The 114,616-nt window shown below is 67.9% G+C and carries 101 protein-coding genes, 1 tRNA gene, 1 other RNA gene and 1 pseudogene (1 of these 104 running past the window's edge); 50 read left to right on the top strand and 54 right to left on the bottom strand.

Translation table 11 applies throughout. The features are described 5' to 3' along the window. From ACQHI0_RS21845 to ACQHI0_RS21830, 4 genes are all read left to right on the top strand, one after another. On the top strand, positions 1–529 hold the 3' portion of the coding sequence (locus ACQHI0_RS21845) for a DUF6875 domain-containing protein (protein ID WP_427903702.1). 149 nt of this gene lie to the left of the window's left edge; the window shows 529 of its 678 coding nt (coding positions 150–678); the start codon falls outside the window, past its left edge; it ends in the stop codon at positions 527–529. Between the two features lie 56 nt (positions 530–585). Further along, positions 586–1,551, top strand: coding sequence for an alpha/beta hydrolase (locus tag ACQHI0_RS21840; RefSeq protein ID WP_427903701.1), 966 nt, complete (start codon positions 586–588; stop codon positions 1,549–1,551). Positions 1,552–1,584: 33 nt separating this feature from the next. After that, entirely contained in the window at positions 1,585–1,917 is a 333-nt protein-coding gene (locus ACQHI0_RS21835; RefSeq protein WP_427903700.1) for a TfoX/Sxy family protein, read from the top strand. Positions 1,918–1,997: 80 nt separating this feature from the next. Then, positions 1,998–2,447 (top strand): VOC family protein, encoded by a 450-nt coding sequence (locus tag ACQHI0_RS21830; RefSeq protein WP_427903699.1) that lies wholly within the window; start codon positions 1,998–2,000, stop codon positions 2,445–2,447. A gap of 55 nt (positions 2,448–2,502) precedes the next feature. Here the strand turns inward: ACQHI0_RS21830 and ACQHI0_RS21825 are convergent, their stop codons facing one another. Continuing rightward, positions 2,503–2,931, bottom strand: coding sequence for an Ig-like domain-containing protein (locus ACQHI0_RS21825; protein ID WP_427903698.1), 429 nt, complete (start codon positions 2,929–2,931; stop codon positions 2,503–2,505). A 176-nt stretch (positions 2,932–3,107) separates the two neighbouring features. Between ACQHI0_RS21825 and ACQHI0_RS21820 the strand changes: the two genes are divergently transcribed. After that, positions 3,108–3,329 (top strand): hypothetical protein, encoded by a 222-nt coding sequence (locus ACQHI0_RS21820; RefSeq protein WP_427903697.1) that lies wholly within the window; start codon positions 3,108–3,110, stop codon positions 3,327–3,329. A 145-nt stretch (positions 3,330–3,474) separates the two neighbouring features. Continuing rightward, positions 3,475–6,072 carry a LuxR C-terminal-related transcriptional regulator gene (locus ACQHI0_RS21815; RefSeq protein WP_427903696.1) on the top strand — a complete coding sequence of 866 codons (2,598 nt, stop codon included), beginning with the start codon at positions 3,475–3,477 and terminating at the stop codon, positions 6,070–6,072. A gap of 2 nt (positions 6,073–6,074) precedes the next feature. Here the strand turns inward: ACQHI0_RS21815 and ACQHI0_RS21810 are convergent, their stop codons facing one another. Next, positions 6,075–6,692: a TetR/AcrR family transcriptional regulator gene (locus tag ACQHI0_RS21810; protein ID WP_427903695.1), complete on the bottom strand. Its 618-nt coding sequence runs from the start codon at positions 6,690–6,692 to the stop codon at positions 6,075–6,077. A 115-nt stretch (positions 6,693–6,807) separates the two neighbouring features. Here ACQHI0_RS21810 and ACQHI0_RS21805 point away from each other — a divergent pair, with 115 nt between their 5' ends. The 6 genes from ACQHI0_RS21805 to ACQHI0_RS21780 all read left to right on the top strand — a co-directional run bounded on the left by ACQHI0_RS21805 (position 6,808) and on the right by ACQHI0_RS21780 (position 14,318). Further along, the gene (locus tag ACQHI0_RS21805) at positions 6,808–8,181 is read left to right on the top strand and encodes a flavin-containing monooxygenase (protein ID WP_427903694.1); all 1,374 of its coding nucleotides are present in this window, start codon (positions 6,808–6,810) and stop codon (positions 8,179–8,181) included. Further along, positions 8,178–9,326 carry a serine hydrolase domain-containing protein gene (locus ACQHI0_RS21800; RefSeq protein WP_427903693.1) on the top strand — a complete coding sequence of 383 codons (1,149 nt, stop codon included), beginning with the start codon at positions 8,178–8,180 and terminating at the stop codon, positions 9,324–9,326. The genes ACQHI0_RS21805 and ACQHI0_RS21800 overlap by 4 nt, the downstream gene beginning before the upstream one ends. Positions 9,327–9,328: 2 nt before the next feature. Next, the gene (locus tag ACQHI0_RS21795; RefSeq protein ID WP_427909248.1) at positions 9,329–10,372 is read left to right on the top strand and encodes an NAD(P)-dependent alcohol dehydrogenase; all 1,044 of its coding nucleotides are present in this window, start codon (positions 9,329–9,331) and stop codon (positions 10,370–10,372) included. Positions 10,373–10,383: 11 nt separating this feature from the next. Next, complete coding sequence (locus ACQHI0_RS21790; RefSeq protein WP_427903692.1) at positions 10,384–12,030, top strand: class I adenylate-forming enzyme family protein; 1,647 nt, start codon at positions 10,384–10,386, stop codon at positions 12,028–12,030. Positions 12,031–12,043: 13 nt separating this feature from the next. Beyond that, complete coding sequence (locus tag ACQHI0_RS21785) at positions 12,044–13,783, top strand: N-acyl-D-amino-acid deacylase family protein (RefSeq protein WP_427903691.1); 1,740 nt, start codon at positions 12,044–12,046, stop codon at positions 13,781–13,783. 187 nt (positions 13,784–13,970) lie between these two features. Continuing rightward, the gene (locus ACQHI0_RS21780; protein WP_427903690.1) at positions 13,971–14,318 is read left to right on the top strand and encodes a hypothetical protein; all 348 of its coding nucleotides are present in this window, start codon (positions 13,971–13,973) and stop codon (positions 14,316–14,318) included. A 116-nt stretch (positions 14,319–14,434) separates the two neighbouring features. Here the strand turns inward: ACQHI0_RS21780 and ACQHI0_RS21775 are convergent, their stop codons facing one another. From ACQHI0_RS21775 to ACQHI0_RS21755, 5 genes are all read right to left on the bottom strand, one after another. Further along, entirely contained in the window at positions 14,435–15,154 is a 720-nt protein-coding gene (locus ACQHI0_RS21775; RefSeq protein WP_427903689.1) for a maleylpyruvate isomerase family mycothiol-dependent enzyme, read from the bottom strand. A gap of 104 nt (positions 15,155–15,258) precedes the next feature. Further along, complete coding sequence (gene narI, locus ACQHI0_RS21770; RefSeq protein ID WP_427903688.1) at positions 15,259–16,014, bottom strand: respiratory nitrate reductase subunit gamma; 756 nt, start codon at positions 16,012–16,014, stop codon at positions 15,259–15,261. Further along, positions 16,011–16,691, bottom strand: a complete 681-nt coding sequence (gene narJ, locus ACQHI0_RS21765) for a nitrate reductase molybdenum cofactor assembly chaperone (protein ID WP_427903687.1) — start codon at positions 16,689–16,691, stop codon at positions 16,011–16,013. Before narJ ends, narI begins: the two co-directional genes overlap by 4 nt. Further along, positions 16,688–18,367, bottom strand: coding sequence for a nitrate reductase subunit beta (gene narH / locus ACQHI0_RS21760; RefSeq protein WP_427903686.1), 1,680 nt, complete (start codon positions 18,365–18,367; stop codon positions 16,688–16,690). Before narH ends, narJ begins: the two co-directional genes overlap by 4 nt. Positions 18,368–18,378: 11 nt before the next feature. Continuing rightward, positions 18,379–22,089 carry a nitrate reductase subunit alpha gene (locus ACQHI0_RS21755; RefSeq protein WP_427903685.1) on the bottom strand — a complete coding sequence of 1,237 codons (3,711 nt, stop codon included), beginning with the start codon at positions 22,087–22,089 and terminating at the stop codon, positions 18,379–18,381. Between the two features lie 686 nt (positions 22,090–22,775). Between ACQHI0_RS21755 and ACQHI0_RS21750 the strand changes: the two genes are divergently transcribed. Continuing rightward, complete coding sequence (locus ACQHI0_RS21750) at positions 22,776–23,567, top strand: helix-turn-helix transcriptional regulator (RefSeq protein WP_427903684.1); 792 nt, start codon at positions 22,776–22,778, stop codon at positions 23,565–23,567. Here ACQHI0_RS21750 and ACQHI0_RS21745 read toward each other — a convergent pair. After that, the gene (locus ACQHI0_RS21745) at positions 23,564–24,397 is read right to left on the bottom strand and encodes an alpha/beta fold hydrolase (RefSeq protein WP_427903683.1); all 834 of its coding nucleotides are present in this window, start codon (positions 24,395–24,397) and stop codon (positions 23,564–23,566) included. The two genes, ACQHI0_RS21750 and ACQHI0_RS21745, sit on opposite strands and share 4 nt — an antisense overlap. A 218-nt stretch (positions 24,398–24,615) precedes the next feature. On the opposite strand from ACQHI0_RS21745, the gene ACQHI0_RS21740 reads away from it, so the two are divergent. Further along, entirely contained in the window at positions 24,616–25,521 is a 906-nt protein-coding gene (locus ACQHI0_RS21740; RefSeq protein ID WP_427903682.1) for a hypothetical protein, read from the top strand. A gap of 114 nt (positions 25,522–25,635) precedes the next feature. Then, positions 25,636–27,180: an alanine/glycine:cation symporter family protein gene (locus ACQHI0_RS21735; protein WP_427903681.1), complete on the top strand. Its 1,545-nt coding sequence runs from the start codon at positions 25,636–25,638 to the stop codon at positions 27,178–27,180. Positions 27,181–27,265: 85 nt separating this feature from the next. Here ACQHI0_RS21735 and mtnC read toward each other — a convergent pair whose 3' ends face one another. From mtnC to ACQHI0_RS21715, 4 genes are all read right to left on the bottom strand, one after another. Beyond that, complete coding sequence (mtnC, locus tag ACQHI0_RS21730) at positions 27,266–27,961, bottom strand: acireductone synthase (protein ID WP_427903680.1); 696 nt, start codon at positions 27,959–27,961, stop codon at positions 27,266–27,268. Then, positions 27,958–28,527: a 1,2-dihydroxy-3-keto-5-methylthiopentene dioxygenase gene (locus ACQHI0_RS21725; protein WP_427903679.1), complete on the bottom strand. Its 570-nt coding sequence runs from the start codon at positions 28,525–28,527 to the stop codon at positions 27,958–27,960. Before ACQHI0_RS21725 ends, mtnC begins: the two co-directional genes overlap by 4 nt. Further along, positions 28,524–30,269 (bottom strand): S-methyl-5-thioribose-1-phosphate isomerase, encoded by a 1,746-nt coding sequence (gene mtnA / locus ACQHI0_RS21720; RefSeq protein ID WP_427903678.1) that lies wholly within the window; start codon positions 30,267–30,269, stop codon positions 28,524–28,526. Before mtnA ends, ACQHI0_RS21725 begins: the two co-directional genes overlap by 4 nt. Positions 30,270–30,362: 93 nt before the next feature. After that, on the bottom strand, positions 30,363–32,816 hold the full coding sequence (locus ACQHI0_RS21715; RefSeq protein ID WP_427903677.1) for an arylsulfatase: 2,454 nt from the start codon (positions 32,814–32,816) through the stop codon (positions 30,363–30,365). Positions 32,817–32,990: 174 nt separating this feature from the next. On the opposite strand from ACQHI0_RS21715, the gene ACQHI0_RS21710 reads away from it, so the two are divergent. From ACQHI0_RS21710 to ACQHI0_RS21695, 4 genes are read left to right on the top strand one after another with little or no spacing between them, the layout of a single operon-like run. Continuing rightward, on the top strand, positions 32,991–34,568 hold the full coding sequence (locus ACQHI0_RS21710; RefSeq protein WP_427903676.1) for an ABC transporter substrate-binding protein: 1,578 nt from the start codon (positions 32,991–32,993) through the stop codon (positions 34,566–34,568). After that, positions 34,565–35,524, top strand: coding sequence for an ABC transporter permease (locus ACQHI0_RS21705; RefSeq protein ID WP_427903675.1), 960 nt, complete (start codon positions 34,565–34,567; stop codon positions 35,522–35,524). The genes ACQHI0_RS21710 and ACQHI0_RS21705 overlap by 4 nt, the downstream gene beginning before the upstream one ends. Then, entirely contained in the window at positions 35,521–36,372 is an 852-nt protein-coding gene (locus ACQHI0_RS21700) for an ABC transporter permease (RefSeq protein ID WP_427903674.1), read from the top strand. The genes ACQHI0_RS21705 and ACQHI0_RS21700 overlap by 4 nt, the downstream gene beginning before the upstream one ends. Further along, positions 36,369–38,195 carry a dipeptide ABC transporter ATP-binding protein gene (locus ACQHI0_RS21695; protein ID WP_427903673.1) on the top strand — a complete coding sequence of 609 codons (1,827 nt, stop codon included), beginning with the start codon at positions 36,369–36,371 and terminating at the stop codon, positions 38,193–38,195. Before ACQHI0_RS21700 ends, ACQHI0_RS21695 begins: the two co-directional genes overlap by 4 nt. Before the next feature lie 50 nt (positions 38,196–38,245). Here the strand turns inward: ACQHI0_RS21695 and ACQHI0_RS21690 are convergent, their stop codons facing one another. The 4 genes from ACQHI0_RS21690 to ACQHI0_RS21675 all read right to left on the bottom strand — a co-directional run bounded on the left by ACQHI0_RS21690 (position 38,246) and on the right by ACQHI0_RS21675 (position 41,651). Next, a complete protein-coding gene (locus ACQHI0_RS21690; RefSeq protein ID WP_266292381.1) occupies positions 38,246–38,404 on the bottom strand; it encodes a hypothetical protein in 159 nt (52 codons plus the stop codon). A gap of 276 nt (positions 38,405–38,680) precedes the next feature. Further along, a complete protein-coding gene (locus ACQHI0_RS21685) occupies positions 38,681–40,423 on the bottom strand; it encodes an NTP transferase domain-containing protein (RefSeq protein ID WP_427903672.1) in 1,743 nt (580 codons plus the stop codon). A 144-nt stretch (positions 40,424–40,567) separates the two neighbouring features. Beyond that, complete coding sequence (locus ACQHI0_RS21680; protein WP_427903671.1) at positions 40,568–40,858, bottom strand: MGMT family protein; 291 nt, start codon at positions 40,856–40,858, stop codon at positions 40,568–40,570. Between the two features lie 4 nt (positions 40,859–40,862). Further along, positions 40,863–41,651, bottom strand: a complete 789-nt coding sequence (locus ACQHI0_RS21675; protein ID WP_427903670.1) for an alpha/beta fold hydrolase — start codon at positions 41,649–41,651, stop codon at positions 40,863–40,865. 88 nt (positions 41,652–41,739) lie between these two features. On the opposite strand from ACQHI0_RS21675, the gene ACQHI0_RS21670 reads away from it, so the two are divergent. The 4 genes from ACQHI0_RS21670 to nudC all read left to right on the top strand — a co-directional run bounded on the left by ACQHI0_RS21670 (position 41,740) and on the right by nudC (position 51,471). Further along, the gene (locus tag ACQHI0_RS21670; RefSeq protein ID WP_427909247.1) at positions 41,740–45,633 is read left to right on the top strand and encodes an ATP-dependent helicase; all 3,894 of its coding nucleotides are present in this window, start codon (positions 41,740–41,742) and stop codon (positions 45,631–45,633) included. After that, positions 45,630–49,391, top strand: coding sequence for an ATP-dependent helicase (locus ACQHI0_RS21665; protein ID WP_427903669.1), 3,762 nt, complete (start codon positions 45,630–45,632; stop codon positions 49,389–49,391). The genes ACQHI0_RS21670 and ACQHI0_RS21665 overlap by 4 nt, the downstream gene beginning before the upstream one ends. A gap of 106 nt (positions 49,392–49,497) precedes the next feature. Next, positions 49,498–50,553, top strand: a complete 1,056-nt coding sequence (locus tag ACQHI0_RS21660; protein WP_427903668.1) for a potassium channel family protein — start codon at positions 49,498–49,500, stop codon at positions 50,551–50,553. A 24-nt stretch (positions 50,554–50,577) separates the two neighbouring features. Continuing rightward, complete coding sequence (nudC, locus tag ACQHI0_RS21655; RefSeq protein ID WP_427909246.1) at positions 50,578–51,471, top strand: NAD(+) diphosphatase; 894 nt, start codon at positions 50,578–50,580, stop codon at positions 51,469–51,471. Between the two features lie 9 nt (positions 51,472–51,480). Here nudC and ACQHI0_RS21650 read toward each other — a convergent pair whose 3' ends face one another. Then, positions 51,481–51,714: a mycoredoxin gene (locus tag ACQHI0_RS21650; protein WP_056812750.1), complete on the bottom strand. Its 234-nt coding sequence runs from the start codon at positions 51,712–51,714 to the stop codon at positions 51,481–51,483. Between the two features lie 142 nt (positions 51,715–51,856). Between ACQHI0_RS21650 and ACQHI0_RS21645 the strand changes: the two genes are divergently transcribed. From ACQHI0_RS21645 to ACQHI0_RS21635, 3 genes are all read left to right on the top strand, one after another. Next, the gene (locus ACQHI0_RS21645) at positions 51,857–54,013 is read left to right on the top strand and encodes an ATP-dependent DNA helicase UvrD2 (RefSeq protein WP_427903667.1); all 2,157 of its coding nucleotides are present in this window, start codon (positions 51,857–51,859) and stop codon (positions 54,011–54,013) included. 110 nt (positions 54,014–54,123) lie between these two features. Further along, entirely contained in the window at positions 54,124–54,429 is a 306-nt protein-coding gene (locus tag ACQHI0_RS21640; RefSeq protein ID WP_427903666.1) for a hypothetical protein, read from the top strand. A 137-nt stretch (positions 54,430–54,566) separates the two neighbouring features. Then, positions 54,567–54,890 (top strand): WhiB family transcriptional regulator, encoded by a 324-nt coding sequence (locus tag ACQHI0_RS21635; RefSeq protein WP_427903665.1) that lies wholly within the window; start codon positions 54,567–54,569, stop codon positions 54,888–54,890. 64 nt (positions 54,891–54,954) lie between these two features. Here the strand turns inward: ACQHI0_RS21635 and ACQHI0_RS21630 are convergent, their stop codons facing one another. Further along, a complete protein-coding gene (locus tag ACQHI0_RS21630) occupies positions 54,955–55,134 on the bottom strand; it encodes a cupin domain-containing protein (RefSeq protein WP_427903664.1) in 180 nt (59 codons plus the stop codon). Between the two features lie 21 nt (positions 55,135–55,155). On the opposite strand from ACQHI0_RS21630, the gene ACQHI0_RS21625 reads away from it, so the two are divergent. After that, the gene (locus ACQHI0_RS21625) at positions 55,156–55,281 is read left to right on the top strand and encodes a hypothetical protein (protein WP_427903663.1); all 126 of its coding nucleotides are present in this window, start codon (positions 55,156–55,158) and stop codon (positions 55,279–55,281) included. Between the two features lie 83 nt (positions 55,282–55,364). On the opposite strand, the gene ACQHI0_RS21620 is transcribed toward ACQHI0_RS21625, so the two are convergent. From ACQHI0_RS21620 to ACQHI0_RS21610, 3 genes are all read right to left on the bottom strand, one after another. Next, a complete protein-coding gene (locus tag ACQHI0_RS21620; protein WP_427909245.1) occupies positions 55,365–56,714 on the bottom strand; it encodes an ABC1 kinase family protein in 1,350 nt (449 codons plus the stop codon). 61 nt (positions 56,715–56,775) lie between these two features. After that, positions 56,776–57,651, bottom strand: coding sequence for a TOMM precursor leader peptide-binding protein (locus tag ACQHI0_RS21615; protein WP_427903662.1), 876 nt, complete (start codon positions 57,649–57,651; stop codon positions 56,776–56,778). Between the two features lie 209 nt (positions 57,652–57,860). Further along, positions 57,861–59,309: a zinc-dependent metalloprotease gene (locus ACQHI0_RS21610; RefSeq protein ID WP_427903661.1), complete on the bottom strand. Its 1,449-nt coding sequence runs from the start codon at positions 59,307–59,309 to the stop codon at positions 57,861–57,863. A gap of 127 nt (positions 59,310–59,436) precedes the next feature. On the opposite strand from ACQHI0_RS21610, the gene ACQHI0_RS21605 reads away from it, so the two are divergent. Continuing rightward, positions 59,437–60,459, top strand: coding sequence for a YlbL family protein (locus ACQHI0_RS21605; protein ID WP_427903660.1), 1,023 nt, complete (start codon positions 59,437–59,439; stop codon positions 60,457–60,459). Between the two features lie 125 nt (positions 60,460–60,584). Here ACQHI0_RS21605 and ACQHI0_RS21600 read toward each other — a convergent pair whose 3' ends face one another. Continuing rightward, the gene (locus ACQHI0_RS21600; protein ID WP_427903659.1) at positions 60,585–61,163 is read right to left on the bottom strand and encodes a PPA1309 family protein; all 579 of its coding nucleotides are present in this window, start codon (positions 61,161–61,163) and stop codon (positions 60,585–60,587) included. A 157-nt stretch (positions 61,164–61,320) separates the two neighbouring features. Here ACQHI0_RS21600 and ACQHI0_RS21595 point away from each other — a divergent pair, with 157 nt between their 5' ends. Beyond that, positions 61,321–64,305, top strand: a complete 2,985-nt coding sequence (locus ACQHI0_RS21595) for a UPF0182 family protein (RefSeq protein ID WP_427903658.1) — start codon at positions 61,321–61,323, stop codon at positions 64,303–64,305. A gap of 67 nt (positions 64,306–64,372) precedes the next feature. On the opposite strand, the gene ACQHI0_RS21590 is transcribed toward ACQHI0_RS21595, so the two are convergent. Continuing rightward, positions 64,373–64,915 (bottom strand): transglycosylase family protein, encoded by a 543-nt coding sequence (locus ACQHI0_RS21590; RefSeq protein ID WP_427903657.1) that lies wholly within the window; start codon positions 64,913–64,915, stop codon positions 64,373–64,375. 356 nt (positions 64,916–65,271) lie between these two features. On the opposite strand from ACQHI0_RS21590, the gene ACQHI0_RS21585 reads away from it, so the two are divergent. Then, positions 65,272–65,345, top strand: a tRNA-Met gene (locus ACQHI0_RS21585). Between the two features lie 118 nt (positions 65,346–65,463). Here ACQHI0_RS21585 and ACQHI0_RS21580 read toward each other — a convergent pair. Further along, positions 65,464–66,081: a TetR/AcrR family transcriptional regulator gene (locus ACQHI0_RS21580; protein ID WP_427903656.1), complete on the bottom strand. Its 618-nt coding sequence runs from the start codon at positions 66,079–66,081 to the stop codon at positions 65,464–65,466. A 91-nt stretch (positions 66,082–66,172) separates the two neighbouring features. Between ACQHI0_RS21580 and ACQHI0_RS21575 the strand changes: the two genes are divergently transcribed. Beyond that, positions 66,173–66,607: a nuclear transport factor 2 family protein gene (locus ACQHI0_RS21575; protein WP_427903655.1), complete on the top strand. Its 435-nt coding sequence runs from the start codon at positions 66,173–66,175 to the stop codon at positions 66,605–66,607. After that, on the top strand, positions 66,600–67,424 hold the full coding sequence (locus ACQHI0_RS21570; protein WP_427903654.1) for an NAD(P)H-binding protein: 825 nt from the start codon (positions 66,600–66,602) through the stop codon (positions 67,422–67,424). Before ACQHI0_RS21575 ends, ACQHI0_RS21570 begins: the two co-directional genes overlap by 8 nt. A 75-nt stretch (positions 67,425–67,499) precedes the next feature. Here the strand turns inward: ACQHI0_RS21570 and ACQHI0_RS21565 are convergent, their stop codons facing one another. From ACQHI0_RS21565 to ACQHI0_RS21550, 4 genes are all read right to left on the bottom strand, one after another. Then, positions 67,500–67,757, bottom strand: coding sequence for an HPr family phosphocarrier protein (locus ACQHI0_RS21565; protein ID WP_427903653.1), 258 nt, complete (start codon positions 67,755–67,757; stop codon positions 67,500–67,502). Positions 67,758–67,783: 26 nt separating this feature from the next. Further along, positions 67,784–70,039 (bottom strand): PTS fructose transporter subunit IIABC, encoded by a 2,256-nt coding sequence (locus ACQHI0_RS21560; RefSeq protein ID WP_427903652.1) that lies wholly within the window; start codon positions 70,037–70,039, stop codon positions 67,784–67,786. A gap of 73 nt (positions 70,040–70,112) precedes the next feature. Then, on the bottom strand, positions 70,113–71,105 hold the full coding sequence (locus ACQHI0_RS21555) for a 1-phosphofructokinase family hexose kinase (RefSeq protein WP_427903651.1): 993 nt from the start codon (positions 71,103–71,105) through the stop codon (positions 70,113–70,115). Further along, positions 71,102–71,869: a DeoR/GlpR family DNA-binding transcription regulator gene (locus ACQHI0_RS21550; protein WP_427903650.1), complete on the bottom strand. Its 768-nt coding sequence runs from the start codon at positions 71,867–71,869 to the stop codon at positions 71,102–71,104. The genes ACQHI0_RS21555 and ACQHI0_RS21550 overlap by 4 nt, the downstream gene beginning before the upstream one ends. A 261-nt stretch (positions 71,870–72,130) precedes the next feature. Here ACQHI0_RS21550 and ACQHI0_RS21545 point away from each other — a divergent pair, with 261 nt between their 5' ends. Next, complete coding sequence (locus ACQHI0_RS21545) at positions 72,131–72,949, top strand: amino acid-binding protein (RefSeq protein ID WP_427903649.1); 819 nt, start codon at positions 72,131–72,133, stop codon at positions 72,947–72,949. A gap of 3 nt (positions 72,950–72,952) precedes the next feature. Here ACQHI0_RS21545 and ACQHI0_RS21540 read toward each other — a convergent pair whose 3' ends face one another. Further along, entirely contained in the window at positions 72,953–73,177 is a 225-nt protein-coding gene (locus tag ACQHI0_RS21540; protein ID WP_427903648.1) for a hypothetical protein, read from the bottom strand. 80 nt (positions 73,178–73,257) lie between these two features. Here ACQHI0_RS21540 and ACQHI0_RS21535 point away from each other — a divergent pair, with 80 nt between their 5' ends. Together ACQHI0_RS21535 and ACQHI0_RS21530 are read left to right on the top strand one after the other, a co-directional pair. Continuing rightward, positions 73,258–74,433 (top strand): alpha-hydroxy-acid oxidizing protein, encoded by a 1,176-nt coding sequence (locus tag ACQHI0_RS21535; protein ID WP_427903647.1) that lies wholly within the window; start codon positions 73,258–73,260, stop codon positions 74,431–74,433. 134 nt (positions 74,434–74,567) lie between these two features. After that, positions 74,568–75,323, top strand: a complete 756-nt coding sequence (locus ACQHI0_RS21530) for a DUF6319 family protein (RefSeq protein ID WP_427903646.1) — start codon at positions 74,568–74,570, stop codon at positions 75,321–75,323. A 104-nt stretch (positions 75,324–75,427) separates the two neighbouring features. Here ACQHI0_RS21530 and ACQHI0_RS21525 read toward each other — a convergent pair whose 3' ends face one another. Then, positions 75,428–76,903, bottom strand: a complete 1,476-nt coding sequence (locus ACQHI0_RS21525) for a diguanylate cyclase (protein WP_427903645.1) — start codon at positions 76,901–76,903, stop codon at positions 75,428–75,430. Between the two features lie 292 nt (positions 76,904–77,195). Here ACQHI0_RS21525 and galK point away from each other — a divergent pair, with 292 nt between their 5' ends. From galK to ACQHI0_RS21510, 3 genes and pseudogenes are all read left to right on the top strand, one after another. Continuing rightward, positions 77,196–78,302: a galactokinase gene (gene galK / locus ACQHI0_RS21520; RefSeq protein ID WP_427903644.1), complete on the top strand. Its 1,107-nt coding sequence runs from the start codon at positions 77,196–77,198 to the stop codon at positions 78,300–78,302. Between the two features lie 152 nt (positions 78,303–78,454). Continuing rightward, positions 78,455–80,150 (top strand): annotated as a pseudogene (locus tag ACQHI0_RS21515) (sodium:solute symporter family protein). Between the two features lie 12 nt (positions 80,151–80,162). Further along, entirely contained in the window at positions 80,163–80,411 is a 249-nt protein-coding gene (locus ACQHI0_RS21510) for a hypothetical protein (protein ID WP_427903643.1), read from the top strand. 37 nt (positions 80,412–80,448) lie between these two features. Here the strand turns inward: ACQHI0_RS21510 and ACQHI0_RS21505 are convergent, their stop codons facing one another. The 11 genes from ACQHI0_RS21505 to ACQHI0_RS21455 all read right to left on the bottom strand — a co-directional run bounded on the left by ACQHI0_RS21505 (position 80,449) and on the right by ACQHI0_RS21455 (position 91,430). After that, on the bottom strand, positions 80,449–82,029 hold the full coding sequence (locus ACQHI0_RS21505; protein ID WP_427903642.1) for an alkaline phosphatase D family protein: 1,581 nt from the start codon (positions 82,027–82,029) through the stop codon (positions 80,449–80,451). A gap of 62 nt (positions 82,030–82,091) precedes the next feature. Then, positions 82,092–82,424 (bottom strand): hypothetical protein, encoded by a 333-nt coding sequence (locus ACQHI0_RS21500; protein ID WP_427903641.1) that lies wholly within the window; start codon positions 82,422–82,424, stop codon positions 82,092–82,094. A 64-nt stretch (positions 82,425–82,488) separates the two neighbouring features. Further along, positions 82,489–83,943, bottom strand: a complete 1,455-nt coding sequence (locus ACQHI0_RS21495) for a PepSY-associated TM helix domain-containing protein (RefSeq protein ID WP_427903640.1) — start codon at positions 83,941–83,943, stop codon at positions 82,489–82,491. Positions 83,944–84,162: 219 nt separating this feature from the next. Further along, positions 84,163–84,723 carry a hypothetical protein gene (locus ACQHI0_RS21490; protein ID WP_427903639.1) on the bottom strand — a complete coding sequence of 187 codons (561 nt, stop codon included), beginning with the start codon at positions 84,721–84,723 and terminating at the stop codon, positions 84,163–84,165. Positions 84,724–84,778: 55 nt separating this feature from the next. Then, a complete protein-coding gene (locus ACQHI0_RS21485) occupies positions 84,779–86,437 on the bottom strand; it encodes an acyl-CoA synthetase (RefSeq protein ID WP_427903638.1) in 1,659 nt (552 codons plus the stop codon). 132 nt (positions 86,438–86,569) lie between these two features. Continuing rightward, complete coding sequence (locus ACQHI0_RS21480; protein ID WP_427903637.1) at positions 86,570–88,192, bottom strand: acyl-CoA synthetase; 1,623 nt, start codon at positions 88,190–88,192, stop codon at positions 86,570–86,572. A 111-nt stretch (positions 88,193–88,303) separates the two neighbouring features. Further along, positions 88,304–88,798, bottom strand: coding sequence for a helix-turn-helix domain-containing protein (locus tag ACQHI0_RS21475; protein ID WP_427903636.1), 495 nt, complete (start codon positions 88,796–88,798; stop codon positions 88,304–88,306). Positions 88,799–88,897: 99 nt separating this feature from the next. Then, positions 88,898–89,530: a hypothetical protein gene (locus tag ACQHI0_RS21470; protein ID WP_427903635.1), complete on the bottom strand. Its 633-nt coding sequence runs from the start codon at positions 89,528–89,530 to the stop codon at positions 88,898–88,900. 165 nt (positions 89,531–89,695) lie between these two features. Further along, the gene (locus tag ACQHI0_RS21465; RefSeq protein ID WP_378953027.1) at positions 89,696–90,073 is read right to left on the bottom strand and encodes a hypothetical protein; all 378 of its coding nucleotides are present in this window, start codon (positions 90,071–90,073) and stop codon (positions 89,696–89,698) included. Continuing rightward, positions 90,070–90,372 carry a type II toxin-antitoxin system Phd/YefM family antitoxin gene (locus ACQHI0_RS21460; RefSeq protein ID WP_427903634.1) on the bottom strand — a complete coding sequence of 101 codons (303 nt, stop codon included), beginning with the start codon at positions 90,370–90,372 and terminating at the stop codon, positions 90,070–90,072. The genes ACQHI0_RS21465 and ACQHI0_RS21460 overlap by 4 nt, the downstream gene beginning before the upstream one ends. 74 nt (positions 90,373–90,446) lie before the next feature. Next, entirely contained in the window at positions 90,447–91,430 is a 984-nt protein-coding gene (locus ACQHI0_RS21455) for an AurF N-oxygenase family protein (RefSeq protein WP_427903633.1), read from the bottom strand. A gap of 223 nt (positions 91,431–91,653) precedes the next feature. On the opposite strand from ACQHI0_RS21455, the gene ACQHI0_RS21450 reads away from it, so the two are divergent. Continuing rightward, positions 91,654–92,616, top strand: a complete 963-nt coding sequence (locus tag ACQHI0_RS21450) for a DUF5996 family protein (protein WP_427903632.1) — start codon at positions 91,654–91,656, stop codon at positions 92,614–92,616. A gap of 21 nt (positions 92,617–92,637) precedes the next feature. Here ACQHI0_RS21450 and ACQHI0_RS21445 read toward each other — a convergent pair whose 3' ends face one another. The 3 genes from ACQHI0_RS21445 to ACQHI0_RS21435 all read right to left on the bottom strand — a co-directional run bounded on the left by ACQHI0_RS21445 (position 92,638) and on the right by ACQHI0_RS21435 (position 96,481). Then, complete coding sequence (locus tag ACQHI0_RS21445) at positions 92,638–93,666, bottom strand: TIGR03617 family F420-dependent LLM class oxidoreductase (RefSeq protein ID WP_427903631.1); 1,029 nt, start codon at positions 93,664–93,666, stop codon at positions 92,638–92,640. Positions 93,667–93,839: 173 nt separating this feature from the next. Then, positions 93,840–95,054 (bottom strand): acyl-CoA dehydrogenase family protein, encoded by a 1,215-nt coding sequence (locus ACQHI0_RS21440; protein ID WP_427903630.1) that lies wholly within the window; start codon positions 95,052–95,054, stop codon positions 93,840–93,842. Between the two features lie 29 nt (positions 95,055–95,083). Further along, a complete protein-coding gene (locus tag ACQHI0_RS21435) occupies positions 95,084–96,481 on the bottom strand; it encodes an acyl-CoA dehydrogenase family protein (RefSeq protein WP_393341410.1) in 1,398 nt (465 codons plus the stop codon). A gap of 127 nt (positions 96,482–96,608) precedes the next feature. Here ACQHI0_RS21435 and ACQHI0_RS21430 point away from each other — a divergent pair, with 127 nt between their 5' ends. After that, positions 96,609–98,021 (top strand): glycosyltransferase family 39 protein, encoded by a 1,413-nt coding sequence (locus ACQHI0_RS21430; protein ID WP_427903629.1) that lies wholly within the window; start codon positions 96,609–96,611, stop codon positions 98,019–98,021. A gap of 92 nt (positions 98,022–98,113) precedes the next feature. Here ACQHI0_RS21430 and ACQHI0_RS21425 read toward each other — a convergent pair whose 3' ends face one another. Continuing rightward, a complete protein-coding gene (locus ACQHI0_RS21425; RefSeq protein ID WP_427903628.1) occupies positions 98,114–98,875 on the bottom strand; it encodes an alpha/beta fold hydrolase in 762 nt (253 codons plus the stop codon). A gap of 60 nt (positions 98,876–98,935) precedes the next feature. On the opposite strand from ACQHI0_RS21425, the gene ACQHI0_RS21420 reads away from it, so the two are divergent. Next, positions 98,936–99,319 carry a MerR family transcriptional regulator gene (locus ACQHI0_RS21420; RefSeq protein ID WP_427903627.1) on the top strand — a complete coding sequence of 128 codons (384 nt, stop codon included), beginning with the start codon at positions 98,936–98,938 and terminating at the stop codon, positions 99,317–99,319. A 60-nt stretch (positions 99,320–99,379) separates the two neighbouring features. On the opposite strand, the gene ftsX is transcribed toward ACQHI0_RS21420, so the two are convergent. From ftsX to ACQHI0_RS21390, 6 genes are all read right to left on the bottom strand, one after another. After that, positions 99,380–100,282 carry a permease-like cell division protein FtsX gene (gene ftsX / locus ACQHI0_RS21415; protein WP_427903626.1) on the bottom strand — a complete coding sequence of 301 codons (903 nt, stop codon included), beginning with the start codon at positions 100,280–100,282 and terminating at the stop codon, positions 99,380–99,382. Continuing rightward, entirely contained in the window at positions 100,282–100,971 is a 690-nt protein-coding gene (ftsE, locus tag ACQHI0_RS21410; protein WP_427903625.1) for a cell division ATP-binding protein FtsE, read from the bottom strand. Before ftsE ends, ftsX begins: the two co-directional genes overlap by 1 nt. Positions 100,972–101,025: 54 nt before the next feature. Beyond that, complete coding sequence (locus ACQHI0_RS21405) at positions 101,026–101,181, bottom strand: hypothetical protein (protein WP_427903624.1); 156 nt, start codon at positions 101,179–101,181, stop codon at positions 101,026–101,028. Continuing rightward, positions 101,168–102,025, bottom strand: coding sequence for a mechanosensitive ion channel family protein (locus ACQHI0_RS21400; RefSeq protein ID WP_427903623.1), 858 nt, complete (start codon positions 102,023–102,025; stop codon positions 101,168–101,170). The genes ACQHI0_RS21405 and ACQHI0_RS21400 overlap by 14 nt, the downstream gene beginning before the upstream one ends. Before the next feature lie 128 nt (positions 102,026–102,153). Continuing rightward, positions 102,154–103,272, bottom strand: a complete 1,119-nt coding sequence (gene prfB, locus ACQHI0_RS21395) for a peptide chain release factor 2 (RefSeq protein ID WP_427903622.1) — start codon at positions 103,270–103,272, stop codon at positions 102,154–102,156. 90 nt (positions 103,273–103,362) lie between these two features. Next, on the bottom strand, positions 103,363–104,220 hold the full coding sequence (locus ACQHI0_RS21390) for a helix-turn-helix transcriptional regulator (protein ID WP_427903621.1): 858 nt from the start codon (positions 104,218–104,220) through the stop codon (positions 103,363–103,365). 141 nt (positions 104,221–104,361) lie between these two features. Between ACQHI0_RS21390 and ACQHI0_RS21385 the strand changes: the two genes are divergently transcribed. The 8 genes from ACQHI0_RS21385 to ACQHI0_RS21350 all read left to right on the top strand — a co-directional run bounded on the left by ACQHI0_RS21385 (position 104,362) and on the right by ACQHI0_RS21350 (position 111,619). Further along, the gene (locus tag ACQHI0_RS21385) at positions 104,362–104,946 is read left to right on the top strand and encodes an NADPH-dependent FMN reductase (protein ID WP_427903620.1); all 585 of its coding nucleotides are present in this window, start codon (positions 104,362–104,364) and stop codon (positions 104,944–104,946) included. 121 nt (positions 104,947–105,067) lie between these two features. Next, positions 105,068–105,853 carry a histidinol-phosphatase gene (gene hisN, locus ACQHI0_RS21380; RefSeq protein ID WP_427903619.1) on the top strand — a complete coding sequence of 262 codons (786 nt, stop codon included), beginning with the start codon at positions 105,068–105,070 and terminating at the stop codon, positions 105,851–105,853. 94 nt (positions 105,854–105,947) lie between these two features. Further along, on the top strand, positions 105,948–107,948 hold the full coding sequence (recQ, locus tag ACQHI0_RS21375) for a DNA helicase RecQ (protein WP_427903618.1): 2,001 nt from the start codon (positions 105,948–105,950) through the stop codon (positions 107,946–107,948). A gap of 134 nt (positions 107,949–108,082) precedes the next feature. Further along, a complete protein-coding gene (locus ACQHI0_RS21370; RefSeq protein ID WP_427903617.1) occupies positions 108,083–108,316 on the top strand; it encodes a hypothetical protein in 234 nt (77 codons plus the stop codon). A 200-nt stretch (positions 108,317–108,516) separates the two neighbouring features. Beyond that, positions 108,517–109,131, top strand: coding sequence for a YdcF family protein (locus ACQHI0_RS21365; protein ID WP_427903616.1), 615 nt, complete (start codon positions 108,517–108,519; stop codon positions 109,129–109,131). Positions 109,132–109,295: 164 nt separating this feature from the next. Next, positions 109,296–110,234, top strand: a complete 939-nt coding sequence (locus ACQHI0_RS21360; protein WP_427903615.1) for an acyl-ACP desaturase — start codon at positions 109,296–109,298, stop codon at positions 110,232–110,234. Between the two features lie 48 nt (positions 110,235–110,282). Beyond that, positions 110,283–110,756: an SsrA-binding protein SmpB gene (gene smpB / locus ACQHI0_RS21355; RefSeq protein ID WP_427903614.1), complete on the top strand. Its 474-nt coding sequence runs from the start codon at positions 110,283–110,285 to the stop codon at positions 110,754–110,756. After that, on the top strand, positions 110,756–111,619 hold the full coding sequence (locus ACQHI0_RS21350) for an EamA family transporter (protein WP_427903613.1): 864 nt from the start codon (positions 110,756–110,758) through the stop codon (positions 111,617–111,619). Before smpB ends, ACQHI0_RS21350 begins: the two co-directional genes overlap by 1 nt. A 3-nt stretch (positions 111,620–111,622) precedes the next feature. Here ACQHI0_RS21350 and ACQHI0_RS21345 read toward each other — a convergent pair whose 3' ends face one another. Then, positions 111,623–112,921 (bottom strand): ABC transporter substrate-binding protein, encoded by a 1,299-nt coding sequence (locus tag ACQHI0_RS21345; RefSeq protein WP_427903612.1) that lies wholly within the window; start codon positions 112,919–112,921, stop codon positions 111,623–111,625. Between the two features lie 227 nt (positions 112,922–113,148). On the opposite strand from ACQHI0_RS21345, the gene ssrA reads away from it, so the two are divergent. After that, positions 113,149–113,521: a transfer-messenger RNA gene (gene ssrA / locus ACQHI0_RS21340) on the top strand. Between the two features lie 38 nt (positions 113,522–113,559). On the opposite strand, the gene ACQHI0_RS21335 is transcribed toward ssrA, so the two are convergent. Both ACQHI0_RS21335 and ACQHI0_RS21330 read right to left on the bottom strand, forming a co-directional pair. Further along, on the bottom strand, positions 113,560–114,258 hold the full coding sequence (locus ACQHI0_RS21335) for a site-specific integrase (protein ID WP_427903611.1): 699 nt from the start codon (positions 114,256–114,258) through the stop codon (positions 113,560–113,562). 48 nt (positions 114,259–114,306) lie between these two features. Beyond that, entirely contained in the window at positions 114,307–114,537 is a 231-nt protein-coding gene (locus tag ACQHI0_RS21330; RefSeq protein WP_427903610.1) for a hypothetical protein, read from the bottom strand. Positions 114,538–114,616 lie beyond the last annotated feature (79 nt).

Here is a 114,616-nt window from a genome sequence, read left to right as displayed (position 1 = left end):
GCAAGGACGGCCGGGCCCGGTCTGTCCCTTCGTCAATCCCGCTGCCGCACAACACACGTTGTGGATCGCCGAACCGGCCGCCACCGTGGCGATCACCCAGGCCGTCGACGACGCCTTCGATCTCTACCGCACCCTCGACCGCGTCTCGGCGGTGCTCACCGTCTTCCCCGACCTCGAGGACACCACCCGCATCGATGCCGCCCACGCCGCGCGCAAGAGCGACATCGTCCGCGCGGGCGCCATGCTCGGCCAGTTCTACCCCGGCTGCCCGGTCGCGGGCCTGTGGAACCGCGACTACCGCCCGCTGCACGCCCCACTGCCGATGCTGGTGATCCGCCCGATGATGAACACCGATTTCCCGTTCCTCGTCGGCACCCCGGAATGGCTCGCGGCCTACCTCGCCCGGCACGCCCCCGGACTCCCGCGCAAACTGCGCGCCACGATTGCGGAGCGGATGCACGTCCCCGACGCGGGACCCGCCTCGGTCACCGACCTGCGCGCGCATTTTCCGGATGAACACGCACAATAGGGACACGGACCGGCCAATGCCGGACAATAGCGGGATCATGCGGCACACTACGTCGCATGCGTCGGCTTGTGTGCTGTCTGCTCGTCTTGCTCGGCTGTGGATTCGTCGTCTCGCCCGCGGCGTCGGCGCAATCGGGGATCATCGACGTCCGCCCGCTGGGTGGCAGGCAGTTCGAGGTGGTCGTGTATTCCGCGGCCATGAACCGCCCGATCACCCTGTGGATGTCGCATCCCGGCGCGGGCGCGCCCGCGCTGTATCTGCTGAACGCGGTCGACGGTGGCGAGGGCGGTGGGCCGTGGATGCGCCGCACCGACGTCGTCGACTTCTTCGCCGACAAGCCGGTCAATGTGATCGTCCCGATCGGCGGCCGCGCCAGCATGTACACCGACTGGCAGCGCGATGACGGCGCACTCGGCCGCAACAAGTGGACCACCTTCCTGACGAACGAACTGCCCCCGCTGCTCGACGATCGCTTCGGGATGACGGGCGCCAATGGCATTGCGGGCCTGTCGATGTCGGCCACGTCGGCCTTGAATCTGGCCATCGCCGCACCGGGCCTGTACCGTGCGGTCGGCGCCTTCAGCGGATGCACCCAGACCGGTAACCCGCTCGCCGAAACCCTGGTCCGCGCCCAGCTCGCCACCTTCGGCGCCGACGCCACCAATATGTGGGGTGCCCCCGGCGACCCGGCGTGGGCGGCCAACGACCCGACCCTGCACGCCGATCGGCTGCGCGGTACCGCCATCTACCTGTCCTCGGGCAACGGCGCTCCCGGCCCGCACGAGGCCTTCAACGATCCGAGCATCGCGGGCAACGTCGGCGTCCTGCTCGACCGAATGCTGGTCGGCGGCACCATGGAAGCCGTGGTCGGCAGTTGCTCGAGCCCGCTCGCAGGCCGCCTCGGCCAGCTCGGCATTCCCGCCGACGTCCGCTTCCGCGCCGCGGGCACCCACGCCTGGCCCTACTGGCAGGACGACGTGCACGATTCCTGGCCCATGTTCGCCGCCGCCCTCGGCGTCTGAGACCTTGTCTTTGCCTCGGCGCACACTGAGCCGATGGCATATGACGAGGAACTCGCCGAGCGGATCCGGGAGATCGTCTACCCCCGACCCGACCTCGCCGAGAAGAAGATGTTCGGCGGGCTCGCCTTCCTGATCGGCGGCAATATGGCCGTGGCCGTCAGCGGCAAGGGTGGGTTGCTGGTGCGGGTCGCCCCGGCCGAAGGCGATGCCCTGCTCGACGGATCGTCGATCACCCCGATGGTGATGGGTGGGCGCGAGCTGAACGGCTGGCTGCGCGTGGCCCCCGAAACGGTCGACGACGACCCCACACTGCGGGAATGGGTCGAACGCGGCGTGCGATTCGCCGAGACGCTGCCGCGAAAATAAAAGTTCGGCGACTGTGTCGAAGGGCGGCGATCGGCTCCGACCAGTGGGTGAAGCAAGCCACTCACACCGAGGAGCACATCATGTCCGTCAACACCTTCCTGTGGTTCGATGCCGACGCCGAAGCAGCGGCCGAACTGTATGCCGCGACCGTCCCGAATTCGCGCATCGCCGAGGTCACCCGCCAGGGCGACGGCTCGGCTTTCATCATCACCCTCGGCCTCGACGGCCAGGCCGTCACCCTGATGAACGGCGGCCCCGGCCACCCGCACAGTGACGCCGCGTCGCTGCAGGTGATCGTGGATACCCAAGACGAGATCGATTCCCTCTGGGACGCGCTGTCGGAGGGCGGAACCCCCGGCCCGTGCGGCTGGCTCACCGACCGCTTCGGGGTGTCCTGGCAGGTCGCCCCGGCCGTGCTGCCCAAGCTCATGAGCGGTGAGCCCGACCGGGTCATCGCCGTCGCCACTGCGCTGCGGTCGATGTCCAAGCTCGATATCGCCGCGCTGCAACAGGCCTACGACCAGGCCTGAACGCGCGAACGGCCGCCGCGGGGAGAGGATCGCGGCGGCCGTAACGCGGGTGGGGCTAGCCGGCCGAGCCCGACAGCAGCCCACCCAGATCTGCGGAACCGGCGCCCGCGCCGGGGCCGGGGTTGGTCGGCTTCGGGACGACAGTGATCGTGACGGTCTTCGAGCTGATGAGCTCCTGCACCGCCTTGATCTCGTGCGCGCCGGTGGTCTTCGGCGTCCAGGTGATGGTGGCCTTGCCATCGGCTACCGAGACCGGCTCGCCGATCTGGGTGCCGTTGTCGGTGAAGGTCACCTTGAACAGGAACGAGGTGGCCGTGACATCGGCGGTGACGGTGTAGGCGGTATCCACATAGTGCGTGCTGCCGTTCACCGCGATTCCCTGCACGAGCGCGGATGCCTGGGGTGCCGTCAGCACGGCGGCCGCGGCCACCGCGGTGAATGCGGTGAGTCCGAAACCGGCACGTCGCGCCTGGTAGTTCTTCATGATGTTCTCCTGTTCGCGCTGTTGACGATCGCGACATTAGCCACCGGATCCGCACCGCGTCCCGAAAACTGAAATAACAATGTTTAAAATTTGACGGCTGGTGACGCCGCAGGTGGCGAGCGAATTCACCCGGAGCGGATGAGGCAGTGGCAGCGACCGGCCGAGACACTGGAACCATGTCGACGTCCGGACCGCTGCGCTACCAATTCGTCATCGAGGGCGAGCTGTCCGAGCGTGTTCTTGCGGCTTTTCCCGAACTGCGCCCCAGCTCGCATTCGCCCACCGGAACCACCACCCTGTTCGGCCTCGTCGACGACAGCACGGCCATGCGTGGCGTGATGGCCCGCATCGACACCCTCGGGCTCACCCTGCTGAGCATGTCCCAGTTGCCCGACTGAGCGTTCGCCGACGAGTCGACGTCGATCTGATAACGAGCGCCCTCAGTTCTCCTCGCCAGCAACCGAACAGCGGCCGTTTCGCCTACCGTCGATCTCGGCGGAGGTCGGCCGCCCAGCGGTGAAAAGCGTGTTCAGGAGGGTTGAGATGGCTTCGTCGTCGGGTTCTCTGGACTTCCACGGTGGCGGCTCGGTGATAGCTGCGACCGGCCTGTGCGCCGGTCTGCCGGAGCTGTCGTTCGCGCCGGTGCGCTGCAACGCGGCGTTCACCCGATTGGATCGGGCCAGCGCCGCCGCCGGACACACCGTGCTGCTGTGCGGGCCGGTGGGCAGCGGGAAGACCGTGGTGCTGGTCGACTGGGTGCGGCGCCGGTGCTCGGCCCGCGTCGTGTGGTCGACCGTCACCGAACAGTCCGGCACCGACCTGGTGGCCGAGATCGCGCGGACCCTCGATCCCACCGCGGATTCCGTACCGCTCGGGCGGCTGCACACACCGATGGACCGCGCCGCGAACCTCGTCGCCGCGATCGTCGACATCGAGCCGACCGTGCTGGTGATCGACAACGCCCACCTGCTCACCGACCCGTTGCAACTCGCCGGCCTCGAATACCTGCTCACCCACCTGCCCGCCCAGGTCACCGCGCTGATCGCGAGTCGCTTCGACCCGCCGCTGCGCTGGCACGCCCTCGACCTCGCGGGCAGGCTCACCCGGATCGGCGCGCCCGAACTCGCGCTCTCCGCCGACCGGGTCGCCCAGCTGTTCGCCCAGCACGGCTGCCGGCTCGACGACGCCGACCTCGCCGTGGTGCACGACCTCACCTGTGGCTGGGCCGCGCTGGTCCGCATCGCCGCGATCTGCTTGTCGGCCAGCGCGACCGATCGCGATACCGCCCTCGCCGCGCTGGCGCGCCCCTCGCACGCGGTCGCCGACTTCCTGGTCGCCGAACTGCTCGCCTCGCTGCCGGCACCCACGCTCGAATTCCTGCTCGCCACCGCGGTTCCCACGCAATTCTGTCTCCCGATGGCGCAAGATCTGGTCGGTGCGGACGCCGCCCGCATCCTCGACGAACTGCTGCGCGCCAACTTCCCCTTGCACACCGTCGCCCACGGGGGCGAGCTCTGGCACACCTACCACCCGCTCCTGCGTGCCTACCTGCTCGCCGAGGCCGCCTACACCAGGCCGGATCGCCTGCCCGCCTGTCATCGCCGGGTGGCGGCCTGGTTCACCTCGGCCGCGATGCCCGCGGCCGCGCTCGAGCACGTCCTGGCCGAACCCGGCGCACCCGGGCTGGTGCCCTTCCTGCGGGACTGGGCTTTGCGCATGGTGCTGGAAGGAAACGGCCATGCCCTGCTCGACGCCGCCGAAAACCTTGCCGAACACGACACTTTCGTTCGGCTGTTGCGCGCGGCCGTCGCGGTGGAGTCCGGCGATATCGCCGCCGCCGAGGTCTATCTCGAAGCCGCCCACGTCGGCCCTGACTCGGCGCCGCCGGTGGTTCCCGTCGAGTGGGTGGCCGCGCTCGACCACGCGGTGAGTGCGGGAGTCGCTGTGCTGGTGGGTGATTCGTCTTCGATGCGCTGGCCGCTGCCGCCGGCGACCGGGCAACCCGACCTCGACTGCTACGCCGCGCTGCACTGCGGCCTCGCCGAGATCTACAGCGGCGAAATCGACAGCGGCGCGACATCTGTGCGCCACGCGATCGTGCACGCCGAGCAGGCCGGGCTCGGTAGCTTCGCGGTCCGCGCCAGAACCGCGGCGGCGGTGGCGGCCGGGATGGCAGGCCGGATCAACGAGCTACGCGCGCTGGCGGCCGAGGCGATCGACTGCGCGCGACGCTACGAACTCGCCGGATCGGCCGATGCCGCCCCCGCCAGGGTGATCGCCGCCTTCGGCGCCTACCAGCAGGGCGTGGATTTCGAGCAGCCGCTGCCGAGCCTGCCCTTGGCCGCGGCCGACGAGACCATGGTGCCCGCGCCGGTGCGTCAGGGGGTGATCATGACCGGCGTGCTGATGTTCGCCGGCGCCGCGGATCGCTCGGCCGCCGCGGTCGCGCTCGCCAAACAGCTCCAGCGCCTGCTCGACGAAGCCCCGACGCTGCACGGCACCGGCGAACTGGTCACCGACGTGCTGTGGCTGTTGCTGCGCGTGCAAGCAAAGGGCGAGGCGCAGCAGCTGGTCGACCACGCGACGCGGGTGCTCGGCCGGACCCCGGAGATGGCCGTCGTCGAAGCGGGACTCGCCCTCTACGCGCATCGCCCCGCCGTCGTGCTGACCGTGCTGGAGCCGGTGCTGGCGACCGCGGACCTGGCGGCGCGTTCGCGGGTCGCGGCCTGGCTGCTGGTCGCGGTCGCCGCCGACCGACTCGATCGCCCGCGCAAGGTCGACGAGGCCTGCGAACAGGCACTCGCGCACGCGGCGACCGAACAGCTGACCCGCCCGTTCCTCGACGTGCCAGCGGCTGCCGAACTGCTGGCGCGGGTGGGTGCGCGCTTCGGTCAGTACGCCGCTCTCGTCGACCGGATCCGCGCCCACCGCGGCACCGGCGCGGGCGCGCCGCAGCTGACCGACACCGAACTCGTTGTGCTGCGCCAACTTCCGTCCGGGATGACGGCGGGCAGTATCGCCGCCGATCTCGGCGTCTCGGTGAACACCGTCAAGACGCACCTGCGCGGCATCTACCAGAAACTCGCCGTGAACGCCCGCGCCGACGCCATCGCCCAGGCCCGCTCGCTCGGACTCTTCTGACCTCAGTTCGGCGCCTGTAGGGCAGGGAACCAGACATCGGTGAGCACCGCCGCGGCCTGCGTGGCTGTGACGTCGATGGTGCCCTGCATGGCCCAGCGGGTGAAGAAGCGCTCGAGCTGGGCGACGAGGAGTTCGATCCGCAGCCTGCCCTCGTCGCGGCGGTGTTCGGGCCAGCGGGCGAGGTAGGCGGGCATGGTGTCGGCCAGGGTCATGATGCCCTCGCGTGCCACCGCGCGGAATTCCGGTTCCAGCGCGGTGGCCTCGTCCCAGGCCGGAAGCATGTCCTTGTTCGCGAAGAACCAATCGATCGCGCGAGTCATCCAGTCCGCGAACGCTTCCCGGGAACCGATGGTGAGCACGCGGTCGAGGTCGGCGTAGAAGTCCCGCACGCTGGCGAGGGTGCCTTGCTGGGCGATGGCCCTCAACACCTCGCCCTTGCTCGTGAAGTGGAGGTAGAAGGTAGCCCGGCTGCAGCCGACGGCGGCGGCGATGTCGTCGACGCGGACCGCGGAATAGCCCTGCGTCTCGAACAGGGTGCGTGCGGTCTCGACGATCCTGGCCTTCGTCAGGCGCTTCTGTTCCTCACGTAGCGAGCCCCGGCGGGCAGGTTCGGTCGTCATGGGCTCATCGTAGACGATCCGATCATTCACTAGACATGATGTCCAGCGAGAGGCTATTCTGTGGTCCACGTCACCGGCATGGTCATCGATGATCGAAGCCGTTCAGGAGTTGTGCATGGATACACCGGAATTGCCCAAGGTGTGCGTCATCGGCGCCGGACCTTCGGGTATCACCGCCGCGAAGCGGCTCGCCGAGAACGGAATCCCGTTCGACTGTTACGAAGCCTCCGACGAGGTGGGCGGCAACTGGTACTTCAAGAACCCCAATGGCATGTCGGCGTGCTATCAGAGCCTGCACATCGACACGTCCAAGTACCGCTTGCAGTTCGAGGACTTCCCGGCTCCGGATGATTGGCCACATTTCCCGCACCATTCGCAGCTGTTGCAGTACTTCAAGGACTATGTCGACCACTTCGGCCTGCGGGATCGGATTCGGTTCAACAGCCTGGTCGTTTCGGCCGAACGCGACGACGCGGGCTTGTGGCGGGTGACGACGGCGGCAGGCGACACCGAGGTCTACGACGCGCTCATCGTCTGCAACGGCCACCACTGGAACCCTCGATTCCCGGACTACCCCGGCGAATTCGACGGTGTGCTCATGCACAGCCACGCCTACAACGACCCGTTCGACCCGATCGACATGCGCGGCAAGCGGATCGTGGTGGTCGGCATGGGCAACTCCGGGCTCGACATCGCCTCGGAACTGTCCCAGCGCTTCATCGCCTCGAAACTGTTCGTCTCCGCCCGTCGCGGCGTCTGGGTGCTACCCAAGTATGTCAATGGTCAAGTGGGCGACCGTGCTTCGATGCCGGCGTGGATTCCCGGCAAGATCGCGCTCAAGCTCAAGCAGCGCTTCGTCCGCAAGAACCGTGGCGAGATGTCGACCTACGGCCTGCCGACCCCCGATCACGAGCCGTTCGAGGCGCATCCCTCGGCCAGCGAGGAATTCCTGCACCGCGCGGGTTGCGGCGATATCGAGGCCAAACCCGCGATTGCCCGCCTCGACGGTGACACCGTGCACTTCGCCGACGGCACCAGTGCGCAGGCGGACGTGATCGTCTGCGCCACCGGCTATCACATCAGCTTCCCGTTCTTCACCGATCCGGCGCTGGTGCCCGACGCGGCCAATCGGTTCCCGCTGTTCCAGATGATGATGAAGCCGGGTGTGGACAATCTGTTCTATCTCGGTCTCGCCCAGCCGATGCCGACGCTGGTGAACTTCGCCGAGCAGCAGAGCAAGCTGGTCGCCGCCTACCTGGCCGGGCGCTACCACCTGCCCTCGCGCGAGCAGATCGACGAGGTGCTCGGCGCGCAGGAAGCCAAACGCGCTGGGCGCTATTACGATTCGCCTCGCCACACCATCCAGACCGAGTTCGAGCCGTATGTGCGTTCGATGACCAAGGAGATGGCGCGCGGCGCGAAACGTGCCGCCGCCGCGGGCTACCGCCTGCCGGTGCCCGCTCGGGTGCGGGCCGAGGTGGCGCGATGAGTGCTTCCTCCGGTTTCTGCCGTGACGAATTCGCCGGCGTACGTGCGGCATTCGATGAACATCTCCGGTCGGGTGCCGAACTCGGCGCGGCCCTGTGCGTCACCGTCGACGGTGATCCGGTCCTCGACCTCTGGGGCGGTTACGCCGACGCGGCGAAGACCACGCCGTGGGGTGTCGACACCCTGGTCAACGTCTTCTCGGTCACCAAGACGATGACGGCACTGTGCGCCCTGCTGCTGGTCGACCGCGGTGAACTCGACGTCGACCAGCGGGTGGCCCACTATTGGCCCGAATTCGCGGCGAATGGCAAGGCCGACATCGAAGTTCGCCACCTGCTCTCGCACACCTCGGGTGTGTCTGGCTGGGAGAAGCCGATCGAGCTGACCGACATCTACGACACCGATGCCGCCGCCGCCCGCCTCGCGACGCAGGCACCGTGGTGGGAGCCGGGTACCGCCTCGGGCTACCACGCCATCAACTACGGCCATCTCATCGGTGAATTGGTGCGCCGCATCACCGGGCGTTCGCTGGGCCGGTTCTTCGCCGACGAGCTGGCGGGCCCGCTCGGTGCCGACTTCCATATCGGCACCGGTCCCGAGCACGCCGACCGGATCGCCACCCTGATCCCGCCGGAGATGCCGGACTTCGACCTGTCGACCCTGGACCAGGACAGCGTGCTGATCAAGACGCTCACCAGCCCCTGGCTGGAGGTCTCCGAAACCGCGACCCCGGGGTGGCGTGCGGCCGAGATCGGCGGCACCAACGGGCACGGCAACGCGCGCTCGGTGGCCCGCATCCAGTCGCTGATCGCCAATGGCGGCGAGCTGAGCGGCAGGCGGTTCCTCAGGCCCGCGACGATCGATGTGATCTTCCGCGAGCAGGCCGACGGCATCGACCTGGCGCTGCTGGCACCGCTGCGCTTCGGCATCGGCTACGGCTTGCCCCGACCGGAGACCTTCCCGCACATTCCCGACGGACGGGTCTGCTGGTGGGCAGGATACGGCGGCTCGATGGTCGTCAACGATCTGGATCGCCGAATCACCTTCGCCTACACCATGAATCGGATGGCTACCGGGTTGATCGGATCCGATCGGTGCGACAGCTACCTGAAGGCCACCTTCGACGCGGTAGGCGGCGCCCGATGAGCATGCGCGCGATGCAGCTGACGGCCCCGGGCACCCTCGAGTTGCGCACGGTGCCCGTCCCCGAGCTCGGACCGGACGATCTGCTCCTGCGGGTCGGCGCGGCCGGGATCTGCCATTCGGATTCGTTCGTGCTGAGCCTGCCGTTCCCGATGAGCGAGCAGCCTCTGACCTTGGGCCACGAGATCGCGGGCACGATCGAGGCGGTCGGCTCCGCGGTCGAGGGGCGCCGCGTCGGCGAACGCGGGATCGTGTACCTGTGCTGGTCGTGTGGCGAATGCCGGGAGTGCTCGCGCGGCAACGAGAACGTCTGTCTGGCGGCCGGTCGCACCGCGATGCCGCAGTGCCCGGGGCTCGGGCCCGACGGTGGGATGGCCGAGTTCGTCCGCATCCCGCGGCGTTCGTTCGTGCCCATCGCCGATGACCTGGACTTCGCACTGGCCGCGCCGCTGGCCGACGCCGCGCTGACCCCGATGCACGCCATCCACGGCGCCATGGACCAGCTGTGGCCGGGCGCGACCGCGGTCGCCATCGGCATCGGCGGACTCGGTCACGTCGCGGTGCAGTTGTTGAAGGCGCTCACCGAGACCACCGTGATCGCGGTCGACGTGGACGCAGGCAAGCTCGCCCTGGCTACCGAATGCGGCGCCGACATCGTGCTGAAGGCCGACGAGTACACAGCGGCCACGATCTTGGAGCTCACCGGCGGACGTGGCGCGGAAGCGGTGTTCGACTTCGTCGGTACCGATCCCACCGTCAAGGTCGCCGTCGAATCCGTCGCCCCCAACGGTGCGGTCCGGCTGGTCGGTCTCGGCGGCGGTGCCACCGGCATCGACTCGGGTCCCGCGGGTGGGCCCGGCCTGCCGTGGGGCGCCACGGTGCGAAAGTCCTACGGCGGCACCAGATCCGACCTCATCGATGCGGTGGCACTGGCCGCCGCGGGCAAGGTGCGCGCCGAGGTCGAGCGCTTCGACCTGGCCGACGCCCGCACCGCCTTCGACCGACTCGACTCCGGCGCGATCCGCGGACGCGCCGTCCTCATTCCTTGATGGAGAAGAACATGACCAACGCTGTAGACCCACAGGAATTCGTAGCCAAGGTCGCCGCGGGCCTGACCGCACCCGGAGCGCCGTTCGAGATGACCGTCGAACCCGTGCTCGGCGTGCCGATTCCGGTATTCGCGCGGCGCCGCGCGAACCTGCGCGAACTGCTCGAACACTCGCTGAACTGGGGGGAGCGCGACTATCTCGTCACCGAGGACCGCCGGATCTCCTTCACCGAGCACGCCGCTGCCGCAGGCGCTCTGGCCACCGCGCTGGCAGGCAAGTACGGAGTCGGCAAGGGCGATCGGGTCGGCATCCTGGCCGCCAACGGCCCGGACTGGGTGATCGCGTTCTGGGCCGCGCAATGTCTCGGCGCGATCCCGGTCGGCTACAACGCCTGGTGGGCGCCACGGGAGATCGCCTACGGATTGGGCCACACCACCCCGGCAGTGGTCATCGCAGACGCGAAAAGGGCTGCGCTGCTCACCGAAACAGATGTTCCGGTCCTCACCATGGAGGAAGATCTGCCCGCCCTCATCGCCGAATTCGGTGGTGGCGAGATCCCGAGCACGCCAGTGGCCGAGGACGATCCGGCCGTCATCCTCTACACCAGCGGCACCAGCGGCAGGCCGAAGGGGGTGGTCCATTCGCAGCGAAACATGGTGGCGATCAGCGACTATCACCGTTTCACCGACGCCATGATGGGCGCGTTCATGGGCCAGGAGCCCAGCGACGCACCGAGCGATCGCCGTTACCTGGTCACCGCGCCGCTGTTTCACATCGCCAGTCTGCACAACCTCGTCATCCCACGGTTGCTGACCGGCGCGGCCGCGGTGTTCCCACACGGTGGCTTCGAAGTCGGCCGGATTCTGAGCCTGATCGAGCGCGAGCGGGTCACCAACTGGGCCGCGGTGCCGACCATGGCCTCGCGCCTGCTGGAACATGATGTGGCCCAACACGATCTGTCCTCGCTGAGCGCGCTCTCGCTGAACTCGGCGCCGTCCTCGCCCGCGTTGATCGCCAGTCTGCGCGAGAAGACCTCGGCCCTGCAGTTCTCGCTGACCACCAGTTACGGCCTCACCGAGAGCGGTACCGCGGCGACGGTGGCCACCCCGCTCGACCTGGCCGCCGACGACGCCTCGGTCGGCAGGCCGATCATCGGGGTGGCGGTGCAGATCCGCGACGCCGAGGGCAACGCGGTCGGCGACGGCGAAGAGGGCGAGATCTGCATCCGCAGTCCCTATGTGATGCTCGGCTACTGGAACGACGACGCGGCCACCGGATCGGCGATCGACGACCAAAGATGGTTGCGCTCCGGCGATTTCGGCACGATGCGCGATGGCAGGCTCACCGTGTCGGGCAGGCGGACCGACCTGATCCTGCGCGGCGGGGAGAACGTCTACCCCACCGAGATCGAGAACGTGCTGTGTGAACATCCCGCGGTCAGCGAATGCGCGGTGTTCGGGGTCGCCGATGCCGACCTCGGCCAGGTGGTGGCGGCGGTGATCGTCACCGAGCCCGGCGCGGTGGAGGTCGAGGAACTGCAGGCGTTCGTCGGCGACCGCCTCGCCTATTTCAAGGTGCCAGCCCACTGGCGTCTCACAACGGATGCGCTGCCGCGCAACGCGACCGGTAAAGTCACCAGGCGCGAGCTCGCGATCTAAAAGGGGTCTGAACATGTTCGACAGCATCATCAAGGGTGGCCGTTGGTTCGACGGCACCGGCGCCCCATCCGCGGTCCGTCACCTCGGCATCATCGACGGCAAGGTGGCCGAGATCTCGGAGACCCCGCTCGACGAAACCGGCTGCTCCCGCGTCGTCGACGCGACGGGCAAATGGGTTGTCCCCGGCATGATCGACATCCACACCCACTACGACGTGGAGGTCCTGCTCGACCCGTCGCTGTCGGAGTCGGTGCGCCACGGCATCACCACCGTGCTGCTGGGTTCGTGCTCGCTCTCGACCGTGCACGTCGACGGTGAGACCGCGGGCGACCTGTTCGGCAGGGTCGAGGCCATCCCGCGCCCGTACGTCGTCGGCGCGATGAACGACGTCCAGACCTGGAGTACCGCAAGCGAATACGTCGCCGCGCTCGAGCAGTCGCCGCTCGGACCGAATCTGGCGGGCTTCATCGGCCACTCCGATATTCGGGCGGCGGTGATGGGGCTCGACCGCTCCACCCGCAAGGAAGTGAAACCGTCCAAGGATGAGCTGGCCGAGATCGAGCGCATGCTCACCGACGCACTCGACGCCGGTTTCGTCGGAATGTCCTCGCAGCAGCTGCTTTTCGACAAGCTCGACGGGGAGACCTGCCGTTCGCGGACGCTGCCGTCCACGTATGCCAAGAGCAAGGAACGGCACCGGCTCAACACGATCCTGCGCAAGCGCGGTCGCGCGTTGCAGGGTGGCCCCGACATCACCAACCCCAAGAGCTTGGTGTCGATGGCGGTCTCGAGCATCGGCCTATGGCGCAAATCGCTCAAGGTGAGCCTGCTCTCGGCGGCCGATGTGAAGGCGGTGCCGGGCGCGTCCAAGATGTTCCCCGCCGTCGGCAAGATCATCAACGGGCTCGACGGCAACTTCCGCTGGCAGCATCTGCCCGTTCCGTTCGAGGTGTACTCCGACGGCATCTCGCTGCCGGTGTTCGAGGAGTTCGGTTCCGGCGCGGCCGCTTTGCACCTGGCCGATCACATCGACGAGCAGCGTCACCTCATGCAGGACGAGGAGTACCGCCGCTCGTTCCGCAAGGACTACGACAACAAGTACGGCCCCCGCGCCTGGCACCGTGACTTCTTCGACGCCGATATCGTCGAGTGCCCCGACGAGACCGTCATCGGCAAGACCTTCGGTGAGGTCGGCGTCGATCGCGGCGGCCTGCACCCGGTCGACGCGTTCCTCGACCTCGTCGTCGAACACGGCGACAAACTGCGCTGGCGCACCACCATTTCCAACCACCGCCCCGAGGTGGCCGACATCCTGGCCGCCGACCCGTCGGTGCAGCTCGGCTTCTCCGACGCGGGCGCCCACCTGCGCAACATGGCCTTCTACAACTTCGGCCTGCGCCTGCTCCGCCGGGTCAACGATGCCGCGACCAGCGAGAAGCCGTTCATGACGGTCGAGCACGCGGTCCACCGCCTCACCGGCGAACTGGCGGACTGGTACGGCCTCGACACCGGCCACCTGCGCGTGGGCGACCGTGCCGACGCCGTCGTCATCGACCCCGCCCATCTCGACGAAACCCTCGACGCCTACGCGGAGAGCCCCGTCGCTGTGTTCGGCAACCTCCCGCGCATGGTCAACCGCAACGACGAGACGGTCACCGCGGTCTTCGTCAACGGGCGCTATGTCTTCGGCGAGGGCGAAGCCGATCCCGTGCTCGGCACCGAACGAGTGGGGGAATTCCTGCGCGCCGGGTAGGACCCGCCGACCAGGTCGCGAGGCAGTCGAACCCGCCCGCGGCCGGGTCCTCGGCACCGACACGTCGCGCACCCGGTGCGCGACGCACCCGCCCCGATCTGCGACCCTCACGTGACGACCGTGTGGCGTCCGACCTGAATCCGGTCGGCCCCGCGCGAAACACCGCACATCAGCGAGAGGACGCGACATGTCGGACGCGAAACGGATCACCTGGGGAAAACCACGCCACCCCACCGACGCCGGCCGCGACGCCTTGCGCGAGGACCTTCTCACCAGGGCCCGCGCGGTCCGTTCCGGCGGCTGGGCGAACCACCGCACCGAGTGGTCGGCAGGTCAGGTCGCCGTTGTCGCCTATGTACTCGGTGATGCCGAGGTGCTGGCCGAATTCGACGAGAACGAGGGCACGGTGCTGAGCCGCTATGCCGCCGATCTGTTCGGATTCATCAAGGGACGCAAGGACATCGAGGCCGGACTTGTCGGCACCCAGGCGTGGTTCGACACTGTTCGCAAGGCACTGGGCGACACGTCGACGTGAGACCGACGGGTAGTTCTGGGATCTCAGCCTGTTGTCGGTGGGCGCTGCGGGAGTCCGTGGCGCTCGACCATCGCGGGCGTTAACGGTCCGCTGCGCCGGATTCCGCGAAGGTTCCGTCAGCCGTCGACCGTCCCCGCGGTCACGCGGTCGGTGAGGGCGGGTGCGCCGGGCCCGGTGAGGTCGTCGCAGTAGGCGGCCCGCCCGGCCATCGCCATGGTCAGCGCGATCGTAGTTCCGCTGATCAGTGGTCCGGTTCCGGTCGTGAACGGGCCGTCGGTCGCTTCCAGCCGCAGACCTTCGGTGAGTGTGCGGCCGGGGACGGTGAAATCGCGGCTCGCGTAGAACTCGGCGACGGCGGTGGTCGCTTCGATCGACGGTGTGTAACCCAGGCCGAGCGGGCGGCGGATGTCCTGGGCGTGGACGATGACCTCGCCGAGCCAGGCCGCCGTGGGGCCTGGGGCCGAGGTCGTACTGGGGATGATCGCCCGGAACAGTGCGAGGGTCTCGGCCGGCGTCTTCCCGAGATGCTCGGCCTTGCGTCGTTCGTTGTGTTTGTCGAAGTCGAAGCGGGCGCCGAGGACGCTGGTCACCCAGCGCACCCGGCCGACGCTGGCCGCGGCCGTGAGATGAGCGAGCACATCCTCGACGGTCCAGGATCCGCACAGCGAAGGTCGGCCCCACTGGTCGTCGTCGAGGTCAGCGAGATCGTCGGCGAGGGCGGCGCGCTCGGCGTGCGCCATCGCCCACAGCGCCGCACGGTCTGGACCCACGGGCCCACCGGACATGAGAAACCTCGATTCGGGCACCCGCAGGCCACCGGAGCGCGACGGTGCCACCTCGACGCTCCGTAATGAAGACGGTTCGGCCCGCGTGAACTCATCGGTGCGTCATGACCACGCCCCGCCTGCGTGGCGCGCGGGCGGGCGCCGAAACGAACGAACTACCAGCGGTCGGGAGTGACCGGTGCGTCCCATGCCTTGGCGAAGCGGGTCTTGTCCTTGGTGTCTACTTCCTTGCGGCGGTAGACGATGTAGGGGCGGGTGAGGTAGCCGATGGGGGCGCTGAACATGTGGACCAGGCGAGTGTAGGGCCACGCGAAGACCAGGGCGAGGACGACGAGGCCGTGGAGTTGGAAAGTCCAGGGAACGCCGACCATCAGGCCCGGTTCGGGGTTGATCGAGAACAGGCTGCGGAACCAGGGGGAGACCGTGGTGCGGTAGTTGTAGGTGCCCCACAGCAGGTTGGAGCCCCACGTGTTGAGCAGGCCGGTGACCAGGGCCAAGGTCAGCAGCGTGTACATCATGACGTCGTTGCGGCTGGTGTTCTTGCGTACGGCGGGGATGGCGATGCGGCGGTAGCACAGGATCGCCACCCCCGCGACGACCATCAGTCCGGCGATCGAGCCCGCGCCGACCGCGACGAGGTGGTAGGCGTGCTCGGAGATGCCGATCGCCGCGGTCCAGGATTCGGGGATCAACAGACCCATGACATGTCCGCCGAACACCCCGAGCATGCCGAAGTGGAACAGCGGGCTGCCCAGTTGCAGCAGCTTGGACTCGTAGATCTGTGAGGACCGGGTGGTCCAGCCGAACTGGTCGAAGCGGTAGCGCCAGACATGGCCGAGCACAAAGGAAGTCGCCGCGATGTAGGGCAGGATCAGCCACAGGCCTTCGGGCAGGGGGATGGTTGCGTTCATCTGCGGCCTTCTGTTGCTTCGAAGAGGGCGGGGTCCATGGCGTAGGGCTCGAGGCCGACCTCTTCCTCGGGCGGACCCTGGGCGGCGAGTTCGGCGATGCGCCTGCGGTCGGCGGTGGTCACCGGGGGCAGGGTGGTGAGGACCGCGCCGAGGACACCGCTGTAGGGAGAGTTGTTGTCGCCCAGCGACAGTCGCAACAGCTCCAGCACCGGCACGTGCTCGCCGAGCAGGCGTTCGCCGCCGATCGGGTCGATGGTGGCGGCGAATTCCAGCAGCACCGGCAGGTGGTCCGGGAGTTCCTCGTCGCCGAGTTCTACTCCCGCCTGGCGGTAGGCGTGCTTGAAACGCAGCAGTGCCATGCCGCGTTTGCGGGTGTCGCCGAAGGCGTAGAAGGTCAGGTGCAGGCTGGCGCGGCGGCGCATGTCGAAAGTCTCGACGTAGCTCTGCGCCACTTCGATCGCCGGGGTGTCACGCAGATAGGCGAATATCTCGGCGAACTGCGCCTGCACCTCGTCGGGCAAGTGCGCTGCGGCCTCGGACAACTGGTCGAGCATGGCCAGGGTCTGCTCGCCGGGGTAGTCGAGCAGGAACGCGGCCAGCCGCCACACGACCAAGCGGTCGTGCTCGGGCATCGCGGTAACCGGTTGGGGCCGTTTACGAATCGACAACAGACTCATGGCGCGACACCGCTCACGGGTGAGTCGGTAATGGCAGCGCCGTTGCTGCCGTTGCCGTTACCGGCGCCGTTGCCGGTACCCCCGTTGCCGTTCGTGGTCGGCACGAGTCCACTGGTGCTGCGCCCGTCCCAGTTGAGCAGGTTGATCCGGCCCGACTTCTCCTCCGGCGCAGCCTGATTGACGTCCGAGAGCGAGAACTTCTCGACGACCTGGTCGAACGCGGTCATGCCAGGTCCGCCGTCGGTATCGAGACTGCACCCGGTGGCCAGCGAATCCAGTTCGTGCGCTTTGGAAGTCGCGCCCATCGGGATCACGTACCGGTGCTCGTACTTGGCGATGGCGAGCAACCGGTACATCGCCTCGATCTCCTCGGGCTCGAGACCGATCGACGGCGCGATATGGGGTTCGGGTTCTTCGCCGAGGTTCACCGAACGCATGAACGCCCGCATTCCGGCCAACCGCTGCAACGAGGAGCGCACCGGTCCGATCTCGCCTGCGGTGAACAGCTCGGCGAGGTAGTCGAGCGGGATGCGCAGCGCGTCGATGGCGCCGAACAGGTTGCGCACGTCCTCGCCGTCGTGCCCGGTCTCGGTGAGCACATCCACCACCGGCGACAGCGGCGGCACGTACCAAACCATCGGCATCGTGCGGTATTCCGGGTGCAGCGGCAGCGCCAGCTGGTAGTCGACGATCAGCTTGTAGACCGGCGAATCCTGGGCGGCCTGAATCCATTCCGGTGAGATCCCGGCCTTCTCGGCCTCGGCGATCACGCGCTCGTCATGCGGGTTGAGGAACACGCCGAGCTGCGAGGTATAGAGGTCCTGCGGGTCGGTGACCTGGGCCGCTTCGAGCACCGCGTCGGCGTCGTAGAGCATCACGCCGATGTAGCGCAGCCGCCCGACGCAGGTCTCCGAGCACACCGTCGGGATGCCGACTTCCACGCGCGGGTAGCAGAAGGTGCACTTCTCCGCCTTGCCCGTCTTGTGGTTGAAGTAGATCTTCTTGTACGGGCAGCCGGTGATGCACTGGCGCCAACCACGGCACTTGTCCTGGTCGACGAGCACGATGCCGTCTTCCTCGCGCTTGTAGATCGCGCCGGAGGGGCACGACGCGGCGCACGAGGGGTTCAGGCAGTGCTCGCAGATGCGCGGCAGGTAGAACATGAAGGTCTCTTCGAACTCCAGTTTCACCTTGGTCTCGAGCTTGCCGAGGATGGGGTCCTTGCCGACCTGCTCGGGACCCGAACCCAGGTCGTCGTCCCAGTTCGCACCCCAGGTGACCTTGGTGTCCTCACCGGTGATCAGCGACTTGGGCCGCGCCACCGGGGTGGTGTCCATGGGCGGCGACGACAGCAGGTTGTCGTAGTCGTAGCTCCACGGCTCGTAGTAGTCGTCGACCGTGGGCAGGTCGGGGTTGGCGAAGATGTTCATCAGGCGCTTGAACCGCGAGCCGGACTTGAGGGTCAGCTTGCCGCGCTTGTTGAGCGTCCAGCCACCCTTCCACTTCTCCTGGTCCTCGTACTGACGCGGATAACCCTGTCCCGGACGGGTTTCCACATTGTTGAACCAGACGTACTCGGTGCCGCCGCGATTGGTCCACGCCTGCTTGCAGGTGACCGAGCAGGTGTGGCAGCCGATGCACTTGTCCAGGTTCATGACCATCGCAAGTTGAGCCATTACGCGCATGGTTAGTACTCCACTTCTTGCGATCGGCGGCGGATAGTCGTGACCTCGTCACGCTGATTTCCGGTGGGGCCGTGGTAGTTCAGGGCGAAGGACTGCTGGGCGTAGCCGCCGATCAGGTGCGAGGGCTTGATCAGCACGCGAGTGAGCGCGTTGTGGATACCGCCGCGCTTGCCCTTGGCTTCCTTGGTCGTATCCTCGGCGCCTTCGATGCGTGGCACGTCGACCGCGCGGTCCTGGGCGTGGTACATGAAGACCGTGCCTTCGGGCATGCGGTGCGACACGATCGCCCGGGCGACGACGACACCGTTGCGGTTGATCGCCTCGATCCAGTCGTTGTCCGCCACGCCGATCTTCTTGGCGTCGACGTCCGACATCCAGATCGTCTGACCGCCGCGCGAGAGCGTCAACATATGCAGGTTGTCCTGGTAGGCCGAGTGGATCGACCACTTGGAGTGCGGGGTCAGGTAGCGCACGGTGAGACCGTTGCCGCTCACATTGCCGATGCTCGGCTCCGCGAACAGCGCCGACATATCAAGGGGCGGACGGAAGATCGGCAGTTGCTCGCCGAGTTCGATCATCCAGTCGTGGTCGAGGTAGAAGTGCTGGCGACCGGTGAGCGTGTGCCACGGCTTGAGCCGCTCGACATTGATGGTGAACGGCGAGTACCGGCGGCCACCGGATTCCGAGCCCGACCATTCAGCCGAGGTGATCACCGGAACCGGACGAGCCTGGGTATCGGCGAACGTGATCCGTTTGCCCTCGGCCTCTTTCGCGAGGTCGACCAGTTCGGTGCCGGTCCGCCGCTCCAGCGCCTCGAACCCTTCGACCGCCAGGCGGCCGTTGGTGGTGCCCGACAGCGACAGAATGGCTTCGGCGGCGTGGGTGTCCTTGGCCAGCGACGGTCGTCCCGCGGCGATGCCGGAGACGATGGTGCCGTTCTGTCCGGCGAGGTAGGCCACTTCTTCCTCGGGGAAGGTGGTGACGCCCTTGGTCGTCAGGCCGAGCTTCTCCACCAGCGGCCCGAGCGCGGCCAGCTTCTCCGCGATCTTGGTGTAGTCGCGTTCGATCTCCACGATCTTGGGCATGGTCTTGCCCGGAATCGGTTCGCACTCACCGGCTTTCCAGTCCAGAACCTTGCCGCCGGCCTGCGCCAGCGCGTCGGGGGAGTCGTGCTGCAGCGGCACCGCGACGATGTCTTTGCGTGTGCCCAGGTGCTTTTCGGCGAGCCAGGAGAAGCCACGCGCGATCCGGTGGAACGCCTCGAAGTCGGTCTTGGCCTCCCACGGCGGGGAGATGGCCGGGGAGAAGGCGTGCACGAACGGGTGCATGTCGGTCGAGGACAGGTCGTGCTTCTCATACCAGGTGGCGGCGGGGAGCACGATATCGGCGAACAGGGTGGTGCTGGTCATCCGGAAGTCCAGTGCGAGCAGCAGATCCAGCTTGCCCTCGGCGCCTTCCTCCCGCCATTCCAGTTCCTGTGGGCGCACCCCGGTCGCGTCGGTGGTCTGCAGGTTGGAGCCGCAGCCGAGCAGGTGCTTCTGGAAGTACTCGTTGCCCTTGCCCGAGGAGCCGAGCAGGTTCGCGCGCCACACGGTGAGTACGCGCGGGAAGTTCTCGGGGGCGTCGGGGTCTTCGCAGGCGAAGCGCAGGTCGCCGGACTTCAACCCGGCTACCACATGCTCGGCCGGGGTCTTGCCTGCTTCGGCGGCCTCATCGGCCAGGTCGAGGGGATTGCGGTTGAAGGTCGGATAGCTGGGCATCCAGCCCAGACGACTCGCCAGGGCGATGTTGTCGGCGGCCGTACGCCCGGCGAACTTGCCCTTGCCAAGGGGCGACGCGAACGAGTCCGAGGTGAACGGGTCGTAGCGCCACTGATCATTGGTCAGGTACCAGAACACGGTGCCCTGCATCTGGCGCGGCGGCCGCTGCCAGTCGCTCGCCGAAGCCAAAGTGGCCCAGCCGGTTACGGGACGGCACTTCTCCTGGCCGACGTAGTGGGCCCAGCCGCCACCGTTCTTGCCCTGGCAGCCGGTGAGTAGCGTCAAGGTGAAGAAGGCGCGGTAGATCTGGTCGGAGTGGAACCAGTGGTTGGTGCCCGCGCCCATCAGGATCATCGAGCGACCGCCGGAACGTTCGGCGTTGTCGGCGAATTCGCGTCCGATGCGCGCCGCCTGAACGGCGGGCACTCCGGTGATTGCCTCCTGCCACGCTGGGGTGTACGGCGACTCGGCATCGTCATAGCCCTTGGCCCACTCGCCCGGCAGACCGTCGCGGCCGACGCCGTACTGGGCCAGCAGCAGGTCGAATACGGTGGTAACCCGCTTGCCCGCAACGATTTTCGTCGGCACGCCGCGGATGATCGAACCGGCGACATCGGTGTCGAAGCGCGGCAGCGCGATGGTGGCGGGTGCGTCGTCGGAGTGGCCGAGCAGGGTGAGCAGCGGGTCGACGCCGTCGAGGTCGAGGTTCCACTTGCCCGCGTCGCCCTCGCCGAAGCGGTGACCCAGTGAACCGTTGGGCACCACCGGGTTTCCGGCCTGGTCCAGCAGCACCGGCTTGTGCTCGACGCCCTCGCCGGTGTGGCCGAGATCCGCGGCGGTGAGGAACTTGCCGGGTAGGGCGCCGTCCTGATCTGCCGCCTCGTCGAGGCAGATCAGGTACGGCAGATCGGTGTAGGACTTGATGTAGTCGGTGAACATCGGAGTCTGCTTCTCGATGAAGAACTCCTTGAGCACCACGTGCCCCATCGACATCGCCAGCGCCGCATCGGTTCCCGGCCGCGCGGCCACCCACTCGTCGGCGAACTTGGTGTTGTCGGCGTAGTCGGGGGAGACCACCACGACCTTCTGGCCGCGGTAGCGCGCCTCGGTCATGTAGTGCGCGTCAGGTGTACGGGTCACCGGGACGTTGGAGCCCCACATGATGAGGTAGCCCGCGTCGAACCAGTCGGCCGACTCCGGCACGTCGGTCTGATCGCCGAACACCTGCGGCGAGGCCACCGGCAGGTCGGCGTACCAGTCGTAGAACGAGAGCATGTAGCCGCCGATCAGCGACACGAAGCGCGCGCCGGTGGCATGGCTGACCATCGACATCGCGGGGATCGGCGAGAAGCCGGCCACCCGGTCGGGCCCGTACTGCTTGATCGTGTAAACATGTGCGGCGGCGGCGATTTCGGCGGCTTCCCACCATTCGGCGCGGACGAATCCGCCCTTGCCGCGCGCCATCTTGTAGGCCTTGGCCTTGGCCGGGTCCTCGACGATCGACTCCCACGCCAGCACCGGGTCCTTGAGCTCGGCCTTGGCCTTGCGGTACAGGTCGAGCAGTGTGCCACGCACATACGGGTAGCGCACGCGGGCCGGGGAGTAGGTGTACCAGGAGAAGGAGGCGCCACGTGGGCAGCCGCGCGGTTCGTACTCGGGCTTGTCCGAGCCCACCGACGGGTAGTCGGTCTGCTGGGACTCCCAGGTGATCACGCCGTCCTTGACGTAGATCTTCCAGGAGCACGAGCCGGTGCAGTTCACGCCGTGGGTGGAGCGCACCACCTTGTCGTGCGACCAGCGGTCGCGGTAGAACTCGTCGGCATCGCGGCCACCGACCTTGTAGATGGACCGGTTGTCGGGCGAGGCCTCGCCCCGCTGGAAATACTTACCGAGGTTCAGCAATGTGTCGCCGAAATCGGCGGGCGACGGACCTTGCGTACGCGAATTAACCACGACGCCCCCTTCGAACTGTGAAATCGGGCTGTTGAGGGGAACTGTAAAGAGGCCGACTCCTTCGGCAAAACGAACTTTTCACATCCGGATTCGGGCCACGGTGAGCTGTGAGGTCGGCGCAATGTCGTGGTCACGGGGGAGACGCGTGGCGTCGTTCGCGATCGGGGGCTCACCAGGGTGAACGAGCCGCGAGCTGGCCGAACGGGGTGATCGGAGGGTGCGGCGGGAGGTCGGCGGTGATGCTTCGGAAACGACTGGTTCTCCCGCGGTTTACATTTGTTTACACACCTGGCGTGCCTGCTGAACAGCGCTGATGTGACGCCACGCACAACTATGGCCGACCCTGTCGGCGTCGGGCACCGTGATCGGGTCGCCGGCGGTGGCGTCACCGAGCCGGGCGGACTCCCTCGGTGCGACGGGTGGGCAGGCGAAGGTCTCGGACGGGCGGCCCGCAGCGGCCGCGGGTGAGCCGCGCGGAATCCTATAGCACTCTTGAACGGCGCGAATTCGAATCCTTTTAATTCGGTTCAGGACACCGCATTTCGTGACCGAACGCACAGTTGCCCGAGGGTAACTACCCAAATGGCACAGCGCCAATATAAAGAAACGGCATCTTTTCCGGTCGGCGGTTGGTTCGAGGTTGAGCGGTCATCCAGTATGGGGCGGTGCAGACAGGGAGGGTTGGGGTGATACCGAAGTCATCGTTCGACGGACCTGATGGGCCGCCGAAACCGCCGACGCTCGGCGGGTTGCTGCGGCGGCTTCGCGACGATCGGCGGATTTCCCGGGAAAAGCTCGCGTTCGCGGCGGGAGTCAGCTCGAGTTACATCACGCATTTGGAGAGCGGGGACCGCGACCGGCCGACGCGTGCGGTGATCGAGGCGCTCGTGCGCTACCTCGATCGGATCGCGCCGGTGACCGATATCGAACGCAGACATCTGTTCGATCTGGCCGGGCTCGCGCCGGTGGACAATCCGACGGTCGAGGATCTGCGCGCCGAGATCAGCGCCGAGATGCGCCGGACCCTGGCACTACAGGAACCGGACCTGGCGGCCTATGTCGACACGCGCTGGAACGTGCTCGCGGGCAACGAATCCTATGATCGCGCGTTCCCCGGTCTGGTCGAAGACGTCAATATTCTGCGCTGGTTCTTCGGCAACCCGATCTCGCGCAAAGTAATGGTGGAGTGGGAGAAGGAATCCACGCTCACCGTGCACTGGCTGCGCGGGCTGATCGGTCAGCAGGGCGGCGGTGAGTGGGCCACCGAACTGCTCGACGAATTGGCGCAATACCGCGACTTCCGCCGCATCTGGGACGACGGCGACACCGTTTACGGTCGCGATCACGCCGCCATGCGCCTGTGCGATCTGCACACCGGCGAGTACTACACCGTCGACGTGCAGCTGTTCCGGCTCGACTCCGTCGCCTACCCCGGCCGCATCCAGTACTACCTGGGCGTTCGTGGTCCCGACGACTAGATGCCCGCGGCTGCCACCGGCTCGACGGCGTACTTGGTGCAGGCCGTGACCAGACTCGACAGCGCCGCGGCAACCGGCTCGGGATGGGTCAGCGCACAGCCGTGGCCCGCACCCGCCACCGTGCGCACACCGCTCGCGCCGGGCAGCCCGGCCGCCAACCGCGCGCACTTGTCCGCGGTGCTGCTGAGGTCGTTTTCGCCGCGCAGGACGAGGGCGGGCACGGTGATCTCGCCGAGCCGCCCGTGCACCGACTCGCGCCCGATCAGGCAGTCGGCCGCGGGACGGATCGCGGTGCGATCGGCGGCGAGCCAGCGGGTGATCCAGGTCTGCCAGATTCGCGGATCGTTGCCGCCGATCAAGCGCGGGGCGAGATCTTGCGCCAGTGGCCGCAATGCGCCGGTGCCACACCATTCGTCGAAGAAGTTCTCGTAATAGGTCTCGTCGGCCCTGGTGCACGCATCGGCTTCGGTATCGAGCAATGCCAGCCCGGTGACGCGGTCGGGAGCGAGCAACGCCATGCGCAATGCCGCGTAACCGCCCTGGCTCACGCCGCCGACAACGGCGTGCTCGATGCCGAGTGCGTCGAGCACCCGCAGGCCGTCGGTGGCCAGATCCCAGTAGTCGAAGCGTGGGTTGTCGCCGTAGCCGGTGCGGCCGTGACCGCGCGCGTCCCAGGCGACGACATTGATATCGGTGTGTGCCAGGACTTTCCGGAGCGGGTCGAACATGGATTCGTCCATGAGGAATCCGTGGGCGAGCAACAGCGTCGGACCGTGGACGGCGTCGGTGCGGAAATGAATGTTCACAGAATCGGAGTGCACGAAGGGCATGTTCGGAACATACAAGCGAATCAGTCGATTTCGCCCGGTTGCGGACCGAATGCGGTGTCGCCTGTTCGGTGTAGCGCCCGTCCTGTGAATTCACTGACGAGTGTATGTCCCTCACCGGGGCGACATTTTTGTGCGCGCCCTGTGGACATGTCTGTTCATGGCCGATTGGATAGAGGGCGCAGGCGATATTCGGCTCGAATCGGAAAATGGGGATTTTGATGAGGGTGACGGAGCAAGGGCTCGACGCACACATAAGTCTGGCGGCCGCGGGCGACGGCGTCTCGGCGACATTCGCGGTCTGCGACGCGGAGGGCAGGGCGATCTGGTACGGCCCGTTCATCGACGCCGACGCCGACCATCCGCGCGGTGACCAGCGCACCGCCGCGATGGGAGCGGCGGGCCGCGCGATCTGGCTCGCGGGCCGAGCGCGCGAGGACACCGGAGTCGAGAAAGTGACCTTGCACCTGTCGGTCAGCGAACCGGGACTCGACGCCATCACCCTGGCCTGCACCGCCTCGATGGCCGGACTGGCGCTGGAACTGGTTGTCACCGACGACAATCCGGCCCTGGACTGGTGCCAGGCCTTCGGCAGGCTCGACTGGACATCGGGCCCGTTGACCGAACTCGTCGATCCGGAAGCGCCACCGCCGATACCGGCGCTGCGCGCGATCACCGGCGGCCTCGACCAGCAGTCCGAACCACAGGAAAGGCTCGTCATGCACGAACTGGCACTCGATCCCTCGATGGAACTGCGCTCGGCACTGGAAAGTCTGCTGCTGCACGACGCCGTCGGCATGGACGCCACGATGCGCCACGCCGTCGCCGCGGTCGTCCACCTGACCGTCGACACACCGCACGGACCGCCGGCGGACGCGGAAGAATTCCTCGGCCGATTCGACGCCTCGTGGTTGGTGGCGTCGTGGCTGGGGCACGACACCGAGCTCTCGCTGATCGCCACGTTGTGCGCGGGCGAGATACCGGCGCTGTCGTGGTGCGAGCTGATGTTCACGACCACCTTGGCGCCGTGGTCGACCGGTCCGGTCGCGGTGCACGCGCGGCGGGTGTTTCGCGAGAGTGCGGGGCAGGCGGGAGGCTCAACGGAGCTGCGGGCCGTGGGAAGGTGAATCGGCCGATATTGTTACTTTTGCTCACAAGAATGTAACGGGTTCAGTTACTCGGCGGTTACCGGACATGCGATCATGGCTCCCGACCTCGACATCGTTAGGGAGCAAAATCAAGTGTCCGAGTTCTTGACCACGATCAACGGGTATATCTGGAGTGACTCGCTGATCTACCTGTGCTTGGCCGCGGGCGTGTATTTCTCGATCAGGACCAGATTCGTCCAGATCCGGCAGATCCCGGAGATGATCCGGTTGCTGGTGAACGGCGAGAAATCCGCGTCGGGCGTCTCCTCGTTCCAGGCACTGGCGATGTCGCTGTCCGGACGTATCGGTACCGGCAATATCGCCGGTGTCGCGACGGCGATCGCGTTCGGTGGGCCGGGCGCGCTGTTCTGGATGTGGATGGTCGCGTTCCTCGGCGCGTCGACCTCCTTCGTCGAATGCACCCTCGGCCAGATCTACAAGACCCGCGACCGGATCACCGGTGAATATCGCGGCGGGCCCGCGTACTACTTCAGCACCGCGATGGCGCACACCAAGGCCGCGCCGTTGTTCAAGGTGTACGGCGTGATCTTCGCGGCGGTCACTGTGCTCGCCTGCGGTCTGCTGATGCCAAGCGTGCAGTCCAACTCGATGGCCGCGGCGATGCACCAGGCATGGGGCATCTCGGAATGGGCCATCGCGGTCGGCACGGTGATCGTGCTCGCCTTCGTGATCATCGGCGGCGTCAAACGGATCGCCGCGTTCGCCTCGGTGGTCGTGCCGTTCATGGCCGTGGCCTACATCTTGATCGCCATGATCATCGTCTTCGCGAACGCAGGCCAGATTCCCGAGATCTTCTCGCTGATCTTCCGCAGTGCGCTCGGCATCGACTCGGCGTTCGGCGCGATCGTCGGGTCCGCGGTCATGTGGGGCGTCAAGCGTGGCGTGTACTCCAACGAGGCGGGGCAGGGCACCGGCCCGCACTCGGCTGCCGCCGCTGAGGTGTCCCACCCCGCGAAGCAGGGCCTCGTCCAGGCGTTCGCCGTGTACATCGACACCCTGTTCGTCTGCACCGCGACCGGTCTGCTGATCCTGTCGACCGGTGCCTACCGGGTCTTCGAAGGCGAGTCGGCCGCCGGCGCTGTCCTGGCCGACGGTGGCGCACTGCCCTCCGACATCGCGGTGGGACCGGCCTACGCGCAGACCGCGGTCGACACCCTCTGGGGCGGCTTCGGCTCGACCTTCGTCGCGATCTCGCTGGCCTTCTTCTGCCTGACCACGATCATCGCCTACTACTACATGGCGGACACCAACGTCCGGTTCCTGCTCGGCAAGAAGGCCGCTACACCGGTTCCGTTGCTTCGCGGCACCATCGGCAGCAACACCACGCTGGTCCTGCAGGCGCTGATCCTGGTGTCGGTCGCGGCGGGCGCGGTGTCGACCGCCAGCGACGCGTGGGCACTCGGCGATATCGGCGTCGGCCTCATGGCCTGGCTCAACATCATCGGAATCATCGTCATCCAGCGGCCCGCGTTCATCGCGCTGCGCGATTTCGAGCGCCAGCAGAAGGCGGGCAAGGACCCGGTCTTCGACCCGAAGGAACTCGACATCCGCAACGCCACCTTCTGGGAGACCTACGAGCCCGAGCCGGACCGCGACAAGGTCTCGGTCGGGTCGTGACACGCCCTCGCCGAGGTCCGGTCATCCCGGACCTCGGCGAGTCCTAGCGCTCGACGACGGTGACGCCGAGTTCGCGCAGGAGGGGTCATCGGTGGTGCCGGCCGACCTCGATGTCGGCGAAGGAACTCACCCAGAGGTGGGGCGGGCGTGGGGGGTTGGGTTCGCCGGGGCGGTGGATGCCGATGGTCTGCCAGCCCGCGGTGACGGCGGCGTCGAGTTCGTCCGGGTGGTCGGACAGGAACAGGATTTCCGGTGCGGGGACGCCGATGCGGTCGGCGATGGACGCGTAGGAGGTGGGCTCGCGTTTGGGGCCTGCGGTCATCAGGTCGAAGTGGTCGGTGATCAGGCCGGACAGATCACCCGCGTCGGCGAAGGTGAACCAATCGCGTTGGTTGCGTTCGGAACCGGAGGAATAGACGAACAGCTGGAAGCCGTTGGCGTGCCACGCTTTCAGCGTGGGTGCCACGTCGTCGAAGAAGCGGCCGTGCAGGGCGCCGGTGCGGAACCCCTTGGCGCAGATCGCGCCCTGGGCCGTCTTGAGTGGTTCGGCTTTGACATCGGATTTCAGCCAGCCGCGCAGGATTTCGGCGATGCGGTCCGTGCCCGCGGTGGGTTCGCCGGCGAGTTCGCGGGTCGCGGAGATCACCGAATCGGCTGTGCCGTCGGGGTTCTCGGTCAGCCAGGCGGGTAGGTGGGCGGCGGTGTAGCTGTAGAGGTCGGTGCGGACCGCGTCGGTGGGGCTGGTGGTGCCCTCGATGTCGAGGACGATCGCGCGGGTCATGCGAGTAGTTCGTCGAGGGTGGGGAAGCCCGCGCTGATCTTGTCGCCGGTGAAGTCGCCGACCCAGCCGTCGGCCTCCTCGAAGAAGCGAAGGGCGATGAAGTCGGGGGTGGTGCCCATGTCGAACCAGTGCAGGGTGCCCGCCGGGACCGAGAGCAGGTCGCCCGCTTCACAGACCGTCGCGAGCACGGTGTCGCCCACATGCAGGTAGAAGCAGCCGCGGCCGGCGGCGAAGAAGCGCACCTCGTCCTCGGCGTGGCGGTGCTCGTCGAGGAACTTCGCGCGCGCACCGGCGGCGATGGCAGGCCACTCCGGGTTGTCGGCGTCGGGGTGGATCCGGGCGACGTCGATGTGCTGATAGCGGCCCGAGGCATTGAGCTCGGCGATCTGCGGGCCGTAGTGCGCCAGCAGGGTGTCGGAGTCGGTGGCCGCGGCATCGGGGCGGATTTCCCAGTGCGAGTAGGCGATTCCGTGCTGTGCCAGCTCGGTGCCGATCTCGGTGGGGTCGGTGGTGCGCACCCGGACGTCGGCGGCGTTGTCGGCGGCCATCACTTGCAGCAGGGTCATGTCGGTCCGATCTCGAGGGGTGTGGCGTCGGTACGTCCGGTGCGGGCGATCAACTCGCACAGGGCTTCCAGGCATTCGGCGCGATCACGCGCCTGGGCAAGAGTGTCACCCCAGGTGGTGATCCCGTGCCCGGTGATGAACAGGATCGGTGGGGCGGTGGGGTTTTCGCGGAGATAGGTTTCGATGTCGGCGCCGATCCGCGCCACCTCGGGCCAGTTCGGGAACACCGGGATCACGACCGTCGACGGGTCGGTCAGACCGAATCCCTTGAGCAGTTCGAAACCGCTGATCCGCAAGGGGGTCACCGCGTCGCCGGGTCGTGCGGCGGTGGTGGCCAGTGCGGTGGCGAAAGGCGAGTGCACGTGCACGACCGCACCGGCGGGACGAGTGCGATAGACGGCAGTGTGAATGCTGGTCTCGGCGGACGGCTTTCGGCTCTGGCCGGGGTGTGGGATGGTGTCGGCGATCGCGACGAGGACCGTATCGTGTTCGCTCAGTTCACCCTTGGACAGCCCGCTCGCGGTGATGAGCGTGTCCTCGCCCGCTGTCGCCTCGCTCCGCCCGGACTCGGACGAGCTCGACGCGATCCGCACCGAGATATTGCCCGCGGTCCCAGGCATCCAGCCCCGGCCGTACAGCTGACGGGCGACAGCGGCGATTGCCCGACCGTGCTCGGCGAGCGGCGTGGCCGCGGCGTGGTGAATCCCCCGGCCTCGCCCGTCGAACGTGTCCGAATTGCGGTAGACCGCACCGTTTTCCGTCACGACGGCGGTGACCAGGTCGGTGGGTGTCACGTCGAATGCCGGGTTGAACACCGCGGTGTCCGCCGGCGCTGTCGCGTGCCCGCCGAACCCGGTGACCTCGGCGGGAGCCCGCTGCTCGACCACGATCTGTGCGCCGGTCGCCATCGCGGTGTCGCGGGTGGATTCCGGGGCGACCACGATGAACGGGATGCGGTGGTGGCGGGCGGCCAGGGCCAGGGCGAAGGTGCCGATCTTGTTGGCGACGTCGCCGTTGGCGGTGATCCGGTCCGCACCGACGAGCACGGCGTCGACCTGCCCGGTCGCCATGGCCCAGGCCGCCGCGGAGTCGATGGTCAGCCGGTGCGGGATGCCCGCCTCGGCCAGTTCCCAGGCCGTGAGCCGGGCGCCCTGGAGCAATGGGCGGGTCTCGTCGACGATCACGTCCTCGACGGCGCCACGCTCGTGCAGCACTCGCAACGCGCCGATCGCGGTGCCCACCGCACTGGTGGCGAGGCGGCCGGTGTTGCAGTGGGTGAGCAGGCGCAGCGGCCCCTCGCCGCACAGACGTTGGACCAGGTCAGCGGCATGGGTGGCGGCCGCGAGGTTGACTCGCCCGTCCTCGGCCAGCATGTCGAGGGTCTCGGCCAGCACCGCGTCGGCGCCCTCGGCGATCCGTCCCCGCACCCTGTCGACCGCCCATGCCAGGTTCACCGCCGTCGGTCGCGCCGCGGCGATCCGATCGGCCTCCGCCCGCACCGCGCCCACATCGACGGTCCGCGCGCCTGCCGAGTCGTGGCGAGTGTGCGCCAGGGTCGCGATCACCACGCCGAAAGCACCGGCGATGCCGATCGCCGGGGCGCCGCGGATGGCGAGGGTGGTGATCGCGTCGATGATCTCGTCGACGGTGCGTAGGCGCAGTTCACGGACCTCGTGCGGCAGTCCGCGCTGGTCGATGGTGACGAGCGCACCGTCGTCCCAGATCAGGGAACTGTCGTCCATCGGGTGTCCTCACTGCGTGGTGATTCTGGCTGGTAAACGGTATCCGACCTGGTCGAGAGCCGTTCTCCGGGGCCTGCGCTGACCACGCGCCCCTCACTCCGCGGCGTACTCGGCCTCGCGTTCCACGGCGTCGATCGTGCGCTGCGGCACCTGGACCGGTCCCGGCGTATATGTGATCGCCCGTAACGCGCCGGTGTAGCGGAACGGTCCCCGGCGCTCGCGCAGCTCCCACGAGACCGGCCCGCGCGCGTCGACGCCCACGGAGATCCCGGTCCACGGCGCCATGCCGACGAGCTGCACCTGATCGGTCAACTCGGCGAGCGGCGTGCCGTCGACCTCGATGGTGAAGTCCCAGCGCAGCTGCGGCCGGATCGTTGCGCGCACGGTGATCTCGCGCGTCCCGATCGGCAGTGCCACACCCACCGACGCGTAGCGGCCGTAACTGTTCACACCGAGCACCACCTCGCCGTTCTCGACGTAGAGCAGGTATCCGCCGAGCGGATCACCGTGGGCGACCAACACCCCCTCGTCGCCGAGTCGATAGCCGATCTCCGGCGGGGCGACCGGCCTCCCTGCGTCGCGTCCGACCACGTCGACACGTGCTTCATCGGCACTCGGCACCGCGGCGGCGGACGGAGTCCCCGCGAGCGGCAGCACTGCTCGCCCCGGCGCGCCGGACGGGTTGACGGCGGCCAGGTCGGCGGTGATGGTGAAATCGCGATAGGCGATGAGGCGTTGGGAGCGATAGCGCTCGAGGGTGGGGGTGCCAGGCAGGAGTCGGACCGGCGCGGCGAAACGGGCTTCCTCCGGGCGACGGCGGAACAGATCGGCTCGCGTGAGCAGTGGGAAGACCGTATTGGACCAAGCTGATTCGTCCCAGGCAGCCGCGAGCTCGACGGCCTTCTCGGGGAAGGTCGCCGAAAGGTCGTGCAGCTCTGTCGGATCGGCGCGCACATCGAACAGCTGCCAGTTCGGCGCATCGATGTCGGCGTCGGAGTCGTGCAACGACAGCAGCTTCCAGCCGTCGCGGTAGAAGCCGCGATGGCCGGTCATCTCCGAATACTGCTCGGTGTGCCGGGTCGGTGCCGCCGGATCGCGTAGGAGTTCGGCCGCCGAGATGCCGTCGAAGTCCTTGGCGGGCAACCCACTACGCACAGACGGACGGTCGAGGCCCGCCAGTTCGAGCAGGGTAGGCGCCAGGTCGGTGACGTAGGCGTACTCGTGGCGGATGCCGGAATCGGTATCCGCGCGTGGCAGCCCCTTCGGCCACGACACCACCAAAGGCACCCGCACGCCGCCCGCGAAGGTCTGCCCCTTGTAGAACCGGAACGGCGTGTTGGACGCCTGACCCCACCCACGCGGGTAGTGCACGCCCAGCTTCGCGGTGCCGATCAGATCCTCGTCATGGGCGACATCGCCTACCCAGTCGGGGTCGTCGACGTGGGCGAACTCGGCGAAATAGGAGCGGGTGCCCTCCGGTCCGCCCTCGGCTGTTCCGCCGTTGTCGGAGGTGAACACGATGATGGTGTTGTCGAGTTCGCCGAGGTCTTCGAGCAGGTCCACGATGCGCCCCAGGCTCTGGTCGATGCTGTCGACCATGCCCGCATACACCTCCATGTACTTGGCATACCGCCGCTGCTCCTCGGCAGACAGCGAATCCCATTCCGCCGCTTCATAACCCGGCTCGGTATTGCGCGGCTTCTGCTCGGTCCCCGGCGGGAACAAGCCCTGAGCCAGCTGCTCGGCGAAGCGACGCCTGCGCAGCTCATCCCAGCCCTGCGCGTAGCGGCCGCGATACTTGGCCTGGTCCTCGGCCTTGGCCTGCAGTGGCCCGTGCATCGCCACGTGCGCGAAGTACAGGAAGAACGGTTTCTCCGCGTCATGGGCGCGCAGATCCTTGATGTAGGACAGCGCCTTGTCGGTGAGATCGTCGGTGAGGTAGTAGCCCCGCGGGTACTCCTCCACGTCGACCACCGAACTGTCCGACACCAGCTGGTTGGGGTAGTAGAAGGAGTTCAAGCCCTCCAAAGACCCGTAGTAGCGGTCGAATCCACGCTGGGTCGGCCACGAATCGCGAGGGGCTGACGGGTTCATCGTGGCATCGCGCACCAGATGCCATTTGCCCACCGCGTAGGTGGCGTATCCATTGCTCCGCAATATCTCCGGGAGCGTGAGCACATCGTCGGCCAGTTCGAGACGAAGGCCGGGATAGCCGGGATCGGCATTGGCGACGAATCCGAAACCCGCACGGTGGGAATTGATTCCGGTCAGCAGCGCCGCCCGCGAGGGCGAGCACAGCGGCGTGGTGTGGTAGTTCGACAGTCGAACACCCTGTGCCGCGAGACGATCCAGCGTCGGCGTCTCGATCTCCGATCCGAACGGACCGATATCGCTGTAGCCCATGTCGTCGACGAGCACGACGACGATGTTCGGCGCGCCGGCGGGCGCGGCGGGCGGATAGGTCCAAGCGGGCGTGGATTGCGCCGACGTGCGACCGGCCGAGCCGGGAAAGGATTCGTAACCGCGGGCATGGGGTGGAACAGGCATTCCTGCAGTAAAGGCGACATACCCGCTGGTCACCAGGGTTAAGTACACGGTGCGTCGAATCGGTGACCGGTGCGGCGCAACTTGTTAGCGTCACTGCCGGCCCTTCCCCCGTGGTGCGCTGCGCACCCTCCTCGGCCCGCCGCGCGGGTCGATGCGTCTTCGAGGATCTTCACGATGAGTTCAACGCCAAGTGGCTTCGGCCGCCGAAACTTCCTGCGCACCAGCGGCATCGCCGCCGCGGCCATCTTCGGTGGTGCCGCACTGGCGGCCTGCACCTCGGCGGTCTCGGAACAGAAGGCGAGCGGCGACGACGCGACACCGGTGCGCGGCGGCACCCTGAAGGTCGGCATCCGGGAGGACCTGGTCCCGGCGAACCTGCTCACCAATACCGCGGCGGTTCCGATTGTGATCGGGCTGGTCTACGAATCGCTGATCCGCTACCCGAACGACAGTCTGGAACCGCAACCATTACTGGCGAAATCGTGGCAGCTGGCCGCCGACGGCCGATCGCTGAGCCTGGACCTGCGCGACGACGTGAAATTCCATTCCGGCCGTCCTTTCACCGCCAAAGATGTGGAGTTCTCGCTACGCACCTATGCCGACGTCAAATGGTCCGCGCAACTGCGTAGTTCGGCGGCGGCCATCACCGGCTTCGACATCGTCTCGCCCACGCGAATCGTGCTGCGGCTCGCCCACCCGCTGAGCAACATCTTCGACCTGCTCGACACCGTCCCCATTCTGGACAGCGAAACCGCGGACAAACTCGGCACCGGCGACACCTACATCGGCACCGGTCCGTTCGAATATGTCGAGCGCATCCCGAATGCGCAGTTGATCTTCCAGAAGAACCCGAACTATTGGGTGCCGGAGCGCCCCTATCTCGACCGGGTCGAGATCTCGATCATCCCCGACCCGAACGCGCTGCTCAACGCCTTGAAGTCCGGTCAGATCGCCGCGGCGCGCGAACTCGGCTACCGCGATGCCGAAAACCTCGGCAGGAGCGGCGGATTCACGGTGCACAATCTCGATGGCGCCGAGCTACAAGCCTATGTGGGCGTCAATGTGACCGAACCCGCGCTGGCCGATGTCCGGGTCCGCCAGGCCATCGCCTACGCCCTCGACCGTGATCGCATCATCGACGAGGTGTTCCGGGGCGCGGGATATCCGCTGAACGTGCCGTGGCCGAAGAACTCGCCCGCCTTCGACGAGACCCGCAATACGAAATACACCCGCGACATCGACAAGGCGAAGCAGCTACTCGGCCAGGTGGCCAAACCACCGAAGCTGCCGCTGACCTTCGCCCCCGGTTATGGCGAGGTCGCCCAGATCGTGCAGGCCAATCTCGCCGACGCGGGTATCGAGGTCGAACTCGACCCGGTCGACGCCGCTACCTTCGTCAAGCAACTCACCGGCCAGCAGTTCCGTGGCCTGTGGGTCACCGACCATTCGTGGGCGCAGTTCGTCCCGTCGACGCTCACCGTGAGCGCCTACCCGTTCAACGCCCGCCGCAATGCCTCCCGCTACGAATCGCCGGTCTACACCGCCGCTGCCGACACAGCCTGGCAGCTGCCGCAGGGCACCGGGCCCGACGCGGTGCGCGCCTATCAGGCCGTCACCGACCAGCTGCTCGATGGACTGTTCCTGATCGAGATCGGCGTCCGTTTCCAGCAGTACTCCACTGTGAACAAGGTGCACGGTTTCGCCTGGACCAAGCGCCGCGAGCCCGTCCTCACCGACACCTTCCTGTCATGACGCGCTATCTGCTGCACCGCCTCCCGTCGGCACTGCTGGTGCTCTTCGCCGCCTCGGTGCTGATCTTCCTGCTGCTGCGGCTGGTCCCCGGCGACCCGGCCACCATCCTGGCGGGCAACGACGCGACACCGCAGACCATCGAGGTGATCCGCCACCAGCTCGGCCTCGACCGATCCATCCCCGTGCAGTACCTGCGGTGGCTCGGCGACCTGTTCACCCTCGACCTCGGCCGCTCCTACATCATCGGCGGGGAGATCACCGACCTGGTCGGCCGTGGGCTCACCAACACCCTGGTGCTCACGGTGACCGCCCTGCTGCTGGCCGTGCTGGTGAGCCTGGTCGTGTCGGTGGCCTCGGTGCTGTGGCCGAGCCGCTGGTTGAATACCGTGGTAGCCGCGGCTAATACGATCGCGGTCGCGCTGCCCACCTTCGTCGTCGGCCCGCTGCTCGTGCTCGTGTTCGCCGTCGTCGTTCCGGTGCTGCCCGCCGGTGGGGTGCCGCCGGACGGATTCACCGCGCGACCCGATATCGCGGTGCAGTATCTGCTGTTGCCCGCGATCTGCCTCGCCCTGCCGGTGTCGGCGGCGCTGACCCGCTTCCTCACCGAGGCGCTACGCACCGAACTCGCGAAACAGTATGTGCTGACGGCACGTTCGCTCGGCGTCGGACATCGCGAGATCGTCACCCGCGGCGCGCTGCGCAACGCGCTGCCGACCATGCTCACCGTGCTCGGTATCCAGACCGGGCAGTTGCTCGGCGGTGCGGTGCTGGTGGAGGCCGCCTTCGTGTGGCCGGGGATCGGACAGCTCATCGAGCAGGGGATCAGTCGTCGTGACTACCCGCTCGTGCAGGTGCTGTTGCTGTTGTCGGTGGCGGTGTTCGTGGTGATCCAGCTGATCACCGATATCGCCCACGCGTGGCTCGACCCGCGTATCCGGATCGGCGGACGGGCATGACGATCGAGAAGACAGCCGATGTCGCACCGCCCACCGACGGTCCCTTGCGCGCGCTGCGTCATGGGCAGGGCCTGGCTGGGGTACTGCTGGTCGTTGTGGTCGCGCTCGCCGGCGTGTTCGCCGGAGTGCTCAGCTCCTACGATCCACTCACCCAGATCCCCGGCGCCAACCTGCTCGGGCCGAGCGCGCAACACTGGCTCGGCACCGACCACCTCAATCGCGACGTGGCCGCCCGCGTGCTGGCGGGAATCCGGATCGACCTGCTGATCGCGCTGCTCGCGGTGCCGGCCGGCGCGGTGATCGGGGCGCTGATCGGACTCGCTGCCACCGCCCACCCGGTCGCGGACGTGACCGTCCAGCGGGTGTTCGACCTGATTCTGGCCTTCCCCACCCTGATCCTCGGGATCACGCTCGCCGCGATCACCGGGCCGGGCTGGCACGCGGTGGTCATCGTGATCATCGCCGCCGAGATCCCGATCTTCGGACGTCAGATCCGCACGGCGGTGCTGGCCGTGCGCGAACAGCCGTTCGTCGAAGCGTCAGAGGTGATCGGGGCCGACACCTGGTGGACGCTGCGAAAACATGTGCTGCCCAATGTGATCGAGCCGCTGGGTGTGCAGTTCGCGCTGTCGCTGTCGGTGGCGGTGTTCATCGAAGGCGCGATGAGCTTCATCGGCATCGGCGTGCTCCCACCGCAGCCGTCGCTGGGTGGTCTGATCGCCGCCTCGATCGCCAACCTCGACGCGAATCCGTGGATAGCGATCGGGCCGTTGGTCGTGGTGGCCGCGTTGACCCTGGGATTTCTGCTGATCGCCCAAGCATTGGGCCGGGCAAGGAGATTGGCATGAGCGCACCATCCGAGCTCGATCCGGTGCTCGAGATCGATGAGCTGACAGTGGGATTCGGGGACAAGACGGTCGTCGACCGGGTGAGTCTGCGGGTGCGCCGGGGCGAGGTGGTCGCGCTGGTCGGTGAATCCGGTTCGGGGAAATCGCTCACCGCGCGATCGGTGCTCGGGCTGTTGCCGGGCACCGCGCGGGCGGGCGGATCGGTCCGGCTCGCGGGCGCGCAGGTCGTCGGTGCCGCCGAATCGGCGTTGCGGGAGCTGCGCGGAACCAAGGCCGCCATGGTCTTTCAGGAACCGCAGACCGCGCTGAACCCGGTGCAGAAGATCGGCACCCAGCTCGCGCAGGCACTGCGTGCGCACGGTGTCACCGACAAAGCCGCCGCGCGGGCCCGAGCAGTCGAACTGCTTGCCGCCGTGGATATTCCGGAACCGGCGAAGCGGATCGACTGGTTCCCGCATCAGCTCTCCGGCGGGCAGAAGCAGCGCGTGGTCATCGCACTCGCGCTGTCCGGTGAGCCCGAATTGCTGATCGCCGACGAGCCGACCACCGCTCTCGATGTCACTGTGCAGGCCGAGATCCTCGACCTGCTGCGCTCCCTGCAACGTCGGCGCGGCACCGCGATCCTGTTCATCACCCACAACCTCGGCGTGGTCGCGGAGATCGCCGACCGGGTCGTGGTGCTGCGCGCGGGGCGGGTGGTCGAGGAGCAGACGGTGTTCGGGTTGTTCGCCGATCCGGGCGAGGAATACACCCGGACGCTGCTGGCCGCGGTGCCACGGTTACCCGCGGTGCGGCCTCAGATCACCGACGCCGGCGTGGTCGGCCCGCCCGATGACGCCGACGAGCAGACACCACTCGTGGTCGAGCCGGAGGACGATGTCGCGGTGGCACCCCCGGAAGGGAATGTGCGCCGGATACTGCGGCGGGTGGTCGCGCGGGAGCCTGCCGTTGTCGCCGAAAAGGGTGGCGGGCGAGGTGAATCCGAGTACCGCGAGGTGCTGCGGATCGACGATCTGTCGGTGGTGTATCCAGGACGGCACGGCGCCGCGTCGTTCCCCGCACTGCAGGATATTTCGCTGACCCTCGGACCGCGGGAAGTGCTCGGTCTCGTCGGTGAATCCGGGTCGGGTAAGAGCACTCTCGGGCGCACCGCGCTCGGACTCGTACCGGCAACTTCGGGACGAGTCGAGCTGCAGGGTGTTTCGCTGGCGGGGTTGTCACGGCGTGAGCTGCGTGGGCTGCGCAAGCACGTCGCGCTGGTGCATCAGGACGCGAGTGCCTCGCTCGATCCCCGACGCAGTATCGCCGCCGCCATCGCCGAACCGTTGCAGGTACATCGGGCAGCGTCGGGCGCGCTGTTGCGGACCAAGGTCGAGAACCTGCTCGAATCGGTGCGGCTGCCAAGGGATTACGCGCAGCGCAGGCCGGGGGAGTTGTCCGGTGGGCAGCGTCAGCGGGTGGCGTTGGCGCGCGCGCTGGCCTTGGCACCGCGACTGTTGGTAGCTGATGAGCCCACCAGCGCGCTCGATGTGTCGGTGCAGGCGCAGGTGCTCGACCTGTTCGCCGACCTGCGCGCCGAATACGGTTTCGCCAGCTTGTTCATCAGTCACGATCTGGCCGTGGTGCACCAGGTCGCCGACCGGGTAGTGGTGCTGCGGCAGGGCCGGATCGTCGAAACCGGCGAGGTGCGCGCGGTATTCGCCGCACCGGCTCAGGAGTACACCCGCCGCCTGCTCGACGCGGTTCCCGTTCCCGATCCGTCGACGGCGCGGCGCGGGCGGGACGAATCCGCGGCAGGCGCGCCAGCGAGTATCGGGGCCTGACGTGGACGAGCCGCCGGTAGCGATACCGGCGGCTCGTCGACACACGTATATCAGTGATGGCCGGGGCGGCGCTGCTGATCACGCCGATCGTCCTGACCTGCTCGCGGCATCCCTTGCGAGTCCTGCCCCTGCTCCTGCCGCTGCTCCTGCTGCTGGCGCGGCATCTGCTTGGGCATTTTCTTCGGTGCTTTTCGAGACTTGTCAGCCATCTCCACACGGTCCTTTCCGAGGGATAAAGGATAAAGCCTTTCAAACGCACTGTCCGACGCAATCCACCTCGCGTGCGGGGCGTCCCACGCCTGACCATCTCACAATAAGCACCATTACGGCTCGACGATAGACCTGCGCCGAAAATAGGTTCCTGACCTGTGTGAATTCGGCGTGTCAAGCGAACTTTTCCGTATCGGACGCAGGCATCGGACCAATCGACCCGCGAAATCGGGAAGTCGCCATTAGTGCAGATGCGGGAATGCTGGACAGCGTTTTCAGGACGGGAGCGGGAGGAATTCGACGGTTGATCCGTCGGGAGCGTTCGGGGGGACGATTACCAGGCCGTCGCGGTCTATCAGGCCGGCCAGGTGGGCGGTGCGGACAGTGGGGTCGCCGAGCCAGCCGCCGGTGGGGGCGTAGCGGGCGGGGGTGATGCGGTGGACGGGGGCGGTGATCGCGGCGGCGTTGTGGAGTGGGCCGAGGATTTTTCGGGGGAGTTCGGCGCCGGTGCGGGCGGCGACGATGGCGGGGGTGAGAGCGAGCAGCACGGCGATGGCGGCGAAGGGGTTGCCGGGAAGGCCGAGAACGGTTGGGCCGGTGGCGAGTTCGGCGACAACGGTGGAACCGCCTGGGCGCAGGGCGAGTCGGGGGACGAGGATGCGCGCCTCGGCTCGGGCGATGGCGGTGCGCAGTTGGTCCGCCGCACCGCCGCCGGTGGCACCGACTACGACCAGCAGGTCGAAATCGCTGGTGTCGGTGAGCATGTCGTCGAAGCCGTGGGCGGTGTCACGCAGGTGGACGCGGTCGATGACGCGAACGCCGCAGCCCGCGAGCAGGTCTGGCAGGACGGGACCGATCGAATCGCGGGTCTGGCCGGTCTGCAGGGGGCCCGCGCTGCGAATCTCATCGCCGGTCATGACAATTCGAGCGCGAACCGGTCCGCGGACCGAACCGGTGGTGACCTCGACGGAGGCTGCGGCCGAGCGCAAGGCGGCGGTGACCCGGGTACCGGCGGGGGCGACGAGATCACCGGCCTTCCTGTCCTCACCGCTCTTGCGGACATCGTCACGGATCGGAGTGCCGTGGCGGCGGGTCAGTTCGTCGGCGGTGATGGCGGTGAACTCGTCGCGCAGGACCGACGTGGTGCCGTCCGGGACGTGGGCGCCGGTGGCGATGCGCACCGCTTCGCCGTGGCGCAGTCCCTCCGGCCTTGCGCCACCGGCGAACCCGACGTCGCGGCGCAATCGCCATGGGCCGTCGCCACGGACGGCGTAACCGTCCATGGCGGACACGTCGAAGCGGGGGAGCGGGCCCGCGGCGGTGATCGGTGCGGCCAGTGCGGCACCGGGGACTTCGCTCAGCGCGGCCTCGTAGGCGACCAGGAGCGTCAGGCCGGTGCTGATGCGTTCCCGTGCTTCGGTGAGGTCGAGGCGGGTCGACGCACGGTCGGTGGCCAAGGATTCGCGCGCGCGGCGGACCTCGTCCTCGGTATCGCAGTCGGCGATATCCGGTAGCTCGATCAGGATGGTCTCGGCGGGCACGATGGCCTTCATCGGCTGGTTCACCAGTGAGTCGAGTCCGGCCAGCGCCGCGGTCAGCGCACTGCGCCGCCACACTCCGACGAGATATTGCGGCCGGCCCGAATCGTCGATCGCGAAGACGGCGTCGGCGGTGGATTCGGTTGCGCGGGAGAGCAATCGACCCACCGTGTCGCCGGTAACGAAGGGCAGATCGGCCGCGAGCACGACGACGAAGGCGGCCGTGGAGTCGAGCGCGGTGAGGCCGGTACCGACCGCCGCGACGGGCCCGGAACCGGGCGGCACCTCACGAACCTGCCGGAACCGCGAGTCGAGTTCTGGACGATGCGGTCCGACCACGGCCACCTCACCGCATTCGCGCACCGAATCCAGCGCGGCGTCGAGCATCGACCGCCCGCCGATCATGATCGCCGGTTTGTCCACCCCGCCCATCCGGCTGGCTCGCCCGCCCGCGAGCACGATGGCGTCGGCGGCGGTCATCGGCTGATCCTGGATCGGGTAATCGGCACGAATGCCATGCTAGTAGGCCTGTCCGCGGATGCTGGAGCGTCAGCGTGGGCCCGCCGACCGCCGCGTCCCGAGCGTTGCCGGCTCCCGATGCGGCGACGGTGTCCGGCGCGGGGGTCAGAGTCTTGCCGACCGCAGGTCGACTCGGCCGTCCACGATCGCGACACCTTCCTCGCCCAGGAGCCGCAGTTGACGAGCGGCCAGGTGCGAGGCCGGGCGGCCGGACGCGCCGATAACGCGGTGCCACGGGAGGTCGGCGGAGTCGGTGCGCATGATCCAGCCGACCGTGCGGGGCGAGGACAGCCCGGCCGCGGCGGCGATATCGCCGTAGGTGCAGACGCGGCCCGGCGGGATCGCGGCGACGAGTTCGCGGACCTTCTCCACCTGTTCCTCCGTCGTGACTGCCATCGGGCTACAGGACCTCGGCGATCAGCGCGGCCGTCTCGGCGGGGCGGGCCTGGGCGACCATGTGATCGCAGTCCCAGACCTCGGCGGTGAAGTTGTCGAGGTGGGCGGCGAGGGCGGCCAGGAACTCCGCGGTGACATACGGCGGCTGCACCTTCGCGGCCCGCACCAGCACGGTCGGCAGGTCGGCGGGCGGCAGCACGAACTCGCGCGCCAGCTGACCCCAGTACGAGGTGATCGCGGGCTGGAAGACGCGCCAGCCGACCCGGCCGCCCTCGGTGGGCACGAGGTGTTCGGCCAGCTCCCGTTCCAGCACCTCGGGATCCACCTCGTCGGGTCCCCACGCACTGACCTGCTTGTCGGAGCGCGCTTCGGAGACGTCGGTGTAATCGGGGGAGGCGAGGTTGGCGAGGGCGACCTGTTCGATCAGCTTCGCGTCGATGCCGATGGCGGGATCGAGCAGGACCAGCGCGCGCACGAGGGCGGGGTGTCGCCGGGCCAGATGGATGCCGATGGCGCCGCCGAAGGAATGGCCGACCACGACGGCTCCACCGCCGGTCTCGGCGCGCAGCAGCTCGGCGAGGTCGTCGACGATCGTTTCGAAATCCCACGGCGGCAGCGAGGTGGAACGGCCGTGTCCGCGCAGGTCGGGGGCGATGATCCGGGCCTGGGGCAGGTGCTCGGTGGCGAGGGTTTCCCACCGGTTGCCGTGGCCGGTGAGACCGTGCAGGGCGAGGACGAGGGGACCGTCGGCGGGGCCGAAACGGTGCACATGAAGCGACGACACGACTGCCATTCTGGCCGGTCGGGCGCTGTCTCGCAGCGTGTCCTGCCGGTAGGGGTGCGCCGGTGTGTCGGACTGGTCTGTTGCAATAGCCGATGTGGTGCGATCGGATAGCTCGGTGCGACTCGTGCGCCGGACAACGCGGGCGCCCCGGCCGCGGGCCTGGGGTGCGTCGGTTCGCGCGCTGTTCGCCGAGCAGGCCCAGCCCGCGCCACCACGGCCGGGATGGCGGCCGTGGCAGGTTCTCGGCGGGCCGGGGACGGGTAAGACCGCGCTGCTCGTCGACCTGGTGACCGCCCGGATCGTCGCGGGCGCCGACCCGGAATCGGTGCTGGTCCTCACCCACACCAAACACGCGGCCGCCGCCTTGCGCGACGCGATCACGCATCAGCTCGGCCCGGCCGCGGGTGGTATCCCGGGGGCGAGCCGCGAACCGATGGTGCGCACGCTGCACTCCTATGCCTTCTCGGTGCTGCGTCGGCATGCCGATCTGCACGGGAACCCGCCGCCGCGGTTGCTCACCGGCGCGGAACAGGACGCGGTCCTGCGCGAGATGCTGCGCGGCGATCTCGCCGATATCGAAGACGGGGCGGGTGGATTGTGGCCGCCGCGGTTGCAGCCGGCGCTGGCGCTTGGCGGATTCGCCGAGCAGCTGCGTGATCTGATGCTGCGCGCCACCGAGCGCGGCCTCGGACCCGAGGACTTGATGGCGCTCGGTCGCGCACACGACAACGATGCGTGGGTGGCGGCCGGGCGGTTCTTCCAGCGCTATGAACAGGCGTCGATGCTGCGCTGGTCGGTCGGTGTCGCCGCGCCGGAGGCCACCGCACCCGCTCTCGATGCCGCGGAACTCGTCGGCGCGGCGCTCGATGCCCTCGCCGGTGACCGGAATCTGCTTGCCGCCGAACGGGATCGGATCCGCTACCTGCTCGTCGACGACGCACAGCACCTCGACCCGCAGGCCGCGATGCTCGTGCGCGCGATCGGCAGCGGCAGCGCGAGCACCGTCGTCACCGGCGACCCGGACCAGGCGGTGTTCACCTTCCGCGGCGCGGATTCGCACTTCCTCACCGACATCGACACCATCGCGCAGCGGCGAATCACCTTGCGCCACAACTATCGAAGCGGTGCGCCGATCCGCTTGGCGAATGCGCGGATCGCGGCGAGATTGCCGGGCAGCGCGCGGCACCGGGTATTGCCGGGGCAGGAGAACGACCAGCCGGAGTCGAGGGGAATACCGGGCGGCGATTCGACGGGCGAACGCGCCGCGGATCTGGTCGCGCACCTCGACCCGACTCGGCCCGGCGGGGAGCGGTTCGCCGCCGAGGACTCGGACCGGCACGACTCGAGCGTTCCGCAGCGCGGCGAATCGGCCCACCGTGCGACAGGACTCGATGGTTCGTCGCTCAGCGATTCCGCCGCATGGGCGGTGCCGGAACCGTTGCCGCCCGATGACGAACCGCCGCCCGATGACGACTGGGTGCCGCCCGAGGACCTGCCGCCCGTCGACGAGTCGAGTGTGCGGGTGCGGGTGTTGTCGACCCCCGCCAAGGAGGCGGCGCTGATCGCCGATCATCTGCGCCGCGCGCACCTCACCGATGGGGTCGCGTGGTCGTCGATGGCGGTGATCGTGCGGTCGGTGCCGTTGTCGCTGGCGCCGTTGCGGCGGGCTTTGCTGGCCTCGGGGGTACCGGTGCGCAGGCCCGCGGTGGCCGAGCCGTTGGCGCGGCGGCGTGGGGCGGCGTGGATGGTGCTGGCACTGCGGGTGTTGCTGGCGGGGGATTCCTCGCGGCCGGGTTCGCGGCGGGCGATCGACGCGATGTTCTCGCCGGACGATGCGATGGATCTGCTGTCCGGGCCGCTCGGTGGGGCCGATCAGATCGCGTTGCGCCGGCTGCGTCGTGGGGTGCGGCGCAGCGTGCTCGACCTGGAGCGAACAGGTGCGCTGGCCGAACCGTTCACCGACGGTGCCGATCAGTTCCTGCTCTGGGACGAAGCCGCGCCACCGCCGGAAATGCCGGAGCCCGAACCGGATCCGGTCGACGACGAATGGCTGCCGCCGCCGGACCCGGACGATCCGCTGCGACCCGAGCTCGAACCGGACTGGGACATCGCCGAGCGCCTGCCCGACGATATCGACTTACTCGATGCCGAGCATCCGCCTGCCGCACCAACAATCGCCGAGCCGAGGCGGCCCGAACCCCCGGTCGTCGTCGTGCCGCTCATCGACCAGTCCTCCGCCGAGGTGCTGCGCGACCTGATCGTCGGTATCGGCGAACAGCGACTTCTCGACGGGCTCACCGAAGTCGAAGCCGCACCGTTGCGCCGGGTGCTGCGTGCGGTGGCGAAGGCCAAGCAGACCCAGGCCGCAGGGCTGGGTCTCGAAGATGTGCTGTGGACACTGTGGACGAGTTCGCGACTGGAGCGGCGCTGGTTCCGGCAGTCGCGGCGCGGCGGCGCCTCGGGTATGCAGGCCGACCGCGACCTCGACGCGGCCGTCGAATTGTTCGATGCCGCGGCGGCCTACGTCGACCGGCTGCCGAAAGCGAGCATCGACGGGTTCGTCGAATACCTGCTGCACCAGCAACTTCCGCAACAGGGCAGACCACTGACCGCCGAAGGTGACGCGGTGACCTTGCTCAGCGCGCACGCCGCCGCGGGCCGGGAATGGGACGTGGTCGCGGTAGCTGCTGTGCAGGAAGGCATCTGGCCGAATCCGCGCTCCCGGGGCACGCTGTTGCACACCGAGGATCTCGTCGACCTGGTCGCCGGGGTCGATCCGGGCGCGACCGTGAGCCGGGCGGCACCGATCCTGGCCGAGGAACGCAGGTTGCTGCTGGTGGCGTGCAGCCGGGCGCGACAGTCGCTGTTGGTCACCGCGGTCGAATCCGCCGCGGGAGACCAGGATCTGGTGCCGTCGCGGTTTCTCGCCGAACTCGTCGGCGACGACGACAACGGCGAACCGGGCGCGCTGCCGGTCGCCGATCCAGGGCGCGCGCTGGTGATGCACGCGCTGGTCGCCGAACTGCGCGGGGTGGTATGCGATCCGGGGGCCGAACCCGGCCGTCGCGACCGGGCCGCACGGCAATTGGCGCGGCTGGCCGACGCGGGCGTGCCGGGCACCGACCCCGGCGACTGGTACGGCACCGCCGAACTCAGCTCGCAGCGCGAGCTCTGGGACGACGACGATTCGCCGATCGGGCTCTCACCCTCCACGGTCGAACTGCTGCGCACCTGTCCGCTGCGGTGGGCGCTGGAACGGCACGGCGGCACCGACGGCGACAACCCGCACGCCGTGAAGGGCAATCTCGTGCACACACTCGTGCAGGCGCTGGCGGGCGATGTGCCGCAGACGCAGGTGCGGGCGGCGCTGGACCAGGCATGGAAAGCGATCGACCCGGCCGACGGCTGGCATTCGCGCCAGGAACTGCGCCGCACCGAGACGATGCTGGAGACCTTCCTCGCCTGGGTGCGCACCACGCGCGGTGAGCTCACCCAGGCCGGGGTGGAGGTCCCGGTGGACTGCGTGTTGCCCGCGCGGACGGAAGGCGCACGGGCCGTGCGTATTCGGGGCCGGATCGACCGGCTGGAGCGAGATGCGCAGGGGCGCTTCGTCATCGTCGATGTGAAGACGGGCAAGACGCCGGTCAGCGCGAAGGCCGTCGCCGAGCACGCTCAGCTGGCCACCTACCAGGTGGCGGCCGCGCACGGCGCGCTCGAGGAGGAATCGGACGAGCCTGCGCCCGCGGTCGAACCCGGCGGTGCGCGACTGGTGTACGTCGCCAAGTCGAGTACGAAAACCGGTGCCGCGGAACGAACGCAAAGCCCGCTGGACAATGACGGACTCGACCAGTGGCGCACCACCATTCACGATGCAGCCGATGCCACGCGCGGGCCGGGCTACCTGGCGGTGCGCAACGACGGGTGCAGGCATTGCCCGGTCGCCGGCAGTTGCCCGGTGCAGGACACCGGACGGCAGGTGACCGACGAGTGAGCGGCGTGCGCGTCACCCCGCAGCGGTTGGCCGACGCGCTCGGCCTGCCACCCCCGACCGCTGAGCAGTCGGCGGTGATCGCCGCGCCGCCAGGGCCCACATTGGTCGTCGCGGGCGCGGGTGCGGGCAAGACCGAGACGATGGCGGCGCGAGTGGTGTGGATGGTGGCCAACCAGTTGGTCGCCCCGGACGAGGTGCTCGGGCTGACCTTCACCCGAAAAGCCGCTCAGCAGTTGACTTCTCGGATCCGGACCCGACTGGCACGGTTGGCGGGCGCGCCCCTGCTGCGCGAGATCGACCCCAGCGGTGCGTTGCGCACGATCGTCGCCGGAGCCGAGCCGGAGATCAGCACCTATCACTCGTACGCGGGCAGACTGCTCACCGCGCACGGGCTGCTGCTGCCGGTGGAGCCCTCGGCGGCGCTGCTCACCCAGACCCAGCTGTGGCAGCTCGCGCACGAGGTGGTGCGGTCCTGGGACGGCGACCTCGACACCGACCGCACGCCGGTCTCGGTGACCGAAGCCGTGCTGGCCCTTTCGGGGCAGCTCGCCGAACACCTGGTGGAACCGGAGCAACTGGCCGAGGCGCACGCGGAGCTGGAGAAGCTCGTCTACACGCTGCCCGCGGGTCCCCGGCAACGCGGCGGCCCGAGCCAGGCGCTGACCAACGTGGTGGAGGCCCAACGTGAGCGGGTGGCGCTGTTGCCGCTGGTCCGTCAGCTCGCCGAAGCCCTGAACCGCCGCGGCGCACTGGATTTCGGCTCCCAGATGTCGCTGGCAGCACAACTGGCCGTCGACCACCCCGAAGTCGCCGCCGCCGAGCGCGCTCGATTCAAACTGGTGCTGCTCGACGAATACCAGGACACCGGGCACGCGCAACGGGTGTTGCTGTCCGCATTGTTCGGCAATGCCGCAGCGGTGCGACAGGATCGGACCAGGCATCCGGTGCGGCTTCGAAGCGAGGCGCCGGCTGCTCGGGCGCACGAGGCCGATGGTCTGTTCGCGGTGGAAGATCACGATTCGCCCTCCCGAGGGCATGGCGCCGGTGCCGCGGGCGCGGTGCCGGATGCCGACATGGGCAGCCGCGACGATGAGTCGGCCGGCGGTTCTGTCAGCGCTGTGGCAGACGGTCACCGTGACCGAGCAGCGGGCGACACGAAAGGAACAGGGGTCGGACCCACCGAGCGGGATGTTGCCTCCGTAGAACGCAGTGCGGCAGGCGAATCCGTGAAGTCGGCATCGGCGCTCGCGGTGACCGCAGTGGGTGATCCGATGCAGTCCATCTACGGGTGGCGCGGTGCGTCCGCGGCCAACCTGCCGCGGTTCGCCGCCGACTTCCCCGCTGCGCCAGGGGTGCCCGCGCCGGTGCTGCCGCTACTGACCAGCTGGCGGAATCCGCCCGAGGCGCTGGCGTTGGCGAACCTGGTGGCCGACCCGTTGCGGATGGTGGCGCGAGCGGCCGGTGGAGCGACGGTGGACGCGTTGCGGGCCAAGCCGCAGTCGGATGCGGGGGTCGTCGAGTTCGCGCTCACGGAAACCATTGCGCAGGAACGTGATTGGATCGCCGAACGGATCGCGCGCGAGTGGGCGACGGCGCGGGAGAACGAGGCGCCACCGCCTACCTCGGCGGTACTCATTCGGCGCAACGCCGATGCGGCACCGCTGGCGGAGGCGCTGCGTGAGCAGGGGTTGCCGGTGGAAATCGTCGGGCTCGGTGGGCTGCTGGCGACGCCGGAGGTCGCCGATATCGTCGCCACGCTGCGGTTGATCGCCGAACCGGGAACCGGGAGCGCGGCGGTGCGGATTCTCACCGGCGCCCGGTGGCGGATCGGGGTGACGGATCTGGCCGCGCTGGCCGAGCGTGCGCGGATGTTGTCCATCGGCAGCGTATCGGGCGCCACCGACGCCATCACCGACGCCGCCGGACTCGCGACGGCGCTGCGTGAGGTGGCACCCGAACCGACCGAGAAGGCGGGTCTCGCCGATGCCATCGCCGATCCCGGTGCGGCCGACCGATATTCGGAGGCGGGGTTCGCGCGGATCGCCGCGTTGAGCGAGGAGCTCGCGGCGCTGCGCGAGCGCAGTGGGCAGCCGCTGGTGGAGCTCGTCGCCGATGTCGAACGCACCATCGGCGTCGGCGTCGAGACACAGGCCAGACGCGCGATCGCCGGCGGTGGCGCGGGCCGCGAGCACCTCGATGCGTTCGCCGAGGTGGTCGCCGGGTACGCGGCCGACTCCCGGGCCTCGCTGAGCGGCCTGCTCGCCTTCTTCACCGCGGCCGAATCGGTCGAAAACGGTTTGGAGCCAGGCGAAGTCGAAGTAGCGCGCGACCGCGTGCAGGTGCTCACCGTGCACGCCGCCAAGGGCCTCGAGTGGGAAGTCGTCGCGGTCCCGCACGTGAGCGCCACGGTGTTCCCGTCGACGACCGCGCTGAGCACCTGGCTCGGTGCGCTCACCGAACTCCCCACCACCCTGCGCGGCGACCGCGCTCAACCGGACGCGGCCGAGGGCGTGCCGGTGCTCGATCTGAGCACCGCGGGCGACCGCTCCGAACTCGAGCACGCGATCGCCGACCACAAGGCAGCGCTCAAGAGCCGCCGCCTCGACGAGGAACGGCGCCTGTTCTATGTCGCCCTCACCAGAACCGAACGGGTACTGCTGGTTTCGGCCTACTACTGGCCGGAGACGGGCACGTCGCAGAAGGGCCCATCGGACTTCCTGCTCGAACTCAAAGAGGCGAACGAGAACCCGGACAACGCGGCCTACGGTGTCGCCACCATCGCCCGCTGGGACGACAAGCCGCCACCGGACGCGGTGAACCCCTTCGCCGACAACCCGCCGACCGCCCACTGGCCACGCGACCCACTCGGCAACCGCCGCGACCCCATCGAACAGGGCGCCGCACTGGTGCGCGTGGCACTCGACCGGTTACGTGGCGGGCCGATGGATCCCGACGACGAGCGAATCACCGGCGTCGGACCGGACGACGTCGAGCCCGAAGGTGGGGTCGATGACGACGACCCGGAGGGCTGGGCCACCGACGTCGACGCCCTGCTCGCCGAGTTCACCGCCGCCGAACTCGCCGAGCAGCAGGTGGAACTCCCCGGCCAACTCCCCGCCACCGCCCTCGTCGAACTTCGCGCCGACCCGACTCGCCTTGCCGCCCGCCTTCGCCGCCCGCTCCCGTACCCCCCGAACCCGATGGCCCGGCGCGGCACCGCCTTTCACGCCTGGGTGCAATCCTGGTTCGGCACCGAACAACTGCTCGGCCTCGACGAACTACCCGGCGCCGCCGACAGCACCGGCGAAATGGGTCGCGCCGACCAGGAACTCGCCGCCATGCAGGCTGCCTTCCGTCGTTCACCGTGGGCACACCGCAACCCCGTCGACGTGGAAGTGCCGTTCGAAACCAGCATCGCGGGCACCGTGATTCGTGGCCGCATGGACGCCGTGTTCGCCGAACCCGGTGGCCGCTGGATCGTGGTCGACTGGAAGACCGGCGCCGAACCCGGCCCCGCCGACGAACCCGCCGTCGCCATGCAGCTCGCCGTCTACCGCCTGGCCTGGGCCCGCCTGATGGCCGCCCGCACCAACGACACCGAGGCCCGAATGCTCCAACGAGTCGGCGCCGCATTCCATTACATCCGCTCCGGCCGCACCATCGCCCCGGACCGACTGGCAGGCCCCGCCGAACTCGAACGCCTCATCCGCGACGCCGCACCGGAAAACACCGACACCGTTCCCCACGAGCCCGAGTGAGCCGATAGTCTGACGATCGCTCGAGGTGAACAAGGCCGGTCACCAGGCGGCGCAGCCGCCGAGGCCGAAAACCCGCGGCGCCAGCCGCCAAAATTACAGGAGCAGCATGTTCGGTGACACGCGCAACCCGATCGGGTTGAGTAGCAGTCCCGACTATGCCCTGGTCGGTCTGCTGCGGATCCCGGCGGCGCAGTCCAGTCCGTGGGTCTCGCTCACCCGCCGCGTGCTCTTCGCGATCGCGCTGCTGTTCACCGCGGCGACCGTGGTCTATGTCGGCCGCCACGGCTACAGCGACAACACCGGCGACGAGCTGTCGTTCCTGGACGCGATGTACTACGCGACGGTGTCACTGTCGACCACCGGCTACGGCGACATCGCCCCCGTGACCCCGTCGGCGCGACTGGTGAACATCATCGTCATCACCCCACTGCGCGTCCTGTTCCTCATCGTGTTGGTCGGTACCACGCTCGGCGTGCTGACCGAACGGTCGCGGCAGGCATTCAAGATTCAGCGATGGAGGCACACCGTGCGTAATCACACCGTCGTCGTCGGCTACGGCACCAAGGGCCGGACCGCGATCGATGCGATGGTCGGTGACGGGGTGGCGGTTTCCGACATCGTCGTGGTCGATACCGATCCCGTGGCGCTCGAGGCCGCGGCCGCCGCGGGTTTGGTGACCGTGCACGGTTCGGCGACCAAATCCGATGTGCTGCGGCTGACCGGCGTGCAGCGCGCCGCCGCGGTCATCGTCGCCACCAATCGCGACGACACCGCCGTGCTGGTCACGCTCACCGCGCGTGAGCTGAACAAGACAGCCAAGATCTCCGTGGCCATCCGGGAAGCGGAGAACACCCACCTGGTCCGCCAGTCCGGCGCCGACTCGGTCGTGGTGTCCTCGGAGACCGCGGGCAGGCTGCTCGGCATCTCCACCACCACACCGACGGTCGTGGAGATGATGGAGGACCTGCTCACGCCCGAGGAGGGCTTCGCTGTCGCCGAACGTGAGGTGGAGGAGAGCGAAGTGGGTGGATCGCCGCGTCACCTCAGCGACATCGTGCTCGGTGTGGTGCGCAACGGCGCGTTGATCCGCGTCGGCGAACCCGAGTCCGACGCACTCGAGGCCGCGGACAAACTGCTCTATATCCGCCGCAGCGGAAAGTAGTCAGCCCGCCCCACTATGCTCGGCATCGTGTCGTTCCGGCTGAAAGACGTTCCGCTGCTGTCACGTTCCACCATCGACCGGGCCGAGCACGCCCGGCTCGATCCTGGCGCCCTGCGCGAAGGGTGGGGGAAAGCGAAGATCCTGCGGGTCGACGCGCGCGGGAAAGTGCGGGTGGAGGGCGACAAGATCGTCCTCGAGACCGCTGTTTCGGTGGCCGCCGAGCCCGGCGAGGGGGCAGTGTTCCTCGGCGTTGTCGACGGCAGTCACCTGTGGGCGGTGCGTGCGCCCGAACTCGACGGCACGCTGAAGGACCTGCGCACGCTCGGCGCTGTCGACGACTTCACCGCCGAACTGCTGTCCACCGCGTACGCGCTGCTCAACTGGCACGACCGGGCCGGCTTCCACGGTGGCGACGGCACGGCGACCACCTCGGCGCGCGGCGGTTGGTCGCGACTCACGGCCGCGGGCGAGGAAGAGTTCCCGCGGATCGACCCGGCCGTGATCTGCCTGGTCCACGACGGTGCCGATCGCGTGCTGCTCGCCCGTCAGCAGAGCTGGCCGGAGACGATGTTCTCGCTGCTGGCCGGTTTCGTCGAGGTGGGTGAGTCGCTGGAACACTGTGTGGAACGCGAGGTCCGCGAGGAGGTCGGCGTCGATCTGCGCGAGATCCACTATCTCGGCAGTCAGCCGTGGCCGTTCCCGCGCTCGCTGATGGTCGGCTTCGCCGCGGTGGGCGACCCCGCTCAGGAACTCGTGTTCTCCGATGGCGAGATCGCCGAAGCGCACTGGTTCACCCGCGCCGAGGTCCGCGCCGCGCTGCGGGTCGGCGACTGGTCGGCGAGGGAACCCGGCGCACGACTACTCGTGCCCGGATCCATCTCGATCGCGCGATCGATCATCGAGTCCTGGGCGGACTGACTCGGCGAATCAGGCCTGCTGGGCGGCCAATGCCTGCTTGACCGCGGCCAGCGACGGGTTGGTCGCGGTGGAGCCGTCGCGATACTTGATCGTCGGCACGACATGGTTGCCGTTGTTGACGCTGCCGACGAACTCGGCCGAAGCGGGATCGTCCTCGATGTCGATCACCGTGTAGGTGATACCGGCCTCGTCGAGCTGGGTCCGCAGGCGCCGGCAGTAGCCGCACCACGTGGTCGAGTACATCGTCAGATCTGTGGTTGCTTCAGTCACGCGATGTGCAACGTCGCAGGGTGACGTTGTGTTCCTTGGCCACTCCGGCACGGCTCCGCCGGATCGTCGCGACGGATTCGGCGGGCGTCGCCGTAAGTTGTCGGGGGGCGCTGTCATGATGGTGCGCGTGCCAGTACTCGATCTCACCGCCCTCGACCCGGAACAGGCCGCCGCGGTGCGGGCACCACGGGGGCCGGTGTGCGTTCTCGCAGGTGCGGGGACCGGCAAGACCAGGACGATCACGCATCGGATCGCGCACCTGATCGCGGGCGGGCATGTGAAGGCCGACCAGGTGCTCGCCGTCACCTTCACGGCACGGGCGGCGGGGGAGATGCGCAACCGGTTGCGCACGATGGGCCTCGGGGGCGACGCGGGCCAGGTGCAGGCGCGCACCTTCCACGCCGCGGCGCTGCGGCAACTGCGGTATTTCTGGCCGCAGGTGGTGGGTGACGTGCCGTGGCGATTGCTCGACAGCAAGTTCCCGGTGGTCTCGCAGGCCGCGCAACGGGCGGGCCTGCGCGCCTCGACCGAAATGGTGCGTGACCTGCTCAGCGAGATCGAATGGGCCAAGGCCTCACTGATCGCGCCGGAGGACTATCCGGCCGCGGCCGCCCGGCACCATCGCGACGCGCCGGTAGACGTGGCCAAGGTGGCAGAGGTGTATCAGGGCTACGAATCCGCGAAGGCCTCCGCCGACGGGCTGCTGCTCGACTTCGACGACCTGCTCCTGCACACCGCGGCCGCGCTCGAGGACTACCCGTCCGTCGCCGACGAATTCCGGGGTCGCTACCGCAGTTTCGTCGTCGACGAATACCAGGACGTCACGCCGCTGCAGCAGCGGGTACTCGACGCGTGGCTGGGCGAGCGCGACGACCTCACCGTCGTCGGTGACGCGAACCAAACCATCTACTCGTTCACCGGCGCCACCCCGTCCTACCTGCTCGATTTCTCCCGGCGCTTCCCCGACGCCACCGTGGTGCGGCTCGAACGCGACTACCGGTCGACACCGCAGGTGGTGTCGCTGGCCAACCAGGTCATCGGTGCCGCGCGCGGACGCATCGCGGGCACCCGGCTGGCCCTGATCGGCCAGCGGCCGGACGGTCCCGAACCGGAATTCGCCGAGTACGCCGATGCGAGGGCCGAGGCCGTCGCTGTCGCGGGGCGGATCCAGAAGCTGATCGCCGACGGGACGCCCGCGTCGGAAATCGCGGTGCTGTACCGGACCAACGCGCTCTCGGAACCGTTCGAACAGGTGCTCGGCGAGCGGGCCATCCCGTTCCAGGTGCGCGGTGGCGAGGGGTTCTTCCACCGGCAGGAGGTGCGGCAGGCGATCTCGGCGTTGCGTCAGGCCGACGCGCGCGACGACCTGCCCGACGAGGCGCGCAGTGGTTCGTCGCTGATCTCGCTGGTGCGGGCCGCGCTGGCGCCGGTCGGGCTCACCGCGGAGGAGCCGGCCGGTGCGCAGGCGAAGGAACGCTGGTCCTCGCTGCTGGCGCTGGTGCAGCTCACCGAGGAGCTGGTCAGCCACGACGACGAGCTGGACCTCACCTCGCTGCTGCGCGAGCTCGCGACCCGCGCCGAGGCCAAACATCCGCCCACCGTCGACGGTGTCACCCTGGCCTCGCTGCACGCGGCGAAGGGTCTGGAATGGGACGCGGTGTTCCTGGCCGGGCTCACCGACGGCACGCTGCCGATCTTCCACGTGCTCGGCAAGAAGAGCGGATCCGTCGACGAGGCGGGCCTGGAAGAGGAGCGGCGGCTGCTCTACGTCGGGGTCACGCGGGCACGCGAACATCTGAGTCTGTCGTGGACCCAGCGACGGCTCCAAGCCGGTGGCGACTCGCGCCCGGTCACCCGCTCGCGGTTCCTCACCGGGCTGATTCCGGACAGTTCCCCGGCCACCCGCGTCGCCGCCGAGGTCCCGAGATCGGCCGAGTCCCAGCGCCCGCTCTGCCGCGTGTGCCTCAAGCCACTGCTCGGCACCTACGCCACCATGCTCGGCCGCTGCAAGCGTTGTCCGGGCGAAGCCGACCCGCAATTGCTCGAGGCACTGAGGGAATGGCGAGCCGAGAAGGCCGAAGCCCTGCGCAGGCGCGACTTCGTGGTGTTCACCGACACCACCCTCACCGCGATCGCCGAACAGCTGCCCGCCGACGACGCCGCGCTCGCGGCCATCGCCGGGATCGGCCCGCAGAAGATCAAGGACTACGGTGCCGACGTGCTCGCCATCGTTGCCTCACGTTTGCGAGCAACGGCACAAAACCCCAGGTAGAAAATAAGTTGTTAGGTTCTCGATCATTGCCTATGGTGGAGAACACGCACCGAGAGTGATCCCGGTGCGCGGTAATTGTTCACACACGAGTTCAGGAGGGAGGCAGACACATGAACACGAATACGAACACCACGTTCGAGGCGATGACCAATCGCGTCCTGGTGAACGACTTTGTCATGTCCGCCTCCCGGGGGGTCCTCGCTCTGCAGGGGACCGGCCTGTCCGGCGGCGATGCCAAAACTTCGATTCATCTCCTCCAGGACAAGCCCAGCGTGGGTTGGCAGCCGACCGCCGTTCCGGCACCGGCAGCACCCGCCGACGAAGCCGGTTACGCACCGGCGTTCGTCGGTGCAATCCGCCTCCGCGTCCACCCAGCGACCGTGATCAGGAATCGACAGAAATGTCGAAGTAGGTAGGGAAACCTCCCACACCTCCTGGCCACGGATCGCGAGAAGCGAAATCCGTGGCCATATTTATTTCGGCTCCTCAGCCGTAGGCACCGGGTTCGCACACCGAACATTCGACCGCTGCAAACGAGCTGAAGGAGAACGACGTGTTCACCGCCCAGGACTGGCCGACGGCCACTACTGACGTGACATGCCGAACCGTGGCGCAGACCCCTCGCGTCCGTGAGGTCACCAAGACTCTGCCCTGTAGGGGCGGAAACCCCGATCTGTGGTTCGCCGAGAGCCCCACCGATCTCGAGCAGGCCAAGGAACTGTGCGCTGCCTGCCCGATCCGCAAGACCTGCCTGACGGCGGCCATCGACCGCGGCGAGCCGTGGGGCGTGTGGGGCGGTGAGATCTTCGACCAGGGTGTCGTGATCGCCCGCAAGCGTCCCCGTGGTCGCCCGCGCAAGGTCGCGATCATGGCATGAACCCGGGAAAAGGGTTGTACCGCAAGCGAACCGCTCACCTCGTCATGGTGAGCGGTTCGTTTTGTCATAGGCGGGAGGTGCGCTTCACGGTGCGCCCGTCGGCGACGGCGAGGACCAGCGTGGTGGTGTGCGGGGAGTGCGCCCACCACCTGTGCTTCTCGCCCGCGCGGCAGTAGTAGGTGTCGCCGGCGCTGAGCTCGTGTGCGGTGTCGTCGGCGATCAGCGAGATCCGGCCGCGGGTCACGTGGATGATCTCGTCGGATCGGTGGACGAAATCGCGGTCACCACGGTCGGTACCGCCGGTGAATTCCAGGGCGCGCAGGTCGCGATCGCCGTGGACAAGGGAACGGACAGTGCGGAGTCACCCGCCCAGCAGACGCCACCGGCCTAGGATCGGGCGTTCGCCGAAGACCTTGCGCGGACCCGGGATCGGTCCCCGCCCGACTCGGCGATCGCCTCGATCGAGGTGGACGCCTACGAAGCTTGTTCGGCGCGGAAGCCCGGCACCCAGGTGCGAACCAGGTTCATGAAGCCGAGTTCCGCGTCGAGCTGCGCCAGGATGCCGACCGAGCCGCCGAGCACCCGGAAGACGGTCAGGTACTCGGCCGGGAGTTGCAGGGCGCGAGCGGTTTTCATCTCCGGGCTGGAGAACTCGGAGGCCTTGCCCGCCACCCGCTGCATCCACGTGCGGGTGAAGTGGAACGTGTCGGTGCGAATCGGGTCGCTGAACGGGCGCAGGTACGCCTCGATCTCCTCGTGGGTCACCTTCCGCCCCGGAATGACCCAGCCGTGCTCGTAGAGCAGTTCGGTGAGCGCGGCGTGCTCGTCAGCGACGGCCAGGGCCAGCATTCGGCCCAGAATCTCCGGGAAGCCGTCGGGCATCGGCGCGCAGGCCCCGAAGTCGAGCACCGCCAGGGTGCCGTCGGCCCGCACCAGGAAATTGCCGGGGTGCGGGTCGCCGTGCAGCAGGCCGACCAGTTCGGGCGAGCTGAAATGGAAGATCCCCATCAGCTCGGCGATCCGGTTGCGCTGCGCCAGCGTGCCCGCTGGATCCTCGGCACCTGCCTTGATCAGCGCGGACACCGGCGTGCCGTCCAGCCATTCGGTGACGATCACCTTCGGGGAACCCGCCACCACCTTCGGGACCGCGATGGTGGGGTGCCCGTCGAACGCGGCGGCGAACCGGCGCTGATTGGCGGCCTCGATGCGGTAGTCGAGTTCTTCCTCCGTGCGCTCGGTGATCTCGGCGAGCAGCGGCTTCACATCGGCGCCGGGGATCACCGAGGAGAGCAGTCCGGTCATCCGGGAGAGCGTTTTCAGATCAGCGCGCAGCGCGTCGTCGGCGCCGGGGTACTGCACCTTCACCGCCACCGCGCGTCCGTCGGACCACACGGCGCGGTGGACCTGACCGATGCTGGCCGAGGCGGCCGGGGTGTCGTCGAAGGAGGTGAAACGCTCCCGCCACTTGGTGCCTAGTTGCTGGTCGAGCACGCGATGCACCGTCTCGGCGGGCATCGGCGGTGCCGCGGCCTGCAGCTTGGTGAGCGCCTCGCGGTAGTGCTCACCGAATTCCTCCGGGACGGCGGCCTCCATCACGCTCAGCGCCTGCCCGAACTTCATCGCGCCGCCCTTGAGCTCGCCGAGCACGGTGAACAGCTGCTCGGCGGCCTTCTGGTTCAGATTCGCGTTGATCTGCTTCTTGTCACCACCGACGAGCTTCTTACCGAACCCGACTGCGGCTCGTCCGGCGATGCCGAGCGGAATCTTGGCCATCTTGGCGTTGCGGCTGGTACTGCGGCGCACGATCTCGGACACGCTACCCATCATGGCCGAACCCGCGGGGTGTGTGCCATAAGAATGCTCACACCCGTCGATGCGACGCATGTCACCGTGCGGTCCCCGGTGCGCGGGCGGTCATGTTCCGGCAGCCGCAGTCCTGATGCGGTAGCCACGGTCGACGCTGGATCTCGTGGGTGTCGAGATCCAGTTCCACGGTGGCGTCGAGGGTGCGCGGTGCCCGCCGTGGTGAGCAGGCGATGATCGCCTCGAGTTCGCCGAGCGCCAGCGCGGTCGTGGCCGCGATGCCTGCGGGCGAGGCGTGCCCGGTGCGGCCGAGTAGCTGGGCGGCCAGATGCGGCCAGTCGGTATCGAATCCGGCCCGGGTCAGATCGGCACAGCGCAGGCAGCTCGTCTCGCCGGGCAATACCAGCGGTCCGACGACGCCGACCCCGTCGCGGACCCGCACCTGCAGGTGCGGCACCCGGCGCAGCACCAGATCCACCGAAAGTCCGGGGTCGATCATCAATGCGTCGGTGAGCACCACCAGATCGCCGGTGGCGGCACCGACCGGAGTGTCTGGCCGATACTCGCGCGAGCGGGTAGGGCGAAAACCCATGCGCCGCAATCCGATCGCCACGGCATCGGAGAGCGGGCCGAGGCCGTGCACCGTGATGCCGCGGATCTTGCCCAGTTTGGGTTCGGGTTCGAGCAGCAGGCCCGCGCGTTCGATCGCGGTGAGCATGCCCATGGTGCGGTCGGGGCTGATCCCGAATTCGCCCGCGCGCCAGATGATCTGGGGCCGCGACTGCAAGCCGTCGAGCAGCCGCAGAAAGGCGAGCACGGTCCCGGTGTCGTGGTCGGTGGTTTCCAGGAGCAGCGCGCGTTCGGGGTCCCAGCCGAGCTGGACCGTGCCGGACGGGCGAACCAGGGTGGTCACTCGCGGGTGGAGCATCGGCCCGCGCAGTGGAGAGGTGGTCGTCATGCCAGAAGTATCGGCACCCGGACCCACCGCGACCTGCGCCGAAAGCGTAGTTATCCACAGGCTTTCGGCGTGTCGGACCGCCGTCTTCGAACTGTGAACAGCCTGTGTACGGCGGGTCAGCGCACTGATTCCGGACGATCGTTAGCCGCGCGACCGTGTTGCGCCACCGAGATCGGAAGTTTTCTCACCGACCTCGGTGGCGGCGCCGATCAGGACTTGCCCGCGCCGGAATCCGGGTCGGAATCGCCCTCGTCACGCGGGGTTTCGTCGGAATCGGCCTTGTCGAGCTTGGCGGCGTCACGCTCACGCGCCTCGGTCTCGGCCAGCTGGGCCATCGGGTCGTCGAAAGCGCCTGTGCCGCCGCCGATCACCGAGTCGATGAACCCGGCAGGAGAGTCGAGGTCGGTGGAGTCGGGCAGCAGGTCGGGGTGCTCCCACACCTTGTCGCGCCGCTCCATCCCCGCATCGGTGGTCAGCCGCCGCCACAGCGCCGACGCCTCCCGAACCTTGCGTGGTCGCAACTCCAGCCCGACGAGCGTGGCGAAGGTCTGCTCGGCGGGTCCACCGGTCGCCCGGCGGCGGCGCAGCGTCTCCGACAGCGCGTTCGCGCCGGGCAGGCGCTCACCCACCGCGTCGGCGACCACGACGTCGACCCAGCCCTCGATCAGCGCCAGCAGGGTCTCCAGGCGCTCGAGTGCCTGCTTCTGCTCGGGTGTGGTCTGCGGTTCGAACGTGCCCTGGGAGAGCAGCTCCTCCAGCTTGGACGGGTCGCTCAGCGACATCGGGTCGATGCCCTGCGCGGCCTCCTCGATCGCGGAGAAGTCCATCTTGATGCCGCGCGCGTAGTCCTCGACGGCGCCGAGCACCTGCTGACGCAGCCACGGCACATGCGCGAAAAGCCGCTGGTGGGCGGCCTCACGGGCGGCCAGGAACACCATGATCTCGCTCTCGGGCTGCTCGAGCCCCTCGCTGAACGCCGAGATCGCTGTCGGCAGCAGCGCCGCGGTACCGGCCGGGCCGAGCGGCAGACCGACATCGGTGGAGGTCAGTACCTCCTTGGCCAGCTGGCCGAGCGCCTGACCGAGCTGGGAACCGAATGCCAGCCCGCCCATCTGGCCGAGCATGCCGACCATCGGCCCGGCGAACTGCTTGGCCTCCTCGGGCAACTGCGCTGTCCACATGCCGGAGATCTGCTCGGCCACCGGATCGCACAGGCGCTTCCAGGTGGGCAGCGTCTCTTCGATCCAGTCGTTCGGTGTCCACGCGACCGTCTTGGTGGCGCCGGCGGGCAGCACGGTGGCGCCGTCGAGCCACAGTTCGGCCAGGTGCGCCGCATCGGTCACCGCGGTGGTGGTGCTCGCGGCGATCGGGGCGATGGTGGAGCCGAGCTGCTGGCGCGCGAGGCGCTTGGCGACGTCGTAGTTGACCGGCCCGGACTGCGAGCCGCCGGGGCCCATGCCCTGGCCCATGCCGCTGATCATCTGCCCGAGCTGGCTCAGCATCTGGCCCAGCTGCGACGGATCGAACCCGCCCGCACCACCGGCGCCGCCCGCGCCGAACCCGAACGGATCGTTTCCGCCAGGTCCGTTGCCCTCGTCGCGACGCTTGCCGGAATCGTCGTCGTCGCCGGTCGAGAAGCCGAAGGGGAGATCGCTCATACCTCTTACGTTACGCGGGACCCCTGGGGCTTCGGTGTTCGCGCATCGCGAAATCGCGCGGCTTCGCCCCCGCGCAAATGCGTGCCACTGCCGTCGGTCACGGTCGTTGATCACTACTGTGGTCCGAGTGAATCGTCGGATCCTCACCCTGATCGTCGCCCTAGTCCCCGTACTCGTGCTCGGCGTGGCCGGCAGCGTGGTCACCGTGCCGTTCGTCGCGCTTGGCCCCGGCCCCACCTTCGACACCCTCGGCCAGGTGGAGGGTAAGCCGGTGGTCGACGTCACCGGCGCGCCATTGGATCCCACGAGCGGGCAGCTCAATATGACGACCGTTTCGGTGCGCGACGGGCTGAACCTGTTCGAGGCGTTCGGGTTCTGGGTCAGCGGCGAGCACGGTCTGGTGCCGCGCGCCGAGGTGTATCCGCCCGGCGTGTCACGCGAGGAGGTCGACAAGTCCAATCAGCAGGACTTCAAGGATTCCGAGAGCGATGCCGAGGTCGCCGCGCTGCACTATCTGAAGATGCCGACCGTCGTGCTGGTCCGCGGACTCGGTGAGGAGGGCCCGGCCAAGGGCGTGCTGGAAGTCGGCGACGAGCTGATCAGCATCGACGGCACCCCGATCGCCACGCCCAAGGATGTGATCGACATCGTCGGCACCAAGGGCCCCGGCACGACCATCAGCGTCGTCTACCGTCGCGGCGACACCGAGCAGACCACCCCGATCACCCTCGCCCCTCGCCCCGGCGACGAGGCCAAGGGCTACCTCGGCATCACGCCGGGCGAAGGTGGCCGTCCGCCGCTGCAGGTCGAGTTCAACCTCGCCGATATCGGCGGACCGTCGGCGGGACTGATGTTCAGCCTCTCGCTGATCGACAAGCTCTCGCCGGGCGAACTCAACGGCGGCAAGTTCGTCGCGGGCACCGGCACCATCGACCAAGACGGCAAGGTCGGCCCGATCGGTGGCATCCAGTACAAGATGATCGCGGCGCGTGAAGCAGGCGCGGAAACGTTCCTCGTCCCCGCCGACAACTGCAACGAGGCCGGTCAGCGCGCTCCCGAGGGCCTGCGTCTGGTGAAGGTCGACACCCTCGACACCGCGATCACCTCGCTGGCCGAGATCAACGCGGGCCGCGAACCCGTCAGCTGCTGAATATTCTGCGGCTGGTGCCGCGGTTCTCGGCGCTTGACTCCACCTCTTCCCTCCCTACGGGCGCTCCTTCGTCGCACCCTCCGGTCAGTCCATCGGCGCAGGCGCGCCGAGAACACCGGGGTTGATCATTCCAAGGTGTGGTGCAGGGCCTCGACCAGGCCCGGTGCCAGGTTGGGGTAGGTGCGCAGGTCGAGATCGCCGAAGCCGTCGTCGTCCTCGGGGCGGATCTGGAGCAGAACCAGGGTGGCACCCTGGCGCAATACGCCCGCGATGAGCCGGGCGTCGCGGCGGCCCGGATGCGCGTGCGCGGCGGCGCGCCCGGCCGCGTCCGCGGCTTCGTCGTCGGCGAGCAGCGGTACCAGCGCCTCGTCGAGATCGCTCTCGGCATCGGGCGGCAGCACCACGATCTCCTGCACCAGCACGCAGCCCTCGACCGCGGGCGGCCAGGTGGTGGTGGCCAGGAACTCGTCCAACGCCATCGACCCGCCGGTGATGTCGTCGGGAAAGGCTTCCTGGGCAACAGGGGTCAGCTCGCTGCCGTCGTCGAGCTGATCCTGCAGGTCGGGTTCGGCAGCGGCCAGGTCGGCGGTCGGCACCAACGCGAACATCTGCGGCGGGTTTCCCCAGCCCTCGGCGTCGGCGAACTCGACGACCTCGCGCACACAGCGGGCGAGGAGAACTTCGGCGTGCTCGTCTTCGGTCACCCGCACATCCAATCATTTTCGGCCCAGCCGCTTGCACGGTGTCCGATTTCCGTAGAGTGGGCGCCAACGGTCCGGCAACGGATCACCCCGCAACATTCGGACTGCGGTGACTGCGCCGATCACGGCGCGGAACCGCCGGAGCATGGAGAGTGGCACCGTGGGCATGCGGCCCCCCACCGGCTTACCTTCGTTGTCCCGACGCAGCCGTGTGCTGCTGGTGACGGCAGTCGTCCTCGCGGCGCTGTTGCTGCTCGGGCCCCGCTTCACCGACGCCTATACCAATTGGTTGTGGTTCGGTGAGGTCGGTTATCGCAGTGTGTATCTCGGCGTGTTGTGGACGCGGGTGATCCTGTTCGTCATCGTCGCCTTGTTCGTCGGCCTTGTGGTCTGGGCGGCGCTGCTGCTGGCCTACCGATCGCGCCCGGTGTTCGTGCCCGTCGCCGGGCCCAACGACCCGATCGCGCGCTACCGCACGACCGTGATGAGCAAGCTGCGGCTGTTCGGCGTCGGCATCCCGGTGCTGCTCGGCGTGCTGTCGGGGCTGGTCGCGCAGTCGAATTGGGCGACGGTGCAGCTGTTCCTGCACGGCGGTGAGTTCGGCCAGCAGGACCCGCAGTTCGGACTCGACATCGGTTTCTACACCTTCGATCTGCCGTTCTACCGGATGGTGCTGAACTGGCTGTTCGTCGCCGTGGTGATCGCGTTCTTCGCGAATCTGGTGACCCACTACGTGTTCGGCGGCCTGCGGCTGGCCGGGCGCGAAGGCACCCTCACCAGGGCTGCGCGCGTGCAGCTCGCGGTGATCGCCGGAATCTTCGTGCTGCTCAAGGCGGTGGCGTATTGGTTCGACCGGTACGACCTGTTGTCGAGCACGCGCAAGGAGCCGACGTTCGGTGGTCCCTCGTTCACCGATATCAACGCGGTGCTGCCCGCCAAGCTGATCCTGCTGTCGATCGCGGTGATCTGCGCGATGGCGTTCTTCGCCGGGATCGTGTTGCGCGATCTGCGGGTCCCCGCGATGGCGGCGGCGCTGTTGGTGCTGTCGTCGATTCTGGTCGGTGCGGTGTGGCCGATGGTGGTCGAACAGTTCTCGGTGCGCCCCAACGCCGCCGAGAAGGAGAGTCCGTACATCGAGCGCAATATCCAGGCCACGCGCGAGGCGTACGGGATCACCGACGACAAAGTCGAATATCAGGACTACAAGGGCAGCTCCACGAAGAGCCCGCTCGAGGTTCCAGCCGACGCCGCGACCATCGGCAACGCCCGGCTGCTCGACCCGAATATCCTCTCGCCCACCTTCACTCAGCTGCAGCAGCGCAAGAACTTCTACGGCTTCCCCGAGTCGTTGGACATCGACCGCTACAACCTCAACGGTGACCTGCAGGACTACATCGTCGCCGCGCGCGAGCTGCATCCGGCCGCGCTGTCGGGCAACCAGAAGGACTGGATCAACCAGCACACCGTCTACACCCACGGCAACGGCTTCGTCGCCGCGCCCGCCAACCGGGTGAACAAGCCGCAGTCCGAGGCGCAGAGTGCCGCGGGCGGCAGCGATTCGGGTTATCCGCTGTTCATGGTGAGCGACCTGTTCACCAAGGTCGAGGACCAGCAGATCAAGGTCGACCAGCCGCGCATCTACTACGGCGAGCTGATCGCCCAGACCGATCCCGACTACGCCATCGTCGGCACCGCCGAGGGCCAGGCGCCGCGCGAATACGACTCCGACGAGGCGCAGTTCACCTATGACGGCAGTGGTGGCGTGCCGATCGGGAACTGGTTCAACCGGCTCGCCTTCGCGGCCAAGTACGCCGAGCGCAATATCTTGTTCTCCTCCGCGATCAGCGAGGACTCCAAGATCCTGTTCAACCGTGGTCCGCGCGACCGGGTGCAGAAGGTCGCGCCGTGGCTCACCACCGACGGCAACGCCTACCCGGCGGTGATCGACGGCCGCATCAAGTGGATCGTCGACGCCTACACCACCCTCGACAAGTACCCCTACGCTCAGCCGACCTCGCTCGACGGCGCGGTCGAGGACAGCATCGACAAGAAGACCGGGCGCGTGATCCCGCGCAAGGAGGTCAGCTACATCCGCAACTCGGTGAAGGCCACCGTCGACGCCTACGACGGCACCGTCACCCTGTACGAGACCGACACCACCGACCCGGTGCTCAAGGCCTGGCGAGGCGTCTTCCCGGACGCGGTCAAGCCGCAGAGCGAGATCTCGCCCGAGCTGCGCGCGCACTTCCGCTACCCGGAGGACCTGTTCAAGGTCCAGCGCGACATGTTGACGAAGTACCACGTGGACAACCCGCGTGAGTTCTTCACCAACAACGCGTTCTGGTCGGTGCCAAGTGATCCGACGATCGAGGGCGGCACGTTCAACCAGCCGCCGTACTACGTGCTGCTGGGCGATCCGAAGACCACCAAGCCGGTCTTCAACCTGACCTCGGCGATGGTCGGCTACAACCGGCAGTTCCTCTCGGCCTACATCTCGGTGCGCTCCGATCCCGAGAACTACGGCAAGTTCACCGTGTTGCAGTTGCCGACCGACTCCCAGACCCAGGGCCCGCAGCAGACACAGAACTCGATGACCACCGCCGACGCGGTGTCGCGCGAGAAAACCCTGCTGTCGAACTCGAACAAGATCCGCTACGGCAACCTGCTCACGCTGCCGGTGGCCGACGGCGGCATCCTCTACGTCGAACCGTTCTACAACGAACGCAACACCGGTTCGTCGACGTTCCCGCAGCTGCTGCGCGTACTGGTGAGTTATCGCGACGCGGCGGGCAGCGTGAAGGTCGGGTACGACTCGACATTGGCCGGGGCACTGAATCAGGTGATGCCGGGTGCGGGTTCGCTGGCGACACCGTTCGGTGGCGATCCGGCGGTGAAGCCTAAGCCGGGAGTGACCCCACCGGTCGACCAGGGCACCGTCACGCCGCCTACCGGCGGGACGACGCCGCAGCCGGGCACCACACCGTCCGCGACTTCGCCGACCCAGGAGGCCGCGGCCGCCGAGGTCAGCCGCAAGATCGAGGCGGTGCGCACCGCGATGCGCAGCGGCAACTTCACCGATTACGGTAAGGCCCTCGACGAACTGGACGTCGCGATGAAGGCGTACCAGGACGCCGCAGGCCGGTAACCACCCGAACGGCAAGAAAGGCCCCGTCGTGATGACGGGGCCTTTCTTGTGCAGGGGGAACGGTGGATCAGCCGCCGATCGAGGCGATCAGCGGAGCATTGGCGGTGAGCAGGTCCTGGTACTGGCCCGCGACACCGTACTGGTCGGCCAGCGCCTGACCGGCGGCCTTGGCCTGGTCGACGGCGACCTGGACATCGGTCTTGGCCTGGGCGGGCAGCTGGACCGGCAGTTCGACGGCGGGCTCCTCGACGACCTCGGGCTCGGACGCGCCCGACTGCAGGTACTGGCCGCAGTGCGGCCACGCGCCGACGCCCTGGCTGGCGAGCACGTTCTCCGCGACGCGGATCTGCTCTTCCTTGCTGGCGTTGTGCGCCGAGCCCTGGCCGCCGTTGGCCGCCCAGGTGCTCTGCGAGAACTGCAGGCCGCCGTAGTAGCCATTGCCGGTGTTGATACCCCAGTTGCCGCCGCTCTCGCACGCAGCGACTCCGTCCCAGTTGTAGGCGGCGGCGGAGGCGGTGCCGGTGGCGAGGCCGAACGGAACGGCAACAAGGGCGCCGGCGATGGCGGCGACGCCAAGGGCGCGGGTGCTGAATTTCCGGGTCTCAGTCATGGAGAAGACGCTAACCAATGAATCGATACCGATCACATCTTGATAACGGGTGAATTCTATGGTTGGAACAGATGCCTTTTCAAGGTTTACGCTGCATAGCCGGTGGGAATACCTAGATTCCGGTCGGTCTGTTATTGGTTCGTTATGTGTTCGGGATCACGCGGTAATAGTGACACCGCTCACCGAAAATCGGCACCGACTCGTCCGATTGCTGAAATGTGTGATGACTGCCACATTCGAAGGCTTCGCGATGCGGTGTTGCCCGTCGGAGATTGTGCCCGCAGGCGAGAAAACCCGCACTGACCTCGCGATTTGGCACCCACGCTCACCTGTGTGTAATGTTGTGTTCACACCGACGCGGGGTGGAGCAGCTCGGTAGCTCGCTGGGCTCATAACCCAGAGGTCGCAGGTTCAAATCCTGTCCCCGCTACAAGTGGCCCCAGGTCAGAGGAATTGAAATCCCTCTGACCTGGGGCTTTTTTTATGCGCTGGTCACGCGCGAAGGAAAGCGACCTCCGCGCGCTGTCAGGCCTCCGGGCCCATCTCGTCTAGGGCTGCGGATGTGCTCCGTTGTCCGTTGCGGCGCCGAGGGCGCGCAACAGCACCTCTGTGAGGGAGTCGAGATAGCCGGGCTCGAGTCGGCCTCGGCGGACGGACAGTCGCCAGTAGAGCGGTCCGGCGAGGACGTCGAGTGCGATTTCGAGATCGAGACCGGGCGACAGCTCGCCGCGGGCGACGGCGCGCTGGAGGATCTCCGCGCCGCGGGCGCGTCGCGGGATGCCGATCATGGCCTCGATCGCCGCGGCGAGCTCCGGGTTGCGTGCCATCTCAGCTACCAGGTCGGGCAATATGCGGAAGAAGAGCGGATGGCTCAACCATTCCAGCATCGAGGCGAGGATTCCCCGCACGTCGCCGCGCAGCGAGCCGGTGTCGGGCGCTGGAGCCAGCCCTACGCTCAGTTCCGAGACCACCGCGATCGCCATGTCCTGCTTGGAAGGCCATCGTCGGTAGAGCGCGCTCTTGCCCACACCTGCGCGTTTGGCGACTGCCTCCATGGACAGCCGGGCGTACCCGTGCTCGGCCAGCTCCACGAGGACGGCGTCGGTGATGGATTTGGTGATCGCGGGCTGAAGCACGGCGGCGCCGGTCGGGGTGCGACGAGTCATGTGGAGAGTTTAGCGGGTGGACGGGACGGTATCGTCCCGTGTACGTTGGCGTCGGGACGGTACCGTATCGTCCGTATTTCAGGAGGTTTCGATGACCCCACTCGAACTCGTCGACCGGGCTCTCGACCTATTGCTCGCCAAAGACATGGCAGGATTCGCGGGTCTGTGGTCGGCGGACGGTGTGCTGGAATTCCCGTTCGCGGCGCCGGGCTACCCGGACCGAGTGAGCGGTCGTACTGCCATCGCGCAGTACCTGCGCGACTACCCCTCGATCCTGGATGTTCGCGAAATTCCTGAGCGGCGTGTGCATCAGACCGTCGACCCGGCGGTGGTGATCGCCGAGTTCGACGCCACGGGTGTCGTGGTCGCGACCGATTCTCCCTATCGGATGCGCTACATCGCCGTGATCACCGTGCACGACAACGAGATTCATTGCTATCGGGATTACTGGAGCCCGCTCGCCGCTGCCGAGGCGATGGGTGGCTCCGCAGCGCTCACCGCGGCCTTCGGCGGATCCGATGTCTGAGGTTCTGGTCACCGGCGCGACCGGGACGACCGGTAGCCGCGTCGCGGCCTTGCTGAGCGATCGCGGCGCCACCGTGCGAATGGCGACTCGCACACCGAACAGGGCCGCTCACGTTCGCTTCGAATGGGGCGAGACCGGCACGTACGGACCGGCTCTGGGCGGGGCGGTGTCGGCTGTCTACCTGATCGCCCCGGTAGGTGTGGCGGAACCGGCCGCCGTCGTGCGGCCGTTCCTGGACGAGGCTGTCGCGCACGGTGTTCGACGAGTAGTACTGCTCGGTTCGTCGGCGGTGCCTGCGGCGGCGGAGGGAATGGGCGCCCTCTACGACCTCGTGCGCGAGAGCGTTCCCGAGTGGGCGGTGCTGCGGCCGTCGTGGTTCATGCAGAACTTCACTGGTGATCATCTGGTCGCGCGTGGTGTGCGCGCGGGCGAGATCGCCACCGCTACCGGCGACGGCCGTGTTCCGTTCGTCGACGCGGGCGATATCGCGGCGGTCGCCGGACACGCACTTCTGGATCCGGTTCCGCACAACTGCGAACATATTCTGACTGGACCGGCGGCGCTGAGCTACGCCGAGGCAGCCGCGATCGTCAGCGCGCGAATCGGGCGATCGGTCGTTCATCGCCACCTGTCGACAGGGGAGTTGCGGACGCGGATAGTCGAATTCGGCATTCCCGAAGAGTTCGCCGGCATGCTCGCTGCCCTCGACGACGACATTCGCGGCGGGGCGGAGGACCGGGTGACCGATACCGTCGAGCAGGTCACCGGCCGTCCTGCCCGCGCTTTCGCCGCCTTCGTCGAGCGGGAGATGAGCTAGGAGAGCGATCCCGCACTGCCCCACCCACCAACTCTGGTGGGTGGGGCAGTGCGGGCCGACAACGTCGTAGCCGTGCTAGGCGTCCAGGTCGCTGGCGACGAGTTCGGCGATCTTGTCGAGGGTGGGCTGATCGTCGCTGGTAATGACCACTTGGGCGCCCTGGCCCGCGCCCAGGGTCATGATCATCAGCGCGGAACCCGCGTCCACCGGGTCGCCGCCGGATACGGCGATGGTGACGGGAACGCCTGCCGCGCCGACCGCTTCGGCGATCAGGGCCGCGGGGCGCGCGTGCAGGCCGACCGAGGAGCCGACGGTGACGGTGGTGCTGGCCATGGGATATCTCCTTGTGTGCGAATGGATTACGCGGTGGTGAGAACAGGGGCGACGGACTGCTTGCGGGTGAATTCCTTGGCGAGGGTGACGCAGGCGGCGGCGACGAGCGTGCCCGCGACCAGCGACGCGAGGAACCAGGCCAGGTGCCCGATCGCGAAGAACACGAAGATGCCGCCGTGTGGTGCGCTCAGGGTGACGTCGGTGGCCATGATCAGGCCGCCGGTCACCGCGCCGCCGACCATCATCGACGGCAGCACCCGCAGCGGGTCGGCCGCGGCGAACGGGATAGCGCCCTCGGAGATGAACGAGGCGCCGAGCAGCCAGGCGGCCTTGCCGTTCTCGCGTTCGGCCTCGGTGTAGAGGCGCGGACGCAGGACGGTCGACAGGGCCATCGCCAGCGGCGGCACCATGCCCGCGGCCATCACGGCGGCCATGATCCGCAGCGTCGCGGTGTCGGTGACCGACAGCCCCGCGGCGGCGAACGAATAGGCCGCCTTGTTGACCGGGCCACCGAGGTCGAAGCACATCATCACGCCCAGGATCACACCGAGCGCGATGGCGGAGGTGCCGGACAGGCCGTTGAGCCAGTCGGTGAGTCCGTTGGTCACCGCGGCGAGGGGCTTGCCGAGCAGGACGAACATCAAGATGCCGACGATCGCCGAGGCCAGCAGCGGGATGACCACCACCGGCATCAGTCCGCGGGCCCACCCGGGCACCGGCAGTTTGCTCACCCAGAGGGCGGCGAATCCGGCGACCAGGCCGCCGACCAGGCCGCCGAGGAATCCCGCACCGACGAAGACCGCGATCGCGCCCGCCGTGAAGCCCGGAGCCAGACCGGGGCGGTCGGCGATCGCGAAGGCGATGTAGCCGGCCAGCGCCGGGACGAGGAAGCTGAAGGCGAGCGAGCCGATCTGGAAGAGCACGGCACCGAAATAGGTGGCCAGGCCACCGTCGGGTAGGTCGGTGATCGAATTGTCGAGCACGATCGTTTTCGCGCTCTCGGAGATCTCGTATCCGCCGAGCAGGAAGCTCAGCGCGATCAGTAGGCCGCCCGCGGCGACGAACGGGATCATGTAACTGACGCCGGTGAGCAGGATCTGTCGCAGGCGAGTGCCCCAGCCGATGCCCTTGGCCGCTGCCCGCGAGGGCGCGGGTGTGGTACCGCCGACGGTGGCGGCGCCCGGATCACCGCTCGCCGCAACGGCTTCCGCGATCATCGTGTCGGGTTCGTTGATGGCGCGTTTGACGCCCGACTCGATCACCGGCTTGCCCGCGAACCGGCCACGATCCTGCACGCCGACATCGGTGGCGAAGATGACGGCGTCGGCGGCGGCGATCGTGGCCGGATCGAGTTTGTCGCCGCCGCTCGAGCCCTGGGTTTCGACTGCCACGTCGACTGCTGCCCGTTCGCCCGCGGCGACCAGGGAATCAGCGGCCATATAGGTATGAGCGATGCCGGTGGGGCAGGCGGTCACGGCGACGATCTTCTTCGGTGCGCCGGATTTCGCTGTGCTGACGGTCGATGTCTCGCCCGTGGTGGCAACCTCAGCCGCTCCCGCCCCGGTGGGGGCTGCCGTAGCGCCGCCGGACGCTGCCACGCCAGACGCGGCCGCCGCGCCGCCGCGGGCGGCCGACGAGTCGGAGGCGGGAGTCGTGCCGGGATCGCCGCTAGCGGTGGGCGGACCGGTTCCGTCGGCAGCGGAGGGCGATTTCGTTGCGCTGACGGCGGGCGCCTCGGCTGCACCAGCCGATCCGGTCACTGCTGTGCCACCCGCCGCAGCAGCGGTGGAAGACGTTGTCGCGGTGGTGGATCCGCTCGTGGCCGGCGGGGGATTGATGACGCCGTCGACCAGAGCGACCACATCGTCCGGAGTCGCGGCGGCGCGCAGGTCGGCGACGAAGGCAGGCCGGACCAGCGCACGAGCCAACGACGACAACAGCTTCATGTGCTCCGCGCCCGCACCTTCCGGAGCGGCGATCAGGAAGACCAGGTCGGCGGGCCCGTCCGGGGCACCGAAGTCGACGGCGGGGGCGAGGCGGGCGAAGGCCAGCGACGCCGCGGTGACGGCGGCCGATCGGCAGTGGGGGATCGCGATGCCGCCGGGCAGGCCGGTTGCCGATTGCGACTCCCTGGTCAAGGCGGCCTCGGCCACCGCGGCGGCGTCGACTGCGCGGCCCACACCGGCGAGATTGCCCGCGAGTGCGGTGATCACCGCACTCTTGTCGGTGCCGAGGTCGGCGCCCAAAGCGATCAGTTCGGGAGTGATGATCGAATCGGCCATCGTCGTGTCTTTCCGGAGAGGGGGTGGGGCAGGGGCGTTTCGGGGTCGGGTGGTGCCGGCGATCTGCCGGTGCTCATGCGGGGGCCGGTGGTCGGTCGGCGGCGCGGAGGCGGTCGGCGGTGACGGCATCGAGCGCAACGTCCGCGCGGCCGGGCAATTCGGTGCCGGGCAACGCGGTGGCGGCGCTGCCGTAGGCGACGGCGGCGCGGAGGCAATCTGCGGGGGAGGCGCCCGCGAGGTCGGCCAGAAGGTAGCCGGCCAGGGCCGAGTCGCCCGCGCCGACGGTGCTGCGCGCGACGATGGGTGGGGCCGCGGCGAACCACGCGTCGCCGGCGGTGACCAGGACCGCGCCCGCCGCGCCGAGGGTGGCCAGCACCGCGCCGACGCCGCGGTCGATCAGGGTAGCGGCGGCTGCGGCCGCGGCCGTGGGGTTTTCGAGTTCGATGGCGTCGAGGCCGGTGAGCTGGGCCAGCTCCTCGGAGTTCGGTTTGATGAGATCCGGTGGGGCACCGACTGATTCGTCGAACAGGGCGAGCAGTGGAGCGTCGGAGGTGTCGACGGCCACGCGCGTGCGGCGATTTCCGTTCGGCGACACGCGCAGCGTGGACAACGTCGCGACGAGCTGCGCGTACCAATCGATCGGCACGCCCGGCGGCAACGACCCGGACAGCACGATCCACTCGGCGCCTGCGGCCAGCTCGACGAGCAGTGCGGTGAGTTCGGCCAGATCTCGCGCCTGCAACGGAAAGCCGGGTTCATTGATCTTGGTTGTGGTGCCGTCGGTTTCGGCGATGGTGAGATTCACCCGCGGTCCGCCCGCTACCGGTACCGTGCGGAATTCGATTCCCGCCGTGCGCAATCCGTGCACCACCGGGTCGTCGTCGGCGCCCGGCAGCACGGCCAGTACCGGCGCCCCGCTCTCGGACACCACCCGCGCGACATTGACCCCCTTGCCGCCGGGGTGCGACGTGACGCTCGCCGCGCGATGCACCTGCCCGCGCCGCAACGGCTCGGTGAGGGTGACCGTGCGGTCGACGCTCGGGTTCGCGGTCAGGGTGACGATCATGCGAGCACCATCTCGATTCCTTCGGCGGCCAGCTCAGTCCGTGCGGTGGCCGGGAGGTCGGTATCGGTGACCAGGACGTCGATATCGGCGGCACTGCCGAAGCGCACGAAGTCCTCGCGCCCGATCTTGCTCGCGTCGGCGACCACGACGACCCGATCGGCGGCGGCGATCATCGCGCGTTTCACGGCCGCCTCCTCCGGATCGGGGGTGGACAGCCCGTGTCGCACGGTCAGCGCGTTGGTACCGAGAAACGCGACGTCGACCCGCAATTCGCCGAGCAGCCGCAAGGTCTCGGCGCCGACGGCGGCCTGGGTGACCCCGCGAACCCGCCCGCCGACCAGGTGCAACCGCACGCCGGCGAACCCGGTGAGCCGCGCGGCGACCGGCAGCGAATGGGTGACGGCGACCAGATCGACGTCGACCGGCATGGCCGCGGCCACCCGCACGGTCGTCGTGCCCGCGTCGAACAGCACGCTGCCGCCGCCGTCCGGGAGGTATCGCTGCGCGAGTTCGGCGATCCGGTCCTTCTCCGCGGCGCGGGTGCTGTCGCGTTCGGCGGTGCCGGGTTCGAACGTGGTGAGCGCACCGGAACCCACCGCGCCGCCGTGCACCCGCCGGATCACGCCCAGCCGGTCGAGCACCGCGAGGTCGCGGCGCACGGTTTCGGTGGTGACCCCGTACCGGTCGGCGAGTTCGGCGACGGAGACGCGCCCGCGATGCCCGATCAGCGTCGCGATCGCCTGCTGCCGTTCCTCGGCGTACATGGGTTCCTCCGGTCTCCGTGAATCTGTACTCATGTTGTTTTATGCCCGCTTGTGTTGTTTTGTCAATGATTATTGGTGAGCCGAGTCACAATCGTTGCTGTCGACTATCGGGAAAGTGGTGCCCGTGATCACATCGGCGCCGCGCGGGTGCTCGGTATCACCGAGGCCATCAGTGCAGGTAGACGGCTTTCGCGGCGGCTTTCACGTTGCTGTTACGTGTCTCGTCCAAGATCGACACGAATGCTCGTGACGCTGACTCGCATGTGGCGTTTCGCAGTGCGACCCCGTGTCACGGCCCTGGCCTGCGAGGTGTGCGGCAGACTGCCGCATCCGGGACGGGCCAGGCTCACTCTCGCCAAACTCGCGGCGGTGTTCCCGGTGGAACTCGCACTGCACGCGCTGGTCGTCCACCTGCACCCGCCGTACCTGGTGACCGTCGCGCTGCTGACGATCACCACCACGATCCTGGTGATCTGGGTGGTGGAACCGTCGGCGATGCGGATGCTCGGCGGCTGGCTGCACAGCCCGGAGCTGCGCCACCGCGAGCGAATAGACGCGGCACCCGCGCTGTGGCGGATCCGCGTGCGCCTGGCCGACCGACCCGGCGCGCTCGAGACCCTGGCCAAGCATCTCGCCCACTGTGACGCCAACATTCTCACCGTGCACGTGCACCAACTCGAGGATGCCGTCCTCGACGAACTCGTCGTCGCCGCACCGGCCGAGGTCACCTCGCACACGATCACCTCCGCCGTGGAGCACGCGGGAGGTTCGCAGGTGCGGGTCTGGCCGGCGACCGTGCTGTCGCTGATCGACGGTCAGACGAAGGCGCTGGCCATCGCCGCCCGTATCGTCAGCGATCCGGACGAATTGCCCTTGGCCGTGGCCGAACTACTCGGCGCGCGCTACCTCGCGCCCGGCACGCCGGAGGTGACCGAACCGGGCGAGGGCACCCTGCTGGAATTGGACCGCGACGATCGTCGCTGGGGTTTCGTCCGCCCGGACGAACCTTTCACGCCCGCCGAGATCGCCCGCGCGCATCGGCTCGCCGATCTGGCGGCCCTCACCGTGCGGCGGCGATGAGCTTCAGTCGAAGCCGAGGTCGGCGGTGAGGGGATCGCGTAGGGCGCCCTCGGCGGCCCGCAGTCGATCGGTGACCGAGGTCAGCAGGTCCATCGAATCCTGAGAGAGCCCGAGCGCGAGGCGGGTCAGGTGACGGGTGGCATCGCAATGGAAGCGATCGGCGAGTAAGGCGTCCGGATCGGCGGGCGCAGCCGAGTGATCGACGACGGTCACGGCAGGGGCACTCACAATCTCGTATTTTCGAGTATGACGCACCTTACATCTACCCTGCGGTCCATGAACCCCGGTCGGCGTGCGAAAGTGCAGCAATGAGTCAGTTCGCCGACTATCAGAACGAGATCTACCTGGCCGCGCTCGGTGGGATCCAGCCCGAATTTCCCATGGATTACGCGACGCTCGAACGCAAAGCCACTGCGGCGCTGCCGGATTCGCTGCTGAACTACATCGCGGGCGGCGCGGGCGACGAGCTCACGCAGCGGCGCAATGCCGAGGCTTTCGCGGACTGGGGTCTGGTGCCGCGGATGCTGGTCGGCGCCACCGAGCGCGATCTCTCCGTCACCGCGTTCGGCCACACCTTCGCGAGCCCGCTGTTTCTCGCGCCGGTCGGCGTGATCGGTCTGGTCGGCGAGCAGGGCCACGGTGATATCGCGGTGGCACAGGCGTCGGCGCAGACGGGTGTGCCCGCGATGTATTCGACGCTGATGGAGGATCCGCTCGAGGACGTGCGCCCGCACGCAGGCGACACGCCTTCGTTCTTCCAGCTGTACACGCCGAAGAACCGTGAGCTCGCCGAGAGTTTGGTACACCGCGCCGAAGCCGCGGGTTATGCGGGAATCACCGTCACCCTCGACACCTGGGTGCCCGGGTGGCGTCCGCGCGACCTCGCGAGCGGCAACTTCCCGCAGCTGCGTGGCCATGTGCTGAAGAACTACACCAGCGACCCGGTCTTCCAGCAGATGGTCGGTTCCGACGACCCCAAAATGATTGTCCTGCACTGGATCGCGACCTTCGGTAACTCGCTGACCTGGGATGACCTCGGCTGGTTGCGGTCGATCACCGATCTGCCGCTGATCCTCAAGGGCATCTCCCACCCCGAGGACGCGCGCAAGGCGATCGACTTCGGGGCCGACGGTATCTACTGCTCCAATCACGGTGGGCGCCAGGCCAACGGCGGTCTGAGCGCGCTGGAGACCTTGCCCGCGGTCGTGGCCGCCTGTGATGACCGCGTGCCGGTGCTGTTCGACTCCGGGGTGCGCTCGGGTGCTGACGTGGTGAAAGCGCTCGGACTCGGCGCGAACATGGTCGGGCTCGGCAGGCCGTATGTGTACGCGCTCGCGCTGGGTGGTGTGCGTGGGCTGGTGCATCTGCTGCGCAGTTACGCCGCCGAGGCGGACCTGTTGATGGCGGTCAACGGCTATCGCGATGTGGCTGGGGTGCGTGCGAACATCCGGCCGGCAACGCGCGGGAACGCCACTCTCGGCTGATCGGAACGTGTCAGGAAACCCGTCGCGAGAGGGGTTTTGGGGCCGGGATGGCGGCTCGGGCGAGAACTTGTCGGTGCCGTGCGGCATCATCGGTGCGACAGACCACGCTGTAGCACCAACCCCCGGAGTCCACGATGTCCTCGCCGAGCACGAAGTCCGCATCCCGCCGATCAGCACCGCCGGTCCTGTCCGACGCCGAGCTCGCGCGTATCGCAGGCGAGCTCGCGGAGGGGAAACCGCCGATGGTGTGGTTCACGGCCGCCGCAGTCGGTGTCGCCGAAGGGAAGTCGGGCAAGGTCGTCGCGCTCGGCGATCCGTCCGACGGCGACTTCCTGCAGGTGCGGCCGACCGGTTCCAAAGATGTGCTCTCGTTCGGCCCGAGCGAGGTGACGCTGACCAAGCCGGCCCGCGGGACTACGGTAGCGCCCGGCGGGCCCGCACGGACCCGCCAGGAAAGTGTCCCCGCGCCGAGCAACCGAAAGGACAACACTGTGACCCAGCCGTCGACCCTGCCGAGCACCGCTACGCCCGCGCCGAGGTCGCTCGCCCCGGTACCCGACGACGCCGCCAAGCCCGCTCCGGCGGCGCCGCGGCCCGCGAAAGCTCCCGCGGTGCGCAAGACCAAGGTGGCCGAGGTGACTGTCACGCTCACCGGTACCGCCGACGGTGAGTGGACTGTCGATGTGGTGAACGGGAAGAAGCGCAGTGTGAAGGGGATGGCGGTGAGTAGTGCGGCCGTTGCCCAGGCTGCCAAGATCTTGCACCCCGAGGTGGAGGAAGTGGTGGAGGGGATTCTGGAGGCCGCGCGGGGGGCCCAGCAGGCGAAGGTCGCGCAGTTGCAGGCCGAGTTGGAGGCCGCGCGGAAGTTGTTGGAGGAATTGGGAGATTAAGTGTTCGGGGAGTCGTGACCCACTGATCGAGCACGGACATGGGTAACTCCCCAGCCGCCTCCCCGCCGTAAGGCACATGACGCAACCGAGAGCGAACAGTCGAGCTACCGGGCGACTCGCAGAATATGCGGGGTGGCGGGGCTGTCGTGGAAGCTGAGGCCGAGGCGGTATTCCTTGGCGTGGTACATCGCGGCGTCGGCGGTGCGGATCAGGTCGTAGATGGTTTTTTCGGTGGGGCGGGTGGTGACGCAGGCGACGCCGATGCTGGCGGTGATGGGGATTTCGCCGCAGCTCAGTTCGAAGGGGCGGATGAACGCTCCGAGGAGGTGTTCGGCGAGGACGGCGGCTTCGGCTCGGGTGCGGGGGGCCAGGACTACGAATTCGTCGCCGCCGTAGCGCGCGGTCAGGTCGGTGCTGGCGGTGGTGCGGCGGATGCGGGAGGCGGCGTTGGCGATGAGTTCGTCGCCGACGGCGTGGCCGTAGCTGTCGTTGACCATTTTGAAGCCGTCCAGGTCGATGAACAACAGGCACAACGGTTTTCCGGCCCACTGGTCGCGGTAGCGCAGGGGTGCGCGCAGCAGGGCTGAGCGGTTGAACAGGCCGGTCAGAAGGTCGTGGTCGGCTTGGTATTGGGCTCGGCGCTCGCTGCGCATGCTGCGGGCGATCGCGCGTTCGCTGCGCACCAGCACACCGACCAGCAGCAAGGTGAGCAGCGAACAGATCACCACGCGGTCGGCGACCCCGAGATCGGCGCCGACCACGCTGATCAGCGAGGCCGCCACCAGCGCCACGGCGATCATCCCGGCCCGCTGCCGTGACCGATGGGGATGCACGTCCTCGGCGTCGCGGAGCGCACCCATCGTCGGCTGCACCGCGGCCAGCCCGGCCAGCAGATACGCCCACTGCTGTGGCACCAACGCGATCTCGGGGTCGACGGTGATTGTTCCTGCGGCAGTGAGGCTTTCGGTCAACCCGCCGACGAGCACGGCGATCAGCGCCGCCTGCAGCAACCGCAGCGAGGTCTCCGAGCGAACCACCGTCGCGAGCGAGTGCGCGAGCACGGTAGCCAGCAGCGCGTGGATCACGGGGTAGCTCGCGGCCAGTGCGGTATCGACGAACCCGGTGCTGTGTCGCAGAATCGGCGAGATCAGGAAGGTCCACGAGGCCAGCAGAGCGCTGAGCCCGATGAGCGCCGAGTCCAGCCACAGGTCACGGGCATGGCGGAGCCTGCGCGGCTGCAACCAGCCGACGGCGGCGAGCCCGAGACACAGCGAGGCGGCCAGGGTGCACAGATCGTCGACCGGATGCCAGCCCGGGTGCAGCCCGGGCGCGCGTATCGCGGTACCGGCGGCGAACATCGGGACCGAGGCTGCCAGCAGGTACCAGGGCAGTCGGTGCGTGGGTCGATGGCGATACATGCCGTAGCCGATCATCGCCAGCGAGCCCGCGACGATCACGACGAGTAGTAAAAACGGTAGCGCGCGCCCACCCGCCAACGGCGCGATCAGCACGGCCCCCGCCGCACCGAGTAGCACCACGCACCATCGCAGGCTCCCGTAGCGTCTCTCGCTGATGGTCATCAGCCCCCCTCGATCTTGCTGCGCACGCGACGAGCGCCGATCGAAGGTGAGGCCGGTGAATCACTCGAAGTATCGGCCGAGAGCACCGAGTGTTGTTGTCCGAGCACAATCCCCAGCCGGCAGCGCCGACGCTCAAAACCTTGACAACTGAGTCGATCATGACACGTCGACGGCCGTGCTGTCGACGTGTTGGGAGCATTGCCGGATACCGATTCGGCACGCGGTGCCGCACATTTGCCCGCGCCGATGGCCGGTGGTGGCATCGTCGCAGGAAACGGAAGGGGACGGACAGGTGGAGCAGTGGATCGCGCCCGGTCGGGTCAACATCATCGGCGAGCACACCGACTACAACGACGGGTTCGTGCTGCCCATCGCGCTGTCGCTCGGTGTCGTCTGCGGGGCCGGGCCGCGCGGTGACGGTCTGGTGCGGCTCGCCTCCGTCCAGCGTCCCGGCGAAGTCGTCGAGGTGCGGGTCGATGATCTTGCGGCGCACCGGGACCGGTTGCCGAGCTGGGCGCGCTATCCGCTCGGTGTCGTCGACGAGTTCGTCCGCGGCGGATATCGAGTCACCGGGGTGAACCTCGAACTCGACGGCGCGGTACCGATCGGGGCGGGTTTGTCCTCGTCAGCGGCCCTGTGCTGCGCGGTGACGATCGCGCTGCGCGATCTGTTCGCGCCCGAACTCACCGAGCGGAGCATGGTCGAGATCGCCAGGGCCGCGGAGAACGGTTTCGCCGGTGTGCCGACCGGCCTGCTCGACCAGTCCGCCTCGATCCTGTGCACCGAAGGCCACGCCCTGTTCCTCGATGTCCGTGCGTTTACCATGGCGGAACCCGGTGCCTCCGAACAGATTCCGTTCGACCTCGGTGCCGCCGGGCTCACCCTGCTCGTCGCCGACACCGGTCAACCGCACGACCTGTCCGACGGTGGATACGCCGAGCGCCGAGCGCAGTGTGACGCCGCCGCCGACGCGCTGAACCTGTCCGCCCTGCGCGACGCCACCACCGAAGACATTCCGCGCCTGCGGGATCCGCTCCTGCGCCGCCGCGCGACCCACGTGGTCACCGAGAACGCACGGGTACTCGCTGTCGTCGACAAGCTGCGCGCCGGTGCGGACCCGCGCAGGATCGGCGAGCTGCTCACCGCCTCGCACCGGTCACTGCGCGACGACTTCGAAATCTCCGCGCCCCCACTGGATCTCGCGGTCGACGCCGCACTCGACGCGGGTGCGCACGGCGCGCGGATGGTCGGTGGCGGCTTCGGTGGCAGCATCATCGCCCTGGTCGACCATGCCGACTCCGTCGCCGAGCAGATCATGAAGCGCTTCGCCACCGCGGGTTTCGCCCCGCCCCGCGCCTTCACCGTCGAACCCGCCGCGGGCGCGCACAAACTGGATTGAGCAGGTGTCCATTTTGTTCTGCCCGATTTCGTGGTGACGCAGGACACGAGCGCGCACAGTAGAGGCATCCGAACAGTTCGACGGGCGCCGCCGCCCGCGCCGTATGAACGACGCTCGTGTGCCGCCCGGCTCCAGGCCAGGAGGAATCCGCTGTGCTAGAAGCCTCATCGACACTGCGACTGGACGCCGCTCCGGTCGACTACGCGCTGGTCGCCCTGTATTTCGTCTTCGTCCTCGGCATCGGCCTGATCGCTCGGCGCCGGGTGTCGTCGAGCGTCGACTTCTTCCTGTCCGGGCGCTCGCTGCCCGCGTGGGTGACGGGCCTCGCGTTCATCTCCGCCAATCTGGGCGCCGTGGAGATCATGGGTATGTCCGCCAACGGCGCCCAATACGGTTTCCCCACCTTCAACTATTTCTGGATCGGTGCCGTGCCGGCGATGCTGTTCCTCGGCGTGGTGATGATGCCGTTCTACTACGGCTCCAAAGTGCGTTCGGTGCCGGAATTCATGCGCAGGCGCTTCGGCACCGGCGCGCATCTGGTGAACGCGTTGAGTTTCGCGATCGCTCAGGTGCTGATCGCGGGCGTGAACCTCTACCTGCTCGGCACCATCGTGAATGTGCTGCTCGGCTGGCCGCTGTGGATCTCGGTGGTCGCGGCCGCCGCAATCGTGCTGTCCTATGTCACCCTCGGCGGGCTCTCCGCCGCCATCTACAACGAGGTGCTGCAGTTCTTCGTGATCGTCGCCGCCCTGTTGCCGCTGACCCTGGTGGGTCTGCACCGCGTCGGCGGCTGGGACGGTCTGCAGGACAAGGTAACCGGCTCGCCGGGCGGCGCCGATCAGTTGCAGACCTGGCCGGGTAATGCGATGAGTGGGTTCACCGACAATTTCGCCTCGATCATGGGCATCGTGTTCGGACTGGGATTCGTTCTCTCCTTCGGCTATTGGACAACGAATTTCGTCGAAGTTCAGAGAGCCCTTGCCACACACTCGATTTCGGCCGCGCAGCGCACCCCCCATCATCGGCGCCTACCCGAAGATGTTCATCCCGCTGATCGTGGTGATTCCCGGCATGATCAGCGCGGTCCTGGTGCCGCAGATGATCGAATACAAGCAGCAGGTCGCCGCGAATCCCGACTTCGAGGGCGATGTCACCTACAACCAGGCGCTGTTGTTCTTGATGAAAGAGGTTCTGCCCAACGGACTTCTGGGTGTCGGGCTGGCAGGTCTGCTCGCGGCGTTCATGGCCGGTATGGCCGCCAATGTCTCCGCTTTCAACACCGTGTTCAGTTTCGATCTGTGGCAGCAGTACGTGCGCAAGGATCGTCCCGACGGGTACTACCTGAAGGTCGGCAGGCTCGCCACGGTCGGTGCGACGGTGGCCGCGATCTTCACCGCGTTCATCGCGGGCGGGTTCAGCAACATGATGGACTACCTGCAGACCCTGTTCAGCTTCTTCAACGCGCCGCTGTTCGCGACGTTCATCCTCGGCATGCTGTGGAAGCGGATGACGCCGACGGCGGGCTGGGTCGGCCTTGTCAGCGGCACTCTCGCCGCCGTGTTCGTGTTCGTGCTCAACGAGACCGGCGTGACGAATCTGTCCGGACAGGGCGCCAGCTTCGTCGCCGCCGGTGCCGCCTTCGTGGTCGACATCGCGGTCAGCGTCGCGGTCACCATGGTGACCCAGCCGAAACCGGCCGCCGAACTGGTCGGCCTGGTGTATTCCGAGACCCCGAAGGCGATGCGCACCGACGCCGACGCCGACTCGCTGCCCTGGTACCAGCGTCCCGCCCTGCTCGCCGGGATCGCGCTCGTGCTGGTGATCGCCCTCAACATCATCATCGGATAAGGAGTCTCCACCATGCTTTTCGACATCCGCACCATCATCGGCGCGCTGCTCGGCAGCTACGGCGTCATCCTGGTGATCACCTCGTTGCTGCAGGACAGTGCCGCCCAGGAAGCCAAGACCGGCGGGATCGACGTGAACCTGTGGGCGGGCCTCGGCATGTTCGGGGTCGCGGTCGTCTTCGTCGGCTGGGCGCTGCTGCGTCCGGTGCAGGTCCCCGAGGCACCGACGATGACGATGGCGGAGTTCACCCCGGATTCATGAAGAGTTGCTTGTACGACGGCGTCCTTCGCGACAATTCTCAGGCGGAGGTCGCGCCGGGAATGCCGTCCTCGACAACGAAACTCGCGCGTGTGCTGATCGGTGCGCCCGGTCGGCTCACATAGGGCACAACGCGAAAGTCGGTGCGCCACTGTCGATGATCGAGTTCTACTCGGGCATAGCCGCGCTGGCGGTTGTAGAACTTGATGTCGGGGTTGGCGGCCAGCAGGGCTCGGCCCGCGTCCGTCATGTCGGCGCCGTCGCTGCCGGTGCTGATCGAGGTTCCGGTGAATTCGGTGGCCACGACAGGAGATTCGGGATCGGCGAAGTCGCGGCGGAGGTCGGCGACGTAGTTCTCGTGCCGGTCGCCGGTGATCACCACCAGGTTGTCGACCTCGTAGTCGGTAGCCGCGCCGAGCACCGTGTTGCGGTCGGCGACATAGCCGTCCCACGCGTCCGTGCCCAGGAGCAGGTCGGGGCCGGGGTCGTAATCGGACTGGGCCATGGCGACCTGGTTACCGAGTATCTGCCAGCGGGCGGACGACGCCGCGAAGCCGTCGATGAGCCAGTCACGTTGGGCCGCACCGAGAATAGTGCGATCGGTGTCGAAGCGGTCGGCGCAGCCGATGACCGCCGAGCCGTCGCCGCAGGCCTGCGGGGTGCGGTACTGCCTCGTGTCGATCATGGTGAACTCGGCGAGATCGCCGAACCCGTAGCGGCGGTGCAGGTGTATCGACGGGCCCGCGGGGAGTTGCGCGAGGCGCATCGGCTGATGTTCGTACATGGCTTGGAAGGCAGCGGCTTTGCGGCGCCGGAACAGCGGCGCTAGGCGGTACACGTCGAATCCGAGGCCGGGACTCTCACCGGCCCAGTTGTTGTCGAGTTCGTGGTCGTCGAAGGTGACCAGCCAGGGGAACGCGGCGTGTGCGGCCTGCAGCGGTGCTTCGCCTTTGGCCTGGGCGTAGCGCAATCGATATCCGGTGAGATCGACTGCCTCACCGGCGAGTTGGGGCGGCAGGTGCGCGCCGCGACGGGCCAGCACCCACGAGGATTCGTAGATGTAGTCGCCGAGGTGTACGACGAGGTCGAGATCTTCGGCGCTGAGATGCTCATAGGCGGTGTAGTAGCCCGAACTCCACGACTGGCACGACGCGAAGGCGAAACGGAGCCGCTCGGTCCGGCTGTCGGGCGCGGGCGCGGTGCGGGTGCGCCCGACCGGTGAGATCGCCGAGCCTGCCCGGAATCGGTAGTAGTACCAGCGATTCGGCGCCAGCCCGGCGACTTCGGGGTGCACGCTGTGCCCGAACTCGCGTGTCGCCACCGCCGAGCCCCTGACCACGACTTTCGTGAAGCGTTCGTCCTCGGCGACCTCGTAGTCGACGGTCACCGGGGCGACCGTCATCCCGCCGTACCCGTCAGGGGCGAGTGGGTCGGGGGCGAGTCGGGTCCACAGCACCACCCCGTCCGGGGTCGGTTCGCCGGAAGCGACGCCGAGCGAGAACGGTTCGCCGAGCCGTCGCGGCGCGGCGAACCTCGCGCTGCTCACCGCCGACACCCCCACCACCGCGGCGATCGAACCGGCCATACCGCCGTGCAGGAGTTGTCGGCGAGAGAGCGTCATCCTCGGATCCTCTCACCGCCACGGGGGAACCTACTCACCGGCGGGTTCCCACGGTGCGGCCGTCAGAGCCGGAAGATCCGCGAACCCACAGCCCAGCCCGCGCTGGACCAGTTCGGCCCGAAGCACGCCACCGTGCCTGCCTGGCCGACGGGCAGGTCCTGGCGGATCGTGTACGGGCCGACGGCGAAGGGCGCGATGTTGTATCCGATGCAGTCGACCTCGAGCCGGTAGCTACCCTCGCCGCCGTAGCACCCACCGTTGAACGCCCACGGGCCGTTCATCGACCCCTGGCAGCCGGAATCAGCAGTGGCTGTCCCCGCGCTGATCCCGGCCAGGGCGACCGCGACGACCGGAGCGGCCAGACACATCGCTACTGCGCGAACTGAGGTTCTCATCTAGAGCTCCGATCATCGAGGGACGTGGGTTACATGGGATGTTTCCTCGATACTCCGCCGTGCGTTACACCTTCTCGACGCGCGCGGCGAGTCCCAAGGCGACATCGATGAGCAGGAAAGCGAGCAGGCTCACCCCGATCAACGGCATGAACCAGCCGATCGCGACCGCCGCGGCCACCACCGGAACGGTGATCCACAGTGAGGTACGGCGCAGCACCCCGCGGCGAGGCGGGACGGGTAGCGCCGGCCGGCGCGCCGGGCGACGCTGCCACCACATGCGGTAGCCCAGCACGATCACCGTGACGAGGCCGACCATGATCGCGAGCAGCAGCAGCTGATTGACCAGGCCGAACAGCAGTCCCATGTGGAATGCGATGCCCCAGTTGGTGAGCTTGGCCATCAGCGGCCAGTCGGCGTAGGCCAGCCGGTCGGTGATCGCGCCGGACTCGCCGTCGACAGCGAGGGAATCGATGGAGTAGGTGCCGGGCAGGCGCAGTTCCTTGATCCCGAACGCCCGCTCCGGTGTTGCGGGGACGGCGATCTCGGCGCCCTGCGTGATGCCGTTGGCACGAGCTAGGGCGTACACGCGATCGAGTTGGGCGATCCTGGCCGCCGGGTCGACGGGCGCGGGCGCGGTGTGGCCCGCGCTGTGGTGCTCGCTCGGGGCGGGTGCCGCACCGGTGCCCGGCAGGGCGACGCTCACCGCAGGGGTGGTCCAGCTCAGTTCCTCGCGCAGTGTGGTGACGTTCTCGCCCGCATAGGTCGACCACGTCATGCCGGTAGCCGAGAGCAACAGCACCACAGGCAGAATCCACGCACCGATTGCGCCGTGCCAGTTCATCTTTCGACGCCTGGTCTGGGACAGATCCGGCCGGAGCAACCACCGCGCGGACCGGCGATCCCGGCGCTGACGCACCCGGTGCACCCACAGCACCAGCCCGAACAGCGCGATCACCCACAACCATGACGCGGCCAATTCGCTGTAGAGCCTGCCGGGCTCGCCCAGCCGCAGGCTGCGATGGAACTCGCTGAGCCAGGTGCGCAGCGGCAGCGCGCCGCCGCTGCCGTACACCACGGACTCGCCGACCGGCTGTGCGGTGTGCGGGTCGACGAACACCGAGAGCCGCTCGGAGTCGCCGAGTGCCGGGTCGTTGAACAGGACACGAGTGGTGTCGCCGTCGTTCGGGGCAGGGGCGACGGCCACCAGCGTCAGGTCCGGCCGAGCTGCGACGGCCGCGCCGACCTGCGCGGACAAGGCCTGGTCGGGCCCGCTGGTCTCGACCTGCAACAGCTCACGCGAGACGAATCCTTCGATCGTCGGCGCGATCGCGTACAGCGCGCCGGTGAGCGCGGCGATCAGGATGAACGGGGCGACGAAGATCCCCGCGTAGAAGTGCAGGCGCATGGCCAGCGGATAGAGGCGTAACCCCCGGCGTGCGCCGGAACGCGGACGGTCACCGGAGGCCGGTGGTGCCGAGGGGGAGTTCTCCTCGGCCGGACGAATGTCCGTGATGCTCATAGTGATTCATTTCTCGAGTACCGGAAAGCCCCAGTGCGCGCGAAGATGTCCGGCCGTCCGTCGGTATCGACAGGGATCACCTGCCCGCTCGGCGGCACACGGCGTTCACCTCTGGAGACATGGCTCAGAGGTGGCGTCAGCGTGCCGAACGGTCGACAACGAGGGCAGGTATGCGGACAGCGCAGGACGACACGTCTGTGCACTGGGATGAGGGAGAGTTCAGAAAGGAATCGCGAGCGGGGGAGCGCGGGTGCGCAGCGACCGCGTGGCGAAGATTCGCAGGATGACACGGTCGCGGTGGACCAGGCGCGACGGCGCCGGGTCGGGGATGCGGGGAGTGCGGTAGCGCAGCGGAAGGATCCGCGCCAGGACGGTGCTGCCGACCCGGTACGCGGCTTCGGCGCCAACGATCACCGCGGCCGCGACGATCGCGGCGATGGTGTGGGCTGTGAGCATGCCGAGTCCGAGGGAGTCGTCAGCCGAGTGCGAGTGCCCGGACCAGCTCATCGTGGTGTGCCCGATCAGCTGACCGCCCAGCAGCACCGTCGCCAACCCGACCGCGCCATTGCGCAACGGACCCACGCCGGCGACGAGCGCCCCGACCACCGCCGAGGCCGCCGCCAGCAACACGATCGCGGTGCTACCAGGCAACGACCCACCGGCGGCCATCCCGTGCGCCGCCAGCGACAGCGCTGCTGACATCGAGCCCGCGCAGGCACCACGCAGCCGCGCACCGACGGCACGCGACGGCGCGGGCGCCTGCTCGAACCCGATGATCACGCGCTGATGATAGTCGACGCCCGTCGACCGCCCAGGTCAGACGGCCGAACGAGCCTCAGTCCGCCTCGACGGCCATCTCGACGAGCGGCTTGCGCAGCAGCTTTCCCGTCGCGTTGCGGGGCAGTTCGTCGACGAAGATCACCTCGCGCGGCACCTTGTAGCGGGCCAGGTTCTCGCGGACGAAGTCCTTGATCTCCTTGGCGTCGCGCTTGGATTCCGGGCCGGGCACCACGATCGCGCGCAGGCGTTTGCCGTAGTCGTGATCGTCGACGCCGACCACCGCGGCCTCGAACACGTCGGCGCGGCCCGCGATCAGGTTCTCCACTTCCAGCGGGAAGACGTTCTCGCCGCCGGAAACGATCATGTCGTCATCGCGGCCGTCGATGAAGAGCAGGCCGTCGGCGTCGAAATGGCCGACGTCGCCGCTGGACATCATCCCGTCGACCATCTCCTTGGTCCGCCCGTCGGTGTACCCGGTGAACGCGAACCCGTTGTCCACGAAGATCGTTCCGGTGACATTCGGCGCGGTGATCGGCTTGCGGTTCTCGTCGAGCAGCACGATCCGGATGCCGACCGGCGCCTTGCCCGCGGTGGTCGGCGCCTTGCGCAGATCCGCCGGGGTGGCCACCGTCATCACCGCGCATTCGGTGGAGCCGTAGAGGTTGTAGAGCGAATCACCGAAGTAGTCGAGGGTGCGGGTCACCACGTCGGGCGCGATCGCCGAGCCCGCGGCGAAGATGACCTTCATCGTCGACGGGTCGTACTTCGCCAGGATCTGCTCGTCCAGATCGAGGATGCGCTGCAGCATCGTCGGCACCACGACCAGCGAATCCGCCTGGTACTTCACCACATTGGCGAGTGTCTGCTCCGGGTCGAACTTGCGCTGCTGGAAGATGACCCGATTGCCGAGGGCCAGACCGAGGGTGAACTGCGACAGGCCGGTGCCGTGGAAGATCGGCGCCGCCATGATCATGGTGCCGTTGTTGGGCAGCGGCACCCGATCCACGAACTGCGCCGAGGCGAACGGGCTCACCTTGTCGCGCGGTGCGCCCTTGGGGGTGCCGGTGGTGCCACTGGTCAGGATCACCATGCCGCCGGGCTTGCTCGGCGCGGCGACCGGCGTGGTCGACCGATCCGCCGACAGCGTCGCCACGGTCGGAATCGACGGATCCACCCCGTGCGCCTCGTCGACCCAGGTGAGCACGCGCGGGATCTCGGTGGGGATGGCGCTCATGAGATCCATGAACTCGCTGTCGTGCAGCACCGCCTTGACCTTCTCGCGGGCGGCCACGTCGGCGAACTGCGGCTTGGCGAAGCCGGTGTTCATCAGCACCGCGCGCACGCCGAGCTTGCCCGCCGCGAGCAGGCTCAACACCATGCCGCGATGGTCGCGGGCCAGCACGGCGATCACGTCGCCCTCGTTGATCCCGTTCGCACGCAGGCCGCGGGCGAAGGCGTTGGATTGCGCGTCGAGTTCGCCGAAGGTGATCTCACCCAGTTCGTCGACGATCGCGCCCGCGTCCGGCCTGCTCTGGGCGGCGTGCATGACCACACCGGCGAACGGGCCGAACTTGGAGACATTGCGAAACGATCGGGCAGCGTGGTCGAGGCGCAGCGGGTTGAACAGCTTGCGATCCACCATGACTTTGACGCCGAGGGCGAAGTCACCGGCACGCCGGGCAGTACCACCGAGCGCGGGGAGAGACAGAGACATCGAACAGCCTTCCGGCAGACCGAGCCCACGCAGAACCGCAGGCCGGACCGCGTCTTCGAGATCCAGTGCTGCTGCTAACACTAGCAAGCAATCCGGCCGCGCTGTCTACTCCGTAGTAAGGAGGGCTGATTCCTAGGAGATCTCATAGTCGATGAGGGTGCGGCGCACGATCTTGCCGGTGGCGTTGCGGGGCAGTTCCTCGAGGAAGATCACCTCGCGCGGCACCTTGAACCTGGCCAGGTTCGCCTTGACGTGCGCCTGGAGTTCAGCGGCCTCGACAGTGTGGCCCTCTTCGAGGACCACGAAGGCGCGCAGACGTTTGCCGAATTCCGGATCGTCGACGCCGATCACCGCCACGTCGAAGACCTCGGGCCGCTCGACCAGCAGGTTCTCGACTTCCTGCGGGTACACGTTCTCGCCACCGGAGACGATCATGTCGTCATCGCGGCCGTCGACCATGAGCAGGCCCGAGTCGGTGAAGTGGCCCATGTCGCCGCTGGACATGAACCCGTCGATGATCTGCTTGTGCCTGCCGTCGGTGTAGCCCTCGAACGGCGCGCCACTGCGCACGAAGATCCGGCCACGGGCGCCCGGAGTCTTGACCAGCTGGTCCTGGTCGTCGTACAGGCGAACCTCGCAGGTGATCGGCGAACGGCCGACCGTGCCCGGCGCTTCGGCCAGCTCGGCCGGGTTCGCGATGGTCGCGATGGCCACCTCGGTCGACCCGTAGAGGTTGTAGAGCACCGGACCGAAGGCCTCGGTGGCCTTGATGCACAGCTCCGGGGTGAGCGCGGAACCGGCGAACAGGATGACCTTCAGCGAGGACAGGTCGTACTTCGCGCGGACGTTGGCGGGCAGTTCGGTCATCCGGTGCAGCATCGTCGGCACGCACACGAGCATCTCGACCTTGTGCTCGGCGATCGCGGCGAGGGTGGCCTCGGCGTCGAAACGACGGCGCATGACGATCTTGTTCGACAGGATCGTGTTGACCAGCCAGGTGCCGAGACCCGTGCTGTGGAAAATCGGCGACACGATCATCGCGGTGCCCCGCTTGGGAAAGGGCACGCGGTCGACGAACTGGGCGGTGGCCATCGGCGTCACCTTGGTGCGCGGTGCGCCCTTGGGCAGGCCGGTGGTGCCGCTGGTGAGGATGATGAAGCCGCCCGGCTTGCTCGGTGCGGGCAGGTCCTCGGTGGAGTTGTTCGCGATGAGATCGTCGAATGTGGTGGCACCAGCGGGGAGTGCGGTGCCTTCGTCGACCCAGGTGAGGTAGCGCGGCAGGTCGGCGGGCAGTGCGTCGAGCAGGCCGAGGAACTCGCTGTCGTGCAGCACCGCGCGCACGTTCTCGCGTGCGCACACCTCCGCGAACTGGGGTTTGGCGAAGCCGGTGTTCATCAGCGCGATCCGCGCGCCCAGCTTGCCCGCCGCGATCATCGACATGATCAGGCCGCGATGATCGCGCGCCAGCACGGCGATGACCGTGCCCTCGCCGATGCCCGTTTCACGCAGGCCGCGGGCGATGGCGGTGGATTGCTGGTCGAGTTCGCGGTACGTGAGCTCACCGCGTTCGTCGACGAGGGCCACCTGATCGGGGGCGACACGAGCCGAATGGCGCACGAGGGTGGCCTGCGGGCCGTAGATCTTCGATTCCTTCATCGTCCGCAGGGTCTCGAGCGGTGTCTTGGGATCGGAGACGCCACGTGAGCGCAGCACTCCGATCGCCTTCACGCTTTCGAGCAGATGTGACAGGTTCACGCGACTACCTCCGCAGCATTGATCATTCGACGCTCACCGTAGCAGTCGATGTGCCGTGTATCACAGTAGTCTATCCGGACATTTGGGACATCTCCCGAAAGATCGCCCAGATCAGCGCTGCGCGGCCGCCAGTGCCGCGAGCAGCGGGACGAGTCGGCCTTCCGGCACCTCGAAACGACCGAGGCCCGCGGTCTGCAACCAGCCGACAGCCGCGAGCTGCCGCAGGTGCTGGTAGATATCGGCCGAGGTGCCGAGTTCTTCGATGGCGGCGAGATCGGCGGCGGTCCTTCGTCCGTAGACGATCTCCTGCAACAGCCGCAGGCGCACCGGGTTGGCCAGTGCGGCAAGGCAATTGGCGGCCTCGATGGTCCACACATCGCCGACGATGGCATCGGTGGCGTATTGCTCCTGCCAATCGAAACGCTCGCCGGTCGGCAGCTGCAGCGCGCCCGCCAGCAGCACACCGCCGGTGCGTTTCCCGGCATCGGCGAACTCCTGCCGCAGCCGTGCCACCGCCCACGGAAGCTGCGCGTCGTCGGGGTGCGCGCTCTCCAGGGCGGCAACCCGCCGTTCCAATTCTTCGAGTCGGTCGACCAGATCCTCCACGCCGGTCAACCTACGCCACACCGAAGCTGTTGCGCTGCATCATCGAAACAGCGACGCACCCCGGGTCCGTCTGGTACCGGGGTGCGTCGTGGACGAGAGTTAACGCGTGACGGCGCCGAACGACGGCTGCTGGATCGTGCCGAGCTTGTAGGCGAACCCGTCCGGGTGTGCCTCGTCGACCGGCACGGACCAGCGGTGCCACAGGTTGCCGTAGACCGCCGCCACGACCATCCCGCCACCGCTGTTCAGCGGTGCGGTGCGGATGGTGGTGTCGACCGGCACGTCCATGTGCTCGCTCAGGACCGCGGTGCCGCTCTGCCCGTTGGACAGGTTCAGCCACATGACCTCGAGCTTGGCGCCGCCCTGATTGGGCGAGATGGTGCCGGGTCCGCCGAAGAAGCCGAGGCGGAAGCCGTCGATATCGAGGGCGATACCGGAGCCGTACACCCCTGGCCCGCCGCCGTTCTGGCCGATATCGGAGGTCGCCGGGATCTGGAACGGTTGCGCGGGCAGCGCGACATCGACCGTGCCGTCGGCGGCAAGCTTGTCGAGGGCGGCGAGTGCGCCTGGATTGTTCGCCACCGACGTACGCAGCTGCGCGACGGCCGCGGCCACATCGACGGTCTGTGGCGTCGGGTCCGCGACCGCGGGGCCCGCGAAAACGATGGCGACGGCGGCCGAAGTGACGGCTACCGCGGTGGTGAAGCGACGCATGAAACTCAGATGATGCATAACCAGCTCTCCTCGAGTGTTCCTGGTCTAGCTTTTCCCTGGTAATTCGTCCGCTGTGTGAGTCGGTCGGGCTATCAGCCGCCGACCACCTGTGCACGGTACCGATACCGGATGTGGGATCTGTCACTACCCCGGGAAAGTCGAGTTCAGGGCCTCGAGGGTTGATTACGGCATGTTCGCGATCTCGACCTTGTAGCCGCGATACAGCTCGGGTTTGGCGGTGAGGACCGGCATATCCAGATTCTGCGCGGTGAACACCACGGGCGCGATCAGTGGCCAGTCGAGGTGGTCGTCGGCGATCGGCACGGTGGTGCCGATGCGGATCGCGGTGGGGGCGTCGAGTTCGGCCCAGCGCACGGCGACGCGATTGTCGAGCAGGCGCCCGAGTTCGTCGATGTTGTCGACGGCGCGCATCGCGGCCATCAGACTCACGGTGGGCACCACCAGGATTCGGCGCTGCTGGGTGAACTGGCGCATGATCACCTGCCCGAACAGCGGCGACAACGCCAGCGAGGTGAGCGCGGTGTGGTCGGCGACGCTCACTGGCGACTGTCCAGCGCGCCCATCAGCTTGGTCAGTTTGGCTTCCGCCTCGGCGATGTCTTCCGCGGAATGCTGGGTGATCCTGGCGTCGAGTTTGCCCAGGATCTGTTCGCGCAGATCATCGTTGAAGTACGCGGGCGGCAACGCCGCGTGCCGCAACACCTCAGCAGGTACCACCGCGACCAATTCTTTCCCCTCCCGCGTCACGATCACCGGCCGTCCGCTCGCGGACACCCCGTCGAAAACACTACCGAGCTGACCGCGTAACTCGGTCAGCGGCACACTGTCGTAATCGGCCATAGTCAACTGTACATCGTGGTGTACAGTCCCGCTGCCCAACGTCCCGCCGGAACGGTACTCCGGCGGGACGTCGCTCAGGCAACCTTGCGGGCAGGTTCGCTGCGGTAGCGGGTGACCGGGCCGTCGATGCCGAGCAGGCGCCAGGTCAGCTTGGCGACCGGGTTCATCAGGCCGCTGTTGGTAGCCAGTGCCCGCACGTCGCCGAAGATATTGCGCATCGTGGTCTGCGATTCCTCGCTGTTCCAGTACGCGTCGCGCATGACCTCCGCCGGAATGTCGAACTTCTCGACGAATTCCTTCGGCGGCGTCATGATCATGTCGAGCATCACCCGCATGGCGATCGGGAAGGCCACGGAGAGCACCGATTTCGTGATCGGGTTCATGCCGGGCACATTGCGCCGCAGGTATTCGTGGGCGAAGGAGATGTGGCGGGCTTCCTCGGCCACGTGGATCTGCATGACTCGCTGCACCATCGGGTGCAGGTCGACGCCGGCGCGCAGCAGCGACTTCTGCAGGTGATCGATCGGCTCCTCGCCGCCGAGGATCATCGTGAAGAACAGCTCGGGGAAATACTTCACCGCGGGCCAGATGGCCATCGTCAGCTTGCGATCGATGGTGCCCATGCCGACCACATCGCGATAGCCGATGCGATTGATCATCTCCTGGAACATCATCGTGTGGTTGCACTCTTCGGCAGCCTCGTGCGTGATGTACCGGAATTCCGGGTCGCCGTTGGGAACCGACACCAGATACTGCATCAGCCCGCGGATCAGCAGCTGCTCGAAATCCAGGCCCACCTTGGCGATGCCGGCCTGGCGCCACATGCCGATGGCGATCTGCTTCTCGATCGGCTGGGCCTTGTACCAGGGGTGGCGACCGAGCGGGTCCTCCTCGGGCATGATCCAGCGCGGATCGTCGCGGTGTACGGCGAACTCCGGGGATTCCCAGTCGATGTCGACGTAGGGGTCGAAGTGCCGGTTGACCGAGCCTTCGGACAGGTTGCGCAGGATCTCGTGGTACTCGGGATCGGTGGCGGTGTTCTTGACTGTCGACAGCATCAGCGGTGTCTCCTTTGGTGTGGCGCAGCCCTACGTTATATGAGACTCGGAGTCTCACACAACCCCGCTGGCGGTGGTGTCCGCCCTTGCGGCGCGATCTACCAGCGCCGACGTACGATGAAACGTCGCAGGACACGCCCGAACGGTTGACCAGTCAGCCAGCGCACCTGGCTGTGAACGGGCGGGACCCTCGGGGTCTCGCACCGAGAGAGCGAGGATTCCGATGGCACGTTCCACTCCCGCCGAGGCCGTCTGGCCGACCCTGCGCGTCGATTCCTGGTCCGACACCCGCGACACCCTGCATATGTGGTCGCAGATCGTCGGCAAGCTGAAAATGGCCGGGACACCGCTGGTCAATCACTGGTGGAATGTCACGTTCGCGGTCAGCGCCCGCGGAATGGCGACCGGGGCGATTCCCGTCGACGGCCGCCTGCTCGACATCGAATTCGACTTCGCCGACCACGAACTCGTCCTGCGCAGCAGCGACGGCCGCCACGCGACGATCGCCCTGCGCCCGCGCACGGTCGCCGATTTCTACGCCGAACTCGGCCACGTGCTCGGCCGACTCGACATCGTGGTCGACATCGAGGCCTCACCCAACGAAGTCGACCCGGCCATCCCGTTCGCCGAGGACACCACCCACCACTCCTACGACGCGGACGCCGTCCACCTCTTCTGGCAGCAGCTCGTTCAGATCGAGCGGGTGTTCCAGCTCTGGCGTGCCGGTTTCGCCGGGAAATCCAGTCCGGTGCAATTCTTCTGGGGTTCCTTCGACCTGGCCTGTACCCGCTTCTCCGGCCGCACAGCGCCCCTGCACCCCGGCGGCGCGCCCCACTGCGCCGACTGGGTGATGGAGGAGGCCTACTCCCGCGAATGCGCGAGCGCCGGCTTCTGGCCCGGCGGCGCGGAGGGCACCTTCTACGCCTACTCCTACCCAGCCCCCGACGGCTACTCCGCCCGTCCCGCGGGGCCCGACGGCGCCGCATGGGATTCCACCCTGGGCGAATTCGTCCTGCCCTACGAGGTGGTTCGACAGTCGCCCGACCCCGACGCCACCCTGCTGCACTTCCTCGACACCACGTACGCCTCCGCGGCCGAGCTGGCGGGGTGGGACCGCGCGCTGCTCGACGTCAACCCGCACCGCCTCGACCGCCGCCTGCACCTCGACGACACCACCGCGCTCTGACCGCCTTCGCCTGGTGCGAAATCACAACTCCCGCAACAGTTCGGTCAGCAGCACGGGGTCGACCCGATAGGGCGTGTTGAATCCGAGCCGCTCGACGATGCCGTCATAGCGCTCGTGTAGTTGCGCGGCCGCGCGGACGGGGTCGGTGGCGGTGATCGCGACGGCATCGAGGAAATCGTCGTCGATGAGGTCGGCCATCCGATCCCATTCCCCGGTCTTGGACATCGTTTTCAGCCGGGGTCCGAGGTCGGCCCGATCGTGCAGCTCGAGGATCGGCCAGTAGGCCGGTGTCGATCCGTAGAACGCCAACTGCTTGCGGATGGCCTGCCTGGCCGCGGCGAGTTCGCTCGCCGATCTGCCGGTCGCGACCATTGCCGAATGGTGGATCACGATGTCGCCCACCGGTTTCCCCGCGCGCGTCGCGCCTTGCGTCAGGGCGGGCAGGGTCACCTCGCGCAGAAATCTCGGAGTGCAGAACGGGTGCGACATGAATCCGTCGGCGACTTCCCCCGCGACCGCCGTCATCGCGGGCCCCACGCCCGCGAGATAGATCGGCGGCGGCCCGAACCCGGCCACCTCGGCGGCCGCGGGACGGAACAGGGGCGGCATCAGGGTGTGCTGATAGAACTCACCCTGGTAGTCGAGCCGCCCACCCTGCTCCCAGCTCGTCCAGATGGCACGCACCGCCAGCACCATGTCGCGCATCCGATCGGCAGGTCGGCTCCACGGCATCGAGTAGCGCCGGGTGATGTGCGCGCGGATCTGGCTACCAAGGCCGAGAACGAACCGTCCGCGCGAGTAGGCCTGCAGATCCCAGGCGATGGTGGCGAGCAACAGCGGGTTCCGGGCGAACGCCACCGCGATCGAGGTACCGAGCTCCACCCGCTCGGTGTGCTCGGCGGCAAGCAACAGCGGCAGAAACGGGTCGTGCGCCCCCTCGAACGTCCAGATGCCCGCGTACCCCGCGCTCTCGGCGGCCGCGGCATCCTTGCCCATCGTGGCGAGCCAGCCGGTCAACGTTGTATCGATCTTCAACGCCACGAATCCCATCACCGTCGTCTGCCGTCCGGCCGTCAGTGTTCGTGACAGCGCGAAACGATTCGGCCCTCACCGTATCGCGCGCGGAGCCGACCCCGGGCCGATCTGGCAAACGCCGATCTCCGCCCGGAAACGAAAAACCGGTGCGAGTCGCAATGACTCGCACCGGTTCGTCGACTATCAGCTCACTTCAGTTCGGCGCTGGTCTTTCCGAGCACGCGGCGAGCCACGATCAGCTGCTGGATCTGCTGGGTGCCTTCGAAGATGTCGAGGATCTTCGAGTCGCGGGCCCACTTTTCGAGCAGGGTGCGCTGGGAGTAGCCGATGGTGCCGGCGAGTTCCACTGCCTTGAGGGTGACGTCGGTGCCGGTGCGACCCGCCTTGGCCTTCGACATCGAGGCCTCGAGGGAGTTCGGCTTCTTGTTGTCGGCCATCCAGGCGGCGCGCAGGGAGAGCAGGTAGGCCGATTCGTAGTCGGCTTCCATGCGCAGGAATTCGGCGGCCGCGGCGGACTGGTTCATCGCGGGGGTGTCGTAGGAGATCTCGACACCCGCCTCGGTGAGGACGGTGCGCAGTTCCTCGAGCGCGGCGCGGGTGACGCCGACGGCCATGGCCGCAACGAGAGGACGGGTGTTGTCGAAGGTCTGCATGACCCCCGCGAAACCCTTCTCCACGTTGACTTCCGGCGAGCCGAGGATGTTGTCGGCGGGGATGCGGCAGTCCTGCAGCAGCAGCACCGCGGTGTCGGAGGCCTTGATGCCGAGCTTGTGCTCGAGCCGCGCCACCGACAGGCCCGGAGCGTCGCGGGGGACGACGAAGGACTTGATCGCGGCGCGACCGAGGCTCTTGTCGACCGAGGCCCACACCACGATGTGGGTGGCGCGCGCACCCGCGGTGACGAAGATCTTCTCGCCGTTGAGGACCCACTCGTCGCCGTCGAGGGTGGCGGTGGTGGTGACGGCGGCCGAGTCGGAACCGAAGGACGGCTCGGTGATGGCCATCGCGGCCCACACCTTGCCGAACCGCTCCAACTGCTCGTCGGTCGCGACCGCGGCGATCGCGGCGTTGCCCAGGCCCTGGTAGGGAATGGTGAGCATCAGGCCCGCATCGCCCCAGCACGTTTCCAAGGCATTGAGCAGCGCGGACATGTTGCCGCCGTTGGCATTCGCGGTGATGTCGGTGGCGGCCTCGTCGTTACGGCCGCCCGCGGCGCCACCGATCTTCTGGGTGCCGGAATCGGCGAGCCCTTCGATCATGGCGGCCATCGTGTCGAGCTCGACCGGGTACTCGTGCTCGGCGAGGTCGTACTTGCGGGAAATGGGACGGAAGATCTGCGAGGCGACCTGGTGGGCCTGGTTGGCGCTCGCCTTCAGCTTCTTGGGGAGTTCGAGATTGATCATGAGGGGGCTCCTGGAAGTGAGAAACGGGCCTAGACCAGCACGATGCCTTCGGCGACACCGACGGAACGAAGGTCGCGGTACCACCGCTCGACCGGGTGTTCCTTGGTGAAGCCGTGGCCGCCGAGCAGCTGCACGCCGTCCAGACCGATCTGCATGCCCTTGTCGGTGGCCAGCTTGCGGGCCAGCGCCGCCTCACGGGCGAACGACAGACCCTGCTCCGCGCGCGACGCACCCCGCAGGGTCACGAGACGGAGGCCGTCGAGCTCGATCGCCATGTTGGCGACCATGAAGGCCACCGCCTGACGGTGCGAGATGGGCTCGCCGAACGCCTCACGCTCGTTCACGTACGGGATCACGTAGTCGAGCACTGCCTGGCCGGTGCCGATGGCCAGGGAGGCCCAGCCCAGCCGGGCGAGCTGCACGGCGTCGCCGTATTCGGCGGCGCGGATCTTGGCGTCACTGTCGCCGAGGACGGCGTCGGCGCCGACGGCCACGTTGTCCAGGATCAGCCGGCCGAGGCCCGCGGCGCGCAGACCCATGCTCGGGTCGGCTTCCACGGACAGCCCGGCGGTATCGGACTCGACGATGAACAGCGCGGGGCGCCCGTCGAGCTCGGCGGCCACGATGAACAGTTCCGCGTCGGCCGCGGCCGGAACCAGGCTCTTCACGCCGTTGAGCTTGTAGCCGCTGGGGGAGCGAACGGCCTTGGTCTGCAGCGCGAACGGGTCGAACAGGGCGCGCGGCTCGTTGATCACCACGGACGCCTGCGGCACGCTCTCGCCGGTGAAGGCCGGGAGGTAGGTCTGCTGCTGGGCGTCGGTGCCCCACTGCGACAGGGCGACGGTGACACCGCTCGGCGCCAGAATCGGCAGCGCCAGACCCATGTCGCCGTGCGCGAGCGCCTCGGCCACCAGGGAGTTGGTGACGGCGCCGCGCTCGGAAGCCGCGCCTTCGAGCTCCTCGGGCACGTTGATCAGGGTGATGCCGAGTTCGGCCGCGCGCTCGAGCAGATCGCGTGGGGCCTTGGCGGCATTGTCGGCGTCGTAGGCCGCGGGGCGCAGGATCTCGCCCGCGAAATCACGTACCGTCTCGACGATCATCTGCTGCTCGTCGGACGGGGTCAGATCGAAGTAGTCCTTGGTCTTGGACTCGTTGTCGACCAGACGCTTGGGCTCACCGCCGCCCGCGACCTTGGCGAACGTACGAGTGGCCGCGCCCAGGGTACGGAACCCGGTCTTGGTGCCCTCGTAGGTGACTCGCTCGATCGGCTTGCGCAGGTTGTACTTGCCCGCGAGCTCCGACCCGGTAATGGTCGTCAAAGCGCGCATCGCGGCGCCCATCCAGTCCCGCTTGGGCTGGCTGAGACCGACCGCGGACGTGTCGTTCGGACGTCGCTTCGTCGCGCTGTCTCGAGTGCTCATCATCACCTGATTTCCTCGGCTGTCGGGGTGCCTTCGACCCCACCTATCTTACTCCTCGGTAAGACTATCTTACTCCGGAGTAAGAAGTGCGCTGACCCGTCGGGGAATCGCCGGTTTCTGTCACCCTGGTCGAGTGCCCGTCATCGCGTCGGTTTTCGCGCTCGTCCTGCTGGTGACCTCGGGACGTTACGGCTACCACCGCGACGAGCTGTACTTCCTGGCCGCGGGTCGGCGGTTGGACTGGTCTTACCCTGATCAGCCGCCGTTGTCGCCGTTTCTGGCCAGACTCATGGCTGCGGTCGATCCCGATTCGTTATGTGTCATGAGATTGCCCGCCATCGCGGCGGCCACGTTCGTGGTGGTGTGCGCCGGGTTGATGGCGGGGGAGTTGGGTGGTGGGCGCGGGGCACGGGCGCTGGCCGCCGGTGCGGTGGCGAGTTCGGCGCTGGTGCTTGCCGTGGGGCATCTGCTGGGGACGACGGTGTTCGATCTGGCCGCCTGGTCGCTGATCTGTCTGCTGGTGTTGAAACTCGGGCGGGATCGGCGATGGTGGCTGGTGATCGGGCTGGTCGTGGGGATCGGCTTGCAGAACAAGGTGCTGTTGATCGTGCCGGTTCTCGTGCTGGCCGCGATGCTCATGGTGACGGGCGAGCGAAAGCTGTTCACCACCAAATACTTCGGGTTCGGCGTCGCTGTCGCACTGGTGCTGCAGCTGCCGTATCTGTGGTGGCAGGCGGCCAACGGGTTTCCGCAGTGGGAGCTGAGCAGGGCGATCGCCGGCGGTTCTTCGGGAACCTCGGATACGCCGATCATGTTCGTGCTCTTGCAGTTCGGGCTGATCGGGGTGTTGCTGGTGCCGCTGTGGGGGTACGGGCTGTGGCGGTTGTGGAACTCGCCGTGGCGCGCGTTCGCGCTGACCTACGCGGTGTTGTTCGTTGTGTTTCTCGCGACTGGGGGCAAGGCCTACTACCTCGGCGGGATGTATCCGGTGCTGCTCGCGGCGGGTGCTGTCGGGCTGGGTCGATGGCTGGGAGATGACCGAAGACGGTGGGCGGCAGTCACCTCCGTGATCACTGTCAACGCGCTGCTGTCGGCGCTGTTGTTCCTGCCCGTACTGCCGGTCGCGTTGCTGCGCGACTCGCCCATCCTCGCGATCAACTACGACGCGGGCGAAACCATCGCCTGGCCCCGGTATGTCGAACAGATCGCCGCCGCACGCCCACCCGGCGCCCCCATCCTCACCGCCAACTACGGCGAGGCAGGCGCGATCGAGCGCTACGGCTCCGAATATGCGCTGCCCACACCGCATTCCGGCCACAATGCCTACTGGTGGTGGGGGCCTCCGCCGGACTCCGCGACAGAGGTCCTCACCGTCGGCATCGACCGTGAACGTCTTACCGCACTGTGTTCGACCATCGAGCCCGCGGGCGTGCTCGACAACGGCCTCGGCATCGACAACGACGAACAGGGCGAGCCGATGTTCCTCTGCCGCAACCCGATCCGTCCGTGGTCGCAGCTCTGGCCACAGCTGCGCACGCTCGGCTGAGGGGACCCGACCGGCGCGCGCCGCAGCGGATCTGAGGACGTGGCGTCGATGCTCGGACACTGGGCCCGAGCCGGACGGATCTCCGCGGGGATCTAGAGGCGGTGACGGTCGAGGAAGCCGGTCAGCAGCTTCTCCCATTCGTCGAGGCGTTCGGCCATGACAACATGGCCTGCTTCGATTTCCGCGTACTCGGCGCCGGGAATCCCGGCGGCGAGCGCACGCGAATTGGCCGGGTCGACGAGGAGGTCGGCGGTGGTGGCGACGACGAGGGTCGGGACCGTGAGGGTGGCGAGATCGGCGGTGGTGTCGACGGTTTCGATCAGGGCGGCCTGTTGGCTGGTGCCGCCGGGAATCGAGTCGGCGGTCTGCCGGACCATCTCGTCGACGGCCGCGGCCGGGAGACTGTTGACGAAATCGGTGGAGAAGCCGGTGAGCAGGACCAAGCGGGCGAAGGATTCGTGCTCGCCCCGGTCGAGCAGGTCCTGCCAGGCCTGTACGGCCAACCGCGCTCGATTGTCGGGTGCGGCCAGACCGGCGGTGAGCAGCAGGCCGGTGACGCGTTCGGGATGACGTGCGGCAGCGCGCACGGCCACCGCGGTGCCGAGCGAGAAACCGACGATGGTGAAGGTCTCGACGCCGGCGTCGACGGCGGCCGCTACCAGGGCATCGGCGAGGCCATCGAGGGTCAACGGGGTGTCGTCGCCCGGATAGTCCGGGGCGACGACGGTGTGCCCGGCGGCGAGCGCGGGGATCACGGTGCCGAAGTTGCTCTCGATCGAGCCACCCCCGCCGTGTGCGAGGAGGATGCCGGGGCCGGTGCCGTGGATGCTGGTCTGGAGCGGAATTGTTGTCATACGGGCGACGTTAGGGATTCACATGGGTGTGAAGGTCAAGCCGAAGGTGCCGGTGATCAGATGCTGATCGGCGAACTGGCGCAGCGCACCGGGGTCGCCACCCGGCTGCTGCGCTACTACGAGGAGCAGGGTCTGCTGCATCCGCACCGTGACGGCAACGGCTATCGCAGCTATCCCGAATCCGCGCTCGCGACGGTCGCCCGGATCAGAGAACTGCTGGCCGCGGGATTGAACAGCGATGACATCGCCCAGCTCATGCCGTGCGCGGAAGACGACGGACCAGTCCAGGCCTGTGAGATGTCGGTACGGATCATGGCCGACCGATCCGTCGAATTGGACCGCCGCATCGCCGATCTCGATCGCCAGCGGTCCCACCTCGCCGCGCAGCTCGACGCGAGCCTCGCCATCGCCGCGGGAGCCACCGTGGCACGTGGCGGCAACTAGCCGATCAGCCCCGGCACCGGCGAGCATCCACGCGGCCGGACCCGCTCACACGGTCTATGTCTATTCGCGCACGTAGTAGCGCAGGGTGAGATAGGCCGTGACGGCGGCGAAAACGATGCCGACGGGCGCGATCGTCAGGGCGACCACCGCGATGTCGTCGCCGGTGATGCGCGGGAAGACATTGCTGTCGAACAGCGGGCCAAGCGCGCGATCGATCACCAGCGGGCGGGCGATGACCAGCCCGAGGATCGCGAGTACCGAACCGACGAAGGCGGCCGCGACCGCTTCGAGCAGGAACGGTAGCTGCGTATACCACCGGGTCGCGCCCACCAGGCGCATGATGCCGACTTCCGTGCGCCGGGTGAACGCGGCGATCTGCACCATGTTCAGCACCAGCAGCATCGCGGCCAGCGCCATCACCAGCGCCAGGCCGAACGCGGCATTGCGCAATCCATCGAACAGGCTGGTCAGCCGGTCGACGAATTCCTTGTCATTGGCGACGATCCGCACGCCCGGCCGCGTCGCGAAGCTGTCGTAGATGTGCTGATACTGATCGGCGTCGGTCATCTTCACCCGCAACGAAGCGGGCAGCGGTGAGTCGGAAATGTACTGCACCATCTCCGGCTGATCCGCGAACAACTTCTTCGCCTCTTCCAGTGCGTCGGCGCGGTTGAGGAACTGCACGCTCTCCACGCCGGAGGTCTGCTTGAGGTCGGCGAGCAGCACCTTGCACGGATCGGCGGCGCAGTCGGGGTCGGTGTCGGAGACCGCGTCGTCGAGGTAGAAACGCACCTCGAGGCGGCCGATGAAGAAGTTCTCGGTCTTGTCGGCCATCCGCACCGACAGCAGGCCGCCGCCGAGCATCATCAGCGACACCGCCGTGGTCAGGATCATCGCGATGGTCATCGTGAGATTGCGGCGCAGGCCGTCGATGACCTCGGTGAACAGGAAACTCAGTCGCATTATCGACCCACCCCGTAGACGCCGGTCGCTTCGTCGCGCACGAGTCTGCCGTGGTCGAGTTCCACCACCCGCCTTCGCATGGCGTCGACGATGTGGTTGTCGTGGGTGGCCATCAGCACCGTGGTGCCGACCCGATTGATCCGTTCCAGCAGCGCCATGATGTCGGCGCTGGTATCGGGATCGAGGTTGCCGGTCGGCTCGTCGGCGAGCAGGACCAGCGGCCGGTTGACGAACGCGCGCGCGATCGCGACCCGCTGCTGCTCACCGCCGGACAACTCCGAGGGCAACCGCTGCCCCTTACCGCCGAGCCCGACCATGTCGAGCACCTCGGGCACCGTCCGCTCGATGAACTGACGCCGCTTGCCGATCACCTCCAGCGCGAACGCCACGTTCTGTTCCACGGTCTTCTGCTGCAACAGCCGGAAGTCCTGGAACACGCAGCCGATCCGCTGCCGCAACTTGGGCACCTTCCGTCCCGGCAGCCGGTCGACGCGGAAGTCCGCGACCCGGATCTCGCCCGAGGTCGGCGCCTCTTCCTTGAGCAGCAGTCGCATGAAAGTCGACTTGCCCGAGCCGGACGGGCCGATGATGAAGACGAACTCGCCTTTTTCCACATCGACGGAAACGTTGTCCAGCGCCGGTCGTGTCGAGGTCGGGTACGACTTGCTCACGTTGCGCATGGTGATCACGGGGAGCCAGTGTAACCAGCACCGGGGGTGGCTCAGCTGGTCGCGACGCGCCGATCAGCGTCCGGGTTCGGCATTCACCCAGGTCGGGACGGCATTGAGGAACGATGTCGAGCCATCCGGCGTCGTCTCGGTCGGTTTGACGAAAACGTAGACGACAAACGTCGACAGCCACGCCGCCATCAGGATCGCTGTGGACTTACGTGGTTTCACTGATTCCCTCCTTACGCAGGGCCGCGGCGACGCGCACGCGCAGTTCGCGGCCCACTTCGAATTGTTTGCCTGGCAATGTGCGGGCAACCATCCGGATGTTCATCACGTCGAGCGAGAGATCTTCGACACCCATCACCGACGGCTCGTCGAGCAGCAGCGGTTTGAGGCGACGATCCTCGTAGGCCTTGGTGCAGACCTCGTGCAGGATCTCGTTGATCTTGGTGATGTCGGCCTGCGCGGAGACCGGCACGTCGATCGCGGCGCGCGCCCAGTCCTTGGACAGGTTGGTGACCTTCACGATCTGTCCGTTGGGGACGATGATCACCTCACCGTCGGAGTTGCGCAGCGTGGTGATGCGCAGGGTCACGTCCTCGACGGTGCCCTCGGCCGGATCGGCCGAGCCGGTGACCGCGATCTGCACCACGTCACCGAAGCCGTACTGGCGTTCGGTGATCAGGAAGAACCCGGCCAGGATGTCCTGGACGATGCGCTGGGCGCCGAAACCGAGCGCGGCGCCGAGCACCGCGGCGGGCGCGACCAGACCTGTCACCGAGAAGCCGAGCCGGCGCAGTACTTCCATGCCGACCAGCACATACACAATGGTCAGCACCACCCACGTGACCACCTGGGCCAGCGCGTGGCGGTGTTTGGCCGCTTCGGTGCGGACCAGGGCGTCGCTCGTCTGGAAACCCGAGTCGATCTTGGTGGTCACCCTGTCGCGTAAGAACGCGGCGAACCGGCCGAACAGCATCGCGCCGACGATCAGCAGCACGATTTCGAGCCCACTGGAACGCATCCAGTCGGTGATCTCGGGTCCGCTGTTGGCCGCGAGGACCTGGGTCATCGCGTCTCCTTCATGGACCTGCACAGGCACAGTTTCGGTTCGGTCGAACGCACACCAGAAAGGTTACAGGTCGGTCACGGCGTGCGGTCAAACGTGGTGAAGCGCACGGTTTCTGAGCGAACAGCTGGCTACGCGTCGTCCTGATCGCGCATCCGCCAACGGATTCCGGATTCGATGAAGCCGTCGATGTCACCGTCGAGTACCGCGGTCGGGTTGTTGACCTCGTGGTTGGTGCGCAGGTCCTTGACCATCTGGTACGGGTGCAGCACGTAGGAACGCATCTGGTTGCCCCACGAGGCGCCCTCGTTGGTCTTGAGCGCGTCCATCTGGGCACGCTCCTCCTGGCGCTTGCGTTCCAGGAGCTTGGCCTGCAGCACGCGCATCGCCGAGATCTTGTTCTGCAGCTGCGACTTCTCGTTCTGACAGGTCACGACGATGCCGGTCGGGATGTGGGTCAGGCGCACCGCGGAGTCGGTGGTGTTGACCGACTGGCCGCCGGGACCCGACGAGCGGTACACATCGACGCGGATGTCGCCGTCCGGGATCTCGATGTGGTCGGTGGTCTCCACGACGGGCAGGACCTCGACCTCGGCGAAAGAGGTCTGGCGGCGGCCTTGGTTGTCGAACGGACTGATCCGGACCAGGCGGTGTGTGCCCATCTCCACCGACAGCGTGCCGTAGGCGTAGGGCGCCTTCACCGCGAAGGTGGCGCTCTTGAGGCCCGCCTCTTCGGCGTAGGAGGTGTCGTAGACCTCGACGGGAAACTTGTGCCGCTCGGCCCAGCGGATGTACATGCGCATCAGCATCATCGCCCAGTCGGCCGCGTCGACGCCGCCGGCGCCGGAACGGATGTTGACCAGCGCGTCGCGCTTGTCGTACTCGCCCGAGAGCAGGGTGCGCACTTCCATCGCCTCGATGTCCTCGCGCAGGGTCGCGCGTTCGGCATCGGCATCGGCGGTGGCTTCGGCGGCGGCCGCGTCTTCTTCGGCTTCGGCCAGCTCGTAGAGCACCGGCAGGTCCTCGAGGCGCTGGCGCAGATCCTCGACGCGGCGCAGTTCGCTCTGCGCGTGCGAGAGCTCGCTGGTCACCTGCTGGGCGTGCTCCTGGTTGTTCCACAGCTCGGGATCGGCGGCCTGGTGCTCGAGTTCGTCGATGCGGCGGCGTAGCTCCTCGACATCGAGGACCGACTCGACCGTCTTGAGCGTGGTGTCGAGTTCTGCGAGGTCGGCGATAACGTCAGGATGCACGATGTCCTAGGCTACCGGTCCCCTCCGACACCGGGGTTTGTCGGGCCGCGACCGTGGGGTATCGGGCGCGATTTCCCTGCGTATTCGGTCTCAGCTCGCGATGGCGCGCAAGCCGCCGGGGCGACGTCCGACCAGCTGGTCCAAGGCTTTCGCGCTGGCCTCGTCGGCCGGGAGCAGGACGTAGAGCGATTGGTCGTCGTCGATCGACAGATCCAGTGATTCGTATGCCAGGCGCAGCGTGCCCGCCTCGGGGTGACCGAGGCGGTTGATCCCACCCGATGGTGGCAGTCCGGGCAGGGTCGCGAGGCGGCCGGTGAACGGACCGCCCGCGGTGACAGTGAGCTCGTCGACCAGGGCGGCGACCATCGGATCGGCGCGGAACGGGCCCTGTTTGAGCGAGGCGACCAGCTTGTCGGCGGCGCTATCCCAGTCCGGGTACAGCTCGCGGGCGCCGGGGTGAGTGAAGACGAACCGGGCCAGGTTGGCGGGTTCGCCCTGTTCGAACAGCCCGCTCGGCGCCATCAGCTTTCGATAGCCCTCGGTGCAGGCCAGGATCTCGGTGCAGCGGTTGGTGATCGCGGCGGGCGCGGGCTCGAGCTGGGCGAGGACGGCCAGGATCGTGGGGCGCACGGTGCGGTTGGGACCGTTCTCGGCGGCGCCGCAACTGAAACCGGACACGCCTTTGCTGAGTTGGTGCAGGTGGACGCGCTCGCGAGGACTCAACCGCAACGTCTCGGCGAGCGCGGACAGCACCTGGGCGGACGGATGGCTGTCGCGGCCCTGCTCGAGCCGGATCAGGTATTCGACGCTGACGCCTGCCAACATCGCGACCTCCGCGCGGCGCAGGCCCGGCGTGCGCCTGCGTTGTCCCGTGGGCAGCCCGACCTCGGCGGGGGAGACCGCTTCGCGGCGGGTCCGCAGGAACAGCCCCAGTTCGTTGTCGCTCACCTCATCGACGGTACCCAGCCCGGCGCACCGGAGAGTAGCCGTGCCACTACCACTCTCAGCGTGGTCTCCCTGCGACGGTCGCGGTCCGCGAGATTTGGTTGCACCGGCTGATCGGGCCGGTTCGACGAAGAGGAGAACATCGTGTCCGCACTGAAGCTCGCGATCATCATCGGCAGCGTCCGCGAAGGCAGATTCGGCCCCGTGGTCGCGAACTGGTTCGCCCAGCAGGTCGACGACCGCTTCGAGGTCGACATCATCGACCTCGCCGAGGCCGAAGTGCCCGCCGCGCTGCCCGCGGTGCCGCCCATGATGGACCCCGACCCGGTGCGCCCCGCAGGCATGCGCGACCTCACCGACCGCCTGGCCGCCGCCGACGCGTACGTCATCGTCACCCCCGACTACAACCGCAGCTACCCCGCCGCCCTCAAAGCCGCCATCGACTGGCACTTCACCGAGTGGGACGCCAAGGCGATCGGCTTCGTCGGCTACAGCGGCGGCTCCGGCGGCCTGATGGCCATCGAGCACCTGCGCCAGGTCTTCAACGAACTCAACGCCCACACCGTCCGCAACTACGTCTCCTTCCCGCGCTACTACCTGCTCTTCGACGAGAACGGCCAACTGCGCGACCCCGAACAGCCCACCGCGGACGCCACCGCCCTGCTCGACCAGTTGCATTGGTGGACAACCGCTCTGGTCGCGGCGAAAGCCGCCCAGGTCGCGGCCTGACCAGATCCTTCGTCGCGTTCTCACCCGCCCGGCCGGAGCAGCTGAGTTCGGGCGGGCATCGGAATCGCTGTCGGCGCCGCCGCGAACTCGAGCGCGCCGGTTCGGCGAATACACTCTCCGCGTGGCTGCCTACTCCGCTGACCTGGACCTTGCCCTGCGACTGGCCGACGAGGCCGACGCGATCTCACAGGAACGCTTCGGCGCCGTCGATCTGAAGGTCGACTCGAAGCCCGACCTGACCCCCGTCTCGGATGCCGACCTCGCGGTAGAACAGATGATCCGCCGCGTACTCGCCGAGGAGCGCCCCGCCGACGCCGTGCTGGGCGAGGAATTCGGCGGCGACGCCGAGTTCACCGGCAGGCAGTGGGTAGTCGACCCGATCGACGGCACCAAGAACTTCGTCCGCGGCGTACCGGTGTGGGCCAGCCTGATCGCCCTGCTGGAAGACGGTGTCCCGGTGGTGGGCGTGGTGAGCGCGCCCGCGCTGGGCAGGCGCTGGTGGGCCGCCGCCGGTTCGGGTGCGTGGGCGCGGGTCCACCCCGGTGCGCCCAAGCCGATCTCGGTGTCCGCGGTCACCGAGATCGACAACGCGAGCCTGGCCTTCTCCAGCCTGTCCGGCTGGCACGAGCGCGGCCTGCGCGAGAAGTTCATCGACCTCACCGACGCGGTCTGGCGGGTTCGTGGCTACGGTGATTTCTTCAACTATTGCCTGGTCGCGGAGGGTGCGGTGGATATCGCCGCCGAGCCGGAGGTCTCGCTGTGGGACCTGGCGGCCCTCGATGTCCTGGTCCGTGAGGCGGGTGGCGCGTTCACCGCCCTGGACGGGCGGCCCGGCCCGCACGGCGGCGACGCCGTGGCGTCCAACGGCCCGCTGCAAGACGAGGTCCTGGCCCGTTTGCGCGGGTGAATCGAGTTATCCACATGTGAGCAACTTCCGTATCCGCCGCCGTCTCCTTCGGTCGACGGGCTGCGCGACCGGCGCTCGCTCGTAGGATGGCCCGGTGAGCAATTCCGGCGCCACAGCCCCCGATGTCGAAGACTTCCCGCCCGAAGACTTCCCACCCGACGACGCGTACCCGTCCGACGGCGGGTATGTCTCCGAGCACGACTTCGCCGACACCGGCCACTTCCATTTCGACGATCTGGCCCCGGCCACTCCCGGCCGGGTCGCGGCACCAGACCACGCCGAGACCGCCGACGAGGTACTACGCCGCGTCTTCGGCTACGACAGTTTCCGCGGCGACCAGGCGGCCATCGTCGAACAGGTCGTCGGCGGTGGCGACGCGCTGGTGCTGATGCCGACCGGTGGCGGAAAATCCCTCTGCTACCAGGTCCCGTCGCTGGTCCGTGATGGTGTCGGCGTCGTCGTCTCACCGCTGATCGCCCTCATGCAGGACCAGGTCGATGCACTGAGTGCCCTCGGCGTGCGGGCCGGATTCCTCAACTCCACCCAGTCGCCGGATCAGCGGCGGACCGTGGAAGCGCAGTTCGTTTCAGGCGATCTGGACCTGCTCTATCTGGCGCCGGAACGCCTCCGACTGGAAGCCACGCTGCGGCTACTCGACCGGGGCAAGATCGCCCTGTTCGCCATCGACGAGGCGCACTGCGTGTCGCAGTGGGGCCACGACTTCCGGCCCGACTACCTCGCGCTGTCGCTGGTGCACGAACGCTGGCCCGATGTCCCGCGCATCGCGCTCACCGCGACCGCCACCGAGAAAACGGCCGCCGAGATCGTCGAACGCCTGGATCTCGGCGCCGCGAAGCAGTTCATCTCCAGCTTCGACCGGCCCAATATCCAGTACCGGATCGAATCGAAGAACCGCGCCGACCGCCAGCTGCTCGACTTCATCCGCGCCGAGCACCCCGGCGACGCGGGCATCGTCTACTGCCTCTCGCGCAATTCGGTGGAGAAGACCGCGGCCATGCTCAACGAGAACGGCATTCGCGCGGTGCCCTATCACGCGGGCCTCGACTTTCGGACCCGTGCCGAGAACCAGTCCAGATTCCTGCGCGAAGACGGCCTGATCGTGGTCGCCACCATCGCCTTCGGCATGGGCATCGACAAGCCCGACGTGCGTTTCGTCGCCCACCTCGACCTGCCCAAATCGGTGGAGGGCTACTACCAGGAGACCGGCCGCGCCGGCCGCGACGGACTGCCGTCGACGGCCTGGATGGTCTACGGCCTCAATGATGTTGTGCAGCAACGCAAGATGATCGATGCCAGCGAGGGCGACGCCGCCCATCGCAGGCAGTTGCAACTGCACCTCGACGCCATGCTCGCCCTGTGCGAGACCGTCGGCTGCCGGCGCGCCCGGCTGCTGAACTACTTCGGCCAGTCCGGCGGCGCCTGCGGCAACTGCGATGTGTGCCTGAACCCGCCCGAAACCTGGGACGGCACGGTGCCCGCGCAGAAGCTGCTGTCCACGGTGCTGCGGCTCAAACGTGAACGCGGACAATCGTTCGGCGCGGGCCACCTCGTCGACATCCTGCTCGGCAAGACCAACCAGAAGATCACCCAGCACCGGCACAACGAGCTCTCGGTCTTCGGCATCGGTACCGATCTGCGCGATACCGAATGGCGCGGGGTGGTCCGGCAACTGCTCGCGGGCGGTCTGCTCGCCGTGCAGGGCGAATACGGTGTCCTCGCGCTCACCGACGAGAGCAACGCGGTGTTGTTCGAGGGCAGAAAGGTGCCGCTGCGGCGCGAGCCCGAACGCGCCGAACGTGCCGCCCGCCCCGCGCGCACGGGCAAGTCGGCCAAAGCCGCCGTCGACCTGCCCGCCGCCGACGTCCCGCTGTTCGAGCGTCTGCGGGCCTGGCGCGCCGCCACCGCCAAGGAACAGGGCGTGCCCGCCTACGTGGTGTTCCACGATGCCACCTTGCGCGAGATCGCCGCGCGCAAGCCCGCCGACCTCGCCGCCCTCGGCACCGTCGCAGGCGTCGGCGAAAACAAGCTGGCCCGCTACGGCGAGGGGGTGCTGACGACCCTCGGCGAGGAATAGGCCGGACGCCCGGATGCCCCGGCGATTCGCGAAGACCGGCGCCCGTCGGCGCTCATGCGCCGCCCACAAGGGTGTACACGCGCGGCGGAAAGGAACCCGCACCGAATCGGACGACCCCGAGTTACTGTCGAGTCATGGCGAATGGTGAAGGCTCCGACAGCGAATCGTCGGGCAGCAGCCCGAGCGCGGGAGGCGATTCTCCGACACCTCCGATGCCGCACCGTCACATCGATCCGGTCGTCGCACCGACCCTCCTCGGCACGCACCACACCGCGATCCACCGCGGCCGACCGCGCTGGTCCACCCTCGCCCTGATCGCCGTCTTCGCCGCGGCCCTTGTTCTCTACCTTGTCCTGAGCCCGGGCTGACGCCAGCGCCGCACCGACCGATCGTCAGCGTTTCGACGATTCCGGAAATTTTGCGATGCCACGCACCAGCGCGGGCCGACATGCGCATGTGAGTTGTCGTAACCGCAGGTCAAAGGGATACCTGCCGTCGTCACCCCGGCGCACCGTTGCCGAGCGGGATCGATCACCGAGATCGGCCCGAGCTCGAGGAGGCGACGGCAATGGTGCGGTGGACTTGGAGTACGCGGGTGGTGTGCGCGGCGATCGCGGTATCCGGATTGGCCTGCGTGCCGGTACCCGCCGGTGCCGACCTGTCGGCCCCACCCGGTCTCGACTTCGCGCGAGCCCTCGGCACGCCGACCCTGCCCGGAATCTACGGCCCCGACACCGCGGTGGTGGTCCTCGGCTACGGCCTCACACCGGAGGGCACGATGCGCGAGGAACTGGTCCGACGACTGCGTGCGGGCCTGGCCCAAGCAGTCTTCGCGCCGTGGTCACCGATCATCGTTACCGGCGGCAACCCGCAGGCCGGCCTGTCCGAAGCCGACGCGATGGCCGATTGGCTGGTGGCCGCGGGCATCGACCAGAGCCGGATCATCCGCGAATCCGAGGCCGATTCGACAGTCGCCAATGCTCGCAATACCGCGGCGATGCTCGCCGACAAGGGCCTGCGCTCGGTCGTGCTCGTCACCTCCGAGGACCACATCGCCCGAGCCAGAGGCGCTTTCGCCGACGCGGGTGTGCTCGTTGTCGGCGACCTCACGCCCGACCGCGCCCAGTGGGATGCGGTGCCACTGCACATCGGCCGCTTCGGCCCAGCGCCCTCGGCCGGATGATGTGTACCCAGCCTGTGCCCCGGCGGTGCCGAAACGCGGTGCGCAGGCACCCTTCCGGCGTCGCTGTGACCGATCATCGCCGCAGGTCGGCAGTTGTGATGAGTAGTCGCGGAATTCTGGGCAATAACCCCGAGAACCCGCCCCTCGCCTCGTAACGTCGACCCATGACGCTCCACCTGTCCGACAGCGACATCCTCGCCGAGCTCGAGCCGACGGCCGAAGCCAACCTCAACGACCACCTGGCCAAGGCCAAGATGTGGCACCCCCACGATTACGTGCCGTGGGACGAGGGCCGCAACTTCGCGGCCATGGGTGGCGACGACTGGGACCCCGAACAGTCGCGGCTGAGCGAGGTCGCCAAGGCGGCGATGATCACCAATCTGCTCACCGAGGACAACCTGCCCTCCTACCACCGTGAACTCGCCGACACCTTCGGCTTCGACAACGCCTGGGGTACCTGGGTCGGCCGGTGGACCGCCGAGGAGAACCGCCACGGCATCGTCCTGCGTGACTACCTCGTCGTGACCCGCGCCGTCGACCCGGTCGCGCTCGAAGAGGCCAGGATGTCGCACATGACCGCGGGCATCGCCAAGCCCGAGAAGGGTTCGCAGTTCCTCAAGGGCGTCGCCTACGTCACCCTGCAGGAACTCGCGACCAGGATCAGCCACCGCAACACCGGTGCCCTGTGCAACGACGCGGTCGCCGATCGCATGCTGGCTCGCATCGCCACCGACGAGAACCTGCACATGATCTTCTACCGCAAGCTCTGCGCCGCGGCGCTCGATCTCACTCCCGACGAGACCATGCGCGCCATCACCGATGTGATCCTGCGTTTCCAGATGCCCGGCCTCAACCAGCCCAACTTCCGGCGCAACGCGGTCCTGCTCGCCAAGCACGGCGTCTACGACCTGCGCCAGCACCTCGATGTCGTGCTGCGCCCCACCCTGCGCACCTGGCGCATCTTCGAGCGCACCGATTTCGGCGCCGAAGGTGAAATCGCCCGCGACGAGCTGCACACCTACCTGCTCGACCTCGAGGTCAAGGCGGCCCGTTTCGAAGAGCAGCGCGACCGTTCCCTGGCCAGGGCCGCCGCCAGGGTCTGAGTCAGCCATGGAATAAACCGCTGGCGCCGTCACTTACAGTTGACCGTTATGAAGGAGAAAGGCCGGAAGGTCATCGCGACCAACCGCAAGGCCCGGCACAACTACACGATCCTCGATACCTACGAGGCGGGGATCGCGCTGGTCGGCACCGAGGTGAAGAGCTTGCGTGAGGGCAAGGCCTCGCTCGTCGACGCCTTCGCGACCGTCGATCACGGTGAGGTCTGGCTGCGTGGCCTGCACATCCCGGAGTTCAGTCACGGCACCTGGACCAATCATTCGCCGCGCCGCACCCGCAAGCTGCTGCTGCACAAGCGGGAGATCGAGCACCTGGTCGGCAAGTCGCGCGAGGGCAACCAGACGCTGGTGCCGCTGTCGATGTACTTCTCCGACGGCAAGGTGAAGGTGGAGCTCGCGCTCGCCAAGGGCAAGCAGGACTACGACAAGCGTCAGGATCTGGCTCGCAAGCAGGCCGAGCGCGAGGTCACCCGTGAGGTGGGTCGGCGGGTCAAGGGCATGCGTTAGTGCTCTCCGTCGCGCTCGCCCTCATCGCGGCGGCGGGCTACGGAGTCAGCGACTTCTTCGGCGGGATCGCGGCACGCAGGGTCACCGCATTGCGGGTGGTCGTGGTGTCGTACCCGTTCTCGGTGCTGTTGGTCTTGCTGATCGCGCCGCTGGTCGGCGGGCATGCCGACACCGCGTCGATGGTGTGGGGTCTGGCCGCCGGGGTGGCCAGTGGATTGGCGGTGTGGTGGTTCTACGCCGCGCTGGCCGACGGGCCCATGGCCGTGGTGTCGCCGGTGACCGCGGTGCTGGTCGCTGGGATCCCGGTCATCGCCGGTTTCTTTCTCGGCGAACGGCCGGGCTCGGTCGCGATCGCGGGCATCGCCTTGGCCCTGGTCGCGGTGGTGCTCGTCAGCAGAGAGGCGCCCGACGAAACCACCGAGGAGATCACCGGCGGCAGGCAACTGCGTTTCACCCGCCGGGTTGCGCTCCTCACGATCGGGTCGGGCGCCGCCTTCGGTTTCGCGTTCTATTTCCTGCACGAGACCAGCGCGAGCGCGGGCCTGTGGCCGTTGCTGGCCCAGCGCGCCGCGGCAACCGCGGTCGTGTGGACATCGGCGCTGGCGGCAGGCGAATTCCGCGGATTACACGGCGAGCCGCTGCGCCTGGCGTTGGCGATCGGCGTGCTCGATGTGATCGCCAACGCCGCGCTGCTCTACGCCTTCCACGGCGCGATGCTTTCGGTGGTCAGCGTGATCGGTTCGCTGTATCCGGCGGCGACTGTGCTGCTGGCGATGGTGCTGCTCGGCGAACGCATCAGTGCCACCCAGAAGGTCGGTATGGTGCTGGCGCTCGCGGCGGTCGCCATGATCGCCGCGAGCTGATCCCTACAGCCGGGTGCAGGGCTCGTGCAGGCTCAGCCGCCCCAGCGTCTTGCCCTGATAGCCGACTCTCACCGCCTTGGCGCCCATCGGCGCCGTCCGGTCCGGTTCGAACACCACCGACCATTCCGCGTCCAGATCCGGTTCGGCCGCGCCCGCCGGGTGGATCACGACCATGCCCTCACCGTCGGGTTTCATCGCCCCGACGCTGCGCCGCAGGCCCGCCCTGGTGAGTTCGCCGTTCGCCGCCGCCGTCGTGAGCAGGGCTTTGAGCGGGTAGGTGATCGCCCAGCCGAGTGAGTAACCGAAGTTGGCGGGTTCACCGCTGACCGCCTCGCGGGCATTTTTGGCGCCCACACTGTCACCAGACCAGCTGTCGACCGGGGTCGTGTAGTTGTAGAGCGCGGTCAGCGCGGGCGCGGCCGCCGATTGCAGCAGCGCCTGGTTCCAGGTGGGCAGCGAGCCGAGGAACCGGCCGGTGAAGCCGGCCTTCACCAGCTTGCCCACGATCTCCGCGGTCTCGGCCGGCCCGGTGGCCAGCATCACCAGATCCGGTGTCGCCGCCAGGATCTCCTCGACCGGCCCGTCCTGGTTGCCGACCTCGGCATTGGGTCCGGTGTCGATGCGATCGGCGATGGTCGCGTCGTTGGCCAGCGCCCACTTCAGTGCGCCGCTGGCGTAGTCGCCGCCGTAGTTGCCGCGATAGGCGACCACGGCGATATCGCGTGGCATGTAATGGGTTTCGGCGAACCAGTCGAGTCCCGTCACCGCTTCGGTGCAGTAGGAGTAGCCGGCGCTGAGCACCAGGTTGCGGTCGGCGCTGCGATAGTTCCAGCCCGACCACTGGGTGGCCGCCGTGCTCACCATGTCGTCGGCGTCCATCTGATTCAGCATCCCGATGGTCTGCGCGGTCCCGAAACTCATCGACAACGCGAGCACGTTCGGCTCGATCTCGTGATACGCGCCGCGATGAGTGCGGGGATCGAGGGAGGTGTTGCGGGTGTAGGTGCTGATGTCGATGTCGTAGCCGCCGATACCGCCCGCCGCGTTGACCTGCCGCCAGAACGCCACCTGACCGTCGTTCATCGACGCTCCGAGCGCGGAGAACGGCCCGTTCTGCAGATCCGAGAGCACCCCGAGATAGATGCAGCCGCGGTCTGTGTTCGCCGAACCAGGACACGGTGCGCTGGTGACGCCCGGCGCGGCGGTGGGCTCGCCGGACGAGCACGCCGCGGCCAGCACGAGACTCGCGACAGCCGGGACAGCCGCGAATCGGCGTAGTCCACGGTGACTGGTGTATGCCATGGGATAACTCCTTGCTCCAGTCGCCCAGGACATTTCACAGTTCCGGGGCGGCCGATCGAGAACAGTACCCGCCGCTCCCGGCACTCCTACCCGGTTTCGCCGATGCGGTCGGCCAGTGGTTCGCCACAAGATCACCTCGGCGCCACCGCGAGCTGGCAGCGGATAATGGGATGATCCCGCGCCGCGCCGGTGTTAATATGACTAGCCCGCAAGGTGCGGGCACGTACGGGGCTGAACGGTTTCGACTGCGTACGTTGATTCAGGGGAAGCGTGTCGGTGCAGGCAAGAGACCACCGTAAGCGTCGCTGCAACCAATTAAGCGCCGATTCCAATCAGCGCGAGTACGCCCTCGCTGCCTAAGTAGCCAGGACGTCTCTGTCAGTCCGGGTTCGTCCCTCGACCCGGGTACTGGCATCAGCTAGAGGGAATTACCGTTCGGCTCGGTCGCGGAGTCGAATGGGACATCTAACAGCGACTGGGATCGTCATCCAAGCTTGTTCGCGAGACCTGGAGATCCAAGCAGAGACATAGCGAACTGCACACGGAGAAGCCCTGAAGACGCGGCGGAGGACCCGGGTTCGATTCCCGGCAGCTCCACTCGAAGTCTCTGGCCTGTTAATGCAGGTCAGAGACTTTTTTTATGCGCTGAGCACGGTCAGATTCGGCCTGCTGCCCACACTTTGCCCACATCCTGCGGCAGCAAGCCTCAAACCGGAGCCCATACGGGCCGCCACATCGTCCAAGTCGTCCTCGAACAGGTGCCCGTAGTTGTCGAGGGTCATCGTCGCTGACTTGTGGCCGAGCTGGCGTTGGACAGTCTTCACGTGAGCACCGGACCGGATCATCAGGGACGCGGCAGTGTGCCGCAGTTCGTGCGCCGTGACGCGAGGGAAGGTGGGGGAGTCCGTCGCGTTGCCGTCCTCGTCTCGCGGTGTGGACGCTGCGATGCAGCGACGCACAGCGCCACCGAACCAATGCGTTGTCGTCGGCGGGCGCAACGGCTGACCATCCGGCCGCGACCACACCAACTCTGTCGAGTGCTTGCCCTTCAGGACCGGGACGCTGAGGTCCATCACTTCGGCCGGTACCGCGACCGTGCGCCGCTCCCACGTCTTCGGGGTGCCGATCACCGTGCGGGAGTTCACCTTGGATGCTGACCGGACGATGTGGATGCGCCGACGAGCCACGTCGATGTCACGCGGTCGCAGAGCAGCCATCTCGCCCCACCGGAGACCGGAGTAGGCCAAGAGCATCACGATCGCCGGGTGCTTCGACTCAGCAGCCAGCGCGGCGACCTGGGCGTGCGTGAGTATCGCGCCTGGGCCACACTGCGGCAATGAATACCGCCCCCGGGAGTCCGACTGCGACCGTCCATCCCAGCGTCATCATCCGTCTGCCCTCGCCCCTGCTGTGTTCAGCGGTCGGGGTGCGACGTCGCGCTGTTCGGCTGCGGTCAGCCAGTCGGCCACGTTCTCCAGCGACCCGGTGACGACCACCCTGTAGGGGTTGTACAACTCCCACCCATAGGGCGGTTCGGGAGCCTTGCGGATCGCCATCGACCGAAGCGCGGCACGTTCGCGCAGGGCGTCCAATGTCTCTTGTATCGCCTTGCTCATGGCGCACCTTCCAGGGCCGAAGTTGGTAGGCATCCGGTAGCGAGGCACAACACAGAGGGAGAACGTAAGGGGGTGGCCG

The sequence above is a fragment of the Nocardia sp. FBN12 genome, from assembly GCF_050320175.1.
GTDB lineage: Bacteria > Actinomycetota > Actinomycetes > Mycobacteriales > Mycobacteriaceae > Nocardia.
Note: the sequence above shows the minus strand (reverse complement) of the source record. Positions and strands in the feature narration are given on the sequence as shown.

What these genes read in the sequence shown, in the direction of transcription:
- ACQHI0_RS21840 (WP_427903701.1), top strand. Translation starts at nt 586, where the DNA reads ATGCGTCGGCTTGTGTGCTGTCTGCTCGTCTTGCTCGGCTGTGGATTC.
- ACQHI0_RS21835 (WP_427903700.1), top strand. Translation starts at nt 1,585, where the DNA reads ATGGCATATGACGAGGAACTCGCCGAGCGGATCCGGGAGATCGTCTAC.
- ACQHI0_RS21830 (WP_427903699.1), top strand. Translation starts at nt 1,998, where the DNA reads ATGTCCGTCAACACCTTCCTGTGGTTCGATGCCGACGCCGAAGCAGCG.
- ACQHI0_RS21825 (WP_427903698.1), bottom strand. Translation starts at nt 2,931, where the DNA reads ATGAAGAACTACCAGGCGCGACGTGCCGGTTTCGGACTCACCGCATTC.
- ACQHI0_RS21820 (WP_427903697.1), top strand. Translation starts at nt 3,108, where the DNA reads ATGTCGACGTCCGGACCGCTGCGCTACCAATTCGTCATCGAGGGCGAG.
- ACQHI0_RS21815 (WP_427903696.1), top strand. Translation starts at nt 3,475, where the DNA reads ATGGCTTCGTCGTCGGGTTCTCTGGACTTCCACGGTGGCGGCTCGGTG.
- ACQHI0_RS21810 (WP_427903695.1), bottom strand. Translation starts at nt 6,692, where the DNA reads ATGACGACCGAACCTGCCCGCCGGGGCTCGCTACGTGAGGAACAGAAG.
- ACQHI0_RS21805 (WP_427903694.1), top strand. Translation starts at nt 6,808, where the DNA reads ATGGATACACCGGAATTGCCCAAGGTGTGCGTCATCGGCGCCGGACCT.
- ACQHI0_RS21800 (WP_427903693.1), top strand. Translation starts at nt 8,178, where the DNA reads ATGAGTGCTTCCTCCGGTTTCTGCCGTGACGAATTCGCCGGCGTACGT.
- ACQHI0_RS21795 (WP_427909248.1), top strand. Translation starts at nt 9,329, where the DNA reads ATGCGCGCGATGCAGCTGACGGCCCCGGGCACCCTCGAGTTGCGCACG.
- ACQHI0_RS21790 (WP_427903692.1), top strand. Translation starts at nt 10,384, where the DNA reads ATGACCAACGCTGTAGACCCACAGGAATTCGTAGCCAAGGTCGCCGCG.
- ACQHI0_RS21785 (WP_427903691.1), top strand. Translation starts at nt 12,044, where the DNA reads ATGTTCGACAGCATCATCAAGGGTGGCCGTTGGTTCGACGGCACCGGC.
- ACQHI0_RS21780 (WP_427903690.1), top strand. Translation starts at nt 13,971, where the DNA reads ATGTCGGACGCGAAACGGATCACCTGGGGAAAACCACGCCACCCCACC.
- narI (WP_427903688.1), bottom strand. Translation starts at nt 16,014, where the DNA reads ATGAACGCAACCATCCCCCTGCCCGAAGGCCTGTGGCTGATCCTGCCC.
- narJ (WP_427903687.1), bottom strand. Translation starts at nt 16,691, where the DNA reads ATGAGTCTGTTGTCGATTCGTAAACGGCCCCAACCGGTTACCGCGATG.
- narH (WP_427903686.1), bottom strand. Translation starts at nt 18,367, where the DNA reads ATGGCTCAACTTGCGATGGTCATGAACCTGGACAAGTGCATCGGCTGC.
- ACQHI0_RS21745 (WP_427903683.1), bottom strand. Translation starts at nt 24,397, where the DNA reads ATGCCCTTCGTGCACTCCGATTCTGTGAACATTCATTTCCGCACCGAC.
- ACQHI0_RS21740 (WP_427903682.1), top strand. Translation starts at nt 24,616, where the DNA reads ATGAGGGTGACGGAGCAAGGGCTCGACGCACACATAAGTCTGGCGGCC.
- mtnC (WP_427903680.1), bottom strand. Translation starts at nt 27,961, where the DNA reads ATGACCCGCGCGATCGTCCTCGACATCGAGGGCACCACCAGCCCCACC.
- ACQHI0_RS21725 (WP_427903679.1), bottom strand. Translation starts at nt 28,527, where the DNA reads ATGACCCTGCTGCAAGTGATGGCCGCCGACAACGCCGCCGACGTCCGG.
- mtnA (WP_427903678.1), bottom strand. Translation starts at nt 30,269, where the DNA reads ATGGACGACAGTTCCCTGATCTGGGACGACGGTGCGCTCGTCACCATC.
- ACQHI0_RS21715 (WP_427903677.1), bottom strand. Translation starts at nt 32,816, where the DNA reads ATGCCTGTTCCACCCCATGCCCGCGGTTACGAATCCTTTCCCGGCTCG.
- ACQHI0_RS21710 (WP_427903676.1), top strand. Translation starts at nt 32,991, where the DNA reads ATGAGTTCAACGCCAAGTGGCTTCGGCCGCCGAAACTTCCTGCGCACC.
- ACQHI0_RS21705 (WP_427903675.1), top strand. Translation starts at nt 34,565, where the DNA reads ATGACGCGCTATCTGCTGCACCGCCTCCCGTCGGCACTGCTGGTGCTC.
- ACQHI0_RS21700 (WP_427903674.1), top strand. Translation starts at nt 35,521, where the DNA reads ATGACGATCGAGAAGACAGCCGATGTCGCACCGCCCACCGACGGTCCC.
- ACQHI0_RS21695 (WP_427903673.1), top strand. Translation starts at nt 36,369, where the DNA reads ATGAGCGCACCATCCGAGCTCGATCCGGTGCTCGAGATCGATGAGCTG.
- ACQHI0_RS21690 (WP_266292381.1), bottom strand. Translation starts at nt 38,404, where the DNA reads ATGGCTGACAAGTCTCGAAAAGCACCGAAGAAAATGCCCAAGCAGATG.
- ACQHI0_RS21685 (WP_427903672.1), bottom strand. Translation starts at nt 40,423, where the DNA reads ATGACCGCCGCCGACGCCATCGTGCTCGCGGGCGGGCGAGCCAGCCGG.
- ACQHI0_RS21680 (WP_427903671.1), bottom strand. Translation starts at nt 40,858, where the DNA reads ATGGCAGTCACGACGGAGGAACAGGTGGAGAAGGTCCGCGAACTCGTC.
- ACQHI0_RS21675 (WP_427903670.1), bottom strand. Translation starts at nt 41,651, where the DNA reads ATGGCAGTCGTGTCGTCGCTTCATGTGCACCGTTTCGGCCCCGCCGAC.
- ACQHI0_RS21660 (WP_427903668.1), top strand. Translation starts at nt 49,498, where the DNA reads ATGTTCGGTGACACGCGCAACCCGATCGGGTTGAGTAGCAGTCCCGAC.
- ACQHI0_RS21650 (WP_056812750.1), bottom strand. Translation starts at nt 51,714, where the DNA reads ATGTACTCGACCACGTGGTGCGGCTACTGCCGGCGCCTGCGGACCCAG.
- ACQHI0_RS21645 (WP_427903667.1), top strand. Translation starts at nt 51,857, where the DNA reads ATGATGGTGCGCGTGCCAGTACTCGATCTCACCGCCCTCGACCCGGAA.
- ACQHI0_RS21640 (WP_427903666.1), top strand. Translation starts at nt 54,124, where the DNA reads ATGAACACGAATACGAACACCACGTTCGAGGCGATGACCAATCGCGTC.
- ACQHI0_RS21620 (WP_427909245.1), bottom strand. Translation starts at nt 56,714, where the DNA reads ATGGGTAGCGTGTCCGAGATCGTGCGCCGCAGTACCAGCCGCAACGCC.
- ACQHI0_RS21615 (WP_427903662.1), bottom strand. Translation starts at nt 57,651, where the DNA reads ATGACGACCACCTCTCCACTGCGCGGGCCGATGCTCCACCCGCGAGTG.
- ACQHI0_RS21610 (WP_427903661.1), bottom strand. Translation starts at nt 59,309, where the DNA reads ATGAGCGATCTCCCCTTCGGCTTCTCGACCGGCGACGACGACGATTCC.
- ACQHI0_RS21590 (WP_427903657.1), bottom strand. Translation starts at nt 64,915, where the DNA reads ATGACTGAGACCCGGAAATTCAGCACCCGCGCCCTTGGCGTCGCCGCC.
- ACQHI0_RS21580 (WP_427903656.1), bottom strand. Translation starts at nt 66,081, where the DNA reads ATGACTCGTCGCACCCCGACCGGCGCCGCCGTGCTTCAGCCCGCGATC.
- ACQHI0_RS21575 (WP_427903655.1), top strand. Translation starts at nt 66,173, where the DNA reads ATGACCCCACTCGAACTCGTCGACCGGGCTCTCGACCTATTGCTCGCC.
- ACQHI0_RS21570 (WP_427903654.1), top strand. Translation starts at nt 66,600, where the DNA reads ATGTCTGAGGTTCTGGTCACCGGCGCGACCGGGACGACCGGTAGCCGC.
- ACQHI0_RS21565 (WP_427903653.1), bottom strand. Translation starts at nt 67,757, where the DNA reads ATGGCCAGCACCACCGTCACCGTCGGCTCCTCGGTCGGCCTGCACGCG.
- ACQHI0_RS21560 (WP_427903652.1), bottom strand. Translation starts at nt 70,039, where the DNA reads ATGGCCGATTCGATCATCACTCCCGAACTGATCGCTTTGGGCGCCGAC.
- ACQHI0_RS21555 (WP_427903651.1), bottom strand. Translation starts at nt 71,105, where the DNA reads ATGATCGTCACCCTGACCGCGAACCCGAGCGTCGACCGCACGGTCACC.
- ACQHI0_RS21550 (WP_427903650.1), bottom strand. Translation starts at nt 71,869, where the DNA reads ATGTACGCCGAGGAACGGCAGCAGGCGATCGCGACGCTGATCGGGCAT.
- ACQHI0_RS21545 (WP_427903649.1), top strand. Translation starts at nt 72,131, where the DNA reads ATGTGGCGTTTCGCAGTGCGACCCCGTGTCACGGCCCTGGCCTGCGAG.
- ACQHI0_RS21535 (WP_427903647.1), top strand. Translation starts at nt 73,258, where the DNA reads ATGAGTCAGTTCGCCGACTATCAGAACGAGATCTACCTGGCCGCGCTC.
- ACQHI0_RS21530 (WP_427903646.1), top strand. Translation starts at nt 74,568, where the DNA reads ATGTCCTCGCCGAGCACGAAGTCCGCATCCCGCCGATCAGCACCGCCG.
- ACQHI0_RS21525 (WP_427903645.1), bottom strand. Translation starts at nt 76,903, where the DNA reads ATGACCATCAGCGAGAGACGCTACGGGAGCCTGCGATGGTGCGTGGTG.
- ACQHI0_RS21510 (WP_427903643.1), top strand. Translation starts at nt 80,163, where the DNA reads ATGCTTTTCGACATCCGCACCATCATCGGCGCGCTGCTCGGCAGCTAC.
- ACQHI0_RS21505 (WP_427903642.1), bottom strand. Translation starts at nt 82,029, where the DNA reads ATGACGCTCTCTCGCCGACAACTCCTGCACGGCGGTATGGCCGGTTCG.
- ACQHI0_RS21500 (WP_427903641.1), bottom strand. Translation starts at nt 82,424, where the DNA reads ATGAGAACCTCAGTTCGCGCAGTAGCGATGTGTCTGGCCGCTCCGGTC.
- ACQHI0_RS21495 (WP_427903640.1), bottom strand. Translation starts at nt 83,943, where the DNA reads ATGAGCATCACGGACATTCGTCCGGCCGAGGAGAACTCCCCCTCGGCA.
- ACQHI0_RS21485 (WP_427903638.1), bottom strand. Translation starts at nt 86,437, where the DNA reads ATGTCTCTGTCTCTCCCCGCGCTCGGTGGTACTGCCCGGCGTGCCGGT.
- ACQHI0_RS21470 (WP_427903635.1), bottom strand. Translation starts at nt 89,530, where the DNA reads ATGCATCATCTGAGTTTCATGCGTCGCTTCACCACCGCGGTAGCCGTC.
- ACQHI0_RS21460 (WP_427903634.1), bottom strand. Translation starts at nt 90,372, where the DNA reads ATGGCCGATTACGACAGTGTGCCGCTGACCGAGTTACGCGGTCAGCTC.
- ACQHI0_RS21455 (WP_427903633.1), bottom strand. Translation starts at nt 91,430, where the DNA reads ATGCTGTCGACAGTCAAGAACACCGCCACCGATCCCGAGTACCACGAG.
- ACQHI0_RS21450 (WP_427903632.1), top strand. Translation starts at nt 91,654, where the DNA reads ATGGCACGTTCCACTCCCGCCGAGGCCGTCTGGCCGACCCTGCGCGTC.
- ACQHI0_RS21445 (WP_427903631.1), bottom strand. Translation starts at nt 93,666, where the DNA reads ATGGGATTCGTGGCGTTGAAGATCGATACAACGTTGACCGGCTGGCTC.
- ACQHI0_RS21440 (WP_427903630.1), bottom strand. Translation starts at nt 95,054, where the DNA reads ATGATCAATCTCGAACTCCCCAAGAAGCTGAAGGCGAGCGCCAACCAG.
- ACQHI0_RS21425 (WP_427903628.1), bottom strand. Translation starts at nt 98,875, where the DNA reads ATGACAACAATTCCGCTCCAGACCAGCATCCACGGCACCGGCCCCGGC.
- ACQHI0_RS21420 (WP_427903627.1), top strand. Translation starts at nt 98,936, where the DNA reads ATGCTGATCGGCGAACTGGCGCAGCGCACCGGGGTCGCCACCCGGCTG.
- ftsX (WP_427903626.1), bottom strand. Translation starts at nt 100,282, where the DNA reads ATGCGACTGAGTTTCCTGTTCACCGAGGTCATCGACGGCCTGCGCCGC.
- ACQHI0_RS21400 (WP_427903623.1), bottom strand. Translation starts at nt 102,025, where the DNA reads ATGACCCAGGTCCTCGCGGCCAACAGCGGACCCGAGATCACCGACTGG.
- ACQHI0_RS21370 (WP_427903617.1), top strand. Translation starts at nt 108,083, where the DNA reads ATGGCGAATGGTGAAGGCTCCGACAGCGAATCGTCGGGCAGCAGCCCG.
- ACQHI0_RS21365 (WP_427903616.1), top strand. Translation starts at nt 108,517, where the DNA reads ATGGTGCGGTGGACTTGGAGTACGCGGGTGGTGTGCGCGGCGATCGCG.
- ACQHI0_RS21360 (WP_427903615.1), top strand. Translation starts at nt 109,296, where the DNA reads ATGACGCTCCACCTGTCCGACAGCGACATCCTCGCCGAGCTCGAGCCG.
- smpB (WP_427903614.1), top strand. Translation starts at nt 110,283, where the DNA reads ATGAAGGAGAAAGGCCGGAAGGTCATCGCGACCAACCGCAAGGCCCGG.
- ACQHI0_RS21345 (WP_427903612.1), bottom strand. Translation starts at nt 112,921, where the DNA reads ATGGCATACACCAGTCACCGTGGACTACGCCGATTCGCGGCTGTCCCG.
- ACQHI0_RS21330 (WP_427903610.1), bottom strand. Translation starts at nt 114,537, where the DNA reads ATGAGCAAGGCGATACAAGAGACATTGGACGCCCTGCGCGAACGTGCC.